The 115,343-nt window shown below is 30.1% G+C and carries 119 protein-coding genes, 3 tRNA genes, 2 rRNA genes and 1 riboswitch (1 of these 125 running past the window's edge); of the genes, 41 read left to right on the top strand and 83 right to left on the bottom strand.

Going from position 1 to position 115,343, the window contains the following annotated elements; all coding sequences use genetic code 11:
* Positions 1–15: 15 nt before the first annotated feature.
* The 7 genes from AC2TEO_RS15040 to AC2TEO_RS15010 all read left to right on the top strand — a co-directional run bounded on the left by AC2TEO_RS15040 (position 16) and on the right by AC2TEO_RS15010 (position 7,460).
* Complete coding sequence (locus tag AC2TEO_RS15040; protein ID WP_442265597.1) at positions 16–657, top strand: MIP/aquaporin family protein; 642 nt, start codon at positions 16–18, stop codon at positions 655–657.
* A 72-nt stretch (positions 658–729) separates the two neighbouring features.
* The gene (locus AC2TEO_RS15035; RefSeq protein WP_442265596.1) at positions 730–1,443 is read left to right on the top strand and encodes a DUF3667 domain-containing protein; all 714 of its coding nucleotides are present in this window, start codon (positions 730–732) and stop codon (positions 1,441–1,443) included.
* Positions 1,444–1,458: 15 nt separating this feature from the next.
* Complete coding sequence (locus AC2TEO_RS15030) at positions 1,459–2,943, top strand: S10 family peptidase (RefSeq protein WP_442265595.1); 1,485 nt, start codon at positions 1,459–1,461, stop codon at positions 2,941–2,943.
* Between the two features lie 52 nt (positions 2,944–2,995).
* On the top strand, positions 2,996–3,547 hold the full coding sequence (locus tag AC2TEO_RS15025) for a CPBP family intramembrane glutamic endopeptidase (RefSeq protein WP_442265594.1): 552 nt from the start codon (positions 2,996–2,998) through the stop codon (positions 3,545–3,547).
* 8 nt (positions 3,548–3,555) lie between these two features.
* The gene (locus tag AC2TEO_RS15020) at positions 3,556–4,320 is read left to right on the top strand and encodes a TIGR02757 family protein (RefSeq protein ID WP_442265593.1); all 765 of its coding nucleotides are present in this window, start codon (positions 3,556–3,558) and stop codon (positions 4,318–4,320) included.
* Between the two features lie 47 nt (positions 4,321–4,367).
* Positions 4,368–6,842 (top strand): M14 family metallopeptidase, encoded by a 2,475-nt coding sequence (locus tag AC2TEO_RS15015; RefSeq protein ID WP_442265592.1) that lies wholly within the window; start codon positions 4,368–4,370, stop codon positions 6,840–6,842.
* A 48-nt stretch (positions 6,843–6,890) separates the two neighbouring features.
* Positions 6,891–7,460: a PAS domain-containing protein gene (locus tag AC2TEO_RS15010; RefSeq protein WP_442265591.1), complete on the top strand. Its 570-nt coding sequence runs from the start codon at positions 6,891–6,893 to the stop codon at positions 7,458–7,460.
* Between the two features lie 74 nt (positions 7,461–7,534).
* On the opposite strand, the gene AC2TEO_RS15005 is transcribed toward AC2TEO_RS15010, so the two are convergent.
* From AC2TEO_RS15005 to AC2TEO_RS14980, 6 genes are all read right to left on the bottom strand, one after another.
* The gene (locus tag AC2TEO_RS15005) at positions 7,535–8,056 is read right to left on the bottom strand and encodes a hypothetical protein (protein ID WP_442265590.1); all 522 of its coding nucleotides are present in this window, start codon (positions 8,054–8,056) and stop codon (positions 7,535–7,537) included.
* 179 nt (positions 8,057–8,235) lie between these two features.
* Positions 8,236–10,461, bottom strand: a complete 2,226-nt coding sequence (locus AC2TEO_RS15000; protein WP_442265589.1) for a hypothetical protein — start codon at positions 10,459–10,461, stop codon at positions 8,236–8,238.
* 153 nt (positions 10,462–10,614) lie between these two features.
* Positions 10,615–11,349, bottom strand: a complete 735-nt coding sequence (locus tag AC2TEO_RS14995) for a Dph6-related ATP pyrophosphatase (RefSeq protein ID WP_442265588.1) — start codon at positions 11,347–11,349, stop codon at positions 10,615–10,617.
* A 125-nt stretch (positions 11,350–11,474) separates the two neighbouring features.
* Entirely contained in the window at positions 11,475–12,143 is a 669-nt protein-coding gene (locus AC2TEO_RS14990; RefSeq protein WP_442265587.1) for a DUF4386 domain-containing protein, read from the bottom strand.
* A gap of 72 nt (positions 12,144–12,215) precedes the next feature.
* Positions 12,216–13,571 (bottom strand): 30S ribosomal protein S12 methylthiotransferase RimO, encoded by a 1,356-nt coding sequence (rimO, locus tag AC2TEO_RS14985; protein ID WP_442265586.1) that lies wholly within the window; start codon positions 13,569–13,571, stop codon positions 12,216–12,218.
* 48 nt (positions 13,572–13,619) lie between these two features.
* On the bottom strand, positions 13,620–15,254 hold the full coding sequence (locus tag AC2TEO_RS14980; protein WP_442265585.1) for an amidase family protein: 1,635 nt from the start codon (positions 15,252–15,254) through the stop codon (positions 13,620–13,622).
* A 116-nt stretch (positions 15,255–15,370) separates the two neighbouring features.
* Between AC2TEO_RS14980 and AC2TEO_RS14975 the strand changes: the two genes are divergently transcribed.
* The 3 genes from AC2TEO_RS14975 (at position 15,371) to AC2TEO_RS14965 (ending at position 18,530) form a co-directional block, all read left to right on the top strand.
* Complete coding sequence (locus tag AC2TEO_RS14975) at positions 15,371–16,273, top strand: SH3 domain-containing protein (protein ID WP_442265584.1); 903 nt, start codon at positions 15,371–15,373, stop codon at positions 16,271–16,273.
* The gene (locus AC2TEO_RS14970) at positions 16,266–17,051 is read left to right on the top strand and encodes a LytTR family transcriptional regulator DNA-binding domain-containing protein (RefSeq protein WP_442265583.1); all 786 of its coding nucleotides are present in this window, start codon (positions 16,266–16,268) and stop codon (positions 17,049–17,051) included. The genes AC2TEO_RS14975 and AC2TEO_RS14970 overlap by 8 nt, the downstream gene beginning before the upstream one ends.
* Before the next feature lie 99 nt (positions 17,052–17,150).
* Complete coding sequence (locus tag AC2TEO_RS14965; protein ID WP_442265582.1) at positions 17,151–18,530, top strand: serine hydrolase; 1,380 nt, start codon at positions 17,151–17,153, stop codon at positions 18,528–18,530.
* 59 nt (positions 18,531–18,589) lie between these two features.
* On the opposite strand, the gene ftsY is transcribed toward AC2TEO_RS14965, so the two are convergent.
* The 5 genes from ftsY to AC2TEO_RS14940 all read right to left on the bottom strand — a co-directional run bounded on the left by ftsY (position 18,590) and on the right by AC2TEO_RS14940 (position 21,664).
* On the bottom strand, positions 18,590–19,543 hold the full coding sequence (gene ftsY, locus AC2TEO_RS14960) for a signal recognition particle-docking protein FtsY (RefSeq protein WP_442265581.1): 954 nt from the start codon (positions 19,541–19,543) through the stop codon (positions 18,590–18,592).
* Positions 19,544–19,726: 183 nt separating this feature from the next.
* On the bottom strand, positions 19,727–19,879 hold the full coding sequence (locus AC2TEO_RS14955) for a DUF4295 domain-containing protein (RefSeq protein ID WP_442265580.1): 153 nt from the start codon (positions 19,877–19,879) through the stop codon (positions 19,727–19,729).
* A 7-nt stretch (positions 19,880–19,886) separates the two neighbouring features.
* On the bottom strand, positions 19,887–20,069 hold the full coding sequence (rpmG, locus tag AC2TEO_RS14950; protein ID WP_013070733.1) for a 50S ribosomal protein L33: 183 nt from the start codon (positions 20,067–20,069) through the stop codon (positions 19,887–19,889).
* 26 nt (positions 20,070–20,095) lie between these two features.
* Entirely contained in the window at positions 20,096–20,335 is a 240-nt protein-coding gene (rpmB, locus tag AC2TEO_RS14945) for a 50S ribosomal protein L28 (protein ID WP_075344434.1), read from the bottom strand.
* 87 nt (positions 20,336–20,422) lie between these two features.
* A complete protein-coding gene (locus AC2TEO_RS14940; protein WP_442265579.1) occupies positions 20,423–21,664 on the bottom strand; it encodes a competence/damage-inducible protein A in 1,242 nt (413 codons plus the stop codon).
* Between the two features lie 219 nt (positions 21,665–21,883).
* Here AC2TEO_RS14940 and AC2TEO_RS14935 point away from each other — a divergent pair, with 219 nt between their 5' ends.
* Both AC2TEO_RS14935 and AC2TEO_RS14930 read left to right on the top strand, forming a co-directional pair.
* Positions 21,884–22,669 carry an SDR family NAD(P)-dependent oxidoreductase gene (locus tag AC2TEO_RS14935; protein WP_442265578.1) on the top strand — a complete coding sequence of 262 codons (786 nt, stop codon included), beginning with the start codon at positions 21,884–21,886 and terminating at the stop codon, positions 22,667–22,669.
* Positions 22,669–23,643, top strand: a complete 975-nt coding sequence (locus AC2TEO_RS14930) for an NAD-dependent epimerase/dehydratase family protein (RefSeq protein ID WP_442265577.1) — start codon at positions 22,669–22,671, stop codon at positions 23,641–23,643. The genes AC2TEO_RS14935 and AC2TEO_RS14930 overlap by 1 nt, the downstream gene beginning before the upstream one ends.
* Here AC2TEO_RS14930 and AC2TEO_RS14925 read toward each other — a convergent pair.
* The 5 genes from AC2TEO_RS14925 to AC2TEO_RS14905 form a co-directional block, all read right to left on the bottom strand.
* Positions 23,640–23,966 (bottom strand): hypothetical protein, encoded by a 327-nt coding sequence (locus tag AC2TEO_RS14925; RefSeq protein ID WP_442265576.1) that lies wholly within the window; start codon positions 23,964–23,966, stop codon positions 23,640–23,642. The genes AC2TEO_RS14930 and AC2TEO_RS14925 overlap by 4 nt on opposite strands.
* A complete protein-coding gene (locus tag AC2TEO_RS14920; protein ID WP_442265575.1) occupies positions 23,963–24,571 on the bottom strand; it encodes a fumarylacetoacetate hydrolase family protein in 609 nt (202 codons plus the stop codon). Before AC2TEO_RS14920 ends, AC2TEO_RS14925 begins: the two co-directional genes overlap by 4 nt.
* 29 nt (positions 24,572–24,600) lie before the next feature.
* Positions 24,601–25,470 (bottom strand): formyltetrahydrofolate deformylase, encoded by an 870-nt coding sequence (gene purU / locus AC2TEO_RS14915; RefSeq protein WP_442265574.1) that lies wholly within the window; start codon positions 25,468–25,470, stop codon positions 24,601–24,603.
* Positions 25,471–25,502: 32 nt separating this feature from the next.
* Positions 25,503–26,159 (bottom strand): hypothetical protein, encoded by a 657-nt coding sequence (locus tag AC2TEO_RS14910; RefSeq protein ID WP_442265573.1) that lies wholly within the window; start codon positions 26,157–26,159, stop codon positions 25,503–25,505.
* Between the two features lie 114 nt (positions 26,160–26,273).
* Positions 26,274–27,113, bottom strand: coding sequence for a 1,4-dihydroxy-2-naphthoyl-CoA synthase (locus AC2TEO_RS14905; RefSeq protein WP_095073879.1), 840 nt, complete (start codon positions 27,111–27,113; stop codon positions 26,274–26,276).
* A gap of 86 nt (positions 27,114–27,199) precedes the next feature.
* On the opposite strand from AC2TEO_RS14905, the gene AC2TEO_RS14900 reads away from it, so the two are divergent.
* Positions 27,200–28,453, top strand: coding sequence for an alpha/beta hydrolase (locus AC2TEO_RS14900; protein ID WP_442265572.1), 1,254 nt, complete (start codon positions 27,200–27,202; stop codon positions 28,451–28,453).
* 106 nt (positions 28,454–28,559) lie between these two features.
* Positions 28,560–29,854, top strand: a protein-coding gene (locus AC2TEO_RS14895; protein ID WP_442265571.1) for an IS3 family transposase whose coding sequence is annotated in 2 segments (ribosomal slippage) — positions 28,560–28,926 and positions 28,926–29,854 — 1,296 coding nt in all. Because the reading frame shifts where the segments join, the coding sequence is not laid out codon by codon here.
* A gap of 60 nt (positions 29,855–29,914) precedes the next feature.
* Here AC2TEO_RS14895 and AC2TEO_RS14890 read toward each other — a convergent pair.
* The 4 genes from AC2TEO_RS14890 to fsa form a co-directional block, all read right to left on the bottom strand.
* Positions 29,915–30,679, bottom strand: coding sequence for a transporter (locus tag AC2TEO_RS14890; RefSeq protein ID WP_442265570.1), 765 nt, complete (start codon positions 30,677–30,679; stop codon positions 29,915–29,917).
* A gap of 11 nt (positions 30,680–30,690) precedes the next feature.
* A complete protein-coding gene (locus AC2TEO_RS14885; protein WP_442265569.1) occupies positions 30,691–31,110 on the bottom strand; it encodes a S1 RNA-binding domain-containing protein in 420 nt (139 codons plus the stop codon).
* Entirely contained in the window at positions 31,110–32,765 is a 1,656-nt protein-coding gene (gene menD / locus AC2TEO_RS14880) for a 2-succinyl-5-enolpyruvyl-6-hydroxy-3-cyclohexene-1-carboxylic-acid synthase (RefSeq protein WP_442265568.1), read from the bottom strand. Before menD ends, AC2TEO_RS14885 begins: the two co-directional genes overlap by 1 nt.
* Positions 32,766–32,843: 78 nt before the next feature.
* Positions 32,844–33,497: a fructose-6-phosphate aldolase gene (gene fsa / locus AC2TEO_RS14875; RefSeq protein WP_442265567.1), complete on the bottom strand. Its 654-nt coding sequence runs from the start codon at positions 33,495–33,497 to the stop codon at positions 32,844–32,846.
* Between the two features lie 463 nt (positions 33,498–33,960).
* Here fsa and AC2TEO_RS14870 point away from each other — a divergent pair, with 463 nt between their 5' ends.
* Entirely contained in the window at positions 33,961–34,767 is an 807-nt protein-coding gene (locus AC2TEO_RS14870; RefSeq protein ID WP_442265566.1) for an HAD family hydrolase, read from the top strand.
* 2 nt (positions 34,768–34,769) lie between these two features.
* Here AC2TEO_RS14870 and AC2TEO_RS14865 read toward each other — a convergent pair whose 3' ends face one another.
* Positions 34,770–35,573, bottom strand: a complete 804-nt coding sequence (locus tag AC2TEO_RS14865; protein WP_442265565.1) for an SDR family oxidoreductase — start codon at positions 35,571–35,573, stop codon at positions 34,770–34,772.
* A gap of 244 nt (positions 35,574–35,817) precedes the next feature.
* On the opposite strand from AC2TEO_RS14865, the gene AC2TEO_RS14860 reads away from it, so the two are divergent.
* Positions 35,818–37,209 carry a TlpA family protein disulfide reductase gene (locus AC2TEO_RS14860; RefSeq protein WP_442265564.1) on the top strand — a complete coding sequence of 464 codons (1,392 nt, stop codon included), beginning with the start codon at positions 35,818–35,820 and terminating at the stop codon, positions 37,207–37,209.
* A 90-nt stretch (positions 37,210–37,299) separates the two neighbouring features.
* The gene (locus AC2TEO_RS14855; RefSeq protein ID WP_442265563.1) at positions 37,300–38,691 is read left to right on the top strand and encodes a TlpA family protein disulfide reductase; all 1,392 of its coding nucleotides are present in this window, start codon (positions 37,300–37,302) and stop codon (positions 38,689–38,691) included.
* 58 nt (positions 38,692–38,749) lie between these two features.
* On the opposite strand, the gene AC2TEO_RS14850 is transcribed toward AC2TEO_RS14855, so the two are convergent.
* Together AC2TEO_RS14850 and AC2TEO_RS14845 are read right to left on the bottom strand one after the other, a co-directional pair.
* Positions 38,750–39,553 carry a TIGR00266 family protein gene (locus AC2TEO_RS14850; RefSeq protein WP_299675455.1) on the bottom strand — a complete coding sequence of 268 codons (804 nt, stop codon included), beginning with the start codon at positions 39,551–39,553 and terminating at the stop codon, positions 38,750–38,752.
* A gap of 43 nt (positions 39,554–39,596) precedes the next feature.
* Positions 39,597–40,052, bottom strand: coding sequence for a DUF4442 domain-containing protein (locus tag AC2TEO_RS14845; protein WP_442265562.1), 456 nt, complete (start codon positions 40,050–40,052; stop codon positions 39,597–39,599).
* 163 nt (positions 40,053–40,215) lie between these two features.
* Here AC2TEO_RS14845 and AC2TEO_RS14840 point away from each other — a divergent pair, with 163 nt between their 5' ends.
* From AC2TEO_RS14840 to AC2TEO_RS14805, 8 genes are all read left to right on the top strand, one after another.
* A complete protein-coding gene (locus AC2TEO_RS14840) occupies positions 40,216–40,650 on the top strand; it encodes a DUF4870 domain-containing protein (protein WP_442265561.1) in 435 nt (144 codons plus the stop codon).
* Between the two features lie 12 nt (positions 40,651–40,662).
* Positions 40,663–41,007 carry a PadR family transcriptional regulator gene (locus AC2TEO_RS14835; RefSeq protein WP_095073895.1) on the top strand — a complete coding sequence of 115 codons (345 nt, stop codon included), beginning with the start codon at positions 40,663–40,665 and terminating at the stop codon, positions 41,005–41,007.
* A complete protein-coding gene (locus AC2TEO_RS14830; protein ID WP_442265560.1) occupies positions 41,000–42,991 on the top strand; it encodes a PspC domain-containing protein in 1,992 nt (663 codons plus the stop codon). The genes AC2TEO_RS14835 and AC2TEO_RS14830 overlap by 8 nt, the downstream gene beginning before the upstream one ends.
* 30 nt (positions 42,992–43,021) lie before the next feature.
* On the top strand, positions 43,022–43,552 hold the full coding sequence (locus AC2TEO_RS14825) for a nuclear transport factor 2 family protein (protein ID WP_442265559.1): 531 nt from the start codon (positions 43,022–43,024) through the stop codon (positions 43,550–43,552).
* A gap of 96 nt (positions 43,553–43,648) precedes the next feature.
* Entirely contained in the window at positions 43,649–44,317 is a 669-nt protein-coding gene (locus tag AC2TEO_RS14820; RefSeq protein WP_442265558.1) for a M15 family metallopeptidase, read from the top strand.
* A 65-nt stretch (positions 44,318–44,382) separates the two neighbouring features.
* Complete coding sequence (locus AC2TEO_RS14815; protein WP_442265557.1) at positions 44,383–45,051, top strand: hypothetical protein; 669 nt, start codon at positions 44,383–44,385, stop codon at positions 45,049–45,051.
* Between the two features lie 113 nt (positions 45,052–45,164).
* Positions 45,165–46,154 (top strand): pyruvate dehydrogenase (acetyl-transferring) E1 component subunit alpha, encoded by a 990-nt coding sequence (pdhA, locus tag AC2TEO_RS14810; protein ID WP_442265556.1) that lies wholly within the window; start codon positions 45,165–45,167, stop codon positions 46,152–46,154.
* Between the two features lie 25 nt (positions 46,155–46,179).
* Positions 46,180–47,817: a pyruvate dehydrogenase complex dihydrolipoamide acetyltransferase gene (locus AC2TEO_RS14805; RefSeq protein WP_442265555.1), complete on the top strand. Its 1,638-nt coding sequence runs from the start codon at positions 46,180–46,182 to the stop codon at positions 47,815–47,817.
* 67 nt (positions 47,818–47,884) lie between these two features.
* Here AC2TEO_RS14805 and AC2TEO_RS14800 read toward each other — a convergent pair whose 3' ends face one another.
* The 3 genes from AC2TEO_RS14800 to AC2TEO_RS14790 form a co-directional block, all read right to left on the bottom strand.
* Positions 47,885–50,038 carry a DUF5916 domain-containing protein gene (locus tag AC2TEO_RS14800; RefSeq protein ID WP_442265554.1) on the bottom strand — a complete coding sequence of 718 codons (2,154 nt, stop codon included), beginning with the start codon at positions 50,036–50,038 and terminating at the stop codon, positions 47,885–47,887.
* A gap of 1 nt (position 50,039) precedes the next feature.
* Positions 50,040–50,465 carry a nuclear transport factor 2 family protein gene (locus AC2TEO_RS14795; protein WP_442265553.1) on the bottom strand — a complete coding sequence of 142 codons (426 nt, stop codon included), beginning with the start codon at positions 50,463–50,465 and terminating at the stop codon, positions 50,040–50,042.
* Positions 50,466–50,558: 93 nt separating this feature from the next.
* The gene (locus AC2TEO_RS14790; protein WP_442265552.1) at positions 50,559–51,605 is read right to left on the bottom strand and encodes a helix-turn-helix domain-containing protein; all 1,047 of its coding nucleotides are present in this window, start codon (positions 51,603–51,605) and stop codon (positions 50,559–50,561) included.
* 139 nt (positions 51,606–51,744) lie between these two features.
* Between AC2TEO_RS14790 and AC2TEO_RS14785 the strand changes: the two genes are divergently transcribed.
* Both AC2TEO_RS14785 and AC2TEO_RS14780 read left to right on the top strand, forming a co-directional pair.
* Positions 51,745–52,431: an Ig-like domain-containing protein gene (locus tag AC2TEO_RS14785; RefSeq protein ID WP_442265551.1), complete on the top strand. Its 687-nt coding sequence runs from the start codon at positions 51,745–51,747 to the stop codon at positions 52,429–52,431.
* A 23-nt stretch (positions 52,432–52,454) separates the two neighbouring features.
* Positions 52,455–53,315 (top strand): hypothetical protein, encoded by an 861-nt coding sequence (locus tag AC2TEO_RS14780; RefSeq protein ID WP_442265550.1) that lies wholly within the window; start codon positions 52,455–52,457, stop codon positions 53,313–53,315.
* 99 nt (positions 53,316–53,414) lie between these two features.
* Here the strand turns inward: AC2TEO_RS14780 and aroC are convergent, their stop codons facing one another.
* On the bottom strand, positions 53,415–54,476 hold the full coding sequence (aroC, locus tag AC2TEO_RS14775; protein ID WP_442265549.1) for a chorismate synthase: 1,062 nt from the start codon (positions 54,474–54,476) through the stop codon (positions 53,415–53,417).
* A gap of 304 nt (positions 54,477–54,780) precedes the next feature.
* Between aroC and AC2TEO_RS14770 the strand changes: the two genes are divergently transcribed.
* Positions 54,781–54,865 (top strand) — tRNA-Ser (locus AC2TEO_RS14770).
* Positions 54,866–54,992: 127 nt separating this feature from the next.
* Positions 54,993–55,913 carry an OmpA family protein gene (locus AC2TEO_RS14765; RefSeq protein WP_442265548.1) on the top strand — a complete coding sequence of 307 codons (921 nt, stop codon included), beginning with the start codon at positions 54,993–54,995 and terminating at the stop codon, positions 55,911–55,913.
* A gap of 10 nt (positions 55,914–55,923) precedes the next feature.
* Here AC2TEO_RS14765 and moaA read toward each other — a convergent pair whose 3' ends face one another.
* The 13 genes from moaA to pdxH all read right to left on the bottom strand — a co-directional run bounded on the left by moaA (position 55,924) and on the right by pdxH (position 67,512).
* The gene (gene moaA / locus AC2TEO_RS14760) at positions 55,924–56,928 is read right to left on the bottom strand and encodes a GTP 3',8-cyclase MoaA (RefSeq protein WP_442265547.1); all 1,005 of its coding nucleotides are present in this window, start codon (positions 56,926–56,928) and stop codon (positions 55,924–55,926) included.
* Entirely contained in the window at positions 56,928–57,836 is a 909-nt protein-coding gene (gene moaCB / locus AC2TEO_RS14755; protein WP_442265546.1) for a bifunctional molybdenum cofactor biosynthesis protein MoaC/MoaB, read from the bottom strand. The genes moaA and moaCB overlap by 1 nt, the downstream gene beginning before the upstream one ends.
* Positions 57,837–57,897: 61 nt before the next feature.
* Positions 57,898–58,332, bottom strand: coding sequence for a molybdenum cofactor biosynthesis protein MoaE (locus AC2TEO_RS14750; protein WP_442265545.1), 435 nt, complete (start codon positions 58,330–58,332; stop codon positions 57,898–57,900).
* Positions 58,333–58,350: 18 nt separating this feature from the next.
* Positions 58,351–59,319: a hypothetical protein gene (locus tag AC2TEO_RS14745; protein WP_442265544.1), complete on the bottom strand. Its 969-nt coding sequence runs from the start codon at positions 59,317–59,319 to the stop codon at positions 58,351–58,353.
* Between the two features lie 12 nt (positions 59,320–59,331).
* Complete coding sequence (locus AC2TEO_RS14740) at positions 59,332–59,565, bottom strand: MoaD/ThiS family protein (protein WP_442265543.1); 234 nt, start codon at positions 59,563–59,565, stop codon at positions 59,332–59,334.
* A 4-nt stretch (positions 59,566–59,569) separates the two neighbouring features.
* Positions 59,570–60,316 (bottom strand): sulfite exporter TauE/SafE family protein, encoded by a 747-nt coding sequence (locus AC2TEO_RS14735; protein ID WP_442265542.1) that lies wholly within the window; start codon positions 60,314–60,316, stop codon positions 59,570–59,572.
* A 3-nt stretch (positions 60,317–60,319) separates the two neighbouring features.
* On the bottom strand, positions 60,320–61,492 hold the full coding sequence (locus tag AC2TEO_RS14730; protein ID WP_442265541.1) for a molybdopterin molybdotransferase MoeA: 1,173 nt from the start codon (positions 61,490–61,492) through the stop codon (positions 60,320–60,322).
* Complete coding sequence (locus AC2TEO_RS14725; protein ID WP_442265540.1) at positions 61,489–62,067, bottom strand: nucleotidyltransferase family protein; 579 nt, start codon at positions 62,065–62,067, stop codon at positions 61,489–61,491. Before AC2TEO_RS14725 ends, AC2TEO_RS14730 begins: the two co-directional genes overlap by 4 nt.
* A gap of 3 nt (positions 62,068–62,070) precedes the next feature.
* A complete protein-coding gene (locus AC2TEO_RS14720; protein ID WP_442265539.1) occupies positions 62,071–63,087 on the bottom strand; it encodes an XdhC family protein in 1,017 nt (338 codons plus the stop codon).
* A gap of 145 nt (positions 63,088–63,232) precedes the next feature.
* Complete coding sequence (locus AC2TEO_RS14715; protein ID WP_442265538.1) at positions 63,233–65,320, bottom strand: OmpA family protein; 2,088 nt, start codon at positions 65,318–65,320, stop codon at positions 63,233–63,235.
* A gap of 119 nt (positions 65,321–65,439) precedes the next feature.
* Complete coding sequence (locus AC2TEO_RS14710) at positions 65,440–66,333, bottom strand: Ppx/GppA phosphatase family protein (RefSeq protein WP_442265537.1); 894 nt, start codon at positions 66,331–66,333, stop codon at positions 65,440–65,442.
* A 12-nt stretch (positions 66,334–66,345) separates the two neighbouring features.
* Positions 66,346–66,834 (bottom strand): SixA phosphatase family protein, encoded by a 489-nt coding sequence (locus AC2TEO_RS14705; RefSeq protein ID WP_442265536.1) that lies wholly within the window; start codon positions 66,832–66,834, stop codon positions 66,346–66,348.
* Positions 66,835–66,864: 30 nt separating this feature from the next.
* Positions 66,865–67,512 carry a pyridoxamine 5'-phosphate oxidase gene (gene pdxH / locus AC2TEO_RS14700; RefSeq protein ID WP_442265535.1) on the bottom strand — a complete coding sequence of 216 codons (648 nt, stop codon included), beginning with the start codon at positions 67,510–67,512 and terminating at the stop codon, positions 66,865–66,867.
* An 86-nt stretch (positions 67,513–67,598) separates the two neighbouring features.
* On the opposite strand from pdxH, the gene AC2TEO_RS14695 reads away from it, so the two are divergent.
* The 4 genes from AC2TEO_RS14695 (at position 67,599) to AC2TEO_RS14680 (ending at position 71,955) form a co-directional block, all read left to right on the top strand.
* Positions 67,599–68,507 (top strand): AraC family transcriptional regulator, encoded by a 909-nt coding sequence (locus AC2TEO_RS14695; RefSeq protein ID WP_442265534.1) that lies wholly within the window; start codon positions 67,599–67,601, stop codon positions 68,505–68,507.
* A gap of 97 nt (positions 68,508–68,604) precedes the next feature.
* Positions 68,605–70,761, top strand: coding sequence for a TonB-dependent receptor (locus AC2TEO_RS14690; RefSeq protein ID WP_442265533.1), 2,157 nt, complete (start codon positions 68,605–68,607; stop codon positions 70,759–70,761).
* A gap of 133 nt (positions 70,762–70,894) precedes the next feature.
* Positions 70,895–71,317 carry a DUF2141 domain-containing protein gene (locus tag AC2TEO_RS14685; RefSeq protein ID WP_442265532.1) on the top strand — a complete coding sequence of 141 codons (423 nt, stop codon included), beginning with the start codon at positions 70,895–70,897 and terminating at the stop codon, positions 71,315–71,317.
* Positions 71,318–71,328: 11 nt separating this feature from the next.
* On the top strand, positions 71,329–71,955 hold the full coding sequence (locus AC2TEO_RS14680; RefSeq protein ID WP_442265531.1) for a hypothetical protein: 627 nt from the start codon (positions 71,329–71,331) through the stop codon (positions 71,953–71,955).
* A gap of 55 nt (positions 71,956–72,010) precedes the next feature.
* Here the strand turns inward: AC2TEO_RS14680 and AC2TEO_RS14675 are convergent, their stop codons facing one another.
* Positions 72,011–73,447, bottom strand: coding sequence for a DUF389 domain-containing protein (locus AC2TEO_RS14675; protein ID WP_442265530.1), 1,437 nt, complete (start codon positions 73,445–73,447; stop codon positions 72,011–72,013).
* 210 nt (positions 73,448–73,657) lie between these two features.
* Here AC2TEO_RS14675 and AC2TEO_RS14670 point away from each other — a divergent pair, with 210 nt between their 5' ends.
* From AC2TEO_RS14670 to AC2TEO_RS14660, 3 genes are read left to right on the top strand one after another with little or no spacing between them, the layout of a single operon-like run.
* Complete coding sequence (locus AC2TEO_RS14670) at positions 73,658–74,068, top strand: response regulator (protein ID WP_442265529.1); 411 nt, start codon at positions 73,658–73,660, stop codon at positions 74,066–74,068.
* Positions 74,069–74,071: 3 nt separating this feature from the next.
* A complete protein-coding gene (locus tag AC2TEO_RS14665) occupies positions 74,072–74,611 on the top strand; it encodes a heme NO-binding domain-containing protein (protein ID WP_442265528.1) in 540 nt (179 codons plus the stop codon).
* On the top strand, positions 74,608–75,795 hold the full coding sequence (locus tag AC2TEO_RS14660; protein WP_442265527.1) for a sensor histidine kinase: 1,188 nt from the start codon (positions 74,608–74,610) through the stop codon (positions 75,793–75,795). The genes AC2TEO_RS14665 and AC2TEO_RS14660 overlap by 4 nt, the downstream gene beginning before the upstream one ends.
* A gap of 127 nt (positions 75,796–75,922) precedes the next feature.
* Here the strand turns inward: AC2TEO_RS14660 and AC2TEO_RS14655 are convergent.
* The 4 genes from AC2TEO_RS14655 to AC2TEO_RS14640 form a co-directional block, all read right to left on the bottom strand.
* Positions 75,923–76,005, bottom strand: a tRNA-Tyr gene (locus tag AC2TEO_RS14655).
* A 41-nt stretch (positions 76,006–76,046) separates the two neighbouring features.
* A tRNA-Lys gene (locus AC2TEO_RS14650) sits at positions 76,047–76,119 on the bottom strand.
* A 114-nt stretch (positions 76,120–76,233) separates the two neighbouring features.
* A complete protein-coding gene (locus AC2TEO_RS14645; RefSeq protein WP_442265526.1) occupies positions 76,234–76,998 on the bottom strand; it encodes an ABC transporter ATP-binding protein in 765 nt (254 codons plus the stop codon).
* 1 nt (position 76,999) lies between these two features.
* Complete coding sequence (locus tag AC2TEO_RS14640; RefSeq protein ID WP_442265525.1) at positions 77,000–77,740, bottom strand: MlaE family ABC transporter permease; 741 nt, start codon at positions 77,738–77,740, stop codon at positions 77,000–77,002.
* Positions 77,741–77,884: 144 nt separating this feature from the next.
* Here AC2TEO_RS14640 and pafA point away from each other — a divergent pair, with 144 nt between their 5' ends.
* A complete protein-coding gene (gene pafA, locus AC2TEO_RS14635; RefSeq protein ID WP_442265524.1) occupies positions 77,885–79,537 on the top strand; it encodes an alkaline phosphatase PafA in 1,653 nt (550 codons plus the stop codon).
* A gap of 27 nt (positions 79,538–79,564) precedes the next feature.
* Here the strand turns inward: pafA and AC2TEO_RS14630 are convergent, their stop codons facing one another.
* The 5 genes from AC2TEO_RS14630 to AC2TEO_RS14610 form a co-directional block, all read right to left on the bottom strand.
* Complete coding sequence (locus tag AC2TEO_RS14630) at positions 79,565–79,876, bottom strand: hypothetical protein (RefSeq protein ID WP_442265523.1); 312 nt, start codon at positions 79,874–79,876, stop codon at positions 79,565–79,567.
* A 282-nt stretch (positions 79,877–80,158) separates the two neighbouring features.
* A complete protein-coding gene (locus AC2TEO_RS14625; RefSeq protein WP_442265522.1) occupies positions 80,159–80,512 on the bottom strand; it encodes a hypothetical protein in 354 nt (117 codons plus the stop codon).
* A 136-nt stretch (positions 80,513–80,648) separates the two neighbouring features.
* The gene (locus AC2TEO_RS14620) at positions 80,649–80,996 is read right to left on the bottom strand and encodes a hypothetical protein (RefSeq protein ID WP_442265521.1); all 348 of its coding nucleotides are present in this window, start codon (positions 80,994–80,996) and stop codon (positions 80,649–80,651) included.
* Positions 80,997–81,081: 85 nt separating this feature from the next.
* Positions 81,082–82,017, bottom strand: a complete 936-nt coding sequence (gene ctlX, locus AC2TEO_RS14615; protein WP_442265520.1) for a citrulline utilization hydrolase CtlX — start codon at positions 82,015–82,017, stop codon at positions 81,082–81,084.
* A gap of 227 nt (positions 82,018–82,244) precedes the next feature.
* Positions 82,245–82,550 (bottom strand): hypothetical protein, encoded by a 306-nt coding sequence (locus AC2TEO_RS14610; protein ID WP_442265519.1) that lies wholly within the window; start codon positions 82,548–82,550, stop codon positions 82,245–82,247.
* A gap of 168 nt (positions 82,551–82,718) precedes the next feature.
* On the opposite strand from AC2TEO_RS14610, the gene AC2TEO_RS14605 reads away from it, so the two are divergent.
* Positions 82,719–83,075, top strand: a complete 357-nt coding sequence (locus AC2TEO_RS14605; RefSeq protein ID WP_442265518.1) for a hypothetical protein — start codon at positions 82,719–82,721, stop codon at positions 83,073–83,075.
* Between the two features lie 9 nt (positions 83,076–83,084).
* Here AC2TEO_RS14605 and AC2TEO_RS14600 read toward each other — a convergent pair whose 3' ends face one another.
* The 12 genes from AC2TEO_RS14600 to thiS all read right to left on the bottom strand — a co-directional run bounded on the left by AC2TEO_RS14600 (position 83,085) and on the right by thiS (position 97,915).
* On the bottom strand, positions 83,085–84,584 hold the full coding sequence (locus tag AC2TEO_RS14600; protein ID WP_442265517.1) for a reverse transcriptase family protein: 1,500 nt from the start codon (positions 84,582–84,584) through the stop codon (positions 83,085–83,087).
* A 260-nt stretch (positions 84,585–84,844) separates the two neighbouring features.
* A complete protein-coding gene (locus AC2TEO_RS14595; protein WP_442265516.1) occupies positions 84,845–86,470 on the bottom strand; it encodes an SWIM zinc finger family protein in 1,626 nt (541 codons plus the stop codon).
* 7 nt (positions 86,471–86,477) lie between these two features.
* Positions 86,478–89,489 carry a WGR domain-containing protein gene (locus tag AC2TEO_RS14590; protein WP_442265515.1) on the bottom strand — a complete coding sequence of 1,004 codons (3,012 nt, stop codon included), beginning with the start codon at positions 89,487–89,489 and terminating at the stop codon, positions 86,478–86,480.
* A gap of 82 nt (positions 89,490–89,571) precedes the next feature.
* The gene (gene moeB / locus AC2TEO_RS14585; RefSeq protein ID WP_442265514.1) at positions 89,572–90,621 is read right to left on the bottom strand and encodes a molybdopterin-synthase adenylyltransferase MoeB; all 1,050 of its coding nucleotides are present in this window, start codon (positions 90,619–90,621) and stop codon (positions 89,572–89,574) included.
* A complete protein-coding gene (locus tag AC2TEO_RS14580) occupies positions 90,621–91,469 on the bottom strand; it encodes an alpha/beta hydrolase fold domain-containing protein (RefSeq protein ID WP_442265513.1) in 849 nt (282 codons plus the stop codon). The genes moeB and AC2TEO_RS14580 overlap by 1 nt, the downstream gene beginning before the upstream one ends.
* 39 nt (positions 91,470–91,508) lie before the next feature.
* Entirely contained in the window at positions 91,509–92,618 is a 1,110-nt protein-coding gene (gene thiH / locus AC2TEO_RS14575; protein WP_442265512.1) for a 2-iminoacetate synthase ThiH, read from the bottom strand.
* Between the two features lie 81 nt (positions 92,619–92,699).
* On the bottom strand, positions 92,700–93,467 hold the full coding sequence (locus AC2TEO_RS14570; protein ID WP_442265511.1) for a thiazole synthase: 768 nt from the start codon (positions 93,465–93,467) through the stop codon (positions 92,700–92,702).
* 9 nt (positions 93,468–93,476) lie between these two features.
* Positions 93,477–94,127 carry a thiamine phosphate synthase gene (gene thiE / locus AC2TEO_RS14565; RefSeq protein WP_442265510.1) on the bottom strand — a complete coding sequence of 217 codons (651 nt, stop codon included), beginning with the start codon at positions 94,125–94,127 and terminating at the stop codon, positions 93,477–93,479.
* A 5-nt stretch (positions 94,128–94,132) separates the two neighbouring features.
* Positions 94,133–94,885, bottom strand: a complete 753-nt coding sequence (locus tag AC2TEO_RS14560; RefSeq protein WP_442265509.1) for a hydroxymethylpyrimidine/phosphomethylpyrimidine kinase — start codon at positions 94,883–94,885, stop codon at positions 94,133–94,135.
* Positions 94,886–94,975: 90 nt separating this feature from the next.
* Complete coding sequence (locus AC2TEO_RS14555) at positions 94,976–95,569, bottom strand: thiamine phosphate synthase (protein ID WP_442265508.1); 594 nt, start codon at positions 95,567–95,569, stop codon at positions 94,976–94,978.
* 254 nt (positions 95,570–95,823) lie between these two features.
* On the bottom strand, positions 95,824–97,683 hold the full coding sequence (gene thiC / locus AC2TEO_RS14550) for a phosphomethylpyrimidine synthase ThiC (protein WP_442265507.1): 1,860 nt from the start codon (positions 97,681–97,683) through the stop codon (positions 95,824–95,826).
* 28 nt (positions 97,684–97,711) lie between these two features.
* Positions 97,712–97,915 carry a sulfur carrier protein ThiS gene (thiS, locus tag AC2TEO_RS14545; RefSeq protein WP_442265506.1) on the bottom strand — a complete coding sequence of 68 codons (204 nt, stop codon included), beginning with the start codon at positions 97,913–97,915 and terminating at the stop codon, positions 97,712–97,714.
* A 67-nt stretch (positions 97,916–97,982) separates the two neighbouring features.
* Positions 97,983–98,077: riboswitch (TPP riboswitch) on the bottom strand.
* 166 nt (positions 98,078–98,243) lie between these two features.
* Here thiS and AC2TEO_RS14540 point away from each other — a divergent pair.
* From AC2TEO_RS14540 to AC2TEO_RS14530, 3 genes are all read left to right on the top strand, one after another.
* Positions 98,244–98,867 carry a hypothetical protein gene (locus AC2TEO_RS14540; RefSeq protein WP_442265505.1) on the top strand — a complete coding sequence of 208 codons (624 nt, stop codon included), beginning with the start codon at positions 98,244–98,246 and terminating at the stop codon, positions 98,865–98,867.
* Between the two features lie 41 nt (positions 98,868–98,908).
* Positions 98,909–99,340, top strand: coding sequence for a hypothetical protein (locus tag AC2TEO_RS14535; RefSeq protein ID WP_442265504.1), 432 nt, complete (start codon positions 98,909–98,911; stop codon positions 99,338–99,340).
* 75 nt (positions 99,341–99,415) lie between these two features.
* Positions 99,416–99,679 carry a hypothetical protein gene (locus tag AC2TEO_RS14530; RefSeq protein ID WP_442265503.1) on the top strand — a complete coding sequence of 88 codons (264 nt, stop codon included), beginning with the start codon at positions 99,416–99,418 and terminating at the stop codon, positions 99,677–99,679.
* 61 nt (positions 99,680–99,740) lie between these two features.
* On the opposite strand, the gene AC2TEO_RS14525 is transcribed toward AC2TEO_RS14530, so the two are convergent.
* From AC2TEO_RS14525 to AC2TEO_RS14425, 21 genes are all read right to left on the bottom strand, one after another.
* The gene (locus AC2TEO_RS14525; RefSeq protein WP_442265502.1) at positions 99,741–100,694 is read right to left on the bottom strand and encodes an arginase; all 954 of its coding nucleotides are present in this window, start codon (positions 100,692–100,694) and stop codon (positions 99,741–99,743) included.
* A gap of 101 nt (positions 100,695–100,795) precedes the next feature.
* The gene (locus AC2TEO_RS14520) at positions 100,796–102,082 is read right to left on the bottom strand and encodes a citrate synthase (protein WP_442265501.1); all 1,287 of its coding nucleotides are present in this window, start codon (positions 102,080–102,082) and stop codon (positions 100,796–100,798) included.
* Positions 102,083–102,370: 288 nt separating this feature from the next.
* Positions 102,371–103,657, bottom strand: coding sequence for a phosphopyruvate hydratase (gene eno, locus AC2TEO_RS14515; protein WP_442265500.1), 1,287 nt, complete (start codon positions 103,655–103,657; stop codon positions 102,371–102,373).
* Between the two features lie 515 nt (positions 103,658–104,172).
* Positions 104,173–105,279, bottom strand: coding sequence for a glutamine-hydrolyzing carbamoyl-phosphate synthase small subunit (carA, locus tag AC2TEO_RS14510; RefSeq protein WP_442265499.1), 1,107 nt, complete (start codon positions 105,277–105,279; stop codon positions 104,173–104,175).
* A gap of 241 nt (positions 105,280–105,520) precedes the next feature.
* Positions 105,521–106,186 (bottom strand): hypothetical protein, encoded by a 666-nt coding sequence (locus tag AC2TEO_RS14505; RefSeq protein ID WP_442265498.1) that lies wholly within the window; start codon positions 106,184–106,186, stop codon positions 105,521–105,523.
* 90 nt (positions 106,187–106,276) lie between these two features.
* Positions 106,277–106,777 (bottom strand): 50S ribosomal protein L17, encoded by a 501-nt coding sequence (rplQ, locus tag AC2TEO_RS14500; RefSeq protein WP_442265497.1) that lies wholly within the window; start codon positions 106,775–106,777, stop codon positions 106,277–106,279.
* A gap of 71 nt (positions 106,778–106,848) precedes the next feature.
* Positions 106,849–107,841 carry a DNA-directed RNA polymerase subunit alpha gene (locus AC2TEO_RS14495; RefSeq protein WP_442265496.1) on the bottom strand — a complete coding sequence of 331 codons (993 nt, stop codon included), beginning with the start codon at positions 107,839–107,841 and terminating at the stop codon, positions 106,849–106,851.
* Positions 107,842–107,945: 104 nt separating this feature from the next.
* The gene (gene rpsD / locus AC2TEO_RS14490; protein WP_442265495.1) at positions 107,946–108,551 is read right to left on the bottom strand and encodes a 30S ribosomal protein S4; all 606 of its coding nucleotides are present in this window, start codon (positions 108,549–108,551) and stop codon (positions 107,946–107,948) included.
* A gap of 78 nt (positions 108,552–108,629) precedes the next feature.
* Complete coding sequence (gene rpsK, locus AC2TEO_RS14485; RefSeq protein ID WP_095074006.1) at positions 108,630–109,016, bottom strand: 30S ribosomal protein S11; 387 nt, start codon at positions 109,014–109,016, stop codon at positions 108,630–108,632.
* A gap of 35 nt (positions 109,017–109,051) precedes the next feature.
* Complete coding sequence (gene rpsM / locus AC2TEO_RS14480) at positions 109,052–109,417, bottom strand: 30S ribosomal protein S13 (protein WP_442265494.1); 366 nt, start codon at positions 109,415–109,417, stop codon at positions 109,052–109,054.
* Positions 109,418–109,419: 2 nt separating this feature from the next.
* Positions 109,420–109,536 carry a type B 50S ribosomal protein L36 gene (gene ykgO / locus AC2TEO_RS14475; RefSeq protein WP_010181906.1) on the bottom strand — a complete coding sequence of 39 codons (117 nt, stop codon included), beginning with the start codon at positions 109,534–109,536 and terminating at the stop codon, positions 109,420–109,422.
* Positions 109,537–109,548: 12 nt separating this feature from the next.
* Positions 109,549–109,764, bottom strand: coding sequence for a translation initiation factor IF-1 (infA, locus tag AC2TEO_RS14470; protein WP_068206835.1), 216 nt, complete (start codon positions 109,762–109,764; stop codon positions 109,549–109,551).
* 2 nt (positions 109,765–109,766) lie between these two features.
* Positions 109,767–111,089 (bottom strand): preprotein translocase subunit SecY, encoded by a 1,323-nt coding sequence (secY, locus tag AC2TEO_RS14465; protein ID WP_442265493.1) that lies wholly within the window; start codon positions 111,087–111,089, stop codon positions 109,767–109,769.
* A 13-nt stretch (positions 111,090–111,102) separates the two neighbouring features.
* Positions 111,103–111,552 (bottom strand): 50S ribosomal protein L15, encoded by a 450-nt coding sequence (rplO, locus tag AC2TEO_RS14460; RefSeq protein ID WP_299675234.1) that lies wholly within the window; start codon positions 111,550–111,552, stop codon positions 111,103–111,105.
* 13 nt (positions 111,553–111,565) lie between these two features.
* Complete coding sequence (rpmD, locus tag AC2TEO_RS14455) at positions 111,566–111,748, bottom strand: 50S ribosomal protein L30 (protein ID WP_095074011.1); 183 nt, start codon at positions 111,746–111,748, stop codon at positions 111,566–111,568.
* Between the two features lie 11 nt (positions 111,749–111,759).
* The gene (gene rpsE / locus AC2TEO_RS14450) at positions 111,760–112,281 is read right to left on the bottom strand and encodes a 30S ribosomal protein S5 (protein WP_394341865.1); all 522 of its coding nucleotides are present in this window, start codon (positions 112,279–112,281) and stop codon (positions 111,760–111,762) included.
* An 11-nt stretch (positions 112,282–112,292) separates the two neighbouring features.
* A complete protein-coding gene (gene rplR, locus AC2TEO_RS14445) occupies positions 112,293–112,643 on the bottom strand; it encodes a 50S ribosomal protein L18 (RefSeq protein ID WP_095074014.1) in 351 nt (116 codons plus the stop codon).
* Positions 112,644–112,653: 10 nt separating this feature from the next.
* Positions 112,654–113,199 carry a 50S ribosomal protein L6 gene (gene rplF / locus AC2TEO_RS14440; RefSeq protein WP_442265492.1) on the bottom strand — a complete coding sequence of 182 codons (546 nt, stop codon included), beginning with the start codon at positions 113,197–113,199 and terminating at the stop codon, positions 112,654–112,656.
* A 17-nt stretch (positions 113,200–113,216) separates the two neighbouring features.
* Positions 113,217–113,615 carry a 30S ribosomal protein S8 gene (gene rpsH / locus AC2TEO_RS14435; protein ID WP_442265491.1) on the bottom strand — a complete coding sequence of 133 codons (399 nt, stop codon included), beginning with the start codon at positions 113,613–113,615 and terminating at the stop codon, positions 113,217–113,219.
* A 580-nt stretch (positions 113,616–114,195) separates the two neighbouring features.
* A 5S ribosomal RNA gene (gene rrf / locus AC2TEO_RS14430) occupies positions 114,196–114,304 on the bottom strand.
* Positions 114,305–114,405: 101 nt separating this feature from the next.
* A 23S ribosomal RNA gene (locus AC2TEO_RS14425) occupies positions 114,406–115,343 on the bottom strand (it continues 1,846 nt past the right edge of the window).

The raw sequence follows: 115,343 nt of genomic DNA, 5'->3' as shown, positions 1-115,343 counted from the left end.
TTTATTATTAATAATATGAAAAATTATTTAGCTGAATTTATAGGAACTTTTGCTTTAGTTTTTTGTGGAACAGGAGCAGTAATTGTTAATTCTTTAACTAATCAGAGTTTAGGGTTACTTGGTATTTCAGTAACATTTGGTATCGTTATAACAACAATAATTTATTGCTTTGGAAGTATTTCTGGAGCACACATAAATCCAGCTGTAACTATAGCTTTAGTAATCGGAAACAAAATTCCAAAAAACAGTATTTTAGGTTATATTACTGCACAAGTATTAGGGGCATTTGCTGCGAGTTTTTTATTGCTATTGATTTTCCCTGAAACTAAAACATTAGGACAAACAACACCTCAAAACGGTGCTTTATCATCAATAATTATAGAATTTATTTTAACTTTCTTTTTAATGTTAACTATTTTAAAGAGCACTTCAACAAAAGAATCTTCGAAAATAGCTGGGATTATTATAGGAAGTTCAGTAATTAGTTTTATTTTGTTTTCTGGTCCTATATCTGGTGGCTCATTTAATCCTGCAAGAAGCTTAGCTCCTGCTGTAATCTCAGGTGAAATTTCAACGCTTTGGATTTATATATCAGCTCCAATATTAGGTGCTGTTTCAGCAATGTCTATTTGGAAATTCATATATAACAAAAATTAATTTTTTAACTTAAAAAGAATTATAATTACATAGTTCTTTTTTTAAGTAATTTTATCAGAAATATTAAATTCTATGATTTGTATTTCTTGTAGTTATGAACATGATGAAAAATTTTGCCCAAATTGTGGTGAGAAAAGAGACATTCCTAAAATAACTTTTGTTTCTACTATTACAAGTACTGTTGCTACTGTTACTAACATGGATAAAGGTTTTTTATACAACTTAAAAAACCTGACTTTAAACCCTAAACATACTATTGAAGAATATTTAAAAGGGAAAAGAAAACACATTTTTAACCCTATTTCCTTTTTAATTATTGCTATTACTGCTTATTTAGTTCTAGAATCTTTCTTTAGTACAGCATCAATAGTCTCTGAAAAACAAGCAAATACTGTGAAAGGAACTTTACCTTATAAAATAGGTTCTACAGGTGCTGCTTTTATTTATAATTATTTTAAATTCTTTTGGGTATTTACCGTAATTCCTCTCTCGTTAATTACAAAACTATTTTTCAGACGATACAATTTTGCTGAGCATATTACTATAAACTCATTTATACTAGGTCACTTAACTTTAATTGTTGGTAGCATTAGTTTTCTAATCTTTAGAATACCATTAATTTTAAATCCTTTTATTTTTATTGCTTTAACGTGGTACATCTATAGAGTATTTCATCAAAAAAATGATAAAATAGGATCATTTATAACCGCCTTTGCTTCAGTATTATTTTTTATCATAACTTTATTTGCAATAATCGTCATATTAGGATTAATCAACCTTATTTAAAAATCTATATATCAAATGAAAAAACTCACTCTATTATTATTCTTTTTCTCATTTCTATTTGTAAATGCTCAGGACATGAGAGTTCCTGTAGATACTACTGTAATAACTAGTAATACTGTTACAATAAAAGGGAAAAAAGTTAGCTATAAAGCTCAAACAGGTACGCAACCTGTTTTTGATGCAAACGGAAATATAAAAGCTACTTTATTTTATACTTACTATCATCGAACTGATGTGTCTAATCAATCGGAACGTCCTTTAATTATGTCTTTTAACGGTGGACCTGGTTCGGCTTCTGTTTGGATGCATATTGCTTACACTGGACCTAAAGTTTTAAAAATAGATGATGAAGGTAATCCTATTCAACCTTATGGAATAAAAGATAATCCGTATTCTGTTTTAGATGTTGCTGATATTGTTTTTGTAAACCCAGTAAACACCGGATATTCTAGACCAGTAGTAAAAAAAGGAGAAAAAGTTGATAAAAAATACTTTTTTGGAGTAAACGCTGATGCAAAATATTTAGCGGATTGGTTAAATACTTTTGTTACAAGAAATAATAAATGGAAAGCTCCAAAATATATTATTGGTGAAAGCTATGGAGGTACAAGAGTAATGCAGTTAGCTTATGAACTACAAAGCAGACAATGGATGTACTTGAACGGAGTTATTATGGTTTCTCCTGCAGATTATAAAATCATCCGTACTGAAAGTTCAGAGAATTTAGCAGTAAACTTCCCGTATTTTACTGCTGCAGCATGGTATCATAAACAATTACCTCCTGCACTGCAACAAAAAGATTTACTAGAAATTCTTCCAGAATCTGAAAACTTTGCAATTAATAAACTTCTTCCTGCTTTAGCGAAAGGCGGTTATATTGGTGAAACAGAAAAAAATGCTATTGCAGAACAAATGGCTTATTATTCTGGAATAGATAAAAGAGTAATTCTTCAACAAAATTTAGAAATTCCTACTTCTTACTTCTGGAAAGAATTATTACGAAATTCTTCTGGAAAAACTATAGGAAGATTAGACAGTAGGTATTTAGGTTTAGACAGAACTGAAACCGGAACACGACCAGATTATAGTCCTGAATTAGTTTCTTGGTTACACTCCTTTACTCCTGCTATAAATTATTACACACAAAATGTTTTGAATTTTAAAACAGATGTAAAATACAATATGTTTGGTTCTGTTCATCCTTGGGATTTTTCTAATAATAATGCTAGAGAAAATTTACGAAAAGCTATGGCAGAAAACCCTTACTTACAATTGTTAGTGCAATCGGGTTATTATGATGGTGCAACTACATATAGTGCAGCTAAATACACTATGGGAAAAATAGACCCTAGTGGAAAGTTAAAAAACAGAATGTTCTTTAAAGGATACAGAAGTGGTCATATGATGTATTTAAGAAAAGAAGATTTAGAAAAAGCCAATGATGATTTGAGAGCTTTTATTTTGAAAAGTTCTAAAAATACAGGAGCCGCTAAATATTAATTAAACTGTAACTTTTTCAGGTTTCTGGCTACTTATTCATAAATACCAAATTATGCGAGAAACCTTTAATGAATTAATTTCTTATTTAAGAAATCCAGTTTTAGAACAAGATCCTAATACTGATCCTAAATATAGATTGAAAAAATTTTTTCACACTTTAGTGATCAGTATTATTTCTATTGGTTTATTAACTCCTTTATTAGGTTTAGTTGAAGCTTCTGGTTTGGTAGACATGGAAAATCATGCAGTTGCTGAAATGATTAATCAATATTCCAAAATTGCTGTATTTTTTTATGCTGCTATTTTAGCTCCATTAATTGAAGAAGTTGTTTTTAGAGCTCCTTTAACCTTATTTAAAGGAAAAGCATTATTTAGAATTGCTTTTTATTGCTTTGCCATTCTTTTTGCACTAGTACATTTATCAAATTATACAATTACTAACAATGTTTTAATTCTTGCTCCTATTTTAGTAGCACCTCAATTAGTTTTAGGTGGATATTTAGGTTTTCTTAGAGTACGCTTTGGTTTAGGTTGGAGTATTTTATTACACGCTACATATAATGGTTTCTTTATTTGCCTTAGCTTTGCAGGTCTTCCAACATAAAATAAAACATGACTACAAAGGAGCTTAAAGAATTTTTAGACGAAAAAGCTGATTTATACGAGAATAATCAATTTATTGATAGCGACCCTATTCAAATTCCTCATTCATTTTCTTTAAAAGAAGATATTGAAATTGCGGGTTTTCTCTCTTCTATAATTGCTTGGGGAAATAGAACGATGATTATAAAAAATTCAAAACGTATGATGGATTTAATGGGGAATTCTCCTTATGATTTTGTTTTACATCATTCTGAAGATCAACTTGATAATTTTGATGGATTTGTACATCGAACTTTTAATGCTGAAGATTTTAAATTTTTTATTCGTTCATTAAAAAACATTTATGAAAATCATAATGGACTAGCATCTGTTTTACTCCCTTCAAAAGAAGCAGATAATTATCAATTTGCTATTCATAACTTTAAAAAAATATTTTTTGAAATCCCTCATTTACCAAGAACTCAAAAACACATTTCCGACCCTGTAAAAGGTTCAGCAGCAAAACGTATTAACATGTTTTTACGTTGGATGGTTAGAGACAATAAAAAAGGGGTTGATTTTGGTATTTGGAAAAACCACAAAGCAAGTAACTTACATTGTCCTTTAGATGTTCATACTGGTAATATCGCAAGAAAACTAGGTGTTTTAAATCGTAAACAAAATGATTGGAAAGCAATTAAAGAATTAGACCTAATGTTAAGGGAATTTGACGCTAATGACCCTGTTAAATATGACTTTGCTTTATTCGGTTTGGGTGTTTTTGAAAAGTTTTAGATGAGATTATTTCCTTACATTTGACTATCAATCAAATATTAGGTTCAATGCGTTTAAAAACTTCTTTAGTTATATTATTCATAACTACGTTACAGCTATTTTCTCAAAAAATACAGTCTCCTTCAGAATTTCTTGGTTATCCTTTAGGGTCTCAATTCACAAGACATCATCAAGTTGTAGATTATTTTAACTATTTAGCAGAAAATTCTAATAATTTAAGTTTGGAAAAGTACGGAAAAACGTATGAAAGAAGAATTTTGCAGGTTGCCTACTTATCAAGTAAAAATAATCTTACAAACATTGAAAGTATTAGAAAACAGCATCTAACAAATGCTAATATTGAAAAAACTTCTTCCTTAGAAGACAAAGCAATAGTTTGGTTAAGTTACAATGTTCACGGAAATGAAGCTTCATCTAGTGAAGCCTCAATGTTAACTGCCTACAAATTACTTACCGAAAAAAAAGCTTGGCTCGACAAAACTATTGTGATTATAGATCCTTGTTTAAATCCAGATGGAAGAGATCGTTATGTAAATTGGTTTAATCAAGTATCCAACAGAAATGTAAACCCTAATCCTTCTGCTATAGAACATAATGAACCTTGGATTCAAGGTAGGCCAAATCATTATTTATTCGATTTAAATAGAGATTGGGCTTGGGCAACCCAAACGGAATCTCAACAACGTTTAAATGTTTACAATAAATGGTTACCTCATGTTCATGTTGATTTTCACGAGCAATACATTAATAATCCTTATTATTTTGCTCCTGCCGCTGAACCTTTTCATGAAATTATCACAAAGTTTCAACGTGATTTCCAAGGAGAATTAGGGAAAAATCATGCTAAACATTTTGATAAAAATGGATGGTTGTATTTCACTAAAGAACGTTTTGATTTATTATACCCAAGTTATGGTGATACTTACCCTACTTTTAACGGAGCAATTGGTATGACATACGAACAAGCGGGACATGGAATGGCTGGTTTAGGAATAAAAACTGCTGAAGGAGATATTTTAACCTTAAAAGATAGACTTACACATCATACAACTACTGGACTATCAACTGTTGAAGTTGCCTACAACAATGTTAAAAAATTAAATTCTGAATTTAAAAACTACTACAATACAAACTCATACAAATATAAATCATATGTTTTACAAGGTAATTCCGATAAATTAAGCCAATTAAAAATACTTTTAGATCGTCATGAAATTTCTTATGGAAAAACTACAGAAAACTCTGTTTCTGGTTTAGATTATAATACTGGTAAGAATAGTCAATCTAAAATTAACAAAAATCATATGGTTGTAAACACAAATCAACCTAAAGGAAAATTAATTGAAGTTTTATTTGAACCTAAAACTAAAATTAAAGATACACTAACTTACGATATTACAGCTTGGTCTTTACCTTATGCTTATGGTTTAAATGCTATAGCAAGTAAAAAACAAGTGAATACATCTGCTAACAATTCTGAAAATAAAAAAGCTACTTTAAAAAATAATGTTTATGCGTATGTTTTTGATTGGAATCATGTTTCAGACGCAACATTGTTATCAGATTTATTACAACATAAAATTAGAGTAAGAACTAATGAAAAAGTGATGAAAAACAGCAATAAAGAACTACTTCCTGGTTCTTTATTTATTACTAAAAGAGATAACAAACATATTCCTAACTTTGACCAACTAATTTTAAAAATTAGTTTAAAACACAATAAAGTGAATAATTATATCTCTACAGGGCTATCTGAAAATGGTGTGGATATGGGATCTCCAAGTGTTAAAGAAATAAAGAATAATAAAATTGCTGTTTTAGGTGGTAGAGGAATTTCTACATTAAGTTATGGAGAAGTTCGTTATTTTTTAGAGCAAGATTTAAACTATAATTACAGTTCAATTTCTACAAGTAGTTTATCTGTTAAAACTTTAGCGAAATTCAATACTTTAATCTTACCTAATGGGTATTATAATAGTATATTAAATGAGACTAAGTTAAAAGCTCTTAAATCTTGGATAAATCAAGGAGGTAAAGTAATTGCTATTGGAGGTGCTAACCAAGTTTTTAGTGAGAGTAAAATCTTTAATTTAACTCCTAAACAACTTAAAAAGAAAAAGAAAAAAAATGAAGAAAAACCAATTGTTAAATCAATTTTATTTAAAGATCAAGAAAGAGAGCAAATTAAAAAATTAATAACAGGTGCTATTTTTAAAACAAAAGTAGATAATTCACATCCTTTAGCCTTCGGGTATGATGAAAAATATTTCACTTTAAAATTAGGTAGTAACGCATATGATCTATTAAAAAAAGGAACTAATGTTGTTACACTTGATAATAATAATGTTATTTCTGGGTTTGCTGGTTCTGAAACATTAAAGAAGCAAAAGAATTCGTTGATCTTCGGAAATGAATCTATTGGAAAAGGTAATATAATATATTTAGCTGATAATCCTTTATTTAGAGGTTTTTGGGATAATGGAAAACTTTTCTTTGCTAATGCCATATTTATGGTTAATTAAATTAAAAACAAAAAAGTTTTAGTTATTTTTAACTTTCAAACTAGAAAAATGAGAAATGGTATAACAAAAATGAAGAGTTTAGATATTTATTTAAATTCATTATCTAAAAGTAAGTACGAAGAAATTAAACCTCTTTTAGTTGATAAAAATAAAGCTAGAATAAATATGCTTAGTTTCGACTTACATATACAAAACTATCATTCTTTACTTAAAAGTTCTTCTCTTCAAAAAGATATTTTTTCTTTAAAAAATATAGCTAGTAGTTTTTCTTGGGAAAGTAACATAGAAAGTATTTTAACTAAAAACTCTTTTGAAGCTTTAATCTTAACGGATATCGATAGAAATATTCTTTGGGTTAACGATGGTTTCTCTAAAATGACTGGCTATCCAAAAAATTATGCAGTTAGAAAAACTCCTAGTTTTTTACAAGGACGATCAACATCCGCTGAAGTTAGAGAAAGGATTAGACAAAAACTTCAATTAGGTAATCCTTTTAAAGAAGTTATCATAAATCATAAAAAAGATAAAACAGAATATAAATGTGAGCTTCATATTTTCCCATTAAAAGACAAAAATGAAGTAACTCATTTTTTAGCTTTAGAAAAGCAAATAGCTTAGTTTTTAAGTTATCACAATACATAAAAAAACCTTGAAATTCTATAAAAGAATTTTTAGATATACCAAAATATATTTTAATAATTTGATAAGTCTTGATCAAATCGATGAACTTGACCTGTAGTATCTACATAAATAAATACAAAAAACTTAGTTCTTGGTTTTAAATTAGAAAACTTGTACCATTTATTATTACCTAAACTACCAAGAACTTTAACAGTGTCTCCAGAAAAACGACCTTTAACCCATAAACCTTCGTTAGGCTTATGGAAATAAATTTTCTTTTCAGACAATTTGGATAAAGACATTAAAGAATCATATGTTTTGCCTACGTTATAACTATAGAAAAACAAACTATCTTTTTCCAATTTGTTTACTATATTCATACTATTAATATCTGCTCCATCAAAATTTACATCTAAAATATTAATTATACTGTCCTGTTTCACTTTCATTCTCTCAATAAAAATACCATTGTGATCGTTTATCCAATTTTCATTTATAATATATTCTTTTGTAATTATAATTTTTTTATGTTCAAAAAAAGAACAATTTGAAAAACAACAAACTAAAGTACTTAAGATAAAAAACTTCTTCATTTTAAATTATTTCTTTTTGAAAGCTAATAAATGATAGCGATACTAATAATATTTTTCTAATCATAACAAATTTGACTTTAGTAAAACTAACTAATAATATCCTCACTAAAAAAACAACCTCAAGAATATTTTTAATTCTCAAGGTTGTTATTAATACAAACAATATAATCTTATTAACTCTAACTCTTTTTTTTATCTAATGCAAAAGCTACTAATTTAGAAGAATCATAAGCATCTATTTCATGATCTCCGTTAGTTGCCAAAGCATTAACATATAATCGTTGTGCAAAAGCTGCTTTCTCTTCACTAGCACAAATACCCAATAAATCTGCAGGTTTAAATGTTTTTGTGTATTCACTAAATTCATTTCTAATATAATTTGGACTAGTTGTTGTTATTGCATTTCCAATAACCATTCCTCTTGCATTCGTTTTTCTTGTTTGAACAGAATCACTACATGTTCCTTTTTGAACCACAAAACTTAAATCAGCAAAATTGTGAGGATGATATGCTCTAAATTTAATTTCAATGTTAGAGTTTACATTTTCATAAGGTACAAAACCACAACAAGTAGGATTTACCTCTACTCCATCAACTTTTATTTTATAAATATCTGCTTGAGTAGAACTATTATCAATTCTCATGACCATTTTAAATGCACTACAAGTATTCGTTCCTATATTATTAACTAGATTTATTGCTGGCGCATTTATTGAAGGTGTAAACGTATCAAAATCTGGAACTTGAAATAATTGATTCGGTATATTAGTTACTTTGTTACCGTTTTTATCAAAAAGTTCTAATATAAACTCATATAAACCATCTCCTTCTAAAGAAGAATCAAAAGCTATAGTTCTTGTATTTCTATCCCAATCTGCGTCTTGTTCTGAAGCGTTAAATGGTGCATCTTGCGGTGAACTCGTTGGAATTAAATATAAATTTCTTTCTGAAGCAACATCAAAAGGACCTAGCTTAACACTATTGTAATTAAAATGTAAATGTCCGTTGCTATCTCTAAAAGTATATGAATATGATTTTCTAACTAAATTATCTAAGCTTTTATATGTACTTACAACGTCGGATAAATCAGCATTTTTAACTTTCTTAAACGACCATCTGTAATAGATGTATTTATTACTAGGTAAGTCTTTACTAAATTGTACTATAAAAGATAAATTCTTTCCAAAAGGCCTTCTAAAATTCCCTTTTGTTTCATGCTTATCTGTTAATCCTTGTCTTTTTAAAATTTTACCTTGAATTGGAACTCCATCCACATCTCTTTGTTCTATGTGAGTAACACTAGTTCCCCAATTAATTGTTTTAATCCAAATTAATTCACCATCTAAATCGTTAGAACACTCCCAACGAACTCTTTCATCTGTTACATTTATATTTACCTCTGTACCACATTTATAATTCCAATATGTATTACATGATAACCATGGCTTATATACTGTTACCCACTGATCATCTATAAATGCTTCTACCCAGAAATATAAATCGGGATGATCTCCAAATATTGCATAAGAAATTTCAGTATCAAAATCTCCATTATTATCAGTATATACAGTAGTTAAGTGATCACACTTATAAAAATAATGCCACAACCAAGGAACTAAACAAATCACAGGATGAAATAAAGAGAAGTTATTTAAAATTGCCTCTCTTATTAATTTTGGATTTTTACTTTGTAGTAAGTTTAAAACTTTTTCATTTTCAATAATTGGTTGAGTAGCCTTGGATAAAATTAATTTATTTTCTTTTGGGAACTTTAAATTTAACTCAGGTCTTTTAGTACCCTCAAAAAAGTTAAAATCGAAGTTTAAATTTGGTAATGGAAATGGCCTTGGTATTTCAGGAATTTCTTTTATAGTTGGAATAGGCATTGGTATTTCAGGATACAATATTAAATCTGGAATTTTAATAATGATATCATCTGGTACTTTTGGTAGTAACCATTCTATCCTATCTACTTCGCAAATATGAACTCTAACATTACATAAGCCTTTTCTATCTTTAAAATTATTGATATTAAAAACTTTAGATACATTTCCAAGAACTCTACATTTTTTTCTAAACCAAAATGCAGTTAATTTATCAGGAATGGCTAGTGCTTCTAACTCATTGTTTCTATTTATTCTAACTTTTGGTCGATAAGCTTTGTGTTTACTCGCTAACACAGCAAAATCAGTCTCGTTTGAAATTGCTTCATCATTTGGTAATACTAAAATTGATGAATTATCCCTTCTATCAAATTTAGTTTTAAACTTAGCCTTATCATCTTTTATGATTACTTTTTCAACTAACTTCTTATTTCTATCAAATAAATAAGCAATTAATTCAAGTGATTTCGTTTTTTCACTTGACTTAAAATGAATCGTAGTGTTTTTTTCTTTGGTTGACATGATTTCAAAAGGTTTATAATTTACCTCTGCAATCTAAAACACAGCAAAGAAGCCAACTCAATGATAAAAACTACTATTTATCAGTTTTTTACCTCAAAAAAACAACGGATTTACACTTTAAAAAAAAGGAGATTTTTATATTATAATAGAGTATTAAACTGGGGTTAAATCACAATACCAAAAACTTGTATCATATTCTTTTATATCTTCTGAAGTATCTGTGTGACAACTTTGATCATCATCTTCATTAAGTGTATATGATTTTAGTACTTTCTCTCCTATTTCAAATCTTACAGGATTTTTAAAAATAGGACCATCAAAACAAAAAGTATGAAATTCACCATTTTCACCACATGGATCTATATTGTCAGGCAATTCATTAATAAAATCTTCATCTATAATACGTCCAACAAACTCTTTTCCTAACAACTTGGCATTTACACAAACTGTAATAGTTTTAAATCCTAATTGTAAAAATTCTTTAAGCAATTCTTTAGTATCTCTTTTCCATAATGGATACACTCCTTTTAAACCAACTTCTGCTAACTTTTGATCTCTATATTTTTTTAAATCCTCTAAAAAAATATCACCAAAAATCGCATAATCTAAATGTTCATCTTTAAAAGAAGTTAAAGTTTCTTTCATCTTTTGATTATACATTTCCATAGTTACTTGAGCAGGAAAATATAATTTCTCTGAAGGAAAGCCGATAGCTTTAACTTGCTCATCAAGTAATTCTTCTCTTAATCCATGCATAGAGATTCTACGATACTCTTCATTAACATTTGTCAATAATTTCTTAATATCGTATTCTTTATCTTGTAATACTTTATACAATGCGAATGCAGAATCTTTACCTGAGCTCCAATTAAAAAATGCTTTTTTCATGATGTAAAAATAAAAAGAACACAACAAGTGTGATCCTTTTATATAATTTTTTCCTGTAGTGTTTCTTTTTTAATTAAAATATAATTCCTTCAAGTTATTATTGAACAACATATTCCAAATAAAATTTAATGATTGTTAATGATAATATTTTCTTTAAATCCTTTGATAAGTAACCAAATTGGTAATAATAATTGAATAAACGCCATTGGTAACATTAGACTCATACTTATACCGTGACCGAAAATAGAAGACAACATTTCAATAAACATCAGTATTGATGCTATTATTCCGACTAATGAAATCAATTTTGGTACTAATTTAGCAATAAATAAGGTATAGTATAATACAAAAACTGGAAAACAAGAAGTTAATAATGAAAAATAATGTGTCCACCAGTGTTTCTCAGAGAATACTTTTTGAAGAGCATTTAAGGTATCAATATTCTTAATATCACTAGAAACTTTACTAAGTTCTAATAATGAAAACACACTTCCATTATCAATAACAATTGCTATAAAGTTTAACAAAGTAAATGCAAAATAAAGTCTAGCTAAATTGGTGCTATATGTTTTAAAAACTGGAAATAATAATACTGCAATACTAATAGATAAAATTCCACTTAGCATATTTAACAAAGTAGAACTTATTAGTTGATTTTGATGAGTAGCAGTTTCTTTTAAAATATCATCAGATAATAATGGTGCTTGCAAAACTTGATAAACAGTTACTCCTGCAAAAAAAATAAAAAGGAATAAAACACCTACAATTCTTGCAGTTTTTTGATTAGATTTCATAGTTTGTTCATTTGATTAATTAATCAGAAGACGAACTATAAATCAAACTGTTACAATATGAATGAGATTTAACTACTTATTTCTTTTTTGATTTAAAGGAACAGGACGTTCTTGTTTTACTGTTGGTTTTCCATATAAATCAAAATCTCCAGCATCATAAATTTCAACATCAATAAACTCTCCTAATTTAATATAATGTTCTGTTGCATCAACAATAACATCATTATCAACATCTGGCGAATCAAACTCTGTTCTTCCGTAATAATACTCTCCATCTTTTCTATCGAATAAACAACGGAAAGTCTTTCCTATTTTCTCTTGATTCAACTCCCAAGAAATCTGACTTTGAACTTCCATGATTTCATTTACTCTACGGAATTTTACATCTGCAGGAACATCGTCTTCTAAAACATAAGCTCCAGTATTTTCTTCGTGAGAATATTCAAAAGCACCTAAACGCTCGAAACGCATTTCTTCAACCCAATCTTTTAACTCTTGGAATTGCTCTTCTGTTTCTCCAGGATATCCAACAATTAATGTCGTACGAATTGCCATATCTGGAACAAACTCTCTAAACTTATGAATTAAGCTTGTTGTTTTTTCGTGAGTTGTTCCACGTTTCATCGATTTTAAAATCTCTGTATTAATATGTTGTAATGGAATATCTAAGTAATTACAAACTTTAGGCTCTGTTTTCATTACTTCTAATACGTCCATTGGAAACCCTGTTGGGAATGCATAATGCAAACGAATCCATTCAATTCCATCAACTTTTACTAGCTCTCTTAATAAATCTGCTAAAGCTCTTTTCTTATAGATATCTAAACCATAATAGGTTAAATCTTGAGCAATTAACATAATTTCCTTAATTCCATTTGCAGCTAACTTTGTAGCTTCAATCACTAGATCTTCAATTGGTGTAGATTTATGTTTTCCTCGCATTAATGGAATTGCACAAAATGAACATGGACGATCACAACCTTCTGCGATTTTTAAATATGCATAATGCTTTGGTGTTGTTGTTAAACGCTCACCAATTAACTCGTGTTTGTAATCTGCTTCTAATACTTTTAAAAGATTTGGCAAATCGTGTGTACCAAAATACTGATCTACATTAGTGATCTCTTTTTCTAAATCTGGTTTATAACGTTCACTTAAACAACCAGAAACAAAAACTTTATCTACTTCACCTCTTTCTTTTTTTTGCGCATAATGTAAAATTGTATCTACACTCTCTTCTTTGGCTTTACCGATAAAACCACAAGTATTAATAACTACAATATTTCCATCATCTTCTGGATCTTCATGTACAACATTTTTACCATTAGCTTTTAACTGCCCCATTAACACTTCACTATCGTAAACGTTTTTAGAACAACCTAAGGTTACCACATTGATCTTATTTTGTTTTGTAGATTTAGTACGCATCTATCTAAAAATTTAAGGTGTGCAAAATTATGATTTATTCGTCATAAATCACTCATAGTCTTTAGGTAATTTTCTAGCTTTCGATAATTTTTCAAAAGCCATTCCTAATGATAACAATTTAAATTCTGTTTTTGGTAACCCAATGAAAGTTAAATTAATAGGCTCACCTGTTTCTTTATATCCCATCGGGATTGTTAAATTAGGATATTCGGCTACAGCTGAATATGCTGAATGAAAATTATTAATAGAAAGGATTGCATCTAATTTTTCTTCTTCGAACACTTGATAAAAAGAAACTCCTGCCTCTTTCAAATTTAATTTTACTTTCTCAAATTCTTGAGTAGTTGTTGAATCGTTTACTATTCCTTCAAACAATTGCTGACCGTAAGGCGCTCTCAAAATTGAATCTTGCTCATTAAATATGACAAGATCTTTTACTGTTTTTTCTGAAACTTTCTTATCACCTAAATACTTAGATAAATCATGTTTCATATCAATATTTAATAAGGTTAGGAAACCTTGCAAACTTCTTTGTTCTGGTGATATTTCAACAATTGTAGCTCCTGCTGATTTTACCTTATCTATTGTTTTCTTGTAAATAGAATCATTTAATAATGCTTTGAAAACTCCTAACTTTTTCCCTTCTAAACTTTGCTTTTTAAACTGCTTCTCGTTTTCAGTTAATTCAAACGATTTTTCGTCTGATGTATCTTTCCCTAATAAAGCTTTCAAAAGAATATAATTATCTATTACATTTTTTGTCATTGGACCAGGTGTATCTAGTGTACTAGAAATTGGAATTATTCCTGAACGACTTAGCAAACCGATTGTTGGTTTTAGTCCTACAACTGAATTCTGACTTGAAGGTGAAGTTATTGATCCTGCTGTTTCTGTTCCTATAGTAGCTACGGCATAATTTACAGCAGTTGCGACACCACTTCCAGAACTTGAACCTCCTGTTTCAAATATTTTTCTTCCATAAGGATTTAAAGTCTGGCCTCCAATCGCACTATATCCTAACGGACAACCAGTACAAAAATAGTATGCCCATTCGCTTAGATTTACTTTTCCTAAAATTAAAGCTCCATTTGCTTTTAATTGTTTTGTAATAAAAGCATCACTTGTTTTATTATCCTTTAAAGCTAAAGCTCCTGCTGTTGTAGGTAAATTTTCTGTGTTAATATTGTCTTTTAATAGAATAGGCATTCCGAATACCGATTCATTAGAAATATTTTGATCTTTTAATTCTTTATCTTTTTGTTTCGCTTCCTCAATTACTTTAGGATTTAAACTAATAATTGCATTTAAGTATTTTGTGGAATCACTTTCAAACTTTCTAATTCTATACAAATAAAATAGTGTAAGATTTTCATATGTTAACTTCCCATCTTTTATTGATTGCTGAATTGAAGGAATAGATTGTTCGATAATTAATGGCTTTAAACTTTTATAATTTTCTTCTGAAAATTGCTTTAAATCTTTTTGAAAAGGTTTAAAAACTTCATTCATATCCAAAAATTTAGATCGTAGCAGTTTAAACTTCATTCTTGGGTTCTCATGTTCTTGCTGTGCTTTTAATTCAGCAGTTTCATCATAATTTGTAAAGTATTGAATCTCCTTCTCTTCTTCCTTTTTACATCCTATTAAAACTAATATAGCGAGTAGTGTTATTATATTTTTCACGAAGTGGTTTTTAAATTGATTGACTTTATAAAGATATGAATATTTTAAGTCGCTAAAAACTACGTCAAATCAGGTTATTGTGAATATCTTATATTTGAGTTTGGAAATACTATGTTATGATAAAGAAAGTTTTCTTAATATTAATGATCTACTTTTTATTTTTTTCATGTAAAAATGAAGGAGATAAAAAAACATCAACTTTAACGAGTTCTACTTCTGAAAAGACTGTGGAAGCTAAAGAAACTGTAAAACCTATTGAAAATGGCACTACTTTGAAGGATACAATCGTTGAATCTAAAGATTTTCGTATTTCAAAAATTGAAAAAAGTAATGTTGACATTTCTGACAGTCAAAGAACCCTTAACTTATATGATAAAACTGGAAAAGTAATTTCTGCTTTAGAGATTGATGCTGAATTTTATGAAAACGATGCTAAAGTTTTTGAAATTAGGCATCATAATCTAGATAATGTAAATAGAGTTATCACTTTTGATATAGATGAATGCCCTTGTGCTTGTACTATAACTAAAGTTTATATTTTAGAAACTCTTGATCGCAAATATATAAAACTACCTGATGTAACTTTCGATATTGAAGAATTCGGAGAACCAGAATCTTACTATACTTTTGGTAAAAAAAACACCATATATAATACATTAAAAACTTATAAATATTTAGATGGTAAACCAAAAGTTGATCTTATTTTAAGACAAGAAAAACTTACTTGGGGTGGATTGGATATTAAACAAAAACATGATTTATCGCAAGATTTATTAATTACTACAGCCAAAAAAGGACTTGTTGTTCGTGACAAACCTAGTCTTAAAGGAAATAAAATAGGCAAATTCCCTTTTAGAACTCAAATTATTGTACAAGAAGTAACAGATCAAAAGCTAGAACTTTACGATGAAGGAAAAATTATCAAAGGAAACTGGGTTAGAGTAGAAAACTACACTAATAATAACTGGACAATAGGTTATGTTTTTAATGGATTTACTGAAAAAATCTTAAATGAATAAATTAAATCCTTCCATAAAACTTCATACTTATGTAGACACTTTTTTAAGTCTTTGGATTTTTATTTTCACATACTATATAAGACCTTTCGATAGTGGGAATTTTGGAAATTATCTTTGGTGGGAGTTTTTAAGTATTGGATTTAGCTTTATTACTTTTTTAAGCTACTTTATCATTTCGATATTACAAGATTCTATTTATCAAAGATTTGAAAAATGGAACATTGTACTAGAAATTCTATCTATTTTATGTTTTCTTTTTCTGAATTTAATTCTTACTTTCTTGTATTATAAAAGTCCTTTTTTAAATGGAATTTGGTCATTTAATCAGTTCTTTCATGGCAATTTAAAATCAGCTCTAATTTTTATCCCAATTATAATATTTGCAAGAAACCTAACTCTTAAACAACTACCAAAACAGATTAAAGAAACAATAATAGAACAACCTAAATCTATAAATAAAGAAGAGAAAAAAATCACTATAAAAGGTGAATATAAATTAGATATTTTAAAGATTAAAAAGGAAGATTTAATCTGTATTTCTAAATCTCAAAACTATGTTGAAGTCTTTTTTTTAGATCAGAACAATATCAATTCTAAATTAATTAGATCATCCTTAAAAAAAATTCATTCCGATTTCAATTTTCTTACTCAAGTACATCGATCTCATTTGATAAACCCTTCTCATTTTAAATCTTGGAAAAACTCAAATACTATTTTACTTACACAAATTGAAATTCCTGTATCTAAAAGTTTTAAAAACAATCTTAGGTCAATCTGATTTTCGCACCTAAAAACAAACCTTTCGCAACTATCAGCTGTTCTTGTAGACTTTCGTAGTGTACAACCAAATATTTTTATTGCAAAATATTTACATACTATGAGAACACTTTTTGTGCTTAAAGCACTTTTTATTTTTACTTCAATATTTTCTCAAGTCTCTTCTGAATTTTCAAAGGATATGGAAAATGATATTACACATTTTATTGAAAGTAAAAAGCAATTTTATAATTCTCCGAATATTGCTGTAGCCATTACGGATGAAAATAATACAATATATCTAAAACACTTTGGAAATGGAAAGAAAGGAGATCGATATTTAATTGGATCTATGTCTAAATCTTTTACAGCATTACTAATTCTTAAACTTCAAAAACAAGGGAAACTTAATTTGAAAGATCCTGTTTCTAAATACTTAAAATGGTTTCAGTATAAGGATAAAACGAGATCAGACAAAATTACCATCGAGAATTTACTTCGACACACTTCTGGTATTTCGACTGAGTTGGGAAGAACATTTAAAACAAATACTAATTTTAACTATGTAGATTTCTACATCAAAAAACTCAAAAAAATAGAGTTGAAAAACAATTCTAAAATACCTTTTATTTACTCTAATGTTAACTACAGATTATTAGGTTTAATTATTGAAAATATTACAGGTAAAACTTATGATGAATGTTTAAGTGAAATGATTTCTAGCCCGATGAAATTAAATAACACCTCAGGTAAAACAAACACTAACCTTATCGATAGTTATCAATATTTTCTTAAATATCCTATTCTAAAATTCAATAAAGATTTACATTCTAAAGAAGTTCCTTCTGGTTTAATTTCCAGTTCAGCTAATGATATGTCTATTTATCTCCGAAACATTATGAATAGCTACAATAACGACTCTAATACTATTTTAGATTTTAATACTGTCAGACTATTGTTTACTGCAAATGAAAAATCTAATTATGGATTTGGATGGCGAATTGTTAATGATATATTTTACCATTACGGGACAAATAAAAGCTTTGAATCTAGCATGTATATACTACCTTCTATCAATAAGGCTATTGTCGTATTAATTAATTCTAACCAAGCTCCTGATGCGGAAATTATTGATGGTATTGCAAGCATTCTATTAAACCAAAAATTTAATAACAAATCATCTTTCCAATATTATAGAAATTTACCTCTTATTGTTTTTGTTTTGGCTCTTGTCTTTTTGTTCCAATTTTGGAAGTGGAAAAAATTAAAATTTCCTAGACGAGTTTCTTTTAAAATAATCACTAATTTATTTTTATTATTAGGTATTACTTTAAGTGTATCAATTCTTATTATTTTTCCAAAATTAAATGGAGTTTCATTGAAAACAGCTTTACAATTTGATCCATCAACTGGATATAGTTTGATTTTGAGCATTCTTTTCTTAGTTCTTACTTTCTTTTTAATATACTTTAATAAAGCTTGTAAACAGTTAAAAAAATAGCTTCAAAATAAGAAAGCTACTTTTTAAAAAGTAGCTTTCTTATTTTTTGTATACATCCATTATTTGAAGAAACTATCTACAAATTCGTATTTATTAAAGACTTGTAAATCGTCTATTCCTTCTCCTACTCCAATATATTTTACTGGAATTTGAAATTGATCTGAAATTCCAATTACAACTCCACCTTTTGCTGTTCCATCTAATTTAGTAACTGCCAAAGAAGTTACTTCTGTTGCTTTTGTAAATTGTTTTGCTTGTTCAAATGCATTCTGACCTGTTGAGCCATCTAAAACTAATAACACATCGTGTGGAGCGTCTCCTACAACTTTTTGCATTACACGTTTAATCTTCGTCAGCTCATTCATTAAGTTTACTTTATTATGTAAACGTCCGGCCGTATCAATAATAACAACATCTGCCCCTTGGTTCACTCCTGACTGTAAAGTATCAAAAGCTACAGAAGCAGGATCTGATCCCATTTCTTGACGAATAATAGGAACATCAACTCTGTCTGCCCAAACCTGTAGTTGATCTATTGCAGCTGCTCTAAACGTATCTGCCGCACCTAAAACAACTTTTAAGCCTTTCTTTTTAAACTGAGATGCTAACTTACCAATAGTTGTAGTTTTGCCCACTCCATTTACTCCAACAACCATTAAAACATATGGTTTTTTATTCTCTGGAATTGTAAAATCAGTTTCATCTCCAATATTCGTTTCAGAAAGTAAGCCTGCTATTTCTTCACGTAATATTTTATTTAATTCTTCGGTTCCTAGATATTTATCTTTAGCTACACGTTCCTCAATTCTTTCAATAATCTTTAAAGTAGTGTTAACTCCTACGTCAGAAGATACTAAAATCTCCTCAAGATTATCCAACACATCATCGTCTACCTTAGATTTTCCGGCAACCGCTTTAGACAATTTAGAGAAAAAACTTTCTTTAGATTTTTCTAATCCTTTGTCTAAAGTTTCTTTTTTCTCCTTCGAGAATATTTTTTTAAAAAAACTCATAGTTAACAGTTATAATCGTAATAGTTTGGTGTAAAAAATCGTACCAGTATTAAAATACAGCCAAAATGTCATTTTATTTTGCTTTATACCAATACATTTTCTTCAAAAATACATCTTTTTAGCATATACAAAAAAAGCTACTTTCGTAATGAAAGCAGCTTTTTCGTAAACTGTATACAAGAATTACTTTTTTGCTAAAAAGTCGTTAACTTGTGTAGGATCCATAATAGACTCAACAAAAGTATAAGCACCAGACTTTGGCGATTTTACCATTTTGATAGCCTTAGTTAATCTCTTAGAACCTGTTTGTAACGTTGCTACTGATTTCTTTGCCATGACCTACTTATTTTATTTCTTTGTGAACTGTCATCTTCTTTAAGATTGGATTAAATTTCTTTAATTCCATTCTATCAGGAGTATTCTTTTTATTCTTAGTTGTGATGTAACGAGAAGTTCCTGGTTGACCAGAAGCTTTATGCTCAGTACATTCTAATATAACTTGAACTCTGTTTCCTTTTTTTGCCATCTCTCTAATACTTTATCTAGAAGTAATTACTTAGTTAAGAAACCTTTTTCTCTAGCTTCCTTAATTACAGCTGTAATTCCTTTTTTGTTAATGTTTTTTAATGCAGAAGCAGATACTTTTAATGTTACCCATTTATCCTCTTCTGGAATATAGAAACGCTTAGTCATTAAATTAGCGTTGAATTTTCTCTTTGTTCTGTTTAAAGCGTGAGATACATTGTTACCTACCATCGCTTTTTTTCCTGTTAATTCACAAACTCTAGACATCTTCTTGACAGTTTTTGTTGTTATTTCTAAACGAGGTGCAAATATACATATTTTAAACTCAATAAAACAAACTATATAACATTAATTTTACATATTCTTTTTCAACAAGAGCTCTAGAGCCTTATTTACGGTTTTATTTATTACTTTTTCTCTTGGTTGCCCAAAATTAAATTCATGAACTTCAACTTGTTGTTTTGAAGCTATACCTATATATACAACACCAACATCTTTATCATTATGATCTGTTGTTGGTCCAGCATTACCTGTAATTGAAATTGCGTAATCTGTATTTAATTTTTCTAAAGCTGATTTCGCCATTACTTCTGCCACTTCTTTACTAACTACAGAAAAATTATCAATTATAGACTTTGGTACATCTAATAGTTTTTGTTTTAACTCAGAAGTATATACTACAAAACTACCTTTGAAATATGCTGATGAACCAGGAACTGAAATTAAAGATGATGCTATTTTGCCTCCTGTCATACTTTCTGCTGTTCCAATTGTCTTGTTTTTTTCTTTTAAAGAATTCCCTACTAATTTTTCAATTGTTAATCCTTCATCTAATCCAACAATAATATCTGAAATTAAAACTGACAACTTTTTTACTTCTTTATCCAAAGTTTTAGTTACAAAGTCTATATTATCTCCTTTAGCACTTAGTCGTAATCTTACTCTTCCAAAAGATGGTAAATACGCTAACTTAATATGATTTGGTAAATTATTCTCGAAATCTTCGATTTTTTCTGCAATTACACTTTCTCCTTGCCCATAGGTTTGAATTGTCTTATGTAATATATATGGTAACTCAAACTTTTCTTGAATTCGAGGTAAAACTTCATGAGTCATTAATCCTTTCATTTCATAAGGCACTCCTGGTAACGAAATAAATACAGTCTCGTTTTCATAAAACCACATTCCTGGAGCTGTTCCATATCTATTAGGAAGCAACGTTGCTTTTGATGGTAAATGTGCTTGGTATTTTTGTACTTCATTAAAAGGATGATTCACCTTTTTAAACAATCTCTTAATATTCTCTATAACTTCAGGATATTCAACAATTTCATTATCATTAAAGTATTCAGCTATTGTTTTTTTAGTTATATCATCCTTCGTTGGACCTAATCCTCCTGTTATAATGACAATATCTACTCTATCTTGAGCTTCTTCTAAAGCGTTTAAAATATGCTGTTTTTCATCTTGGATTGATGAAATTTGATATACTGATACTCCAATCTTATTTAACTCCTTCCCTATCCACTGTGAGTTTGTATCTACTATTTGCCCTATTAAGATTTCATCTCCAATTGTGATGATTTCTGCTTTCATATGTTTTTATTCTATTTTTGATTTTCAGCAAATTGTATCCTAATTATTTATTAAACTTAGTTGTTTTCTTGTTTCGAAAACATTTCAAGAATACATTTGCAATCAACCAAAGACAAAAATACTCACATATTTTCTAAACGTTTTGTAAAAAATGATTAAAAATCATAAGTAGTAATGTAACTGAATGTGATGTAAATAGTCTTTTCTGAAAAACCAATAATGAAAAACAACTTTGCTTTAATTACGGGAGCTAGTCAGGGACTAGGTTTGGCCTTAGCTAAAGAACTAGCTAAACAAAAATTCAATCTACTTTTAGCTGCGCTTCCTAATGAAAATTTAAGTGACACTTCTAAAAGAATAGCTAACGATTTTAATGTTACTGTTGATTATTTTGAAGCAGACATGACAGAAAAAAGCAATGTTATAGCGCTTGGTGAATGGGCTAATAATTATAATGTATCTATTCTTATTAATAACGCCGGAAGTGGTGGTTCGAAACGTATTACTGAAGTTTCCTTAGAATATATTGAGAAGATTATTCAATTGAATGTAACATCAACTTCAATGCTAACAAAACTTTTACTTCCTAATTTAATCGAAAGTAAAGAAGGATATATTATGAATATTTCTAGCATGGCAGCTTTTAGTCCGATGGGATATAAAACCGTTTACCCTGCATCTAAAAAATTTATCGATCATTTTTCAATGGGACTAAGAGAAGAATTAAAAGACAAAAATGTTTCGGTTACTGTTGTGTATCCTGGACCAATGAAAACAAATGATGAAGTTACTTCACGAATTGAGAGTCAAAGCAAATTTGTAAATCTTGGTGTAGTTGAACTTGATGAAATTGCAAGAATGAGTATTTCTAGAATGTTTAAAGGGAAAAGACGTGTTGTTCCTGGCCGATTAAACAGAGTTAGTAAATTTATTTTAAGCGTTTTACCGTCTAACACTAAAATAAAGATGTTAAGTAACGCCATGAGAAAAGAAATTCAAGCCTAATGAAAGTTTTAGTTACTGGTGCTAATGGTTTATTAGCTACAAATATTATCGCAGTTTTACTTGAAAAAAAGTATCGTGTTATTGGTTTATTACGAAATGAGAACAGTTTTGCTTTACCTGCTCATGAAAATTTAAAACTTCATGTTGGTGATATTACCAAAAACGAATCTTTTGAATCTGTTTTACCAGGAGTTGATTGTATTATTCATGCAGCTGCTCTTACCGGACAAGACATTATAGATTATAATGTATACAAAAACGTAAATGCGACAGCTACAGAGACATTATATAAAAAAGCGTTACAGCATAATATTAAAACCTTTATATATATAAGTACAGCCAATTGTTTTGGTTTTGGAAGTTTAAATGATTTGGGAAATGAAAAGAAACCAATTCGCTTTCCTTTTTCTAAATCATTATATGCAAAAAGTAAATTAGAAGGACAAGAAAGGATTCTTCAACTTGCAAAAGGTAATTCTGAAACAAAACTTGTAACGTTAAATCCAACTTTTATGATTGGATCTTATGACACAAAACCTAGTTCTGGAAGATTAGTTTTAAGTGCACACAATAAAAAAATTATTTTTTACCCTCCTGGAGGAAAAAGTTTTATTAATGTAACCGACGCCGCTAATGCCGTTGTTAACGCTATAGATTTAGGTAAGCATTGTGAGAGTTATATTTTATGTGGAGAAAATTTAAGTTATAAAGAGTTTTATAAAAAGGTTACACTCCAACTCGAACAAAAATCATCTTATGTAAAAATTCCTAAGTTCTTGTTATATGGTATTGGTTACTTCGGAAATTTATTGCGCTTCTTTAAAGTTAAAACAGATATTTCCTTAACTAACGTTCAAACACTTTGCGTGAATAATTATTATTCGAATCAAAAGGCTAAAGAGGAATTAAAACTTGAACAAAACCCTATTGAAAACGGAATTTTAGAAGCTATTAAATGGTTTAAATTGGATTAACCTTCACCTATCTCATTTATAGCTTCTTCAGCTTCAATATTTTTCCCTTTTAACCAGTTTTTCTCCAAAATAAAATGTAATAAAATTGAAGTTAAAACCCCTACTAAAAACGCAATAAGCCTATGTGTTTCAATATCTATATTATTTGAAATCTCACTAAAAAAGGCATATAAAACAGCGTTAACAAGAACTACTCCTACAAAAGCTATAATACCAACTAAAGTATAAACCCATTTATTTTTTTCATATTTCTTGGCAAGCCTATAAAAAGCCCAACCTATAGTTATTAGAATTATGATTAATAAAATGGTTATTAAACTCATTTTACTTTAATTTGAAATGATTGTTTTCCATCTATAGTACCAGTTAAAATATCATTTTCTTCAACTTTACCAACTCCTGCCGGAGTTCCTGTAAAAATAAGATCTCCTTTTTTCAATGTGAAATATTGAGAAACATATGCAATTAATTCATCGATCTTCCATAACATTGAAGATGTGTTTCCGTCTTGAACAACCTCTTCATTCTTTTGTAATTGAAATGATAAATTTTCTAAATCGAAATCTTCTTTTGGAAAAAACTGCCCTACAATTGCACTTCCGTCAAATGCTTTTGCTTTTTCCCATGGCAATCCTTTTTCTTTACATACAGCCTGAACATCTCTGGCTGTAAAATCTATCCCTAAACCAACAGTATCATAATATTTATGAGCAAATTTTGGTGAAATATGTTTTCCTACTTTATTAATTTTTACTAAAACCTCTACTTCGTAATGAATCTCATTAGAAAATGGAGGTATAAAAAAGGGTATGTTTTTAGGAAGTATTGCAGAATCTGGCTTTAAAAAAATTACTGGACTTTCTGGTTTTTCATTCGCTAATTCTTCTATATGCTTTGCATAATTTCTACCAATACAAATTATTTTCATGTGGTTTCTCTACTTAATTTATATAAATACTATTCTCCAGATTCTGGAAAAACAATAGCTCTGTTATCTGAAACAATGATTTGATGTTGTAAATGACACTTTACAGCTTTTGCCAAAACTAATCGCTCAACATCTGCTCCAATTTGCTTTAGTGTTTTCGGAGTACTTTCATGAGTAATTCTTTCTACATCTTGCTCTATAATTGGCCCTTCATCTAAATCAACCGTTGCATAATGCGCAGTTGCACCAATTAACTTCACACCTCTTTCATATGCTCTTTGGTATGGGTTTGCTCCTTGAAAAGCTGGTAAAAAAGAATGATGAATATTGATAATTCGCTGTGGATATTGATTAATAAAATCTTCTGAAAGAATTTGCATGTAACGCGCCATAACAATTAAATCTACATTATGTTCAGATAATAATTGAATTACTTGCGCTTCTTGCTCAGCCTTTGTTTCTTTTGTAATTGGCAAATGATAATAAGGCACACCGAACATATCGGCTATCGGTTTTAACTTATTATGATTACTAATAATTAAACTGATATTACAATCGATTGTTCCTTCTCTTTGTCTTTCTAACAAATCGTATAAACAATGACTTGTATGAGAAACTAGTATTGCTACATTCTGTTTTTCACTATCGTAATGAACCGACCATGTACAATCTAAAACTTTCGCTAGCTTGGAGAATTTATCTTCTAGATCTTTTTTAGAAATCCCAGCATCTTCAGCATCTAAACGAATACGCATATAATAACGATCTGCAATTCCATTTACATACTGCTGACAACTTAATATATTAAAACCTTCTTCATAGAAAAATGAAGTAAACTTTGCGACAAGCCCTTTTTGATCAGGACATTTAATTAGAAATGTTACTATTTGCGATTTCATCAAAAATAATTATTCCTCAAAATTATTAATTTCTATTTTCTTTTCTCTACTATTTTTAATTTCCTTTTCCAATATGCAATATAAAATGATCCGATTATTGTTGGAACAATCCAAAAAACGAAACTTCCTAATCCAATTCCTGCGACAATAAAAGCAGTTACAGAAGCAATAAATGCTCCAACCATTTTGCTTACGTGATTAGACAACCAACCGTTATTTCTAATCTTTTCAAACTTCCTGAAGAATAAAAAATCTCCGATAGATAACGACACTCCAAAACCTCCAAAAAACACAAATAATAGAAAGCCGTTTCCAACAGTTAATAATCCATAAGCTCCAAATAAAATCATACCAGCAGAAATAATTAACATAAAAGCGGATACCGTTTTATCTAAAGTGTTTGCTTTTTCTTTAGTTTTTGATTTGAAAGACAACATTAGTTTACCAGAAATTACCAAATACACAGTAAACAAACCAATTAAAAAGAGAAAAGGATTTTCGTGATTAGGAAGGCATGCAATCACTAAAGAAATTAAACAACTTGTAATCATACTAATTGAAAAAAGTTTTCCTAATTTCTTATGATTGGTATTTCCTTTTTTTACAAGAATACTACCTAAGCCAGATATTAAACCCAAACCACCAAAAAAAGCGTGTATATAAATAAAAATCTTAACTGTTACTTCCATTATTGTTTGATTAATTTTCACCAAACTTAACTGAAGGAAAAACAATTAAGATTTTTTTATTACCGAATTGATTAAAATATAGGATGATTTGTTATTCTCCTAAAATTCTATCTACTATGGAATCCATTTTTTCTCAAAACTTGGCTTTCTTTTTTCTAAGAATGCATCTCTTCCTTCCTTAGCTTCATCTGTCATGTAAGCTAAACGAGTTGCTTCTCCAGCAAAAACTTGTTGCCCAACCATTCCATCATCTGTTAAATTCATAGCAAACTTTAACATCTTGATTGATGTTGGTGATTTTGCTAAAATTTCTTGAGCCCATTCGTAAGCCGTTGACTCTAATTCATCGTGAGGAATCACTGCATTTACCATTCCCATTTCATAAGCTTCTTGAGCAGAATAATTTCTTCCTAAAAAGAAAATTTCTCTTGCTTTTTTCTGCCCTACCATTTTTGCTAAATAAGCAGATCCGTAACCTCCGTCAAAAGATGTTACATCAGCATCTGTTTGTTTAAAAATAGCATGCTCTTTACTTGCTAAAGTTAAATCACAAGTTACATGAAGACTATGTCCTCCTCCAACTGCCCAACCAGGAACAACAGCAATTACCGCTTTTGGCATAAAACGAATTAATCTTTGAACTTCAAGAATATTTAAACGATGATAACCATCTTGTCCAACATAACCTTGATGACCTCTTGCCTTTTGATCTCCTCCTGAACAAAAGCTCCAAATTCCATCTTTAGTAGACGGACCTTCAGCAGATAATAAAACAACACCAATTGAGGTATCTTCGTGAGCATCTCTAAAAGCGTCTAATAATTCAGCTGTAGTATGTGGCCTGAAAGCATTTCTAACATTTGGTCTGTTAAAAGCAATTCTTGCCACACCGTTATGTTTCTTATACGTGATATCTGTATATTCTTTTGCAGTTTTCCAGTCGATGTGCATCATAATTTGAAAAAAAATTCGTTATTTAGGAAAGCAAAAATACTATAATTATAGTTTAGTAGTTCAGTACTAAACAAGAAACACAAAATATGTCGATTAAAAATTTACTTGTATTAACTATCTTATTTATAAATCTCACTATTTTCTCACAAGGAATTACAAATAAAAAAGTAAATTCTGTTGAGTTTAATAGAGATCGTAATATTAAATTATATGTTCCTGAAGAACATGATCGTGATACGATTAGAAAATATCCTATTGCAATTGTTTTAGATGACGATTACCTTTTTGATATTTATGTTGGTAACTCTAAAATATATGCTAATGCAGATTTAACACCGAAACAAATTGTTGTTGGTTTAGATGTAGACTCAAGAAAAAACCAAGATGTTTCTGTAGTTACTAAGAGTGGAAACTTAACCTCTAATGCGAAAAAGTTTTACAACTACATCAAAAAAGAACTGATTCCTTATCTAGAAGCAAATTATAGGACTTCTCCTTATTTAACGATTGTTGGAGATCAGGATGCTGGTAACTTTTTACTTCATTATTTGAAAGAGAAAAATCCAATTTTTAATGCTTACGTTTCTATTTCTCCTCGACTGACTGATCAAACACTTCGCTTGATGAGTACTTTTGATTTGAAACGTTTAGATGAAATTGATAATCAATTTTATTTGTATGTAAGTTCGAATCCATACGAGAAAAAAGAACGTAAAAATTTACACGAACAATTAAAAACAGGTTTAGAAACTTTAAAAACAGAAAAACTTCATATTGCTTTTAATGATTTTAAAGATGAAGCCAATAAACCAACAGCATTAGTAAAAGCTTTACCTGATGCTTTTAGTAATATTTTCGGGTTATATCCTAGAATTTCAAAACAAGAATACGAAGAGAAAATTAAAGATTTAGAACCTTTAGATGCCATTAAATATTTAGAAAAAAAATATTTAGATATTGAATACTTATATGGAACCAATTTAAATGTTCGCTTTGAGGATATTTACGCTATCGAAGGTATTGTAATAGATAAATTAGATGGTGATTACTTGAGGGTTCTTGGAGATTTTGTAATGATTAAACATCCTGAATCTCATTTAGGAGAATACTATGTTGGAAAATTTCATGAAACTGGCAAAAATTACGAACAGGCTCTTTTCTATTACAAAGAAGCATATGGAAAGATGGAACTTTCTGACCGAAATGCTGAAGCGTTCTATGAAAATATAATTCGTATTGAAAACGCCATGAAAAATGCTCCTAAAGAAAATAATTCTCCTTTAGAGGATGATCCTAAAGAAGAAGAAGAAGAAGAAGACAACGAAGAAGATAATAAATAAGCCCATTACTTTTTTAAAAAAATAAAAAGGAGAGTACTCTATACTCTCCTTTTTATTTTTACATATTGTCTCGTCCTGAAATAGCGTTACACAAATTTGTAACCTTATGAACGACAACATTTACCGCAAACGTACTCAGAAAGATTATACGATGAGTTTTAAACTTTCGGTTGTATCGGAAGTAGAAAAAGGCGAATTAACCTACAAACAAGCTCAACTTAAATATGGGATTCAAGGAAGAAGTACTGTTTTAGTATGGTTGAGAAAATATGGTAACTTTGATTGGACTGATCAAACACCATCTAATATGCCAAAATCACCAGAACAAAAATTATTAGAGTTAGAGCAAAAATTACGTCAATTAGAAAAGCAAAACAATCGTTTAAAAGCTCAAGCAGCAGCATCAGAGAAGAAAGCGATACTGTTTGATATGATGATTGATTTAGCTGAGAAAGAGTATAATATTCCTATTAGAAAAAACTCCAAAACCGAGTAATTGATATGTTTGTTTTACAAAAGAAAGAAAGTATTTCTTCTACCTGTAAATTACTTGGGTTTAGCAGACAGGTCTATTATCGAGCTAACTATAGAGTTAAGAAATCTCAATCAATAGCCAATAAGGTTGTTGAATTGGTTAAGCGTGTAAGAATGGAACAACCAAGTATTGGGACAAGAAAACTGTATTATCTTCTTTCGGAGGAATTAAGCAGTTTAGCTGTTGGAAGAGATCGATTATTTGATATTTTACGAGCTAATAAACTATTGATAAAACGACAAAAGAGTTATCACATTACAACCAACTCTCATCATCGTTTTAGAAAACATACTAATCTTATTGAAAATCTGGAAATAAATAGACCAGAACAAGTATGGGTAGCAGATATTACATATTTAGGCAATCGTAAGAACCCTATGTATTTATCATTAATTACAGATGCATATTCTAAGAAAATCATAGGATATCATTTGGATAAAACTTTAGAAGTAAGCTCAACGGTAAAAGCCTTGGAGATAGCTATGAAAAATAGAGTATATCCAGAGAAGGAACTTATCCATCATTCAGATAGAGGATTGCAGTACTGTAGTAACATCTATCAAAATATTTTATCAAAACATAATATTAAATGTAGTATGACAGAATCATACGATCCATATCAAAATGCGATAGCTGAACGGGTTAATGGAATCTTAAAACAAGAGTTCTTTATTGCTACCACAAATCTAGATATTAAGATAATGAAGAAAATAGTAAAGCAATCAATAACTATTTATAACTCTAAAAGACCGCATTGGTCATGTCATTTTAAAACTCCTAACCAGGCACATCAACAAAATAAAATGAAGATAAAATCATATCGAAAAAAAACATCATCTAAAGCTATAGCTTTAGATGATGTTTAATATATTTAATCAATAAATAACTGTAACGGTTATTTAGGACTAGTCATATAATATAATCAATTACTTCATTGGTATCCTCCAAGAAACTCCTGTACTTACGGTTAAAAATTTATTTGCACTTATTCCATGCCCAACAAGAAAATCGATTAAAAGATTTTTATTTAACAAATAAGAGGTTCCTCCATTTACACTTAAATTAAAATTAGTATCACTAAACTTATCATAACCCCCAAAAGGCTCAACAAAAATAGTCCATTGATCATCTAAACCATAAGAAAAATTCAATGTGTACACCCCTTGAAACTGTACAACTTCACTTGTTTTTGGATTTCCTTCTCCGTCTACACCTATTCTTGTTGAAGGTTCTAAATCCACATTAACCCCAAGGTTTGCTGTAATATTTAAACCTCCATAAAATTGATGGTTAAAAATAAATAACGCTGTAGAAGAAGGTTTAATTAAAGAATTATTAGAAAAATTAAAATTTACAAAAAAAGCAGAAGAAGGCATCATCGTATCTCCTTCAAAAATATTGAATTTAGCCCCTAGATTATAAGATACTAAATCCGAGTTTGAGAAATCATAACTTACCCCTCCATTAATCTCTATCTTCTCAGTAATTCCATATCTTAAAAAAGGATTAGATGAAAACACCTCTAAATTATCCGAATAATCTAAACCCAATTCTACTTGCCCAACATTTTTACCGACTGTAAAAACACTAATTGCGTTGCCTGGTCTTCCTGAATCAATATTTTCTTGAAATTGCGCATAAGAAATTGACAATGTAAATATCATTACAATTGTGAAAACAACATTTTTCATAACACTAAAATTTATTTCTTTTTTATTAACTTAACTCTATCTTCTAAAAACTGAATTCTTCTTTGTTTATACAAACTTCCTATAGCTTTTTTAAAAGCCTTTTTACTCATTTGTAAATGAAATTTTATAGATTCAGGTGAACTTTTATCAGTTAACATTAACTCTCCTTTCTCCTCTAATTTTCTTAATACCTTTTCTACATCTTCATCGATTACATTTTTAAACCCCTGAGGTCTAAGAGAGACATCGATTTTCTCATCCTCTCTAATCTTTTTTATGTAACCAAATGTTTTCATTCCTTCTTCTACATCAGAAAAAACTTCATTATTGTATAATAAACCTTCATAGGTTTCGTTAATTAAAACTGTATACCCAAGATCTGTTTGAACTCCGATAATTAAATCTACTTTATCTCCTTCCTGTAATTCCATTATAAATTTTTAAAATATGATTTTAATATTGTATCGTTTTTATTAGATGGTGTGAAAATTTCTAAAATCTTAGGTTTTTCACTTTTCTCATAAAAACTATTTAACTCACTCTCTACACCATTTAATGACGAAGCGCTAGAGTACTCTAAGTTATACATTTTAGCCAAATGTTCTGCTGTTAAATTGTGTGGTGTTTCAAAATAACGTAATGCATTCGTAGATTTAGGACCTGGTATAATTTTAAAAATCCCTCCTCCTGAATTATTAATTAGAATGATCCTAAAGTTTGATGGGATATAATTATTCCATAATGCATTACTATCATAGAAAAAACTTAAATCTCCAGTAATTAAAACTGTATTTTTACCGTCTACCACTGCAGCTCCAATTGCTGTTGACGTACTCCCATCTATACCGCTTGTGCCTCTATTACAAAACACTCTTAAGCTAGTATTTACATCATACAATTGCATGTAACGAATAACCGCACTATTACTGACCTGTACTTGAGACGAATCTGGCAAAGTGTCTAAAATATTTTTAAAAACCCTAAAATCTGAATATTCAGCTTTTTCAATAAAATTTTGATGCGCAATTTGTCTTTGAGTTTTTTCTTGCACCCATTTTTTTTGATAACCACTATATTCTTTAATTCGAACTTTCGTCTTTAAAGTTTTAAAAAAATCAACTGAATCTTCTTTTATATACTTTGACAAGCAGAAATATGTATCCATTTCCACCAGTTTATCTACATGCCAGTGATGTTTAGGTTGGTATTTTCTTAAAAACTGCTTTATTCTTTTAGAAATAACCATTCCTCCTAAAGAAATTAACAAATCGGGCTGTAAATCTTTAAACTCTTTTTCTTCAAGTTTAGTTATTAATTGATCTATTGAGTTGATAAATTTGGGATGACTTACATTTGAAGTAGTTTCTGTAAAAACCAAAACAGAAGTATCTTCTACAAAATACTTTAATAATTCTTGAAGACTTTCATTTGGATAATTAACACCAACTAAAATCAACTTCTTTTCTGAAGTGTTCCAAATATCAATAAGTTCAGTATCCAAGTCATATTTTTCTTTTATATTATTACTTTTTGACTTGAACTCAAAATCTTCTAATTCATTGACAGTTCTATAAATTGGTTCATTAAATGGCACATTAATATGTATTGGTCCACTTTCTGAAATACAAGTAAAAATAGCTTTTTCTACTTTTTCTTTATTATACTCTACGTTACTTTCACCTTCAATAAGATTTGCAGAATATAAAATATGATTCTTAAACACGTTTTCTTGACGAATTGTTTGTCCGTCTCCAATATCAACAAGATGTTTAGGTCTATCTGCAGAAATTACCAACAAAGGAATTCTACTGTAAAAAGCTTCAGTAATTGCTGGATAATAATTCAACAAGGCAGAACCAGATGTACAAACAATGGCCACAGGCTTTCGAGTTTGCTGTGCCATTCCTAAAGCAAAAAAAGCTGCACAACGCTCATCTACTACACTAAACGTTTCAATCTCATCAACATTTGAAAACCCAATTGTTAATGGTGCATTTCTCGAACCTGGAGAAATCACAACCTTATCAATATCATAATATTGACAAGCTCTTATTACTAACTGTGCAAGTTGTTTTTCTGGATACATTAGTCTGCAAAAATATTACTAAAAAAGAAAATCCACACTATATGTGTGGACTTCTTAATTATTTATACTAAATATTATTTAGTTACCTTTTTTGTAGTCTGCTAAAAACTTTTCTAAACCGATAGTTGTTAAAGGATGATTTAATAATCCTTCAATAGCTTTTAAAGGCCCTGTCATTACATCTGCTCCAATTTTAGCACAATCGATCACATGCATTGTGTGACGTACAGAAGCAGCTAAGATTTCAGTCTCAAACATGTAGTTATCATAAATTTGACGAATTTCAGCAATTAAATTTAACCCATCTGTAGAAACATCATCTAAACGTCCTATAAAAGGAGAAACATATGTTGCCCCAGCTTTAGCTGCCAATAAAGCTTGACCAGCTGAAAACACTAACGTAACATTTGTTTTAATTCCTTTATCAGAAAAATACTTACACGCTTTTACTCCATCAGCAATCATTGGTAATTTAACAACAATTTGAGGATGTAAAGCAGCTAAAGCTTCACCTTCTTTAACCATTCCTTCAAAATCTGTAGCAATCACTTCAGCAGATACATCACCATCAACGATTTCGCAAATTGCTTTGTAATGGTTTTTTATATTCTCTTCACCTGTAATTCCTTCTTTCGCCATTAACGAAGGATTTGTTGTAACTCCATCTAAAATACCTAGAGCCTGAGCTTCACGAATTTGATCTAAATTTGCTGTATCTATAAAAAATTTCATTGATTTTTTTGTTTTATTGTTGTGTTTCGCGCAAAACTACAATTTTATACCATTTTAAAATAAAGTTCCTAAATTATTTTTATTAAAAAACAACAACTTAATAACCCAATCTTTTAAAACAAAACAAACAGCTCTTATTAAGAAGCTGTCTGTTTGTAGTAAAGGAGGATTTACTAATTCAAATTATTTACATTGCAAAACTATTTCATTTACCAATGAATTATGTAAAATAAACATTACAAAAACGATTTAGCTTTACTTTTCTAAACATAGTATAACAAAAAACTTTCAATCAACATACTTAAACCTTAGATCATCAATATTTTCAAAATAAACTTCATTTGATTTCTTCTTATTAAAAACAACAGAACTACTATCAAAATTACAAGTTATTGATTAGTTAATCACACAAACTAGTTCTTTACATTTATCAATATTTATTTTTATCGCTTAATTCTTTTTTATGGACTTATCAAATGTTAAACTAATTGTTACAGATTTAGACGGAACACTTTTAAACTCTAATCATGAAGTAAGTGATTTATTTTTTGAGTTATTTAATAAAATTAAAAAACATAATATCTTATTTACTGCTGCGAGTGGAAGGCCTTTATATAGTATGAAAGATAAGTTAGCTAAAATTGAAAACGACATTATTATAGTGGCTGAAAACGGAGGTTTAGCTGTAAAGAAAGACAAAACTTTGTTATCCACTGCTATGGAAACTTCTAATTTATTCATGATTGATAAATTATTAAAAACACTACCTGAAGCACATCCTGTTTTTTGCACTAAAGACCAAGCATTCACCACTAGTAGCAATCCTGAATTATTAAAACTTCTTGCTGAATTTTACAAAAATTACGATGCAATTAATTCTGTTAACGATATAAACGAACCTGTTTATAAAGTAGCTATTTACCACGAAGTTAGCAGCGAACAGTTTTTGTATCCACATCTGAAACATTTAGAAGGAAACCTCAAGGTTAAAGTATCTGCAAATCATTGGGTTGATATTTCTGAAATGAAAGCAAACAAAGGTCATGCTGTAGCATTAATTCAAAAAGAATATAATATTTCCTACGAAGAAACTTTAGTTTTCGGTGATTACAACAACGACCTTGAAATGTTGAAAAGAGCTCATTTTAGTTATGCCATGGAAAATGCGCATCCTCAAGTAAAAAAAACAGCTAATTTTTCTACAAAAAGTAATGATAATTTTGGTGTAGAATCTATTTTAAGAAAACTACTCTATTCTAAAGAAAAGTAAGTTTACAATTTATAATGATTCATAATTAGTTTTTCGTAAACCCTATCAGGTAAAACTCTTTTTAAAAAAACAGAAAAGCGTTCCATAAAAGCGCCTACTTTATAATGAAGTTTTGGTTTATTAGTCAATATAATTTTATGTATTGCTTTAGCCATAACTAAAGGATTTAAACCTTTATCTACATATTCATCAGTTACTTTTAAGTTTTCCTGATAAATTTCTTTATACGGTGAATTTTCTAAAACAGGTGTATAGTATCTTCCAGAGGCTATATTTGTTGCAAAACTCCCTGGAGCAACACTAACAATATTTATTCCAAATTTTTTCACCTCCATACTTACAGATTCAGTTAATAATTCTAACGCTCCTTTACTTGATGAATAGACACTTCTAAAAGGCAAACCTGAATATCCAGCTATAGAAGTAATATTTATAATCAAACCTTTATTTTGCTTTCTCATATGAGGCAAAACTGCTTTCATAACACGAATAGGACCTAAAAAATTTGTATCAAAACCGTTTTCAACTTCTTCTATAGAAATATCTTCCATAGCTCCCATAATACCTTTTCCTGCATTATTAATTAAAACATCTACTCGCCCTTCTTTATCTACAACCTCTTGCACAGCTGAAAAAACAGTTTCAGATTTTAAGACATCTAATGCTACCAAAGGAAATTTTGAATCTTTAATACGATCTGGGTTTCTGGAAGTCCCATAAACTATGCATCCTTTTTCATTAAGATATTCTCCAATAGCTCTTCCTATGCCTGAAGACGCCCCTGTGATAAAAACCACTTTTTTCATATTCGGAAATTGAATGTTTTAAAACTAACATTCCTCTAAAAAAACAAAACATTCTTATTTACAAATATTTAACTCTTTTTCAGAAGAAAAAGTATTTTTGATTGATTTTACTGATCAAAAGTCCGCAATCATTGTATTTTTTCCAAATTTTTCCTGTAAAGATTTTGAGGTCTTTTAAAAATTAGGTACTTTCGGTGTTGAAACACGTAATTTAATTATTCCCTATAAAGTAAATTTTATAATTATGAAAAAATTGTTGCTTATACTATTCGCAATCTCACTTGTAATTTCTTGTGAGAAAAAAGAAAAGCCTAAAGATTTCTTAGTGCTTTCTGGCGAAGTTGATAATTTTAGAAAACGTACAATTGAACTTACCGGTCATAATTTTGAAAAGAAAATTCGTTTTGATAGAAAAACGAAAACATTTCTTGACACTTTAACAAATATTACTCCTGGACACTATATTTTAAAAATTGGTAAAAGACCAGTTCAAGTATATTTAAGTTCTATTGATGATTTAAAGTTAATTGTTGACGCAAAAAAGAGAACAAAAGATCCTGTTTTTCAAGGACCTACTGCAAACATCAACAATTACATTACTGAAAAAGCTAAAAAACTTGGTGTAGTACTTGGTAACGCTAACAAACTTTTCTCTATGAATGAAGAAGAGTTTTTAAGTAAAATGGATGAATACAAATCTACTTTAGAAGATTTAGCAAATAGTTCTCAACTTCCAGCTGATTATTTAGAAAAGGAAATGAGAAATATTAACTATGAATTCGCTCTAGCAATTAAGAACTACCAGGGTTTCCATAGGATTTTATATGGAGATGAAGAATTCAAAGTATCTAGTCAGTTTCCAATTGATATTCCAAGAGATATTGATTTAAACAACAGTGAAGATTATGTTAACTCTAAACCTTATAGAGATTTAATCAAAGCTAGATTAGATGATGTTACAAATAAGAAAAATAGAACCGATGGTGATTTCGACTTATCGTATTTAGAATCTGTTCATACAGAAATCAACGATACATTAATAAAAAATGATTTATTACATAAAGCCGCAGAAAAGCAAATCACCACAACTATAAACTTACAAGAATACTATAGAAAATATAATAGTTATTCTACTAATCAAAAAAATAAGGCCGAAATAGGAGAACTTTACAACAAGTTAAAATTAACTGCAAAAGGTCAACCTTCTCCTAAGTTTAATAAATTAGAAAACTATAATGGAGGCACTACATCTTTAGATGATTTAATAGGTAAAGGCAAATATGTATATATTGATGTATGGGCTACTTGGTGTGGTTTCTGTAAAAAAGAAATTCCATTACTTAAAAGATTTGAACAGCAATTTCACGGCAAAAACATTGAATTTGTTAGCTTAAGTGTCGACAGACCAGCTAACAAAGAAAAATGGAAACAAACTATTAAGGATAGAGAAATGAGTGGAGTTCAGCTTTTTGCTGGTAAAACACAAGAAGAATTACAATTCACTAAAGATTACTTAATTAAAGGGCTACCAAGATTTATTTTAATTGACCCTGATGGTAAAATTGTAACCGCTAACGCACCAAGACCAAGTCGAAGTGAAGAACTTAATGAATTATTTGAAAGTTTAGGTATCTAAAACATATTTAAAACTAAAAAAAAGAGTTATGTTCATCATAACTCTTTTTTTTGTCTCACCTCCAAACCAACTTATTAAAATCAAAATAGCATGAAAATCAAACATTACCTATTAGGTATAGTTATCACATTTATAAGCTGTAAAGAACAGAAAACAAAAGATTATTTAATATTATCTGGTAAAGTAGAAAACTTCAAAAAAAGAAAAATCAAACTTTCTGGTTATAACTATAATAAAAGCATTCGTTTTCACAAAAAATCCAATAGTTTCTCTGACACCTTGAGAAATATAAAACCTGGTCATTACAAACTTCAAATAAATCAGAGAATCGTCAATATGTATCTATCTAGTTTTGATGATCTAGACTTGGTTATAGACGCTAAAATGCGATTAAAAGACCCTATATTTAATGGCAAAAATGAAAGCATAAACAACTACTTAACTAAGAAAATAAAAAAGCACAGCTTTATTCTTGGGAGTGCAGAAAAATTATTCTCTTTAGATGAGAATGAATTTCTAAGTAAGATGGATAAATATAAATCTGCTTTGGATGATTTAGCCTTAAGCTCTAAATTACCTAAAGAATATTTCATTAAAGAAAAAAGAAATATTCACTACGAATTTGTTCGCAACATTAAAAATTACCAACCTTATCATAGAATGCTTTATGGTAATAACAAATTTGTTGTTTCAGAATATTTTCCTTCTGAATTGGTAGAAGAAATAGACATCAATAAAAATGAGGATTATATAAATTCTTTATCATATCGTTTACTTGTAAAAGAACTTTTAGAAAAAAAAGCAAATGAGAGAAAATCTAAAAAAAGAGATTTCAATTTAGCTTTCCTAGAAACTATACATGTTGAAGTTTTTGATACTTTAGTAAAAAATGACTTGCTACATAATGCTGCAAAAGAAATTATCTATAGAGTTGATAATTTAAATGAGTATTATAAAAAGTATATGCTTTACTCTACTAACGAAGAAAACAAAAAGGAAATTACCAAAATATACAACAAGCTAAAACTTACTGCTAAAGGAGAGATTTCACCTAAGTTTGAAAATTTAGTTAACTATAACGGAGGAACAACTTCTCTGGATGATTTAATTGGTAACGGAAAATATAAATACATTGATATTTGGGCCACTTGGTGTGGTATCTGTAAAAGAGAAATTCCACTTTTAAAAAGATTAGAGCAAAAATACCATGGTAAAAACATTGAATTTATCAGTATTAGTGTTGACAAAAAAGAAGACAAAAAGAAATGGGAATCTATTATAAAAGATAGAGAACTTGGAGGAATGCAACTATTTGCTGGTGAAACTAAAGAAGACTTTAAGTTTACAAGTGATTATTTGATTAAAGGATTACCTCGATTTATCTTAATTGATCCAGATGGAAAAATAGTAACAGCTAACGCTCCTAGACCAAGTGAAGGGAATAAATTAGAAGACTTACTCAATAAGTTAAGCGTTAAATAATAAATTAAAAAAGGTATAAACTAAGTTTATACCTTTTTTAATTTATTTCTTTTTACTTCTAATAATTATCTCCATCTAATAAATCTCCAATTCCTCCTAAAATACTTCCTTCTCCCTTACTCTTTCCTCCACCAGGAATAGAAGAAAGAACCCTTCCTGCTAATCTACTAAAAGGTAAAGATTGAATATAAACTGTACCCGGACCTCTTAATGTTGCAAAGAACAAACCTTCTCCTCCAAAAATTGTGTTTTTAATTCCACCTACAAATTCTATATCATAATCTACATTCTGTGTAAAACCAACAATACAACCTGTATCTACTTTTAAAACTTCCCCAGGTTGCAATTCTTTTTTTGCCATAGTCCCACCTGCATGTATAAAACCTAAACCATCACCTTCCATCTTTTGCATAATAAAACCTTCTCCACCAAACAGACCTCTTCCTAATTTTTTCGAAAATTCTATACCAATAGAAACTCCTTTAGCTGCACATAAAAACGAATCTTTCTGACAGATAAACTTACCTCCAAACTGAGTTAAGTCAATAGGAATGATTTTTCCTGGATAAGGCGAAGCAAATGATACTTGTTTTTTTCCATGACCTTCATTAGTAAAAACAGTCATAAACAAACTTTCTCCTGTTAATATTCTTTTACCTGCAGAGAAAATTTTTCCCAACAAACCTTTTTCTTGATTTGATCCATCTCCAAAAATAGTGTTCATTTTAATTCCTGAATCCATCATCATAAAACTTCCGCTTTCTGCCACTACTCCTTCTTCTGGATCAAGTTCTATTTCTACAAATTGCATTTCCTCACCAAAAATGCGATAATCTATTTCGTGAGCATTTTTTAAAAACATAAATTCTATTTTTATTTGATTAGACTAAAAATATTTCTATTTGTTACGATTTTACTTTAATACTCCATTCAAAATCAAATTTAGATACAGAAACCCCATTTTCATTAAATCCTTCTGAAGTTAAAATTATAGTTTGCCCTTCTTTAGTTTCAATAGCTTCTTGTATTTTCTTCTGAATTAATTCTCCTTGGTTGCACTCGAATATAATTCTACCAGTCGCTTTTTTAGTAAAAGTTGCATTCATATTAGTTACCAACATAGAAATACGCTCACCAGAATCTTTAATACTTTTTACCATTAAAATACCTGTTGAAAATTCAGCTGCCATTCCTTGTACTGCCCAAAACATAGATTTAAATGGGTTTTGATTAATCCATTTATGTTTTACTGTGATAACTGCATTTTTATCAGATATTGTTTTTACTCGTATACCTGTAATAAAAGCAGAAGGTAATTTATATAATAAGTAAAGATTAATTTTTCTAGGTGTAAACTTCATAAAAATGTATTTAATCGCAATTTAAGTCTTTTTATTTCTTAATTATTATCATAAAACCACTTAAAAAATGTTAAAATACGTTAAATTACAGTACTATGTATTGCATAATACCTTTTTTTAGACATATATTTGCAATGTAAAGTATTATATAAATCATTTTATTATGAAAAATCAGAACGAAAACACTAATGCTTTTTTGATACACATTTCATCTTTCGCAGGATATTTATTTCCTTTAGGAAGTATTATTACTCCTCTTATTTTGTGGCAAGCACAAAAAGATAGAAGTCAGTTTTTAGATGAACATGGTAAAGAAGCTGTAAATTTTAATATTAGTTTTGGTCTATATATTTTTATTCTAAGTGCTTCTTTTTTCACGTTTTTCATAAGAAACATTTTTAGAATATTAGATAGATTCGATCATATAGATTTTGGTAATCAAATTAGCTTTAATGGTGATTTTTTCAGTTTCTTTGGAATTTTCTCTATCGTAGGAATTGTGTCACTTATTAAAATTGCTTTGGTAATTATAGCTTCAATGAAAGCAAATAATGGAGAACATTACAAGTATCCATTTATTATAAAATTTATAAAATAACATCCCTTATTAATGAAGATAGAAAATACAAAAGCACAGATGCGAAAGGGAGTTTTGGAGTATTGTATACTTTCCATTTTACAAAAAGGAGACGCATACACTTCAGAAATCTTAGAAACATTAAAAAGTGCAGAAATGATAGTAGTAGAAGGTACAATTTATCCGCTACTAACAAGGCTTAAGAACGCTGGACTTTTATCGTACAGATGGGAAGAATCTACATCTGGACCTCCAAGAAAATATTATGTATTAACCGAAAATGGTAATATGTTCTTAAAGGAACTCGATAAAACGTGGAATAATTTAGTAAATGCAGTAAATCAAGTAACAAGTACAAAATCAACATCAGATGAATAAGACTATCAATATAAACTTAGGTGGATTCTTCTTCCATATAGATGAAAATGCCTACCAAAAATTAAAACGCTATTTGGATGCCATATCCAAATCGTTAAGCGATGATCCTCAAGGAAAAAATGAAATTATAGCAGATATTGAAGCTAGAATAAGCGAATTATTATCAGAAAGAATTACTGATGCAAGACAAGTAGTTAATGAAGGTGATATTGATGAAATCATCGCTATAATGGGGCAACCTGAAGATTACACGGAAGCAGAAGAGTCTTATAACGAAAACTACACATACACTAGAAAAAGAAACACTAATAAGAAATTATTTAGAGACGGTGATAGTAAATTTTTAGGCGGTGTAGCCTCTGGTATCGCACATTATGTAAATGTTGATATCATTTGGATTCGTTTAGCATTTATTCTTGCAGCAGTAACAACTGGAGTTGGAGTTTTAGCTTACATTTTATTATGGGTTTTATTACCTGAAGCTAAAACAACAAGTGAGAAATTACAGATGGAAGGCGAGCCTGTGAATATCGATAGCATTGAAAAAAAAATTCGTAACGAGTTTGAATTCCTCTCTACGAAGCTAAAAGATGGTGCCAATGAGCTCACAGACAAGATTTCTAGTGCTGATTATGAGAAATTACGCACTAACACCAAATCTGGTCTGCAGGATTTTCTAGATACTGTAGGAAAAATTCTATCCTCACTTTTTAAAATTTTTGGAAAGTTCATTGGTGCTTTACTTGTATTTGTTTCTAGTATAACTCTAGTTTCGTTATTATTTGCTCTATTTTCTGTAAGTAGTTTGGAAATATTAGGGTTTGAAGGTGATTTTGTAGATGCTCCTCCGTTCTTTTATGATTCAGTTTTTCCTAAATGGTTATTAACGGTCTTCGGTTTAATCGTTGTAGCTGTTCCATTTTTCGCACTATTAATTTTAGGGTTAAGAATTCTTTCTCCTAACATTAAAAGAATTAACACAACTACTTCATTAAGCTTATTCGGTATTTGGTTAGCCGCATTACTTATTGTTGGATTTTCGGGAATAGAATATGCAACTTCAAGAGCAAGAACAGGAATTAAAGCTAGTAAAAAGAACATTCAATATAACGCTACTTCTCCTTTAAAAATAGGAGTTCAAAATGATAATGATATTTACTACTTACATAATTTAGAAAGAAGAAGAAATTCTAAAGAAGTTTATGTTGATGATAAAAAAATGAAATACTCTAACAACATTAAAATTGATGTTGAAAAGAGTGAAACAAATGAAGCTTACATTGAAATTAAAAAAGAATCTGAAGGAAGAAAAAAGAGATTAGCCATAAAGAATGCAGAAAACATTATTTATAAGTTTGATTTAGAGAATAACAAAATTGTTTTTGACGCTTATTTCTTATCTGACTATAAAAATATTTGGAAGAGAGAAGAAGTATACTTAACGCTTTTTATTCCTGAAGGCACTACTCTTTTCTTTGAAAAATCTTCAAAAAAATTTTTATACGACATAGAAAACACTCAAGATATATATGATAGAGATATGGGAAATCATTATTTTAAAATGACTACTAATGGTTTAGAGTGTACAGATTGTGAATCTACAAACCAGGAAGATGCTCCTTCTCGTTTTAAAGATGACAACGACGAAAATAATGACGACAATAACGATGATGAATTAACTTTTTTATTCGATAGCACAATTAACGATACAAAAGCAGAGTTCATCATTAGTAAACAAACTACGGAAAAACAATTAAATCGTTTAATCAACTGGTTTAAAGACAAAAAGAATATTGATATAGACATTTACGATCCTCTATTTGACTCAGAAGATAAAATTAAGAGAATCACCTTAAAAATAGATTGTAACGATGGACATAGAGGTGAATTAAAAATTACAAATGGAACTTTATCAAACATTCCTAAAGGTTTCCTTAGAAATTATGATGAAAATGAAGGAATTTTAGCATTTAAAATCTGGTAATTAAAAAGCTAACTCAAAAAACAACTAACTATGAAAGAACTTTTCGACTTTTTCTTTAAAGGAGACCTATTTTGGAAAATAGTTTTATTAATTTGGTCTCTGTTATCAGCTTTGTTTGTAAATGGACAAGTTGATCAGAACTCGGAACTATTTAAAACTTTAAAAAGTAAAGACAGTATAATTTTCGAACGTACATTTAACAAATGTGAGTTACAAAAGTTAGATGATATTATCGACCAAGATTTTGAATTTTATCATGATTTAGGTGGTATTGAAAATCGAGAAGATTTTTTCAAGTCTGTTCAAAAAAATATTTGTGCAAACAAAAACGAAAAGCCAATAAGAAAATTAGTTGATAATAGTTTAAAGGTGTATCCTTTAACAAAAAATGGAAAAATATATGGTGCCATTCAAAAAGGCAAACATACATTTCATATAAGAAAGAATAACAAACTCACGCCTACAGGATCTGCATTATTCACACATGTATGGATTCTAAATAACAACATATGGAAGCTGAAACGAGTTTTAAGCTATAATCATCTTCCTGTACAAAATTAGTTTATCGGTTAGCTAACTTCTAAACTAATACTTGGTTTACTTTGCCAAAGCTCTTTAGAGCTTTGGCTTTTTTGTTTCTTTTCTTAATTTTACTACATGAAGAAAATTTTCACATTCTTTTTTTACTGGACAACTTTAATTCTTTTTGCTCAAAAACTACCTAAAGGATTTTCATACATAAAGGATATTGCTCCTAGCATCCAACAAGAGTTACGCTATTGTTACACAAATAACTTTGTAGGAACATCAATAAACGGATATGAAGAACCTGTTTTAATCACCTCTACAAAAGCCGCACTTGCATTAAAAAAAGCCCAAGATCAACTTATAAAAAAAGGACTTAGTTTAAAAATTTTTGATGCTTACAGACCACAACGTGCAGTAAATCATTTTGGCAGATGGGCAAGAATTCCAAAAGATACATTAACCAAACAACAATTCTATCCAAAATTAAACAAACGTAATCTTTTTAAATTAGGTTATATTTCAAGTAGATCTGGTCATTCCAGAGGAAGTTCTATAGATTTAACTATTATTAATTTAAAAACTAATAAAGAACTAGATATGGGCGGACCTTATGATTTTTTCGGAAAAGTTTCTCATGTTTTTTATAAAAACATTACTAAAAAACAGAAAGAAAACAGGATGTTACTACGTAATATTATGTTAGCTAATGGATTTAAACCTTACTCATATGAATGGTGGCATTTTACTTTGCGTAATGAACCTTTCCCTAAAACTTATTTTGACTTCCCTATTAAGTAAGAATTAACATTTCTTATCGACTATATTCAGCAAATCGGCACTATCTTTGCAATAACTTGTTTATTATGCGATTACTATTAAACATTTTTATTTTTTCTTTATTGACTAATTCATTTCATGCTTTAGCTCAAGTTGACGGAAGTACTAGCGGTACAAAAAAAGGCACATCTATTGGAATTGTTGCAGCTCCTGCAAAAAAAATAACCAAACCAAAATCTTTAGGTTTCGGTAATAATGATGGATTTAAAAAAGCTAATGACGAATTACAAAAAAAGAAAAAAAGAGAAAAAGCTGAAGAAGATCTAAAAAACAAAGGGATTTTAACCAAAGCTAAAATAGCTGAAGAAAGATATTTAAAAAACTTCCAAAGAATAAATGGTCAATTTAGTTATCCTGTAATCGATCAAGATTTAGGAAGTATTACTACCAATTCAAAAACAATTAATATTATCTGTAGAGACCATCAATACCCTGATGGAGACAGAGTTAGTATTTATATTAACGATATTCCAGTTATAACAAATTTAACTTTAAAACAAAGCTTTCAATCTTTCAAAATTCCTTTAGAAGAAGGCGTTAATAAAATTAAAATAGTAGCTCTTAATCAAGGGTCTTCTGGACCAAACACAGCTGCTTTTAAAGTTTTAAATGATGCAGGAATGGTACTTTCTTCTAATGAATGGAATCTAGCAACAGGTGCAAAAGGCACCCTTGTTGTAGCTAAAAGTAAATAATTCTTCGATAACGTTTGAGATAAATCCTACTTATTGCGTTTTTTATTCTACAAAAAACAGTTATTTTTGTTCTTGCATTTATATTAAGCAACTAGAAACAAACAACATTCAGAATGAAAAAAATAACTAAAGAAACCTATCTTGATTGGTATAAAGACATGCTATTTTGGAGAAAATTTGAAGATAAATTAGCAGCTGTATACATCCAACAAAAAGTAAGAGGTTTTTTACACTTATACAATGGGCAAGAAGCAGTTTTAGCTGGAGCTTTACATGCGATGGATTTAACTAAAGACAAAATGATTACCGCTTATCGTAATCATGTTCAACCTATTGGAATGGGTGTAGATCCAAAAAGAGTAATGGCTGAGTTATATGGAAAAGCTACAGGAACATCTCAAGGTTTAGGTGGTTCTATGCATATTTTTTCTAAAGAATTTAGGTTTTACGGAGGTCATGGAATTGTAGGTGGACAAATTCCTTTAGGTGCTGGAATTGCATTTGGAGATAAATACCACAATAGTGACGCGGTTACTTTATGTTATTTTGGTGATGGAGCTGCTCGTCAAGGTTCGTTACACGAGACTTTCAATATGGCAATGAACTGGAAATTGCCAGTAATCTTTATTTGTGAAAATAACGGTTATGCAATGGGAACTTCTGTTGAAAGAACAGCAAATCATGAAGATATTTGGAAATTAGGTTTAGGTTACGAAATGCCTTGTGGACCAGTTGATGGAATGAATCCTGTTAAAGTTGCTGAGGCAGTTGATGAAGCTATCCAAAGAGCAAGAAAAGGCGAAGGTCCTACTTTCTTAGAAATGAAAACATATAGATATAGAGGTCACTCTATGTCAGATGCTCAACACTATCGTACAAAAGAAGAAGTTGAAGAGTATCGCAAAATTGATCCTATTACACAAGTATTAGACATCATTAAAGAAAAGAAGTATGCTACCGATGAAGAAATCGATGCTATAAATAAAGAAGTAAAAGAAATGGTGAAAGAATGTGAAAAATTCGCTGAAGAATCTCCATTCCCAGAACTTAATATTTTACACGATGTAGTTTACGAACAAGAAGACTACCCTTTCATTAAATAATAATAACCAACAAAACTAAGTACAAATGGCAACAATCGTAAATATGCCTCGCTTAAGCGACACAATGGAAGAAGGAGTAGTAGCTTCTTGGTTAAAAAAAGTTGGTGATAAAATCGAAGAAGGAGATATTCTTGCTGAAATTGAAACTGATAAAGCTACAATGGAATTTGAGTCTTTCCATGAAGGAACTTTATTACATATTGGAGTTCAAGAAGGAGACAGCGCTCCTGTAGACACTTTATTAGCAATTATCGGAGAAGAAGGTGAAGACATTTCTACTTTATTAAACGGAAACTCAACTCCTAAAGTTGAGGAAGCTAAAGAAGCTCCCAAAAAAGAAGAAACTGCTAGTACCAACAATAATTCAACTGCAATTCCTGAAGGAGTTCAGGTTGTTACTATGCCTCGATTAAGTGATACTATGGTAGAAGGTACTGTAGCATCTTGGTTAAAAAGTGTAGGTGATAAAGTTGAAGAAGGTGATATTTTAGCTGAAATCGAGACTGATAAAGCTACAATGGAATTTGAGTCTTTCTATGAAGGTACTTTATTATATATTGGTATAGAAGAAGGCAACAGTGCTCCTGTAGATAGTCTTTTAGCTATTATCGGAAATGAAGGTACTGATGTATCTACTGTCATTGAAGCTCATAAAAATGGAGGAGTTGTTACAACTACTCCCAGTACAGAAGACAAAAAAGAGGAAAGTAAGCCTGTTTCAGAAACTACTTCAAATGCTCCAAAAGCTGTAGAAAATACAAACACGAGTACTGGAGGTAGAATTTTTGCTTCTCCTTTAGCGAAAAAAATAGCTAAGGATAAAGGCATCAATTTAGCAGATGTAAAAGGTTCTGGTGAAAATGGTAGAATTGTAAAGAAAGATGTAGAAAACTACACTCCTTCTGCAGCACCTCAACCAGTCGTTACTAGTTCTACTCCATCAGCAGCGCCTCAAGTCACGAGTTTTGCTATCGCTGGTGAAGAAAAGACAGAAGATGTTAAGAACTCTCAAATGCGTAAAGCTATTGCTAGAAGTTTAGGTAATTCTAAATTCTCTGCTCCTCACTTCTACTTAAATATTGAAGTAGATATGGATAACGCAATCGCTTCTCGTAAAACTATAAATGCTATTCCAGATGTAAAAGTATCATTCAATGATATGGTAGTTAAAGCATGTGCAATGGCATTAAGAAAACACCCTCAAGTAAATACTTCTTGGGAAGAAAATGTAACGAAATACCATAGTCATATTCATGTTGGTGTTGCAGTTGCTGTAGATGAAGGTTTAGTTGTACCTGTAGTGAAACACACAGATGCTTTAACATTAACTCAAATTGGAGCAAGCGTTAAAGATTTAGCAGGAAAGGCTAGAAGTAAAAAAATTAAGCCAAACGAAATGCAAGGTAGTACGTTTACAGTATCTAACTTAGGTATGTTCGGAATTGAGAGCTTTACTTCAATCATTAATCAACCAAACTCAGCGATTTTATCTGTTGGAGCTATTGTTCAAAAACCAGTAGTTAAAGACGGACAAATTGTTGTGGGTAACACAATGATGTTAACTTTAGCTTGTGATCACAGAACTGTTGATGGTGCTGTTGGAGCTCAATTCTTACAGACATTAAAAACGTTTATTGAAAACCCTGTTACCATGTTAGTGTAACTTGTTTTTAAACATAAATAAAAAAACTCGAAGAAAATTCTTCGAGTTTTTTTGTTTCTAATATTAATTAAAAATCAAATCGATAATTCATTTTGAATGCAACTCCCCAATTCGTTCGATTAAAATTATCATCAAAGTTATCGGTAACAACCAAATAAACATAACTTAATGGTTTGTATTCCCATTGTAATCTACTATTCACATTAAAGTTATTTCGTTGATTATTATACTGAACATAAGTCGTCCAATTCAAACGATTATTGAAAAAAATCTGACCAGTGAATCGATTTAAATGAAATACTTCTTTTCCTAAGTCATGTAAATCAATAGAATTCACATCATGTGATAATTCTAAATTAGCAAAAGGAAGCAATTGATAATTTAGATATACTCCTCCTGAAATTTTATCTCCTCCATAAAATTTTCCTTTTTGAATATTTACTCGATAACGAAATTGTTGATTATTTGCTGAGTTGTATCCAACTTTCACATTCCAGTTTTGATAATTATCAGGTGAGATTGCATTACCATTTCCAAGAATATCAAAACCATATTTCAAATCAATATCATCATAATTCAACACATAATATACTGCTGAAAAATCTTTAAAAAATACAGCTGAATTCAAAAAATGACTCATTTGATTTAAACTTCCATCTATATCAAAATAAGTATCGTTGACATAATTTACATATCGAATAGAATTTAAATTTTTAGATTTATCATAAAACTTAGTGTATTGCAAACTACTTGAAGCTTGATAATAACCTTCTCTAACTAGCAAATCATTTATCGCATCGTAAGTAAACAATCTTGGTGTAAAACCTACATCAGTTAGATAATTATCTTGAACATTTTTTATAGAAAAACCACCTTGTAATCCTCTGTCGTTATAATCTATACCAAGATTAAAAAATTTATTTTCTCCTGAAATATCATTATTAAAACTCATCGCCATATTCGCTAATCCAATCCATTTTTTATTATCAGATTTAAAATTTAAATTAACTCCTGTTACGCGATTGTAATCATCAACAAAATTAAACGCATCTGTCTCTTGCCTATTTATTAAAAAAGCTGTCGCAGATAATTGTTTTAATACTTGTTGCTCTCCAACCAATACTGTATAATTTTGAGCATTAATATTCTCATTCTTATCTGTTTGAACATTCATTACTCCTACTCTAGTTTTTTGAGCTATGTTTCCAGATAATTTTAATCCGAATTGAATTTCATTCTCAGCTCCTATTTTTCTAGAATAAAACGGATTCACATCTGAAGTTCCTAGATTTGAAAATAAATCTGCGTTCTCTAAAAAGAAGTTTCTTCGTTCTGGAAAAAAAACTGAAAAACGAGATAGATTAGTCACTTGTTGATCTACATCTATCTGAGAAAAATCTGGATTGATTGTAGCGTCTAACTTTAAGGAAGAAGACAGATTATATTGTACATCTAAACTCGGCCTAAACATAGTTTCTTCATCACTATCAACATTCTGATAATTCAAAGTTATAGAAGGAGAAACTGCAAATCGAGAACGAATCGTTTCGGGTACTTTTTCCAAAGTAAATGCTCTCGTAAAACGTAAATCAAATGTTGGATAATTTCTACTTAAATCAGTAAGTATCGTCCATGAATTGTTTTTTATATCTCTTACATAAAATTGCACTCCAAATGTTGTATTCTCTTTATCAAAATTTAGAGCTTTGAAAGGAATAGCAATTTCATAAACTTTATCATTTCCAATAACCGATGTTTTAGTTCTCCAAACTGCATTCCAACTAAAATTTAAACCATAACCAGTTTCATTTCTCTCAACCAAAGCATCGACTTGGGTTCCATAAGTATTAACAGCAAATAAATTTCCGTTTTGTTGTTGATGTTGTGTATCTAAAACCATTACAAAAGCATCACTTATACCTATAGAAACATCTCTTTTTAAAGAACTTACTTGTTGTTTAGAAGTGGTATCGTGATATACAGCTCCTATATATAGAAATTCGCCATCATGATATATTTTAACTTCTGTTTGATTTTTAGCTAAACCTTCATCAGTCGGTAAAAGGTTATGAAAATTTGTATGCGTTGGAATAGTTTTCCAAACCTCTTCATTCAACTTTCCATCTATCTCAATAGCAACAGCTTTAAATGGGATTGACGAATTTTGAGCATAACCAACTAGACAGACAAGAAAAAGAACAGCAACTTTAATTATTTTCATGCTACTTACTGTCGTTTACTTTTGTAGCCGTTTTACTAATAATTTGCCAGTTCTCGTTAACTTTTTTCAACAAGAATAAATCTATGTAAACCCACTTCCTATCTGGGCCAGCAATTTCAACCTTTGCAATAGCAATATCTTTTATAATATCAATTGATAATACTTTCCCTACACGACCGTTAAATTCTCCTTTCTTACGATTCTTGAAAAAACCAGCATATTCTTCAGGAGTAAATCTTTTGAATCCGTCTCTTGTTGTTAAGTATAATGTTGCATTTTCAGCAAAAGCACTTTTTAAAATATCTAATTCGTTATACGAGCTTCCTTTGATATAATTTTGAAGTGTTTTTTCTAGATTACCAAACTCTGATTGACCTGATAAAACTTGTGATAAAATAAATGCACATACTAATAAAGTTCGTTTCATAATTTTGAATTTAAATTTGATTCAAAACTCTTGAAAGACTTTTTTAATAAAATGATTTTTTATAATTCAGGTGTCCAGAATTATAAAATTAGACTATAAAAACTGTTTTTGAAATTGCAATGGTGTTAGTCCAACTACTTTTTTAAAGGTTGCGTAAAAATTTGATTTAGAAGAAAATCCGGCTTCAAACCCTATCGCCTCAAGTGTCAATTCTGTTCGTTCTTGCAGTAACTTTTTAGCTTCTTCAATTCTATACTCATTCATATAAGCCGCAAAACTTTTCCCTAAGTTATCATTTAATAATTGCGATAGTTTATGCGGTGTAATATTGATTCCTTTTGCTACATCTGAGATTTTCACATTAGTATCTTTATACAAAGCTTGAGTAATAATTAACTCATTTAACTCTTCTAACAAACCTTTAGCTTCTGTCTCTATAATTTTCTTTGACGCATATTTCTCTGGAATATTTTTAAAAATTTCTTCTCTATTTTTCTTTGATAAAAAGAAAATCAGCAATACATAAAAAACAATCGAAAATGTAATTGTACCAATTAAATACAGATAAAACATACCTATTAAGTAAGCTACAAAAATCAACAAATTAGCTACATAAACCCAGATTAACCAAAGTTCGGAAGTGGTACAATCTTCAGATTTTTTAAATAGCTTTTTAAATGTATCTTTTAGAATAAAACCTGTAGCTAACACATAAATCCCCCAGACAGCATAAATGAAATATACAATATACATACTCCATAGTTTCTGAGCGTTTTCGTAAGGATAATTGAAGCCTAAAATAATAATTACTGAAGTTAAAAAAACGAAGTTTAATTTCCACTTTAAGGGAAACTCTTTTCTATTTTCCAACGATGATTTTGTATAGTAAAAAAGGCTAACTCCTATTAAAAAACATGCAGATAACCCTATCTGTAATAAGGTAATATTTCGTTCTTCCTTTGGTGTGAAAATCACATATAACGATTTACCAATTCTAATACTAAGAAACAGTACTAACAACCCAAATAACAAATTCTGTGTTCTTTTTTCTTTATTAAAAAAAAGAAAGTAAAAAGCCACAAGAAAACCATTAAATACTCCTAAGCCACAAATAAAAAACAGTATTGGGTTATTAAACATAATCTTTAAACAAAATTTTTGACTAAAATAAAAAATGATTCTAATTATTTCTATTTACTATAAAGGCTTTATTTTTTTATAGTTTTTGTAAACGAATTATAATTCAATCGACAAATAGTTCAATATAAAATATGAAATAATGAAACAATTGTCCATTTTACTCCTATCTATCTTCTTATTACAAAGCTGCGTACAAGACGATATTATTAACGATCGAGTTGATGCATCTTTTAGCATTACAAATCCAATTACTGAAATTACGCTAAACGATACTTTTCAATTAACAACAAAATATACAGATAATGTTGGTAAAACTGTCACAACAAACATTACTTGGTCAAGCTCAAATGAAATGATCGCAACAGTTTCTAACTCCGGATTAGTTACAGCTGTAGCTCAAGGACAAGCAACTATTATGGCCTCTATTGTTTCTGAAGAAGGTGAAACAATTACCGATGAAATAGTAGTTACTGTAACTATGGATCAAGTGGACAATAATACTAATCAAGAAAAAACAGGAACTATAAGAACTACTAGTAGTTATGTATTAGAAGGAACTTTTACACTACATGAAATACCTGATACAAATAATTTAGAACTTGTTATAAATGATAATTATAGAGCTTCATCTAGCTTACCAGGATTATATATTTACCTAACAAATAATCCGAACACTGTAAATAACGCAAAAGAAATTCATGCAGTTAGAGTATTCAATGGTGCACATACTTACATTATAGAAAATACTGGTATAAACGATTTTTCTCATATTCTATATTGGTGTAAACCTTTTAGTGTAAAAGTAGGAGAAGCTAAAATTCAATAATCATTTAACAAGAAACAAAAACAATGAAAAAATATATTTTACTATTCGTTATTACTTTTTCTTTAGGAAATTCTGTTTACGCTCAATGGAGTAAAGGAAAAGGAAATGGTTATTATAAATTATCTGCTTGGTATTTACAGTACGATCAACATTATACAGACACTGGAGCAATTGATCCTAACGCGACAAGAACCCAATTTAATACAAACATTTATGCAGAGTATGGTATTACTGATAAAATAGATATTCTAGTTTATGTTCCTTTTGTTGCTGTTTCTTCTCAGAACAATCAAATCTCTGGAACTAATGGAGGAGTTATACAATCGGGGGAATCTGTAACTTCTTTTGGAGATGTAGATCTAGGTATTAACTACGGATTTTATAAAAAAGGAAAGTGGGCAGCTTCTGTAAAATTAATTCTTGGTTTACCTACTGGTGAAGATGCTGGAGGAAGTGACGGAAGTTACCAAAATGGAGATGGCGAATTCAACCAATACTTATCTACACATTTAGGATACAGTTCTACATTAGGAGATTTACCTTTTTATGCAAAATCTTATTTAGGGTTTAATAATAGAACTGAAGGTTTTTCTGATGAATTTAGAACAGGACTAGAAGCTGGAATTAACTTTCTTGACTCTAAATTATGGGTAATTACTCGATTAAATGTTGTAAAATCATTTAACAACGGAACATTAAGTGCTGTAAATAGTAATGGTAGCATTTTCGCAAATAATATCGAATTCAGTAGTTTCGGCTTTGAAGCTGCGTATTATATCACTAAAAAACTAGGAATTTCTTTAGGTTTTGACTCTGCTTTCGACGGAAAAATAATTGCCGCAAGCCCTTCTTTTTCAGGAGGAATATTTTTAGACCTTAAATAGATCTTCTCTTATTTATTGAAATACCCCAAACTAAATAGGTTTATTGAATTTAGGATTTTATACTAAACTTAATAAACCTATTTAAATTTTCAAAGTAAATTACATCCTTCTAGTTTTATCCATTAGGTAAAAATCTGCTAAAACCAAAGCCGTTAAAGCTTCAACAACTGGTACTGCTCTTGGTACAACACAAGGATCATGTCTTCCTTTTCCTTGTATTTCTGTTGCTTCACCTTCAGAGTTAATTGTTTGCTGATTTTGCATTATTGTAGCCACTGGCTTAAATGCTACTCTAAAATAGATATCCATTCCATTAGAAATTCCTCCTTGAATCCCTCCAGATAAATTTGACTGTGTAGTTCCATCTGGATTAAAGATATCATTATGTTCTGAACCTTGCATTTTTGCCCCGCAGAAACCACTACCAAATTCAATTCCTTTAACTGCATTGATAGACAACATTGCTTTTCCTAACTCTGCATGAAGTTTATGAAAAATTGGCTCTCCTAAACCAACTGGTACATTTTGAGCAACACAAGTAATTGTTCCTCCGATTGTATCACCTGCCTTTCTAATTTCTTTAATCTTCTCTATCATTTGTTCAGCAGATTTTTCATCTGGACAACGAACAATATTAGATTCAGTTTTAGAAAAATCTAAATCCTGATAAGGTTTATCTATAAATATATCTCCTACTGAAGATGTAAATGCGTTAATAGAAATATGAGCAAGTAATTGTTTTGCTAAAGCTCCAGCAACTACCCAGTTTGCAGTTTCTCTAGCAGAAGTTCTACCTCCACCTCTATAATCTCTTATTCCGTATTTTTTATCGTATGTATAATCGGCATGTGAAGGTCTGTATACATTTGTATTATGATTATAGTCTTTACTTTTTTGGTTTGTGTTTTTAATTACAAAACCAATAGGCATACCTGTACTTTTACCATCAAAAATTCCAGATAAAAACTCTACAGTATCTGGTTCTTTACGTTGTGTTACGATTTTTGACTGACCCGGTTTACGACGATCTAATTCTTTCTGAACAGCATCAAAATCAATTGTTATCCCAGCAGGAAAACCATCTATAACTCCTCCAATTGCTACTCCATGTGATTCTCCGAAAGTAGATACTCGTAATATATTTCCAAAGGAATTAAACATACTTTCTAATTTTGAAACGAAGGTAACTATTTCACTTAAATCGAGAAGAAGAAGCACTAAGAAAAATGAGAATTATTATTGACTATATAATTTTGACTCGCATTTTTAATTAATTTCTAAGTCTTATTCAATTAATACATTTTATTAGCATTAAAGGTCAAAAAAAATCAACAATTAAAAAACTGATAGTAAATTATTTATAATTTTATTTAAAAATACTTTTCAAAAAAGTTAGATTTTATTTTCTCTAATTAAAAAAGGTTCTTATATTTGCACCCGCAAAACGGTTAAACGTTTTCGGCCTGGTGAAATGGCAGAGTGGTCGAATGCGGTGGTCTTGAAAACCATTGACTGTAACAGGTCCGGGGGTTCGAATCCCTCTTTCACCGCAAAAAGCTTCAAGGAAACTTGAAGCTTTTTTGTTTTTATGCACTTCTCCTAATGTGACTTTCTTCTTTTTTTGTTTCTAAAGAACTGTAACTCCCCTATTACGAACTTTATAAATCAAGAAACAAAATGTCAAAAAAAACAATTTATCTATTAGGTATTTTAATAACGATTATTCTAGGCACATTTTTAAGTTGGAAATATTGTTGTACCACAAACACAGATGATTTACAAGAAACAATAGCTCAACCTATACCAAAGCCTGAACCTATAAAGGAAGAAACTCCAAAATTATCTTTTGGGAATATTGATGAGAAAGGCAATATTAATTTTTCTTTTGATAATATTAAATTCAAAAAATCTAGTATGGATTTTTCTCCTTCATTTATGACTGGATTAGACACTGAACTTAATGAATTAAAAGATTTCGTTATACAACCTAAAAACGAAAAAGCTTTATCGATTATAGGATATTATATGAGTGACGAAACGAATAATTCTATTTTTCCGAATATTGGATTGGCACGTGCTGTAAAAATCAAAAACTACATGTTTTCTCGTGGAATACCTACAAAACTAATTGATATTTATTCTGAAGTGAATGATGACCTTGAAGTTGATAATAATAACGTTATGAAAAAACCTATTAAGTTTAGCGTTGGAAAATCTAAAGATTACAGTAAACTTATACAAAAAATAATGAAAGAAATCGAAGAAAATCCTTTAGTCTTAGAATTCGATTCTGGAAAATTACATTCTGAATTCACATCTGAACAAAGAATAAAAATTGTGAATATTTCTACATATTTGGATAAAGTTGACAATTCCAATTGTTTAATTACTGGACACACAGACAATACTGGATCTACAGAAAGTAATTTAACCTTAGGTTTGAAAAGAGCTAATTTCTTAAAGGATTATATTATTAGAAGTGGAATATCTGAAAACAAGGTAAAAACTACTTCTAAAGGCGAAAGTTCACCTATAGCAAGTAACAAAACTGAAGCAGGAAGACAGAAAAATAGACGCGCTACAGTTTCGATAAATTAAAAAAGTATGCTTAACCACCTATGGTAATCATACTTCGGTTATTATGGTTGGTTAAGTTTTCAAAATCTTTGCTATCTGTCATTCCAGAACGAACTGCTTTCTTTTTAAGAATTGCACTTTGAATTATTGATTCAATAGAAATTCCCGCTCTGTATGTACTTAATAAATCCATTTCTGAAGTAGAAAACAGACAATTCTTTAATTTTCCATTTGCCGTTAATCGGATACGATTACAAACATCACAAAACGGATTAGTTACTGAAGAAATGATTCCGAAACTACCTTGGTAAGACTCTATTTTAAAATTTCTAGCTGTAAAATTATCTTCATGAGGTAAAGTAATAATAGCATTTTTCGAGAACTTAGATTCTACCTGATTTAAAAGCTCATTATAACTTACTAATTTAGATTTATCCCATCTATTTCCGTCGAAAGGCATAAACTCTATAAAACGGACTGAAATTGCTCTATCTTTCGTAAACTCTACGAAATCGATAATTTCATTATCATTAAAACCTTTTAACAACACAACATTCAGTTTTACATTAAAACCTTCATCTAATAATAACTGAGTGTTTTCAAAAGCTTTTTTAAATTGATCTCGCTTTGTTATTGTATTGAATTTTTCAGGGTGCAAAGTATCTAAACTTACATTGATTGTTTGTAACGATGACTTTTTTAACACTTCAATATTTCTATCAACTAGAATTGCATTTGTAGTCATTGAAAGTTCTACTGGCAACTTAGAAAGTCCAGAAATAATTTCTTCGAAATCTTTTCTCAATAAAGGTTCACCACCTGTCAATCTAATTTTAGTTACTCCATGTTGCACAAACAATGTTGCAATATCGATAACTTCAGCAGCTGTCATAATTTGATTTCTAGGAGACAACACTACTCCACTTTCGGGCATACAGTAAGTACATCGCAAATTACACTTTTCAGTAAGTGAAATTCGTAAATAATTATGATGCCTTCCGAAAGTATCAGTTAGTATGTTTTGTCTCTGATTCATTAATGACGTTCTCCTGTTAACACTTTATAACTATGAAATAAATGTGGAAAAACTGCATCTAAACTTTCTACAACTCCTTTGCTTGATCCTGGAAGTGCTAACACTAAACAACTATTATCAATTGTTCCCACAACACTTCTAGATAACATTGCATAAGGCATACGTTCTTGTCCGTATCTTCGAATAGTTTCCTCTGCCCCTATGATTCTTTTATCTAATAAAGGTAAAATTGCTTCAGGTGTTGTATCTCTAGCTGATAAACCTGTTCCTCCTGTTAATACAATTAAGTTATAACCTTCCTTTAAAGCTAAAACCCTTTGTTGAATTGTATCAAAATCATCAGGAATAACTTCTACTTCTTTTGCAGCTACTTGATAAGCTTCCAATTTCTCTTTGATTAACTTTCCTGATTTATCTTCACCTTTCCCTTGTGAAATTGTATCAGAGCATACTATAACTGCTGCTTTTATCTCTGAAACATCCCTTACTGGGTAAGATGTTTTTCCTCCTTTTTTCTGAAGTAATTTTATTTCATGTATTTCAACTCCTTTATCAATAGGCTTTAACATATCATACATATTTAAAGCAACCACACTCGCTCCGTGCATTGCTTCAACTTCTACTCCTGTTTTATAAATCGTTTTTACTGTAACTTTTACAACAACATTTAACCCTTCTATTTCATAAGTAATACCAGTAAACTCAATTGGCATTGGATGGCAATCTGGTAATAATTCAGGTGTTTTTTTCACCCCAAGTAAACCTGCTGCTTTGCTCATTGCAAAAACATTTCCTTTAGGTACAGTGTCATTTTGAATAGCTTCTATTGTAGCTTGTGAACTCACTTTTACAATTGCTTGTGCTGTTGCTATTCTTAATGTATTTGATTTATGTGTAATATCTACCATTGTTAATATTTAATGCTTATCGACTCCGCTCGAACTGACATAAATTAAGCTTTAATTAAGATTAAACATTTGTTTTCCATTGATACGATTCGTCTTCGAAAAGCTCTTTTCCAAATATTGGAACTTCAGATTTTATTCTATTTACAATATACTCTGTTGCTTCATAAACATGTGGTCTATGGGGTGCCGAAACAAAAACAAAGAAACACACTTCTCCTACTTTTACTTTACCTAAACTGTGATATGTATGCATACACGTTAAATCAAACTTTTCAAAGGCCTCTTCTCTGATTTCATGTAGTTTTTGTTCTGCCATTTCTTGATAACAAGTGAACTCTATTGCACTGACAGTTTTATCCTTCACAACATCTTTTCTTATTTGACCTAAAAAGATATTATGTGCGCCTATTTGAGTTTTTACTTGATGTTTAGCTATCGCATTAGCGATAAATTCTGAAGTAATTTGTCCTTCTATGAAAATTGTTTTTTTCTTCATTTTCTTATTATTCTTCACTTATCTTAAAAACACTCTGTTTCTTTCGTACTGTGTTAATGTATTTGCTACAATATCAATTCCAATTACCGATATCCAAAATGCATCTGTATCTGGAATAAATTGATGCGTTACAAATATATTTTCTTCATTAAGCGTTGTTGGCACAGAAATTATTTTAGAAATCAGGTTTTTATTAATTATAGAATCTAAAGGTTTTTTATTTCTAAATAGATAAAATGCATGTTTTGCAGTTTCTTCTTTATACTGACCAAAAGACAAAAAGGAAATAGTATCCTTAGCCTTTATCATTTTATAATGTGCATATACATCTGTCGGTTTAAATCTGTTTTCCTTTAAAGTCGCTTTTAAATAAATACTATCTTTTATAAACCGATAATTATTCTTTTTCACAAAGTCATTTACAGTCATACAAACATATTCTTTATCTTCTTTTACTTTCTCTGTGGCTTTGTACGTTGCAATGACCTGACTTTCTATTTGGTCTGAAAAGTATTCGTAGTTTTTTAATTGTAGTGTATCCAATATATTTTGATTTTCATCAAAAACTAAAATTGAATTCAGATTACTAATTTCAAAATATTTATTCGCGACAGAATCTTCAATTTTATATCTAGTATACTCTATATTTTTCAGGATTAAATCACTTGTGAAATCAGCATAATTATTATAAAAATCTTCTTGTTTTATATCTGAAACCAAAGGTTTAAAGCTCACTGGTAAATAATAATCTTTTCCTTCAGGTATTTTTGTAAGCAGACTAATATAAATTGATTTTGAATCTATTACTATTAATTTATTTGTCGCTACCTCTTTTTGTTCTTTTTCAACAGTTTCGACTTGTGAGATTGTATCTTTAATAACAATAGTGTCTTTTATCGTTTCATCTTCAGAAACAAGTTCTTTTTTCAATTGCTTACCTACACAAGCGTAAATTAAAAACACAAAAACTATTACTATACTCCTCATCTTGACAATATTTTAACCTCCTGCAAAAGCTGATAAAATTGCTACCTCATCTGTTTCTTTCAACATCAATTCATCAGATTTTGAAACTAAATTATGATTAACAGCAATTTGCATATCATCTAATTCTAACTGATATTTTTCTTGTAAAAAATCAATTAAACTAGCTATTGAATTCTCCTTCAAACTAATATTTTCTGACGATTTATTTGACACATCAGCTATTTTTCCAAAATAAATAACATTCATTTTCTTACACTAAAAATAATTTTACAGCTGCTATTGTTAACACCCCTGCTAATACATACTTTAACGTATTCATAGAATACTTTTTACTTCCATAAATAGCACCTAAACTTCCACCAATTAATGCCACCGGAATAAAGTATAAAACCTCTAACGGAACTATTCCTTCATTTATGGTAAAACCTATTAATCCTGAAATTGAATTCACAAAAATAAATAAAGCTGAAACTGCAGCTGCTTGTTTCATATTTCCCCAAGCCAAAAGCACAATAACCGGACTTAAAATTATACCTCCTCCAATACCAATCATTCCTGAAAAAAGTCCGATACAAGCTCCTATTAATAGTGAAATTACTAAATTATTCTCTTTTAGTTCTTCCTTTTCACCTCCAAATACATTCAACATCTTAAGAATTGCGAAAACCAGAAAAAAACCTAGTATTTTTTTATAAAAACCAGCATTCACAGAAATATAACCACCAATAAAAGCTGCTGGAATTGAACTAATCGCAAACGGATAAAACAACTTCCACTTAAAATGTTGATGCTTCCTGAAAAACCAAAACGATACTCCAGAAACAAAAATATTGAGCACTAAAGCTATCGGTTTCATAAATAAAACCGGAAAAGTAAATAAAGCCATTAATGCTAAATACCCACTTGCTCCTCCATGCCCGACACTTGCATATAAAAAAGCAACTACAACGAGAATTAATAAAAATGGAACTAATACTTCTAGCTGTAATACCTCCATCGATTAACTAAGTTTTATGTATGTAATTTCTTCTCCTTTTTTTATTTCTTGTACATCTTCTGGAACGATTAATAAACCATTTGCGACAGCAAAAGATTTTAACATTGAAGATGCTTGACCTGTTAATTGCGTTGCCTGTTCGTTTTCTATTATTCCTTTTAAGAATAAAGTTTTACCAAAAGCGTTTTTAATATCACTTGTTGCTTTAGCTATACTTCTTGGTAAATGATAATTTTTATACCCTAATTGTGCTTTTATTACCGGAAGCACATAAGAATAAAAACAGCTTAAACTAGAAGCAGGATTTCCTGGCAAAGCAAAAATTAATTTCTCATCTTTTTGACCGAACCACAAAGGTTTACCTGGTTTTTGATTTACCTTATAAAAAACTTCCGACACATTATTCTCTTCCAAACCACGTTTTACAAAATCATAATCTCCAACAGAAATTCCGCCTGAAACTAAAATAATATCAGCAAAATCTAACTGATTTTTAATTGCTATTTTTGTTGCTTCGAATGTATCTTCAACCTTTACAACTTCAACTTCATCAATCCCTAATCTATGTAAAGCTAATTTTAAAGTAATCGAATTACTATCATACACTTGGCCTTCTTCTAAGACTCCTCCAACAGCTTTTAACTCGTTTCCTGTTATTAAAATACTAATTTTAGGTTTCTGATAAACTTTTACTGTACTTAACCCTAAACCAGCGATGAATCCAATTGCCGCTTCGTTTAAAACTGTTCCTTTTTCTAAAGCTATTGCTCCTGTTTTAATTTGTTCTCCCAAAGGTCTTACGTTAGAAAATTTTACAGGTAATTTATTAATTGTTAGTTGATCACCTTCAACACTTGTATGCTCTTGCATTACAACAGTATCGGCTTGATCAGGAACTCTAGCTCCTGTAAAAATTCGTACAGCTTCACCTTCTTGTAGCACTACATTTTTTGAATCGCCCGCCTGAACTTCGCCAACTACAGTAAAACTTGATATTTCATTGTGAATAAATGCATATCCATCCATAGAAGACTGCTTGAATGGCGGCATATTAATTGGAGAAACTATAGATTCTGCTAAAACTAAACCTAACACTTCTTGTATTGGTTTCTCTATAATTTTATTGGGCTGACAGTAATTTTCTATATGTTGAATTGCTTCAGAAACTGAAATCATGGATTGATTAATTTTTGGTAATCTTCAGGTGTATCAATATCGAGTAATTTTCCTGAAGAAGCTACAGTTTTTATAAAATTTAACTCAGAATTTAACAATTGTTTTGCGCCTTTATCACCAGTTAAATTTAAGAGTTTAGGATAGAATCTTTTAGAAAAAATTGCTGGCACACCATTGAAGCCATCATATCTAGAAGCAACAATAAATTCTTTATTTTGCTGATACAAAGTTACCATTTCCTTGATGTAGGTAACATCAATTTTAGGTTGATCTCCTAAAGCGATTAAAATAGCATCGTAATTTGAAAGTTCTTTTACTCCTGAATAAATACTAGAACTTAATCCTGAAGTAAACTCATCGTTAATTATAAAGTTTACTGTGTATTTTGGTAAGTTTTCTTTTATTTTTCGAGCATTTGCTCCTAAAACAACATAAATATCTTTTGAATTAAAAACCTTTATACCGCTTTCTAAAACTGCTCCTAGTATTGAGCTATTTTTATACGGAAGTAATTGTTTTATACTTCCCATGCGAGAAGCTTTTCCTGCTGCTAAAATTAGCATTGCTATTTTCATATCTTACTTCTGAAGATGGATTTTCCCTTTTATTTTTCGTAAAGAATACGGTTCTTTTTTTCGAATTACTGATAAAATCTCAGCAACAATTGAAACTGCAATTTCTTCTGGTGTTATTGCTCCAATATGCAATCCTGCTGGGCTATAAATTTTATCTAATAATTCTTCCGACACATCTTCTTTGTAATGAAACAAATCATTTTCTAACTGATCTCTTCTTTTTGTAGAACCTAAAATCCCAATATACATCGGATTGAAATTTATAATCTTCAATAAATATTTTAAATCTTGAACGTAATTGTGAGTCATTAGCACTACAACAGTATCGGAATCTATATTTAAATCAACGATTTCTGGAGTGCTTGCGGTTACTTTATTTGCTTCAGGAAAATCAGTTTTTGATTTTGGATCTTTAATTGAAGTAATCACATCAACTTCCCAACCTAATAAACTAGATACTGATGTTAATTTTACAGCATCGTGTTCTCCTCCAATAATTAATAATTTTGTTAGTGGTTTTAGTTTCTGAGAAAACTTTTGTAAATCATTTGAGAACTCCAGTTTTTCATTAAACGTATATTGTTTATCATTTTGAAAAGCAATATTACTTCCGTAATCTCCTTTAACATCATCTTCAGCTACAAAAGAAGAATGAATGGTAAACTCTTCTCTATCCGATAAGCTTTTTTCAAAATCATTGATAAAATCATTTGAAACATAAAAAGGCTCAATTAAAATATACAAGATACCTTCACACCCCAAACGATATCGTCCATCGTAGGTAATAACTTTAGCAATTCCATCTTTAAAAACAGACTGCGCTCTTAGCTTTACTTCCTTTTCTACACAACCTCCACTAACTGCTCCAACCATTTTTCCATCTTCACAAATCAGCATTCGAACACCAGGTTTTCTGTAAGAGGAACCTTCTAAATGAACTACAGTTGCTAATACATTTTTCAATCCTTTTTCTTGATGAAGTACGGCTTGTTTTACTATATCTACAAATTCATGTGTCATGATGTTAATTTAACAATAAAAAATCACTTAAACATAACTGTTAAATATTTCAACATTTATTTAACTCTTTAAATTAAAATAAAAAGCCCAAGCTTTCGCTCGGGCTTCCTTGATTTTTGTTAGATATTTATGTTAGATCTATTGATTATTTTTGATCAATAACTCTAAATGTAGTTCTTCTGTTTGCTGCATGCTCACGTTCTGTACAAGAAACTCCGTCTTTACATCTGTTTGTTAATCTAGCTTCTCCGTAACCATTAGCAGTTAACTTACTTGGGTTAATCCCTTTAGAAACTAAATAATTAACTACTGCTTGCGCTCTTCTTTCTGATAAAGATTGGTTACTTGTTTTTGATCCTCTAGCATCTGTATGAGATTCTATTGCTACAGCTACTCCGTCTTTTAAGATTGGTAATAAACGAGCATCAATAATTCTTTTTGCCCCAGAGGTTAATATAGCACTTCCTAAATTCCAATTAATAGGTAATGGTGTATTATTTACTAATTTACATTCTACTTCTTTCCAAGTGGTTAAACCTCCTTTAGAAACCAACACTTCTTTAGTTACTGTCTTATATTTAGCTTCAACAGGCTTTTCTTCAGAATAAGCATCTCTCTCCAATAAAGTTTTCTTTATAGAAGCATATTTAGGGTCGATTTTAACAGTTCTCGTTGTAGGAGGAGTTGCCATAACCGTTTTCTTTAATGTAGTTGTAACTTCAGGAATTTCAATCTCTCTAGTTCCTTGAACTGCAGGAATTGTTTTTTTAACCGTAGTTGTAACTTCAGGAATTTCAATAGATCTAGTACTTGGTGGTGTTACCATTACCCTCTTCTTAACCACTTTAGTAATTGCAGGTACTTCTACCTCTCTTGTAGTTGGCGGAGTAACCATTACTGTTTTTTTAACTACTTTTGTAACCGCTGGAATATCAACTAACCTTGTAGAAGCAGGAACATCTACAACCGTTCTTTTAATAGTTTCTTTTACCTCAGGAATTTCAACAACTCTAGTGGCTGGAGGCGTTACCATCACTCTCTTCTTTACTATTTCTGTTACTTCTGGAATATCTATTGTTCTAGTAGTTGGTGGAGTAACCATTACTCTTTTCTTTACAACTTTAGTTACTTCTGGAATATCTATTGTTCTAGTACTTGGTGGAGTTTTCATTACTCGTTTCACATAAGTTGCATTTCCACATCCACCTGGAGTAGTACTTTCATCACATTCAGGCGTTGTAATTACAGAAGCATCTGCAGATAAAATGGTTTTATCTACTGTTGTAAATTGAGCAGGTACTTCCTTGTAACACCAATAACGACAATCATTAGGGTCTGAAGAAGTACAATCAGGAGCTCTTTCACTCATTTGCCATTTAGCCGACTTAGCTCTAACTTCAATTACTTCACTATCTCTTGAAAAAGAAGCAGGTACAACTCTTAATTTATTTCCATATTCTCTTTTCTTATAAGAAACTGTTTCAGTACCAAAAGTAGCTGGTACAACCTCTAAACGTTGGCTAGCTTCTTTTACAACAACTGTAACATCACGCATTTCGTATTTTGCTGGAATAATCTCTACTCTTTGAGAAGCCTCTTTTACAACTACAGTAACATCACGCATTTCATATTTTGCCGGAATAGTTACTAAACGTTGGCTAGCCTCTTTTACAACAACTTCTTCTGTAATTGTTTTCATCTTAGCAGGTGTTACCTCCAAACGCTGACTAGCTTCTTTTACTGTTATCACCTCATCGCGAACTTCAAACTTAGCTGGTACATTGATTAATCTTTTGTACCCTTCTTTAACAGTAACAACCACATCACGCATTTCATATTTTGCTGGAACTACTTCTAATCGCTTAGACGCTTCTTTTGTTACAACAGAAACATTCTCTACTGATGGCCTTCCTAAAGTTTTTTCTAAACGTTTAGAAGCTTCTTTAGTTACTACTGTAAAATTTTGTGTTTCATATTTCGCAGGTACTACAACTAGTTTTTCTCCTCCTTCATCTACTAACACCCTTTCTGTTATAGTTTTATACTTTGCAGGATAGGTAACAATTCTTTTATAAGCTGGCGCTACTTCAATTGTTACATCTTCGTTTTTCCAAACTTCAGGAGTTTTACATCGAACGTAACACTTTCCTGGTTCTGCATTCGTTGGTAGATCCTGAGCAGATACCGTAAATCCGATTGCTATTAAAGCACCAGATAACATAAGTCTTTTCATAATGGATAAAATTTGTTTTTTGATTACTTAGCTTTTTTGTGACACTTTTTCGGGGGAAAGGTCACATGCCTAACAAATATAAACAAATTTTATCAGTGTTAAAGAGATGTTAAAATGTTTTATAATTTATTAAAATACAAACTCTTAACAATACCATCAGACAACCCTATTTTAGGAACAAAAATTCTTCTCGCACCACTCCATTTCATTGCAGAAAGATAAATTTTTGTGGCCGGTACAATTACATCTGCGCGATCGGGATTTAAACTTAATTCAGAAATTCTATCCTCATAGGACATTTTTTTTAAGTATTCAAATTGCGCATTTAAATAAATATATGATATTGGTCTACCAGCATCTAATCCAGACATTTTAAAAATCTTATTGATGTTTCCACCGGAACCAATTAAAGAAATCCTTTTATATTCTGCTGTGTTTTTAGTAATCCATTCTTCTACTTTGCCAAATATTTTTTTATTTTTTTCTTTTGAATTGTTTATTAAACGAACAGTACCAATTTTAAATGATTTAGAATTAATAATTTTGCCTTCAGAGAAAATAGTAAGCTCTGTACTACCTCCACCAACATCTACATACAAATAAGTTTCATCAGAATTTATTAGATGTTTTAAATCTGTTGAAGAGATAATTGCAGCTTCTTTAGCACCATTAATTACATCTATTTCAACACCTGTTTTTCTAAAAATCTTTTCAACTATTTCTTCACTATTAGAAGCTTCTCGCATTGCTGAAGTTGCACACGCTTTATACTTTTCAACACCATGAACCTTCATTAATAATTTAAAAGCTTTCATGGCGTCTATCATTCGATCGATGTTATTATCAGAGATACTTCCATCAACAAAAGCATCCGCTCCTAAACGAATAGGAACTCTTACTAAAGATGATTTTTTAAATTTAGGTTCTTTCTTTTTATCTTCTATTACATTCGCTACCAGCAACCTTACTGCATTCGAACCTATATCTATGGCGGCGTATTTCCTTATCTTCAAAAGTGATTCGTTTTATTTATGATATTTAGGAAACTCAACAAGAACTGTGGTTCCTTTTTTAATATTTTTCCAATGTTTTTCTTTAAACTGAATACCAACTACCCCACAAGTAGTTACATGAGCTATAGGCTTACTTCCAAACTTATTCACAAAAGTATTTATACCATGATCGTGACTAAAGATAATTGCACTATCAAAACTATCATCTAATGCTTTTACTGTTTTCACAAGATAACCATCACTAAAACTATACAATTGCTTACTAATTTTTAAATTAGCCATGGGATAACCAAAGTTTTCACAAAAAATTATTCCTGTTTGTAATGCTCTATTTGCACTACTAGAAATAAACACATCTGGCCTTTGAATATTTTTCGCTAAATATTTAGAAACTAAATGAGCATCATTAATTCCTCTTTCTTTTAGCGGTCTATCGTGGTCTTTTACACTTGTATATTTCCACGATGATTTAGCATGACGAACTATGTAAATTGTTTTCATTCAACTAAAAAAGAATGTTCAAATATAGTATTACGGAGCTAAACGTTCAAGCTTCCAGTTAAAATCTTTTTGTAATTCGTAACGAATTCTATCGTGAAGTCTGTTAGGACGTCCTTGCCAAAACTCTATTGAAACTGGCTTCACTATAAAACCTCCCCAATGCTCTGGCCTTGGTATTTCTTTGTTTTTAAACTTCTCTTCAAATTCAGCAAGGCTATCTGACAACACTTTTCTGTCAGCAACCACTTCACTCTGATTAGATGCCCAAGCTCCTAATTTACTTCCATCTGGTCTTGACTCAAAATATCCATCAGACAAATTCTCTGCGACTTTTTCTGCAGTACCTTTTATAATAATCTGTCGTTCTAATCCTGCCCAAAAAAACGATAAACAAACATTTCCATTTTCTGCTATTGCCTTTCCTTTTTCAGAATTATAATTGGTATAAAAAATAAAACCTTCATATGTATATTTTTTTAATAGAACAACTCTAGTTTTTGGAAAACCATCTAAACCGATTGACGCAATACTCATTGCATTAGCTTCATCTACTAATTCAGAATCATTTGCTACTAAAAACCAATCTCTAAACAGTTCTATAGGATTTTCTGGACAATTAGATTCTAACAATTCTGATCTCTCATACGACTTTCTGTAATCGCTTAAATCTTGTGACATTTGTATTTTTTTAGCTTTGTAAAAATACAATATAAATGCGAGTTCTTTATAAATAGTATACATTTGTTCATCTGAAAATAAAAGGTATGAATAACAATATTGCGGTTAGAATTTATAAAGCTATTCAATACATAGAAGAAAATAGTAACGCTAAACTTTTGTTAGAAGATGTCGCCACTAAAGCTCATTTTTCTCCTTTTCATTTTCATCGTATTTTTAAAGCTATAACAGGCGAGACTTTTAATAATTTTATTGTTAGAAAGCGTATTGAAAAATCTACCGATTATTTGCTTCACAAACCGGACAAAAGTATTTCTGAAATTGCTTTTTCTTCAGGTTTTAGCACAATATCTTCATTCTCTAGAACTTTCAAAAAGTTTTATGGGATGAGTCCTAAACAATTTCAAGAAAGTAGTTCGAGTAGATTTAGCAAGATTTGCAAAACAGAAAGCAAGAATGGTAAAATAGAAACTCAACTGGAACAATACATTTGTAACATGAATGAACATTTACAATTTATTGATAGTAACGCAAAAAAAATAGATACTGTTTTCATTAACGACATTGATGTAGCTTATATTCCACACATAGGACCTTTTGAAAATTTAGGTATTGCATTTCAAAAACTACTTCAATGGGCTTACCCTAGAAACTTAATGAATGGAGAACATCAAATTATGTCAATTTACCATGATAGCCCAAAAATCACTGAACCTGATAAGCTAAAAGTTAGTGCATGTATTAGTCTAAATGGAATTAATATTGATACAACTGATATAAACACTCGTACTATTCCTTCAGGAAAATATATTAAAGCTAATTTTGAATTAGGAATAGATGAACTTCCTAACATGTGGGAAGGTATTTTCGTTTGGATTTTTAATAAAGGATATAAAATTAACAGTGAATTAAATCCTTTTGACATTTATCATAACGACTTTAATACGCATCCTCAAAAAAAATGTAATACCACTATTTATATTCCTGTACTTTAAAAAAACAGTTCAGCTTATTTTTTTCACAATTCAGTATTTCTTTTTATGAAAAAAAAGAAGACAAACACACCTTTGTGTCATCAAATAAAAAAACGACATGAAAACCAAACTATTTATTTTTTCTCTTTTAATGAGCTTTGTAACTTTTGCTCAAGTAGAAATTTCTGGTAAAGTTATAGACACTAAAGGAAATCCAATTCCTGGAGCAAATGTATATTTAGAGGGAACTTACGACGGAGCTTCTACAGATGAAAATGGAAAATATAGCTTTACAACTTCTGAAGAAGGAACACAAACCATAATAGTTTCATTTATCTCTTTTGAAACTTTTTATAAAACAGCCTTGTTAAGTAAACTAAATAATTTAGTAATAAAACTTAGAGAAGATGTTAACACTTTAGATGCAGTTGTAATTAATGCAGGAAGTTTTGATGCTGGAGAAAAAGCAAGAGCTGTAGCTTTAAAACCTTTGGATATTGTTACCACAGCAAGTGCTTTAGGTGATGTAGTTGGAGCTTTTCAAACATTACCTGGAACCTCAGCCAATGACGAAGATGGTCGATTATTTGTTCGAGGTGGTGACGCAAATGAAACTCAAATGTTTATTGATGGAATTCGAGTTTTTAACCCTTTTGTCCCAACATCTAGTAATGTTCCAACCAGAGGACGTTTTTCTCCTTTTCTTTTTAAAGGAATGACTTTTTCTACTGGTGGTTATTCTGCCGAATACGGACAAGCGCTATCGAGCGTACTTACTTTAAACACTATTGATCAACCAGATCAAGAAAAAACTGAAATCCAATTAATGACAGTTGGTGCTGGAATTGGAAACACTCAAATTTGGGGTAAAAACTCTTTCAGTATAAACACTTCTTATATCAACTTAGCTCCTTATCAAATTGCATTTCCAGGAAGAGAAGAATGGAATAAACCTTTTGAAGGTGCAAGTGGTGAAATGGTATATCGTTATCAACCAAATGAAGATGGATTATTAAAACTTTATAGTGCTTTTAACTACTCTAATTTAGATGTGATTCAGGAGGATATTAACTTCGCTAACGGTTTCAATTTTGCTTTACAAAACACCAACCTTTACTTTAATGGTTCATACAAACAACGTTTAGGAAGCAGATGGTCTATTTCTGGAGGAATGAGTTATACTAATGAAAATACTGATTTTACTTTGCAAGATAATCTGATAGATGATCAGGAAAATTCTGCTCACTTTAAAATAAAAGTTTCTAAGCGTTTTTCTAGTCGAATAAAAGTAAACTTTGGTTCAGAATATTTTATCACAAACTTTAAAGAAAAATTTACATTAAATAACACCAACTCTTTTAACTACGGATTCAATAATAATATTTTTGGAACATTTGCGGAAACAGATATTTTCTTTTCTAAAAAACTAGCAGCTAAAGTTGGACTTAGAGCCGAAAACAATGAGTTTTCTGATCAAATGACGTTTTCTCCAAGAGCTTCATTAGCCTATAAATCAGGAGCTAAATCTCAATTCTCTTTTGCTTATGGTAAGTTTTACCAGAATCCAAGAAGTGAATATTTAAAATTTTCTACCGATTTAAATCCTGAAAATGCGACACATTACATTGCTAACTATCAATTTATGAAAGACAAGCAACAATTTAGAATTGAAGCTTACTACAAACAATATGATGACTTAGTTAAAGTCGACGATCAGTTTGCTTCTCCTTCTTCTAATTTTGATAATAATGGAGATGGTTTTGCAAAAGGTATAGATGTTTTTTGGAGAGATAATAAAAATATTAAAAACTTAGATTACTGGGTATCGTACTCTTATTTAGACACGGAAAGAGATCATAGAAATTTTCCTACTAAAGCAATTCCAAATTTTGCATCATCACACAATGCTTCTGTAGTTGGTAAGTATTGGGTTGATTCTTGGAAAACTCAACTTGGTATTTCTTATAGATTTGCAACTGGTAGAACATATACAAACCCTAATAAAACCGGTTTTTTAAATGAAAAAACTAAAAATTATAATTCCGTAAGTTTAAACGCTGCTTACTTAATTAGCCAACAAAAGATATTATACTTCTCTGTGAACAATGTTTTAGGAACAGAAAACGTTTTTGGCTACAATTACAGTAACCAACCGAACATAAACGGAACTTTTGAAAGACAAGCATTAAGACCTACAGCAGATCAATTCTTTTTTATCGGATTTTTCTGGTCTATTAGTGATGATAATAAAAGTAATCAACTAGATAATCTTTAATATGATTATCAGCAAACTATAAATAACAATAATCAAATCACAATTCGGTAACCAAAAATAACAACTCGGTAAGAATTTTGATTAAATAAAAATAAATCGAAAGATATTTGAAATGAATTTAAATCTTAAAACTATGCAAAGACTTATTTTACTCCTTTTCGTATTCGTGTTAAGCACTTTTTCAAGCATTTTAGCACAAGAAACATATTCTATTACTATTGATTTTTCTGGAATGAAATCAGACAAAGGTGATTTATATATCGCTTTATATAACTCTGAAGATACTTTCTTAAAAACTCCAATGAAAGGTGAAATCGTAAAAGTAAGTGACAAGAAAGCTACAGCTGTTTTTAAAAACATTAAAGCAGGAAATTATGCAATTTCTGCTTTTCATGATGAAAATGATAATAAAAAAATGGACACTAAAATATTTGGTATTCCAAAAGAACCTATAGGAATTTCTAATGATGCCAAAGGATTTTTTGGACCTCCAAAATATAAAGATGCACAATTCACTGTCGATAAAAATATTTCTTTAGCCATTACGATAAAATAAAAACGCTTATCATGAAAAAAATAATCACTTTATTCTTATTAACTGTATCAGTTTCAATTTTTAGTCAATCGAAATACGATACAGGAATGCGAAAAGCTTTCGAACTTTGGGGAGCGAATAAAAATGATCAAGCATCTCAATTATTTGAGAGAATCGCTAAAGCTGAACAAAATGAATGGTTACCATCTTACTACGTGGCAACCATTGAAATACTAGGAAGTTTTGGTTTAAAAGATGAAGCTAAACTAAACTCTAAATTAAAAAGAGCACAAGAATTTTTAGATATCGCCAAAAGCATTTCTCCTAAAAATCCTGAAATCATGATTAATCAAGCTTTATTAAATACAGCTTATATTGCTTTTGATGGACAAAAATATGGAATGACTTTATCTGGTAAAAATGCAGTTTTATATAACGAAGCTCTAAAATTAGCTCCAAAAAATCCTAGAGTTATTTTAGGAAAGGCTGAATGGGACATGGGAAGTGCAAAATTTTTCGGTCAACCTATAGATCCATATTGTAAAGATGTTGAAAAAGCCTTAGCCTTATTTGAAAAAGAAGAACTACCTAAATACTATCCCAAATATGGAAAAGAAAGAGCCGAAGAAATTTTAAAAAATTGTAATCAAGATAAATAAAAACCAAAAAGAGCATTCTAACGAATGCTCTTTTTTAATTACATATTATTTTTTTTTATTTCTTAAGAATTAAAGTATCTAATTTCATTTCTTTCTGTAACCATTTCTTTAATTCGATTTCCTTCTTAGCTACATAGTCTTTCTTCAATTTACTACTCCAAATCACAGTAGCTTCTGGAAGTGTATCGATTTTAATAAAATCTTTTGTTGATAATACTTTAGAAAAACGAATTTCTTGAATATCATTAAATCTAAGCTTTGCTCCACCAGCAATCTTACTAAAAGGAATACTACTTTTATCTGCTTTTTCTATTGTAGACGTTAATCCTGAAATTTCATTTTCCAATTCCTTTATCTTATCCTGCAACCCATTAATAACATAATCTTTCTGATCTAAGTTATTATATGCTCTTTCTAAAGATTTAGAAATATCATCTATACTTCTCGATTTATTTCCAATAACAAAAACTTCATAATCAGAAATTTTATCGTAATCTTTAACTTTCAGCTTTAAGTTTGTTTCTACAGCAGGAGCTATTTCTCCATTAAATCTAAGTCTAATTTCCTTTAAATCATCATCCTTTTTAGGTTCTCCATTTAACCATAAATTATCATTATCTGTAACTTCTTTCTTTATGTATTTATTAAAACTAGCATCTAAAACAGTTTCCTTATACACTTTTAAGAATGTCATAACAGCAGGTACCATTACTAATAATGCTATTAAAGAAGCAATTTGAGCAACACGTTTTCTCTTTTTAGAATTCACATAACGAATCATAGTAAACCCTAACAACTTTAACACAATAAAAGTCGCTAAAGCAATAAAAATAGCATTAATCGTAAATAAATACATGGCTCCTAAGAAATAATCGATATTACCAATAGCTAAACCATAACCTGCTGTACATAATGGAGGCATTAATGCTGTAGCAATTGCCACACCAAAGATTACCGAGGCGATCGTTCCTTTTTTAGTTCGTGCAATAATTAAAGCTAATCCTCCAAAGAACGCAATTAATACATCACGAATATCTGGCTTTACACGCCCCATTAATTCAGATGTATCTTCTTTTAATGGAAAAATAAAAAAGAAAAAGAAAGCAGTTATTAAACTTAACACGATCATTGTAGCTAAGTTAATTAACGATTTTTTTAGTGTATCAATGTCATTTATAGCTAACGACATTCCTACACCTAAAATTGGCCCCATTAACGGAGATATTAACATGGCTCCGATTACTACTGCAGTTGAGTTTGCATTTAAACCAATTGATGCTACAAAAATTGAACAAATTAAAATCCAAGCAGTAGCTCCCTTAAAAGGAATATCTCCTTTGATCGCTTCAATTGTAGCCTCCTGATCTGTATCATGTTTAAAATCTAAAAGTTCATGCAGAAACGTTTTAAAACTAGACCAAAGACCTTTTGCATCTTTTTTTACAGCTTCCTTTGATTTATCTATATTTTCTTCTTGCTTATTTTCATCCATACTTACATTCTATTTTTTGGTGGAAAGATACAAAAAGATGAATTATTTTTCTAAACATCCAACAGTTAACCCTATGAGATTATATGAATTTAAAAAAACATTCATCTACAGTAATTAACCAATAATCTAAACTTAAATCCTTCTTAAATAAATTCTAAAACTATTTTTTATACATTTTTCTATTTTGACTGCATTAATTAAGACTACTTGATGATAATGAAAAAATTAAACATATTATTTATTGATGATGACGAAGTAGAAAGAATGAAGTTTTCCCGTGTTTGCAGGCAAAGTAATCATATTACTGAAGTTATAGAAGCTACAAATGGAGAAGATGCATTAGAGAAATTAAAAAGTTCTTCATTATCTCAACTCATTTTTTTAGATTTGAATATGCCAAAAATGAATGGAATTGAATTTTTGGAAATATTAAAATCTGACGAAAGATTAAAATATATTCCAATTATTATTCTTTCCAGCTCTGACAATATGCAGGATCTTAAAAGATGTTATGAACTTGGTATAGCAGGTTATATATTAAAACCAATTCGTTACGAAGATTATAGCAAAAACGTTACTACTATGCTCGATTATTGGACTAGTAGTGAATTAGTCAGTTAAATTATGAAAGGAATCGTTTTTACAGAATTCTTAGATTTAGTAGAATCTAAATTTGGACTCGAAACAGTTCAACAAATTATTGATGAATCTGAACTAGAATCCAAAGGTATTTATACAGCTGTTGGCACATATAAATTTACCGAAATGGTATCGTTACTTACTAATTTAAGTAACCTTACAAAAATCTCCAAAAACGATCTTTTAAAAGTTTATGGTTTACATTTTTTTGATGCACTAGCAAACAATTACGGAGTTATTTTAAAATCTTATAAATGCCCTATTAAATTACTATCATCGATTGAAGAACATATTCATGTACAGGTACGAAAATTATATCCTGATGCTGAATTACCAGAATTCGAAACTATAGAGCAAACTGACGAAAAATTAATCTTAATTTATCGTTCTTCAAGATCTCTATACACTTTTGCTCATGGATTAATGGAAAAAAGCTTCAAACATTATGGTTTAGATTGCGATATTAAATATGAGTTACTTAAAGAAGATGGTACAGAAGTACGCTTTGAAATCTTAAAAAAATGAGTGACACTAAAATAGTACTTTTAGAAAAAGCTCTTCATAGAGAAAAACTAGCTAGAAAAGCTGCTGAAAAAATACTTGAAGACAAATCTTTAGAACTTTATCAAACTAATCAAAATTTAAGAAACGTCATTTCTGAAAAAGAAATTCATCTCGAAAGTCTTTTTAAAACGATCGTAGATCCATATATATTAATGGATTTATATGGTAATGTTTTAAAAATGAACAATGCTTCTCAAGAATTCTTCGGTTATACAGACACTTTTAATGTTGTTCATACTCTATATAAAGAAGATATGGAGTATGCCATGGAGTCTTATGCCATTTTATTAGAAAAAGGCACTTTTAGAAACTTTAGGGTAAGAGTGTATAATAAAAACAAAGAAGTAAGATGGATAGAAATAAATTCTAGTTTAGTTTATAACGATAAAAATGAACCTATTTTTGCACACGGAATTGTTAGAGATATAACAGAAGACCTAATTGTTCAAAAAGAAAGGGAAGAACTTTTAAATCATTTAACCATAAGCAACAAAGAACTTAACGATTTTGCACATGTTGTTTCTCATGATTTAAAAGCTCCGTTAAGGAGTATGAATGCTTTAGTTACTTGGCTTCATGAAGATCTAAGTCATTTAATTAATAATGAAGACATAGAAAAAAACTTCAAATTATTAATTAAGAAAATTGATAAAATGGACCATTTAATTAATGGTATTCTGAAATATGCTGGTGTTGATAAAATTGAAAGATCTGAAAGACAAGTAGATTTAGATCTTGTTTTAAGTGATATTATTTATACAATTCACATCCCAGATCATGTCAAAATTAATATTCCGAAGAAACTTCCAACTATTCGAGGTGATAAATTTAGAATACATCAACTTTTTCAAAATTTAATTAGTAATGCTGTTAAATATGCCAACAAAGAAAACGGATTAGTTACTATAAGCTACGAAGACAAAAGTGAAAATTGGGAATTTAGAATTCAAGACAACGGTAAAGGAATAAAGGAAAAATATCACAAAAAGATTTTTGATATTTTCCAAACCCTAGACGACCACCACAACTCAACAGGTATTGGTTTAGCCATAGTTACAAAAATTATTGCTTTATATAAAGGTAAAATTTGGGTTGAATCTGAATACGGAAAAGGGGCTACTTTTATAGTTTCATTACCAAAATGATAATTCTTACATTTAATTTAATTTTCATTACCCCACTAATAAAAGAGCTTTATAATCAAAAAAAACGCCCAACTCCCTCAAGTTAAACGCCCTTAATAAAAATCCCCTAATTAAAGTATAAATGTAGTGGGGAGAGCAGGATTCGAACCTGCGAAGTCGAAAGACAACGGAGTTACAGTCCGTCCCATTTGGCCGCTCTGGAATCTCCCCAAAATTTTCAAAGAAAAAGCCCCCTCAAGGAAGCTTTATTGTGACCGGGCTGGGGCTCGAACCCAGGACCCTCTCCTTAAAAGGGAGATGCTCTACCAACTGAGCTACCCGGTCATTTTTTCTTAGCGGTTGCAAATATATAAAGCTTTTTTAATTCTACCAAACATATTTTCAGAAAAAATAAATGTTTTTTTCAATAAAAACACCACCTCACTATCTATCAGTAATTTACCCATTATTTAAATATGCTTCTCTAACTTTCTTAAATAAATTAGAAGAATAAACAAAATCCACTACAGCTTTATTATCTGTTTTAAAAATCTCCTTACTGCTTCCTTCCCATGCTTTCAAGCCGTTTTTCAAAAAGACAATCTTATCTCCAATTTCCATAACAGAATTCATATCATGAGTATTTATTACCGTTGTTATCTGATACTCTTCTGTAATCTCTTTAATTAAGTTATCAATAAGTATAGAAGTGCTTGGGTCTAATCCTGAATTAGGTTCATCACAGAATAAATATTTTGGATTCATTACTATTGCTCTTGCGATAGCAACTCTCTTTTGCATTCCTCCAGAAAGTTCAGCAGGAAATTTCATATTTGAATTTTCAAGATCAACTCTCTTAAGCACAAAATTTACTCGCTCTAACATTTCATTTAAAGATTGCTTAGTAAACATTTTTAATGGAAACATCACATTTTCCTCTACATTTAAAGAGTCAAACAAAGCACTTCCTTGAAAAACCATTCCTAACTCTTTCCTAAACTCTCTCTTATCATCAATAGTCATTTCTGTATTAACTTGACCATTGTATACTATAGTGCCTTTCTCAGGCACATGAAGTCCTAATAAACTTTTTAGAAAAACTGTTTTTCCAGCTCCACTCTGACCTATTATTAAATTAGTCATGCCAGGTTCAAAAGAAGTTGAAATTCCTTTTAAAACCTCAGCTTCACCAAAACTTTTATGTATATCATTAACCTTAATCATATTAAGTAAGCAACATTTGAGTTAAGAAATAATTACAAACCACTATAACAACAATGGTCCAAACTACAGATTGAGTACTTGCTTTTCCTACCTCTAAAGAACCTCCTTTAACATAATATCCATGATAGGATGGAACTGTAGCGATAATAAAAGCAAAAACTATTGTTTTTATTAATGCATATACAATCAAATAAGGATCAAAATCGAATTGTATCCCAACAATATAATCTTCTACAAAAAACATATTAGTAGCCTTACCAGCTACCCAACCTCCAAATATGGCTAAAAACATACCCAATACAACTAAAAAAGGGTAAAAAAAGATCGTAGCTATTAATTTTGGTAACACTAAATAATTTAAAGAATTAACTCCCATAATTTCCAGCGCATCAATTTGCTCAGTAACTCTCATAGTTCCTATACTTGAAGTAATATAAGACCCAACTTTCCCCGCCAAAATGATAGAACAAAATGTTGGAGCAAATTCTAATATTACAGATCTTTTAGTTGCGAAACCAATAAGCATTTTTGGAATTAAAGGATCACTAATATTTAAAGCAGTTTGTAAAGCTATAACTCCACCAATAAAAAAAGATATAAATGCAATTATCCCTATAGATTTTAAACCTAATTCCTCTATTTCTCGAAATAAAGACTCCCAAAAAACTCGAAACTTTTGTGGTGCTCTAAAAACTTGACTCAGCATCATAAAATACTTACCCACATGCTCGATATAATTCATCTACTACAATTTATTTTGCTAATGTACTAAAGAATATTCATTTGGATAAATTCTTGAATAAGATTAAAAAATCATTAACATCACTGTATAAAAAACACTTTTTTAGTTTCTAATTATTTAATTTTGAAATTCAAAATTAAAGCAATGAAATATTACATAAAACTTATTATTGTTTCATTATCTATTGTGCTTTTTAGTTGTACTTCTAAAGAAAAATCAAAAGATAATATAACTCAAAAAAACAAGTTAATTGTTGGTATTGTTGTTGATCAAATGCGATACGACTATTTAACAAGATTTGATACTAAATATGGAAATGGAGGTTTTAAACGACTTATAAATAATGGATTTTCTTTAGAAAATGCTCATTTTAATTATATTCCAACATATACAGCAGTTGGTCATACTTCTGTTTACACAGGAACAACTCCAAATAATCATGGAATAATAGGAAATAATTGGTATGATAAATTTGAAAAAAAATCAATTTATTGCGTTGATGATAACAATTATAAAACTGTAGGTAATGAAGGGGATGGAGGAAAAAAATCTCCATATAGAATGTTAACTACGACTGTTACTGATCAATTACGATTAGCTCAAAATATGAAAGGTAAAACCATTGGAATTGGAATTAAAGATCGTTCTGCTATTTTACCTGCTGGCCATACAGCTAATGCTGCTTATTGGTTTGATGGTGGTAGCAAAGGAGAATGGATAAGCTCTAGTTTTTACATGGACAAATTACCAAAATGGGTTTTAGATTTTAACTCTTCTGGTAAAGTAGATGCATATTTAAATGAACCATGGAAAACTTTATACGATATTAACACTTACACTGAAAGTATAGCTGATGACAATGAATTTGAAAATACTTTTAAAGGTGAAGACAGACCTGTTTTTCCTCACGATATACCTAACTTAAGAAGCAAAAACAATAACTACAGTATCATTAAAGCAATTCCAGCAGGAAACTCTTTAACTACAGATTTTGCTAAGGCCGCTATAATTGGAGAAAATTTAGGACAAAATGAATATACTGATTTTTTAACTGTTAGTTATTCTTCTACAGATTATGTAGGACATCAGTTCGGTGTAGATTCTAAAGAAATAGAAGACACATACTTAAGACTAGATAAAGAACTTGAAAGTTTATTGATTTTTTTAGATGAAAAAATAGGAAAGAATAATTATAGTATTTTTTTAACCGCAGATCATGCCGCAGTTCAAGTTCCAAGTTATTTAAAATCTGTAAAAATCCCTGCTAATTATTTAAGCAGTGTTAAATTTTTAAAATATGTGAATGAAATCACTAAAAAATATTTTAAAGCTGAAGATTTTGTTGAAAACATATCAAACTTTCAAATATTTCTTAATAAAGAAAATATTGAAAAGAAAAACCTAACTGTAAAAAAAGTAGCAGAAGTAATTAGTGAAAATGTAATTAATTACAATGGAATATATAAATCTATAACTGCAACAACTTTACAGAACACACAATTTAACAATGGTATTTTAAGAAGTTTACAAAACGGATATAATCAAAAATATTCTGGTGATGTATTATTAATTCCTAATCCTTCTACAATTATATATTCTAAGAAAGGTTCTACTCATGGATCAGGTTATTCTTATGACACTCATGTTCCAATAATATTTTACGGAAATGGAATTTTAAAAGGTAAATCAAAAGAATATCATGAGATTATAGATATAGCGCCAACAATTTCTAATCTATTAAAAATAGAATCCCCAAATGGATCAACTGGAAAAATAATACACAAGGCATTAAAATAAAAAAAGAGTACCTAATGGTGCTCTTTTTTATTTATTTGTTTTACATGTTTCGTCTGTATGAATGTAACATTTTTTTGGTTTTCTCCTTTTATTTCTATATCGCAAGCGTTTTGTTCTTTTCACTATTCTTTTTAATTCAATTTCTGTTTTAATAGTTTTAGTTTTTTGTCTTTTATGTTGTTTTTCTGGAATTTTAATAGTACTTAGATCATTAATAGAATTTTCTTCTATATACTCTATTTCTTTACTTTTAGTTATTTTTTGAGCTTTTATTTGCTGAATACTTAAAATCAACAGCACTGATATAGGAAAAAGTATGTTTTTAATTTTTGAGGTCATAATAATTAATTTTTAATCTTGGTTTTAATTTTAATTATTCAATTCAGCATGCTTATAATAGTAGTCTCACAAGAACCAATAACTTTACAAAAAAACATAAATTTTTCTTATCCTAAATCTAAACACAATAGATCTAAAACAACAAGAAACCGTTTATAAAACGATTTCTTATTATATATTCTTCTTAATACTTTATCTATATAGATTAATTAATTCTCTTTCTCAATCATCTTCCCCCGTTGTTTAAGCAAATAAAAAAATTGCCTTTACAGACAACTTTATTTATTTCTTTTTTGGTTTAGATTCACATTGTTCTTTTTTTACATCTTTAACACACTTCTTTGAATCTTTTTTCCTTTTATTTCTAAATCTTAATGTTTTTCTTTTTTGTGTAATTTTACTCAGCTTCTGTATAGCTATAGCTTCTTTACTTAGTTTTTTACCTTTCTTGGTTTTTGCGTTTATTGTAACGGTATTAGAAGGAGCGGTTATAGAATTTAATCCTCCATCTTCTTCAGCCTCTTCAAGATATTCAACACCATGTTTAACAACTACTTTTTTTTGAGAAAAAGTTTCTTGAGAATATGTAAATAGTAAAATTGAAATTACTAATAACAGGGGATTTTTAAAATGCATAATTCATTAATTTGGGGATAGAACTAAAATACAAAAAAAATATGTTTTTAAAAAGCCTTTATCGATAAAATACAATATTGTATCGATGAATGGTAAACAACAAAAAAGATCTCTTAACTAACTCTTTTCCATTATTCTATTTTTTCTTCACCTCTATTTTACATGGAGAATTATTTTCTTTATAACATTTATTCGGTTTTGTAACTCTTTTCTTTCTAAACCTTAACGAAGATTTTCTCCTTTGAGTTATTTTTTTTAGAGTTTTAATAGTAACAGAATTAACACTCTTCTTTTCATTTTTTTTCTTTACCTTAACAATGAGGGTTTGGCTTGGAGCTTCTATTGAACTTAAATCTTCTGAAAGATTTTCTTCTTCTAAATATTCTACTCCATTTTTAACTACAACTTTTTGTGCAGCTAAAGTTTCAATTCCTAAAAAGATTGAAAATATTATAACTGATATAAATTTTATTTTTAAAGTCATAGTTTATAAATTTTAATTACACTATTATGACACTATTTTTTTAAAAAAGTCACATGAATTTAAGCTATAATATAATTACCTCAATTTATAGTTTAGACAAGAAAACTTCAGCCATCATACATCTAGCACTTCCTCCTCCACAACCTTCAATAATATCTAGAGAACTAAAGATTATTTTACAATGTTTTTCTATCTTTTTAATTTGATCTTTTGTCAAAGATTCATAAGCTGCTTTGCTCATTACTAAAAATCTTTCATCATCTTTACCTCTAACTTGAAGCATATTTCCTGCAAAACTATTTACCTGATTTTCTGTAATATCTATTATCTCTTTTCCATCATCTTTTAAATGTTTCACAACATTTTTTCTTTCTTTTTTATCATCTATAGATTCCAAACAAATAACTGCAAAAGTTTCTGCTATACACATCATAACATTAGTATGATATATAGGTTTCCTTTGATTGTTTACTGTTTGATTAGCTGTAAAAACTACAGGTGTATATTCAAAATCTTCACAGAATTCAATAAATAATTCTTCATCTGCTCTTGGTGACAATGCGCAATAAGCTTTTTCATTAACTCTATCCAACAATATACTTCCTGTACCTTCTAGAAAAATATTTTCTTCTTCAGCAGAAGTATAATCAACAACATTTTCAATAACAAAACCATTATCTTCAAGAGTTTCTAATACATCTTCTCTTCTTTCTAACCTTCTGTTTTCTGCAAACATTGGATATATAGCAACAGTTCCATTCTGATGTAATGAAATCCAATTGTTAGGAAATATAGAATCTGGTGTATCAAAATCTGTAGTATCTGGTATTACAATTACATTTACTCCGTAACTTCTTAATTTTTTTACATAATTATCAAATTCTTCTTGTGCTTTAGCATTTACTGTTGACGGTAAAACATTATTTAATACCTTTTGGTAATAGTTATTTACTGCTGTTTGTTCATTCATCCTAAAACCAATAGGACGAATCATTAGAATCGTATTGGTAGTTTGTTTCATTAAAACAAAAGTATAAATTTATTAGGCCTTGTTTTATAAATATTACTCCTTTATCAAAAAAATAAGAAATTCAATTTAAATTGTTTTTATATAGTTTGCATTTAATACAATTTTATAGAAAAAAGGTGGAAGTATATGAGGAATACATCAAAAGTAATTATAATACGAATTACTTTTTCGACTGAAATGATTCAATCTAAACAATAACTTTTAGAAAAAACTGAATATTAATCTAGTTGTAAATTATTATTACTAGTATACTTTATTTTTTTCTCTAATTGTTTGATCCTCTCTTTTTGAGCTAATAATAATTTAAAAATTTGAGAATCTCTTTTTTCGTACTTTATAGAGGTTATAACAACCTTATTACTTTTAGGTTTCTTTTTTAGCTTTATTTTAAGAATGTATTCAGGCCTTATCGAATCTGTAATATTATTTCTGTTTATAACTTTTTCTTTATTCTCTTTCTGACCTAATAAAGTTGATAAGCCAAAAACTACAAACACCAATGAAAAATAGATTTTTTGAGTCATAACATCAGTTTTTTAGATTTATCTCTTCACAATTTAATTCTTTACTATACGAATTAATATATAATAAAGATCAATTACAAATTTCTTACTATAAAAGGGGATAAACACTCTTTAAACAGGTTTAAATTTAGATTATATCTTTGCCCTTTATTTTTTACAACGGTATTTATGAATTTAAAAGATCTTGAAGGTAATTTTTCTGTAATAGGATCAAATCAAAACGATAGCGATTCAAATTATAAAGGTATTTTAACTTTAAAATTAAATGATTATCAACAGGTTTTAGCAGATTGGACAATCAACAACGATCAAAAACAAAGAGGAATCGGATTTTTTAAAGACAATATCTTAGTTATAAATTTTGAATACGAAGGGAATGACTCTTCTATTTATAAAGGTGTAGTAGTATATCGATGCTTAACGAAAGATATACTAGATGGATTTTGGTCAGAAGAATTTGGAGATCCTAATTTTTTAGGTTCTGAACGTTGTTTTAGAATAAAAGATACTATTCGTTTGGACTAACTTAATCGATTACCTTCTAAAAAAAGAACTTATCTTCTTAAAAATACCTCCAATTTTAGATTTAGAATCTTTTTTCTCTTTTAAAAACTTGGCTTTATGTTGTTCTTTATATTCATATTTATTTAAAATATTTTTGACTCTTTCTTTATAAACTTCTCCTTTCAACTTGTCCACCTGATAAATATAATTCGCGAAACCATCTATTTCTGCAAGAACATTTGCTCCACCATTCCAAGTTTTTCCCTCTAAACCTTCATTTTCGATTTGAAATAATAAAGCTCTAAATCTTTTTAGAGATTTTTTATTAATATTTATTTTTTCATTTACAACAATACCAGTTACTTCTTGTCTCTGATTTTGTTTCATCACTCTAAGTTTGTCGGGATGTAATTTAAAATTCTCTTCTCTAATTATTTTTTTAGAATATTTTAAAATTGCTGTGATATTTGGAAATTGTTCAACATCACCTGAAAACGTAATATCATCTACATAACGAGAAAAAGTGAAACCATATTTTTTAGCTAGTCCGTCTAATCTAAAATCTAATTTTTTACATAAAATATTAGTTATAGCTGGACTACATGGAGAACCTTGAGGAAGGGAACGATCGCCTCGTTGCGTATAATAATTTTCCCCAAGTAAACTAATATCTAATATTTTTGGTTCTGAACATAATAATGCAAAAATAACAGATAATTGTTCTGAATACCCTAGCGATTTATATACTCCCTTAATTCTATTGTATGTTACTGATGGAAAAAAGTTTTGAAGATCTTGATTTATAACTACTGCTTTATTCACATGTAAAGCAGCATTACTAACTATTGATTTTTTTTGAACACATCCGTGAGCTTTTTCATGTACCGTTACTTTATTTAAAATATTTTCTAAAATAAAGTGTTGCGCCTTTTTTAAACGAGGCATTGGAGCAGAAATTAACCTGAAGCCTCCTGTTTTTTTAGCTACTTTAAATCTCTTATAATGTGAAATTTTTGAATTCTTTCTTGAAAAAGCTAAAAACCTAAGTTCATTAACAGAAATCCCCATAGCCTTGGCTAAATCTTTAACCGAATTGTATATTGGTAATCCATTCTTATTAAGCCTACCAACATTTGAATCAGTATGATTTAATTGATGAGAAAAACCTTTTCCCAAATAAATAATATCCTCTTCTTTGGTTTGTTTCCACTTTTCAGCTTTTGCTTTCTTTAACTCTTCTCTTCTTAACTTGGTTTCCTTTTGTCTTTCTTTAGACAGTTTCTTTCGTTCTGAATGCTTTCTAGCAATAAAAGCCTCAGTATCTGTAAGATTTTTTTGTTCTCTAGTTAACTTATGAAGTTTATTAGAAAGCTCTCTTTCTTCTTTTAAAAACGCATTTACTTTTTCAAAATCTACACTTCCTTCTTTCCAGAAACCTAAACGTTTCATTTCAGAAAGTATATATTCATCTTTCGATGATTCTTTGATTTTATCGTAAATCTCTTGTTTTCTCGTAGCTGAATTATTCATAAACAAAAAGGTAGCAATAAGATGTATTTTTTAGTTTCCCTTCGTACGATTCTAAAGACTGAATTGAACAACTCCAGTGAAATAGGTACTATAGTACTATTTCACTTCGCAGAAGTATAACCGGAAATGGTACTATAGTACCTATTTCACAAGTTAAGTTCGAGTCAGTGACGCGTTCGGTATCTGTGTGCAAGATTGGCGATACACCAATCGGGTTGCAAGGTTTTTATCTTATTACTACCAAGGTTTAAATATATTAATTAATCTTTATCAAATGTTATTCTTGTAGCTAAAATATGCTCACAAGGTCCTTTTGTCATCTTATTTTTATAGTAAAAACTACATGTGCATGAAGCTTCCTCTATTTGTAAATCATTATTAATAACAACTTTAGTATCGTAGCGATCATCCACAATAGCTGTTATTTTAATTTTTCTATTTTCTTCTACTTTTAAATTTTTAACAGCTCCTGATTCCATTAATCGGTATGCCTCTTTATCAATTTCACTTGAAAAACGAAGTTCTTCAATATTTATTCCGTCTTTTTTAAGTTCTCTAATTCGGTAAACCTGATTTTTTAAATCATAAACGATTTTTCCAGCTTGCGTAAAAGTTTGTAACGCCTGTTGAACTGAAAATTCATCTATCCCAAGATTTTCAGTTAATTTCTGAGATGTATTGAACCAGTCCTTACGCAAAGCTAAATAAATACTTTGCATTGTAGTCGTTGGTACTTTCTGCCTAGGTGAAAGTAAATCTAGACTTGTAGATTTTGTCCAATCGTTAGCCGTCCAACCTGATAATCCTAATGTAAAATACATTTCATTAGTTAAATGCGCTATGTAAAAAGAAGGCATACCTGTTCCTAACAAGTGAACAGTAAACTTGTTTGTAATTGGTAATAAACGCTCAAGTAATGTTATTCTTCTTCTTCCCCAAACTCTTATTTCATGTTTCTCATTACCTTTATATATAGACTGAGAGCATACAATCTCAATATTCCACGGTTCAAAAACTGCCACAATTGGTTTATCTGGCTCTAAAACATATTTTATAGCTCTTGGTCCTGTTTTCTCTTTATGCCTTTTTAAAACTAATATAAAATTAGTTATATCTATAGGGTGCAAATCAAAAGTTACTTTATCATTCGTCATTGCAGTACTCACCTGTAAAAACCCTCTTACCCAGCTATCTGGCAAATCTATCTTCACTTCTCTGTAAGCAGTTTCACCCGTTGTTTGCACATCAAATCCTCCAGGATCTACTTTAAAGTTCGTTTCTTTATATGTTCTTATTTTTTGAAATTCATTATATAATTTCTTAGAATAGTCAATGTTTGTTGTTCCGCATTTAAAATCACTTATCGAATTAAATACATCATAGCCACAAGATAACTTTCCATAAACCGATTCATCTTTACTAAAACACTCAAAGAAAATCTGATCTGGATGAACAGTGATCACAGGATCTAACACAAACCAAGCTGCATAATCTCTTACAAATAAATATTTAAAATATTTTCGTTGTGCTTCGTAATACGGTTTAGTAATTACATCTCGTTTAGAACGTAGTTCTTTTAGTTGCTCTTGTAAATTCTTTATTTCTTCCTTTACAGAAACCAAATTTTCAGAAGCTTCTGCTACCCATATATCCTCTTGACTTTTCAACCATGCCAAATATTCGGTATTATCTTTAGGCTGAAAATTAAAATCTGCTGTAACGACGTGATGTAAAGCTGAAATAGCTTCTCTAAAAGGAATTTTCTTATCTAAAGTCCCTACAAAATAAGTTGGATCTCTTAATACATCTGGAGCAAAACTTACTCCTGTTGACGAAGCATTATTCTGAACAGAACTATTACCGCTATATTTAAAATTAAACTTCATTCTTTTTCTAAATTTCTTTTATTGTTAACGGAACTTCTATGTCGTTATAAGTCTCCGTTATCATTAACAAAATATCTAAAACATAATCTCTATCTGTAATTGTTTTGGACCCTAAAACAGAGGTCAAAATACGAACCGACATTAAAGCAACTTCTTTATATTTTTTAGATTCCTGTTCTAAAAAAGAATAAACTCTTGTTTTGGTAGACCTGTTAGTATTGATATAAAATAATGTTGTCTTAAAATAACTCTCTAACTTCAAAATTACTGGAACATTATCTGTTGCGTATTCTTTTAAATAGTTCGTTACAAAGAATTGCATTTCTTTAGTTGGATGCTCTTGTAGTTTTAATAATAGAGGCAATCCTTTTTCTTCTGAAAAATGTTTAGTTATTAAACTTCTTCCAAAAGATTGCACACGTTCTTTAACATGATCGCATACATAAACCAACATATCTACTGTCCAATTTTTAGTATCTATATGTTTATCGAAATAATCACATGCCCATACTACAACATCTTCCCAATCAGAATTAAATATTTTTAAAGAAATTTCTAACTCATAATTAATTCTTGGAATATTTTTTTCGAAATATTCATACATCAACTCTCTAATAGCAATTACATCGCTATCTGAAAGGCGGATTACGTCACTCATTTCTAAAGTACTTAACGACACTCGTTTTTGAAACAAAGGAGTTCCTAGTTTTTGAGCAAATTCATATTTAGATAAAACGAGCTCTATTAAGTGCTCCTTTGAAAGTTCTTTTAAATCTTCGCCATAAATATCAATTAATAACTCATAACTATTTTGATGAATTCCTTCATACACTTCTGCTTCTGAGATCTGTAAAAGCAACTGATTTAATAAACTTTTTTTGAATACATCATCTAATTTTACAAGCTTATGAATACTTGGTTGAATAGCTTTTCTTATTTCTTCATATTCAGAAAAACAATACAATACTATATGCTGTTTATTTTCTAATAAAAAGACATCCGGAAAGTGTGCTAGAATTTCTACTCCCGCTTTTCTTAAAGCTGAATCATCTGATATAATATACTCACTATAAGTATCTTTAAACAATTCATAAACAGAAACATTTGCGTGTTTAGCTAAATTTATAGCAAAGAGTTTATTAGAAATTGAACTAGAGCTAGCTAATTCTATAATTTTCTCTTTAGTTATATTTTCAATTAATGTTCCGAATTTAGTATTTCCTATTAATTCATTTACCTGATTTAAAAATAAATTTGAGAAATTTGATGGTATTGCAAATAAAGCACTTAATGAAGCTAATGCAATCTTATTTTCATACTTCACTTTTTCAATAAATAATTCAGATAAATAATTAATTACTCTTACCTCATCTGTATGTAATAACTCTACTATAAAAGTAACATCGGATAAATATGTAATTTCAAATTTCTGTAACCAGCCTAAAGCTAGTGTTATTGCTTTATTATTTTTAGACTTTAATAAATTAATTAATATTACGTTTTCAGGCTTATCTTCTTTATATTTTTCTTCTAAAAAAGAAGTTATTAGATTTAATACTTCCTCTTGAGAATGTTGCAACAGTTTTAATAAATTTTCATTGGAAATTGAATTTAAGAAACTTGGATTATCATTAATTACACGTAATGCAAAGTTAATAGCAATAGTACTTTTAGCATTCGCTAAAATATATAAAACCTCTTCTGGTTTATCATTCCATAATTCAGGAAAAATTTCTTCTCTAGAAGCAGTGTTTTTTTCTTCTTCTGAAAAATAAATTTGATGTTGATCACTAAATCTATTTGAATTTCCATACAACACATACATTAAGCCTAAGTAGTTAGAATATGCTGGATAAAAACTCTTCACTGTTTCGTAACGTCTAGTTTCTGAATTGTAATTATAGTTATAATCTACTCTTTCACTAACACGATCATTATCATCATTTAAAGCACATAGCATTCCTGTCGCGAATTTCACATAACTTTCTTTTTTTGCAATACTTAAATTATATATTTTCTTGTAACTATTCTTAATAAAATATTGCTTCGTTTTTCCTGAAAAAGCAATTCCAGGATTTTTCTTTTGCTTTTCTTCTTGAGCAGAAACCCATTGATTTCCTACATAAAAATAATCTGATGTATAACCCGAGTTGCTTACTGCCATTCGTTTCGATAATAATCCAAAGAACATCGCGTCTTCAGTAATTACTGAAGTTCTGTACATATATCTAATAGACTTAAATGTATTTACCTTTAATGGTAACTGTTCTATAATTGAATATAATTGTTCTCGGTAAGCAGTTTCTTTGTAAGAAAATAAATAGGCATAATACAATAACATTGGATTCTTAGGCTTTTCACCTAAAAGTTGTATAGGTAAATTTTGAATTTGCTCTGAAGTGATGTACTCTTTAACTAGTTCATGAAGTTCTTCTTTTTCAGAAATGGTTCCAAATTTCAGAATATATGCACAAGCTATTCTTCCTGTTATTGTTTGAAATTTATTTTCTTTTAATACTTTTAAAATCGTTGATGTGTATTCGGAAACCTCGAAATGACTTAAAGCCGCTATTGCATTATGCTGTTCAAATTCATCTTTTGATGTGATAAATTGACTTACTAAAGGAACTGCTTCTTTAATTTGAAGTACTGTAGTTCGAGAAATTATTTTTGAAACTTTCCAACTTCGAGTATAAGTTCCTGACAAGGCTTGTTTAAGATACTTAAGAATCGTATCCTTTTGTATTGTATTCTCTTCTTTATGAACTTCTTTAATAGCTCCTAAATCTTCTGAATATCCTTTTTTTTCTTTACTCTCAACTAATTTAGAAAAAACACTTTCTGCTTCTTCTAGAGATACAGGAAAAACAGTTTTTGTACCTTCTCTTAGATTTGCACCTCTTCTTCCATATCTGAAATTAACCACGAACAATTCTTGGCTTTCACATAAATCTACCTCATAAACTTTATCTGACTTTCCTTCTGAGAAGTATAGCGTTTTTTGTTTAATTAATTTCAAGTCTTACATTTTTTGGAGTTTAAATATATAAAATCCATTTGTATGATAAAGACTTTTCTGGAATAGAAATTAATTCATTTTTTTAAAGTCCATTTTTCAAATTAATAAAGTTTCCTTGTAATTCTTGCTCTTGTAAAAAATCGATAGCTCTGGCACTACGAATTCCTGATTTACAATACACAACTACTGGTTTGGATGTATCGATTTCAGAAAAACGGTTAGGTAATTCTCCTAATGGAATATGTTGCCCGCCAATATGATACTGTTCACGTTCCCAATTTTCACGTACATCTAACAAATTGTATTTTGTTATATTCTGATTCAAATCTTCAAGAGTTATTTCATCTTCAATAATCGTAACTCCACAAAATGCTTCATAATTTTCATCTAAAGTAGTTACTTCAGATCTCTCAGTTTTACTGTAATTTAACACTAATTGACGCATCGACAAAACGTCTAACACTAATAATTTATTTGCAAGTACATCTCCTAAACCAACAATCATTTTAAGTACTTCATTCGCTTGTAAACTTCCAATAACTCCTGGTAAAACTCCTAAAACTCCAATCTCAGAACAATTAGGAACATCTTTCGGATTTGGTGGTGTCGGATACAAACACCTATATGTTGCACTTCCTTTATAATTAAAAACACTTACTTGACCTTCAAATTTAAAGATAGATCCATAAACTAAAGGTTTATTGGTAATTACAGCAGCATCATTGGATAAATATCGAGTTTGAAAATTATCGCTTCCATCTACAACAATATCATATTGTTTAAATAACTCAATTGCATTATGTTTAGTTAACTGCTCTTTATATATCTGAAAATTGATAAAAGGATTTAATTTTGATAATCGATTTGCAGCAGTTTCAGCTTTAGATTTTCCAACGTCTTCAATAGTATACAAAATCTGACGCTGTAAATTGGTTTGATCTACAATATCATCATCGATAACACCAATTGTACCTATTCCTGCAGCTGTTAAATATTGTAAAACAGGACAACCTAAACCTCCTGCACCAATGACTAAAACTTTAGCCTCCTTTAATTTTATTTGTCCCTTCTCTCCTATTTCTTCTAAAATAAGATGACGGTTATATTGTTTTTTTTCTTCTATGGTTAGCATTACTCTTTTATACTTTCAATAATTTGTTGTAGAGCTTTTTTTGCTTGTGGTAAAACTGGTAGCAACGGATAAATATGAGGCATTTTAGCTCCGTTTATAAGTTTTACATCTACTCCTTCTTCCTGCATTTTCTTAACTCCAATTTTAGCATCTGGATACATAATATCATACGCTCCAATATAAATCTCTGTTTTAGGAAATCCTTTAAACGTTCCATATAAAGGAGAAATGATTTTATCTTTTAAATCTAAACCATTTGCACACATTTCTTTTGCAGAAAGTATACCCAACACATTTAACATTGGATCTTTTTCAGCTATAATTTCTATTTCAGGATTAGACATACTCGCATCAAAAACCGGAGTAATTAAAATTAACTGTTTAGGAATTTCTTTTTTCTTTTCAAGGAGTCTTTGGGTTAAAGTCATAATTAAATTCCCTCCAACAGAATCTCCTATCAAAGTAATATTTTCAGATAAAACAAAAGTTTGAGTTACAAACTCGTAAACCCAATCTATGTTTTGACAAATTTGATGAATGTTATATTCTGGGGCTTTAGGATAATCTATTAACCACAATTCTTTGCCTGTATGCTTTACTATTTTTTCTATAGTATTCCAATGATGTTCAGCCGGGCCAGAAATAAAAGCACCTCCATGTATAAAAATTATTAAATCCTTACTAGTTGTATTCGGCTTTTTAATTTTATAAATTTTAGTATCATCTAAATCTAAACTTTCTACTGAAAACTTTTTTAAAAAATGTTTAGGTGGTAATTTTCTATCTGACTTTCTTAATTTTTTATAATCAACAGGTTTTTTCGAGAATATCTTTTTTATTCCCATCATTTTCAAAATAAAAAAAGTAAATTTTCTTAACATTTAACTTTAATTAAAATATTCCCAATCTTTCCAAACTACTTCTAACCCTTTATCTTTCAACATAACTGTGATTTCTTCTGTGCTACGTTCATCCGAAATCTCAAATTGTTCTAAAGATTGAGGTTCTACAGCATAACCTCCAGGGTTCGTTTTCGATTCTGCACTAATCGAAGTAATACCTAAATGTACAATATGATTTCTGAAAATTTCGCTTTCTCGAGTAGAAATAGACAATTCTACATCTTCATCAAATAAACGATACGCACAAATTAATTGTACTAAATCAGCATCTGTCATTTCTACTTTAGGTTCTAAACCTCCAGAATGCGGTCGTAATCTTGGAAAAGAAATGGAATACTTTGTTTTCCAGTATGTTTTTTGTAAATATTTCAAATGTAATGCGGTAAAAAAACTATCCGCTCTCCAATCTTCTAATCCGAATAAAGCTCCTAATCCGATTTTATGAATTCCTGCTTTACCTAAACGATCAGGTGTATCTAATCGATAAGAGAAATTAGATTTTTTCCCTTTTGGATGATGCTTTTTATATTCTTCTCTATGATAAGTTTCTTGATACACTAAAACGGCATACAATCCATTTGCAATCAATAACTCATATTCATCTTGATCTAATGGTTGAACTTCAATAGTGATATTTGAAAAATGTGGTTTTATTAATTGAATTGCATTATTAATATAATCTACACCAACCGTACGGTTCGCTTCTCCTGTAACTAATAAAATATGATCGTAACCTTTATTTTTTAAGAACTCTACTTCTTTTAAAATTTCGGCATCTGTTAATGTTCGCCTTGGAATTTTATTTGTTAGACTGAATCCGCAATATGTACAAATATTTTGACATTCGTTACTTAGATACATCGGAGCATACATTTGAATTGTATTTCCGAAACGCTTTTTGGTTAACTGATTACTCAACTGAGCCATTTGCTCAATATAGGGTTTTGCAGCAGGTGAAATTAAGGCTTTAAAATCTTCTAAATCTCTTTTATCTGAAGCCAAAGCTCTTTCTACATCAAGAGATGATTTAGAAAGAATCTCTTTCATTACTGAATCCCAGTCGTAATTATCAAATATATTTTCGAAGGTGTTCATTATTTTATTCTTAATGAATTCTTTAATCTTTACATTTTCTTTTTCTATTGATGAAAAAAGAAACAAAAAAATCTAGTCGTATTAGCTCAAAAACGAAGTTAATGGGCTACTTGCTTCTGCATGTTTTTTTACTGGGGCTAATTTTGCTTCATAAGCTATTCTTCCAGCTTTAACCGCCATTTTAAAAGCTTTTGCCATTTCAACTGGATTTTGAGAAACTGCTATTGCTGTATTTACTAAAACTGCATCTGCTCCAACTTCCATCGCGTGAGCCGCATGTGAAGGTGAACCGATTCCTGCATCTACAACTACAGGAACATTAGATTGTTCTACAATAATCTCTAAAAACTCTAATGTTTTTAATCCTTTGTTACTTCCAATTGGTGCTCCTAATGGCATTACACATTGTGTTCCTACTTCTTCTAATCGCTTACATAAAACAGGATCAGCATGAATGTAAGGCATTACAATAAATCCATTTTTCACTAACTCTTCAGCTGCTTTTAATGTTTCTATAGGATCTGGTAATAAGTATTTTGGATCTGGATGTATTTCTAATTTCACCCAGTTTGTTTCTAAAGCTTCTCTAGATAATTCAGCTGCAAAAACTGCTTCTTTAGCATTTCTTACTCCTGAAGTATTTGGCAATAAATTGATTCGTTGATGATTTAAATGTGTTAAAATATCATCTTCTTCATTTTGTACATCAACTCTTTTAAGCGCTACTGTTACTAATTCACTTTCACTTTCTAATAAAGCATCACGCATTAATTCTGAAGAACTAAATTTTCCTGTTCCTGTAAACAAACGTGATGTAAATGTTTTATCTGCTATTTGTAATGAACTCATAATAATTAGTTAGTTGTTTGTATCTAATTTAAAAACTTGCTCTTGTGAACTTCCTGCTTTTAAAATTTGATAAAATTTTGAAATGGAATTAAAATCTTTAGTTATTTCTCCTGATACTGCTATACCATGAATATTTGTTTCTAATAACGATGCTACATCTTCTAAAACAATTCCTCCTATAGCTATTATTGGAGTTTCTGTATTCAATTCATCTAATAATACTTGATAACCTGCAAGACCTAAAGTCGGACTTAAATTTTTCTTTGTAGTCGTATATCTAAAAGGTCCTAAACCTATATAATCTACTTCCTTTTTAAGTAATACTTTACAATCCTCTAAAGTATTTGCTGTACCTCCTATGATAAACAAGTCTCCTAAGTATTTTCTCACTTCAGCCGGACAAGCATCTGTTTTACCTAAATGAACTCCATCTGCTTTTACTTCCTGTGCAACTTTATAATGATCGTTTATGATTAATCTTGTTTGAAAATGACTCGTAATCTCTCTTGCTTTTTTAGCAATTTCTAAAATAACCGCTTCTGTTTCATTTTTCAAACGAAGTTGTACCCATTCTGCTCCAGCTGTACAAGCTTTTTGAATATTTTGCAAATGTGCTTCAGGAGTTTTTCCTTGTGATATATATTGTAATTTACTTATCATTTGTTTTAGTTGTGATATCCTAATAATGTTTTGTTAGAACTCAATACTTTCTCGATGTAACGTTTTCCTTTAAAACATGATTTTACTAACGGGTATTTTAAAGCGATGTAACTTGCAATTGCTGATGATAACACACAACCACTTCCATGCTTTCCAAATATTTTAATTCCTTCTTTAGGATTGAAAGGATGTATTTTTCCTTCTTTTGTATATAAATAATCTATTCCTTTTTTTTCAGGATGATGTCCTCCTTTTAAAAATAAGTGAGTTTTCAACTGAATATGATGTATTGTTTCTTCAATCGTTTTTTCTTGATATAAATTCTGGATCTCTAGATAATTCGGAGTAATTAGATAGATCTTCTCTAAAATTTTATCGAAATCACTTTCACTGAAATCGTTTTGAAACACAAAACCTGTGGATGATTTTAAAACTGGATCTAAAACAATTTTAGCGTCTGGATTTAATTGTAAAACCGTATCAATAATTTTAGATAATTTTTGCCAATCTTCAACAATCCCGATTTTAACAGTGGCAATCGAAAAACGATCAAACAAAACTTGAATTTGCTCTATAATAGTATCCAAAGCAATCCAATCACATTTCAGAAATTCTTTATCATTTTGAATTGTATTAGCAGTACAAACTGATAATCCGTAACATTTTAATTGCTCAAATGTTTTTACATCTGCTGTTAAACCTGCTCCGTTTGATGGATCTAAACCTGCAATTGTTAATATGTATGGTCGTTGTTTCATTTATTATTTCAGTCATTATGATCGAAGTATGAGAGAAGTAATCTGTTGTTCAATGAAAAGATTACTTCGTTTCACTCGTAATGACATTATTTAATTTCTTTTATATTGATCTTTTATTTCTTCAAAACTTTTTACAGGATCTTCTGTATTCCAAACGCCACCAAGCACGCCAATACCTTTATAACCTAGTTCTAATACTTTAGAAATTGTATTTGCATTTACTCCACCCATTCCTATAATCGTTTTATCAATACTGTTTACATCAAAACCTCTTCCTTGGTATCCTTGTTTAGATATTGAAGAAAAAACTGGACTCAATAAATGATAATCAAAATTGATTTCGCAAGCATCTAAAGCCTCTGGTTCATGAAAAGAACTACTTACTTTAAAACCTTCAGACATGTATAATGAAACATAACCTTCTAGTTTTTCTCCTAAATCTAATCTAGGTTGTTCTTGAATATGAATTCCTTTCAATACGAACTCTGCACATAAATCATGAAACTGATGTATCATAATTTTTTGATAATGCTCTGGATTGATTTCTTTTAATAAACTTCGATATCCTTCAATATCAAAAGAAGGCTTTCTTAAATGCAATACTTCTAAACCATTTTCAAACAATTGATTTAAAAGTGTCGCTTCATTTTGTATCTCCTTTTCGGATGTTAGAACAATTAACATAATATGTCATTAACAGCTGTCATTTCGAGTGAATTTCACGATTGAAAATGAGTGAAATTTATATCGAGAAATATTCGTTTGTTCTCGATACATTTTTTCTTCTTTTCTCTTCGAAAAACCACTCGAACTGACAAACATTATTACAATATCAAATTTAAAATATGCATTACGAATGGAATAAAACAATCTTTTATTCAAAAAACAGATTACATCGTCGTTCCCTCCTAGTAATGACAATCAAAAATTCGTAATTCTTATAAGTATACTTCTGAACCTTTTTGCTTGAATTCTTCAGATTTTTCTTTCATTCCTTCTGCAATTGCATTTTCAGCTTCTAAATCTTTTTGAGCAGCATAATCTCTAACTTCTTGAGAAATCTTCATTGAACAAAATTTCGGTCCACACATAGAACAGAAATGTGCAATTTTAGCACCTTCAGCTGGTAACGTTTCGTCGTGATATTCTCTAGCTAATTCTGGATCTAAACTTAAGTTAAACTGATCTTCCCAACGGAATTCAAAACGAGCTTTACTTAACGCATCATCTCTATGTTGTGCTCCAGGATGTCCTTTCGCTAAGTCAGCAGCATGCGCTGCCAATTTATACGTTACTACGCCAGTTCTTACATCATCTTTATTTGGTAAACCTAAATGCTCTTTTGGTGTTACATAACATAACATTGCAGTACCATACCAACCAATCATTGCTGCTCCAATTCCTGATGTAATATGATCGTAACCTGGAGCAATATCGGTAGTTAATGGTCCTAATGTATAAAAAGGAGCTTCACCACAAGCTTCTAATTGCTTATCCATATTGGCTTTAATCATATGCATTGGCACGTGACCTGGACCTTCAATGAAACACTGTACTTCGTGTTTCCAAGCGATTTTAGTTAACTCACCTAAAGTTTCTAATTCTGCAAACTGCGCTTCATCATTTGCGTCTGCAATACAACCTGGACGTAAACCATCTCCTAAAGAGAATGCCACATCATAAGCTTTCATGATTTCACAAATCTCTTCGAAATGTGTGTATAAGAAACTTTCTTTATGATGTGCTAAACACCATTTTGCCATAATTGAGCCTCCACGAGAAACAATTCCTGTAATACGTTTTGCAGTCATTGGAACATAAGCTAAACGAACTCCAGCGTGAATTGTAAAATAATCTACACCTTGTTCTGCTTGTTCAATTAATGTATCTCTAAAAATTTCCCATGTTAAATCTTCGGCAACACCATTTACTTTTTCTAATGCTTGGTAAATTGGCACAGTTCCAATTGGCACTGGTGAATTACGGATAATCCACTCACGTGTTTCGTGAATATTTTTCCCTGTAGATAAATCCATAATATTATCTGCTCCCCAACGACAAGCCCAAACAGCTTTTTCTACTTCTTCTTCGATTGAAGATGTTGTTGCCGAATTACCAATATTTGCATTGATTTTCACTAAGAAGTTACGACCTAAAATCATAGGTTCTGCTTCTGGGTGATTTATGTTAGAAGGAATTACCGCTCTACCTCTAGCGATTTCTTCTCTTACAAATTCTGGAGTAATTTTTTCTGGAATACTAGCACCGAAATCTTGACCTGGATGTTGTTTCGCTAAACGTGTCATTTCGTCTATACGCTGATTTTCACGAATTGCAACATATTCCATTTCTGGAGTAATCATTCCTTGTTTTGCATAATGTAACTGTGTTACATTTTTTCCTTCCTTAGCTCTATACGGCTTATTTAAATGATTAAATCTTAAATGATCTAGGCTTTTATCATTTAAACGTTCGTTACAGTATTCTGAACTGAATTTATCTAACTGCTCTACATTTCTTCTATCTAAAATCCATTGCTCACGAATACGCTCTAAACCATTATGAATATTGATTTCTTTTTCTGGATCGGTATATGGTCCTGAAGTATCATAAACAGTTACTGGTTCATTTGGAGTACGAGTTTTAGTCATTGAATCTACAGTATCATTCAATGAAATTTCACGCATTGCAACGTTAATTTGAGGATGTAATTTACCTTTTACATAAATCTTTGTAGAATTTGGAAAAGGTTTCCTTGTAATTCCATCTTGCTTTGGAGCCGTATCTTTTTTCTTCATTATGAGAGATGTTTGTTTTATTGTTAGTTTATCCACCTTGGGTAGATCTTATAATTAATACATTGTCATTTTCGGACAATGTATGTTTTTCCCAATCAGACTTTTTTATAATAGAGTTGTTTATAGCTATAGCAATTCCGTTAGATTGAATTTGTAACGTTTCAATCATTCTATCTATAGTGGTTTCTTTTGAAAATGTTTTGCTTGTGTCGTTTACTTTTACAGTTATCATATAAAACTAATTAAAGTAAACTCTAGAAATAGAAGTTGTACACATAAATAATAGATATATGTACACTAAAGTTAAGATAACTTTTCCCTACGTTGGTGTTAACCAAATCAGGTTCTAAGGATATTTCTCAAACTAGTAACCTAGCTACTCCTAAAGTTTAATATGAACAAATATAATGGTTTATTTTTTCTCAAAACATCATTAACTAACTTTCTTGGTTTAAATCTTTACACTCGTACTTTTTTTTAACTCTCTCATTACACTCTTTTAATTATCCATTCATTAATAAAATAACTTTATAAGTACCAATAATCTTAATATCAAAAAAATGACGGATAATATTTCTCTAAATTTTATTAATAAATCTAACAATACTAATAATAGTCAAGTGGTTATTTTTCAAAATAACATCGCTCAAAATTTTGATGAAATTGCTATTGCTTGGAAAGTTATTAAAAACTGTGACAGATTGAATAATCATCCTTTTATTTTTCCTTTAAAATTTAACATCTCTGTAAGCGATTCTTATGGAAATTACACTCCAAAATTACAAGCTTTTAATGGACAAGCTTTTGAGATGATAAAAGATACTTCTGGTGATATTTTACGATTATCTTCAACTCCTGTAGTAAACACAAATGAAGTAGAAATTTTAAATAATTTAGCCAATGGCTCTATTGACGTTAATTGTTATAAAGATGGAAAATTACTAGCTAAAAAAACTGGAGTAGCTCCTGGGCAAAAAGCTGTCTTTGAATTTCGTCCTATCATTTACATTGGAGTTGTTTCGCAAGTTGAAGAAGGAGAAATAATGAATTCTGAAATGATTTCTCAAATTACTACTTCAATTAATTTATTTGGAATTACAAGTGCAAATATTGTAATGACAGGAGCAGGACCTGATAATAATGCTACACCCTTTAATTTTCATTTAGAAAATATTAATCAGTAATACTGAATTTTCTTATTCGCATAAAACATAAAAAATTAATAATGGATACTATAACAAAAAAAACATGGTACTCTGGTGATTGGAAACAAAGAAATAATGATCAAATTCCTTACAACGGTATTAAAATAGAAGCTACTGCAAGCTATAATGATTCTAATAAACTAGATACAGTTACTGCTATTTTAACAGACTACACAAAAGATCCTAATGGAATTTCTAACACTGTACAGCTCAATAAAACTAATATTTGGTACGATATTCCTATTCCTATAGATGAAACTATTGAACCTCCTCAACTAAATACAAAGTTTACTATAGAGGGGATATATTTAAATGGTGATTTAGGAAAATTACAACTATGCAGGATGACTACAGGTATTTATCTACGTGTTCAATTTCGATATGGCGAACAATATAGGACTCGAGAAGAGTTAGGATTTATCCTTCAATTTGACGAATCTATATCTCTTTAAAAATCATAATTATAAAAAATAAATCATTTAGAATTTTCTATAAAAAATATAGAAGGCGACAAACCGAAAAGCCTTATGAGTAGGTATTTAAAATTCAATATTATGGCAAATTATAACGTACAAAATTTCACTTACAATGGCCCTGGCGATAGTTTATGTTTTGGCAGACAGGATGATCACAATCATCATCAGGCAAATCAATTTACAATTGATGTTACTAATTACCTTAAAAATGAGGGATGTCAAAACATTAATCCAGGTGTTTTTAGATCACATCAACCTAAACCTGCAAACGGGAAAGAGTTTGTTTGGAATGGAAACCACTGGATTCATGTATAAAAGTAAATTAGGCTATCTGAAAATACGGATAGCCTAATTAAAAAATGTAAAAGTTTTAATTTTATAAACTCTCTATTTTTTTAGTAACTTCATTTAAAATATCAAATGCAGTTTCTGCCATTTTGTTCCCTTTAAAATCTAACAAAGGATTTACCTCAACAAACTCTACGCAAACTACCTTTTCACTATCTAAAAGTCCATTAATAATTTTTATAATTTCTTTATCATCAAATCCTTTTGAAACTGGTGTACCAGTCCCATAAGAAATCATATCACAATCCATTGCATCAACATCAAACGACACATAAATAACGTCGCAATTATCGAGTTTTTGAAGTGCTTCCTCTACACATACGCTTAAACCTCTATAACGTACTTCAGCAACTTTATAATTCTTAATACCATACTTTTCAATTTGTTTATCTTCTGGTTCTTCTGTATCACGAACTCCAAAAAAAACTATATCTTCTGGTATAACTTTTTGCCCAACGATCGCAATGTTTTTCATACGATCCCAGTACTCAGCAGTTTCACGGTCAATTTCATTAACCTGACAATCTAAATTATCATCATTTATAGCAGCTCCTAAAGGCATTCCATGAGTATTCCCTGAAGGAGAAGTATATGGAGTATGTAAATCACCATGAGCATCAATCCAAACTACTCCAACTCTTTTGGTTGGATATGCAGCTTTAACACCACTTATCGTTCCTAACGCTGAGGAATGATCTCCTGATAAAACGATAGGAAATCTTCCTTCTTGTAAATTAACTTTCACATGATTACTTAATCTCTTACATTGATTAAAAACACTTTCTATTTGCTTACCAAATGAATTGTTAACTTTATTATAGATGGATTCATTTTCTGTTTTTACATCTTCAAATTCGTATCTATTAAAGTAATCATTCTCTTTATTAATAGCTGCAATTTCAATTGCGTCTATTCCCATATCTGAACCACGTGTTCCTGCACCTATATCTGACCTATTCTTAATTAATTTTATGTCTTTCATATTTTCTGAATTTAATCAGTATTTAAAAATATAATATTAATTCAAAAAAAATGTCATTCTGAGTTAAACTTCAGAATGACATTATATCATTTTAATTCTCGTTATCTTTTATTGATTTTTACGAAAGGACGGTAATTCTCACCTGTATAAACTTGACGAGGGCGACCGATTGGCTCTTTACGCAAACGCATTTCTCTCCATTGAGCTATCCAACCTGGCAAACGACCTAAAGCAAACATTACAGTAAACATTTCTACAGGTATTCCCATTGCTCTATAAATAATTCCAGAATAAAAATCTACATTTGGATACAACTTTCTTTTTACGAAATAATCATCGCTTAATGCTTCTTGCTCTAATCCTTTAGCTATATCTAATACTGGGTCTTCAACTCCTAAATCATCTAATACCTCATCAGCAGCAACCTTAATAATCTTTGCTCTTGGATCAAAGTTTTTATATACTCTATGTCCGAATCCCATTAAACGGAAAGGATCTTCTTTGTCTTTAGCCTTAGCCATGTATTTTTTAGTATCTCCTCCATCAGCTTTAATAGCTTCTAACATTTCTAAAACTGCCTGATTTGCTCCTCCATGTAATGGTCCCCATAGTGCAGAAATCCCAGCAGATATAGAAGCGAATAATCCAGCATGAGAAGAACCTACCACTCTTACTGTAGAAGTAGAACAATTTTGTTCGTGATCTGCATGTAAGATTAATAATTTATCTAAAGCATCTTTTACTATTGGATTGATTTCATAATCTTCATTTGGTTTTTCAAACATCATTTTCATAATGTTTTCAACATAACCTAACTTACGTGACCCATAGTTTAATGGAAGTCCATTTATTTTACGCATAGACCAAGATACTAACACTGGGAATTTCCCCATTATCTTAACTATTGCATTATACATTTCTTCTTCTGAATCTACGTTTACTGAAGAAGGGTTAAATGCAGTTAAAGCAGAAGTTAAAGAAGATAACAACCCCATTGGATGTGCATTCTTAGGAAATGCATCTATAATCTTTTTAACATCATCATCTACGATTGCATTATCTAAAATATCATTATAGAATTTATCTAATTGTTCTTGGGTTGGTAATTCTCCAAAAATTAATAAATAAGCTACTTCTAAAAAATCAGCTTTTTCTGCTAGCTCTTCAATTGAATAACCTCTATATCTTAATACTCCTTCTTCTCCGTTTAAAAATGTAATAGCACTTTGACAAGACCCCGTATTTTTAAAACCTGGATCTATAGTAATGACTCCTCCTGTAGCTCCTCTTAATGTTTTAATATCTATTGCAACTTCATCTTCCGTCCCTTTTATTAACGGAAATTCATAGGTGTTTTCGCCAATTTGTAATTTCGCTATTTCTGCCATTTTCTATTTTAATTTATTAATAATTGAAATGATGCACGAAGATACCATTTTTTAAAGTATTTAAAAAATCTTCATCTATAGATTTTATATGTTCAAACAATAAGTTTTTTTTATTTCTTTTTTTTAAAAAAAATGGTTCGTGATTGTTTTTTAGTCTAAAAAACTAAATAAACATTACATTAAAATTATAGTAAAAAAATGATAATTTTTAAGTTACTTTAACTTATTATTATTTCATGAAAAAAGCCTCGAAAAACGAGGCTTTAAATTAAATACGATCTAATATTTTTAAATCTTAAATGCTTTTTTCTGCGGATAATAAGCTACATCATCTAATTGCTCCTCAATTCTTAATAACTGATTATATTTAGCCATACGATCTGATCTTGAGGCTGAACCTGTTTTTATTTGGCCTGTATTTAAAGCTACAGCTAAATCTGCAATAGTATTATCTTCAGTTTCTCCAGAACGGTGACTCATAACAGATGTGTATCCTGCATTATGTGCCATATTAACAGCTGCGATTGTTTCAGTTAAAGTACCTATTTGATTTACTTTAATTAAAATTGAATTCGCTATACCATTTTCAATTCCTCTAGATAAACGTTCTACATTAGTTACAAATAAATCATCTCCAACTAATTGAACTTTATCTCCAACTTTTTCAGTTAAATACTTCCATCCATCCCAATCATTCTCATCCATTCCATCTTCTATAGAAATAATAGGATACTTTTCTGTTAACTCAGCTAAATAATCTGCTTGTTCTTTACTTGTTCTAACTTTTCCTTTATCGCCTTCAAATTTTGTGTAATCATATTTCCCATCTACATAGAACTCAGCAGAAGCACAATCTAAGGCTATCATTATCTCGTCACCTAATTTATATCCAGCATTTTTAACAGCTAAAGCAATCGTATCTAAAGCATCTTCTGTACCTTCTAATGTTGGTGCAAAACCGCCTTCATCTCCAACTGCTGTGGATAAATTTCTATTATGTAATACTTTCTTTAAGTTATGAAAAATTTCAGATCCCATTTTCATTGCATCGGTAAAGTTTGCTGCTTTTACCGGCATTACCATAAATTCTTGAAAAGCAATAGGAGCATCTGAATGTGATCCTCCATTGATGATATTCATCATAGGAACTGGTAAAGTATTTGCGCTTACTCCTCCAATATATCTATATAAAGGCATTCCTAATTCGTTTGCTGCTGCTTTAGCTACAGCTAAAGAAACTCCAAGAATTGCATTAGCTCCTAATTTTGATTTATTTGGTGTGCCATCTAAATCAATCATCATTTTATCGATTAAGTTTTGTTCGAAAACAGAAACTCCTAATAATTCTTGAGCTATGATAGTATTTACATTTTCAACAGCTTTGGTAACCCCTTTTCCCATATAATCATCTCCTCCATCACGCAACTCAACTGCTTCATGTTCTCCTGTTGAAGCCCCTGAAGGCACAGCTGCTCTACCTAACACTCCGTTTTCAGTAGTTACATCTACTTCTACTGTAGGATTTCCTCTAGAATCAAAAATTTGACGTGCGTGGATATTGATAATAATACTCATCTTTTATATTTTTATTTATTTTTTGGCTGTAGCTAATTTACAAATGCTACAGTATTTTAGGTTGATTTTTAATTATTTTCTACGAAATCGTTTTATCCTGAAACAGCTAGCTACCTTGAATCTAATAAGGTAGTTTTACGATGTCATTCTGATTTTAAACAGTATTTATTTTTAGTAAATTCCATAAAAGTTTAACTGATTCATTTTCTACTAAAAATACATAATCTTCTTTTTTAGTTAGCTCAAAAACAAATCTACTACTATTCATCTTAAACAGAACTTAACTTTTATATTTCTGTATAATATGAAACGTATGAGTTATACACAACTCATACGTTTCTTAACTGAAATATTTTTAAATGATTTTATTATTTCTAAATTGGTAGCATTAGCAACATCTTTGAATTTTAAAAGACTCAGACTTACAATTTTTCTTTTACATTTACTTTGATAGTACATAAAAAAATCTCTTACTGACTCTTGTATTACTACTACATACCTTTTCATAAAATCAATTACTTAACTTTTTTAATATTTTCAATGAATTGATCAAATAAGTATTCTGAATCATGTGGTCCAGGGCTTGCTTCTGGGTGATATTGAACAGAAAACACATTCTTATTCTTCATTCTAATACCTGCTACAGTATTATCATTTAAATGAACATGTGTAATTTCAACATCTTCATGCGCTTCAGTTTCTTCTCTATTAATAGCAAAACCATGATTCTGAGAAGTTATTTCTCCTTTACTTGTAATTAAATTTTTTACTGGGTGGTTAATACCTCTATGCCCGTTATGCATTTTATATGTTGAAATACCGTTAGCTAAAGCAATTACCTGATGTCCTAAACAAATACCAAATAAAGGTAGATTTTTTTCTATTATCTCTTTTGCTACGTTTTGTGCATCAATTAAAGGTTCTGGATCTCCAGGACCGTTTGAGATAAAATATCCATCTGGATTCCAATCTTGTAATTCTGAAAACTTAGCATTGTAAGGAAACACTTTAATATAAGCATCTCTCTTAGCTAAATTTCTTAAAATATTCTTTTTAATTCCAATATCTAAAGCTGCGATTTTAATTGAAGCATTTTCATCTCCAACAAAATATGGCTCTTTTGTTGAAACTTTAGAAGCTAACTCAAGCCCTTCCATGTTAGGAACACTAGCTAATTCTTCTTTAAGTTTGTCGATGTTATCTACATCTGTTGAGATGATAGCATTCATAGCTCCGTTCTCTCTAATATAAGACACTAATGCTCTTGTGTCTACATCAGAAATTGCAACTAAATTATGCTTTTCAAACCAATCTTTTAAGTTTCCATCAGAATCTACTCTAGAATGTTCAAAACTGAAGTTTCTACAAATTAATCCAGAAATTTTGATTCCTTCAGACTCAACTTCCTCGTCATTAACCCCATAGTTACCTATGTGAGCATTCGTTGCTACCATTAATTGACCGTAATAAGAAGGATCAGTAAAAATCTCTTGATAACCTGTCATTCCTGTGTTAAAACAAATTTCTCCAGTAACTGTTCCTTCTATACCAATAGATTTACCGTAAAAAATTGTTCCATCTGCTAATAAAACAAGAGCTTTCTTTCTAGTTGTGTATTTCATGTTAAAAAAGTTTGTCAAAAATAGTTTAAAAAAAAAGGACAAACACAATTGTTAATCCTTTTTATAAAAATTTAAATTTTACAATATTTTATTAATAAATTAATTAAAACACCTTTCTTTTTTAAAAAAGGTAATAACTGTTTATTGCTTTCTTTAAGATTATTTTGTTGTTGATAATTATATGTTAACTCTAAAATCAAATTCAAATATTTATTTGGTATCCAAAAGTATTGATCAATTATTATATTGAAGCATAGAACTTAATAATCTTTTTTAATTCATTTTCTTTTTTAAATGATAAAGAATTATCCTTAGCGTATTTTTTTACTTTCTTTGCTTTATCTCCATCCATTAAATTTAAAACCTTTTTGGATTTCAATTTAAATTTATTAACTATATTATTTTCGACAATATGATAAGTACTATTAATTTTATATTTATCATTCCCTACTTTTTCTTTTGAAAAAGGATTTACTTGTCCTTTCAAAACAGTTAATTTATGAAACTTAACAATCATTGAATTGTTTACTACAGTAATAACTTCATAATAAGTTCCATTTACTTTTACAAATTGAATTCCATTTAAGTAAATCTCTTTGGCCTTAGAATCGTCAACTTTGAAATAAGATTGAAAACCTTTATTTACGACAAATAAATTTTCTTTTACATTAAAATTTGTATTGTCGAATTCATAAATTTTACCAGTTTTACTTTTTACTGTTAGTTTATTTGCCCAATTCTCTTTTAAATAAACACTTCCTTTAATAAGATTTCCATTGTCCCTTCCTTTATTGCTTACCTGATTGGTAAGCTGATTGCTTGGAGATAAAATTTCTAAAGATGGTAAATTTTGAGAATAGACACACTTAGAAACAAAGATTGATAAAATGAAGATTAGTCTTTTCATAAGGTTAATTTTTTAATTTTCAATAATATATAAAAAAAAGGATAAACTTAATAGTTTATCCTTTTATATTATTTCAAATCACCAGACATCTTATTCTTCTTCTTGTGAAGCTTCAACATCTGCTACTGGTGTTGATTCTACTTTTTTAGCACCACCACGACGACTACGACGAGTTGTCTTCTTAGCTTTCTTACCGTTAGGGTTGTATAATTCGTTGTAATCAACTAATTCTACCATAGCCATAGGGGCATTATCTCCTTGACGATTTCCTAATTTGATAATTCTAACGTAACCACCAGGTCTATCTGCTACTTTAACGGCTACTTCTTTAAATAACTCAGTAACAGCATACTTATTTCTTAAGTAACTAAATACTACACGACGATTGTGCATATTTTTTTCTTCTGTACCGTTATTCTCAGCTTTAGCTTTAGTTATTAAAGGCTCAACAAACTTACGTAATGCTTTTGCCTTTGCTTCAGTAGTGTTAATACGCTTATGCTCGATTAAAGAACATGCCATATTAGCTAACATAGCTTTTCTATGCGCAGTTTTTCTACCTAAATGGTTAACTTTTTTTCCGTGTCTCATGACGTTTAGTTTTAGATTAACATCTTGCTCAACTCATTTTAGAGGAGCAAAATATGCTAACCTTGATTAATTTAATCTCTATCTAATTTATATTTTGATAAATCCATTCCGAAGCTTAAGCCTTTATTGTTCACTAACTCTTCTAATTCTGTTAATGATTTTTTACCAAAGTTTCTGAACTTCATTAAATCACTCTTATTGAATGATACTAAATCTCCTAATGTATCTACTTCTGCAGCTTTTAGACAGTTTAAAGCACGAACAGATAAATCCATATCTACTAATTTCGTCTTTAATAACTGACGCATGTGAAGCGATTCTTCATCGTAAGATTCAGTTTGTGCGATTTCATCAGCCTCTAAAGTTATTCTTTCATCAGAGAATAACATGAAGTGGTGAATTAAAATCTTAGCTGCCTCTGTTAAAGCATCTTTTGGATTGATAGATCCATCTGTATCAATATCGAAAACTAATTTTTCGTAATCAGTTTTTTGCTCAACACGGAAATTTTCAACTGCATACTTTACATTTTTAATTGGTGTAAAGATTGAATCAGTAAAAATTGTTCCTAATGGAGCTCCTGATTTCTTGTTTTCTTCTGCTGGTACAAATCCTCTACCTTTTTCAATTGTAATCTCTGCATTAATCTTTACAGATTTATCCATATTACAGATCACTAAATCTGGATTTAACACTTGAAAACCAGAAATAAATTTCTGTAAATCTCCAGCAGTTAACTGCTCTTGACCTGAGATTGCAATAGTAACTGTTTCTCTATCTGATTCTTCGATTTGCTTCTTAAAACGTACTTGTTTTAAATTTAAAATCATTTCAGTTACATCTTCTACAACACCAGTTATAGTAGAAAACTCGTGATCTACTCCATCTACTCTTAAAGATGTAATTGCAAATCCTTCTAAAGATGATAATAATACTCTTCTTAAAGCATTACCAACAGTTAGACCAAAACCTGGTTCTAGCGGTCTGAATTCAAATCTACCCTTAAAATCAGTAGATTCGATCATGATTACTTTATCGGGCTTTTGAAAATTTAAAATCGCCATTTATTTTTCTTCTTTTTAATTGTTACCCAGTTGCGCGGTCCGTAAGTTTGAAGAAGAACAAACGGACCCTTTGGCTGGATACCAATATGGTTATAATTAATTTATTATTTAGAATATAATTCTACGATTAACTGCTCCTTAATGTTTTCAGGAATCTGTAATCTTTCTGGAGCCTTTACAAAAGTTCCAGATTTTTGTTCTGCATTCCAAGTTAACCACTCGTATACAGCGCTATTTGAAGCTAATGCATTTTCGATAACGTCTAAAGATTTAGACTTTTCTCTTACAGCAATAACATCTCCAGCTTTTAATCTGTATGAAGGAATATTAACAATATCTCCGTTAACTGTAATGTGGCGGTGAGAAACTAACTGACGAGCAGCACTACGAGAAGTAGCTATTCCTAGACGGAAAACAGTATTATCTAAACGAGATTCACATAATTGTAATAAAACCTCACCAGTAATACCACCAGAAGCTTGAGCTTTTTTGAATAAGTTACGGAATTGACGTTCTAAGATACCGTAAGTATACTTAGCTTTTTGCTTTTCCATTAACTGTACAGCATATTCTGATTTTTTTCCTCTACGTTTACCATTACCGTGTTGCCCTGGAGGATAGTTTCTTTTTTCGAAGTTTTTATCATCTCCGAAGATCGCTTCACCAAATTTACGAGCGATTTTAGTTTTTGGTCCTGTATATCTTGCCATTTCTTAAAATTTAAACAGGGATTGTGAATTAAGGCTTACTCCTTCGACAATCAAATTTCCTGCTTTGTTAAAATATAATTATACTCTTCTTCTTTTAGGTGGACGACATCCATTGTGTGGAATTGGAGTTACATCAATAATTTCTGTAACCTCAATACCTGAATTATGGATAGATCTGATAGCTGATTCTCTACCATTACCTGGTCCTTTAACATACACTTTTACTTTGCGTAAACCTGCTTCTTTAGCAACTTCAGCACAGTTCTCAGCAGCTAACTGAGCTGCATAAGGTGTATTTTTCTTAGACCCTCTAAATCCCATCTTACCTGCAGAAGACCATGAAATTACATCTCCCTTTTTGTTAGTTAAAGAGATGATAATGTTATTGAACGATGCAGTGATGTGAGCCTCACCTGTAGACTCAATTACTACTTTACGTTTCTTAGTTACTTTAGATTTTGCCATGATTCTTTACTAGTTTAGTAAAAATAATCTAATGATTATTTTTTCTTGTTTGCTACAGTTTTTCTCTTACCTTTTCTAGTACGAGAGTTGTTCTTAGTTCTTTGTCCTCTTAAAGGTAACCCTAATCTGTGACGGATTCCTCTTTGACAACCTATATCCATTAAACGTTTAATGTTTAATTGAACCTCAGAACGTAATTCACCCTCAATAGTGTACTTTCCTACTTGCTCACGAATAGCTGCAATTTGATCATCGTTCCAATCTTGAACTTTAATACTTTCGTCTATTTTTGCTTCAGCTAAAACTTCTTTAGCTCTGCTTCTTCCTATACCAAAGATGTATGTTAAAGCGATTACACCTCTCTTATTCTTTGGAATATCAATACCTGCGATTCTTGCCATAACTAACCTTGTCTTTGTTTAAATCTAGGATTCTTTTTGTTAATTACATATAGTCTGCCTTTTCTGCGTACAATTTTACAGTCGGCACTTCTTTTCTTTAATGATGCTCTTACTTTCATCAGTGTGTTTTTTTAATATCTGTAAGTAATTCTTGCCTTAGTTAAATCATAAGGACTCATTTCTAACTTCACCTTATCTCCAGGTAAAAGTTTAATATAATGCATACGCATTTTCCCAGAAATGTGTGCTGTAACAATATGTCCATTCTCTAATTCTACACGGAACATTGCATTGGATAATGCCTCCGTAATGGTTCCGTCTTGTTGAATTGCTGGTTGCTTAGCCATAATTACTTTAATGATTTTCTATTAGTATTACCTGTTTTCATTAAACCGTCGTAACGACTGTTTAATAAATATGAATTAATTTGCTGAATAGTATCTATTGCAACACCTACCATAATTATTAATGAAGTACCTCCATAAAATAACGCCCAGTTTTGAGTAATTCCAAACTTAGCTGCTATAGCTGGTAAAATTGATAAACCTGCTAAAAATAAAGATCCAGGAAAAGTAATTTTTGATAAAACAGAATCTAAATGATTTGCTGTTTCTTCACCTGGCTTATAGCCTGGTACAAAACCATTACTTCTCTTTAAATCTTCTGCCATTTTATTTGTTGGTATAGTTATCGCTGTGTAGAAATAACTAAATATTATAATTAATAATGCAAAGATTACATTATACCATAACCCATTAATATCAGCTAAACTAGCTAAAGTTGGATATTTCTGACCTAAAGTCATTGGTAAAAACATAATTGCTTGTGCGAAGATGATTGGCATTACACCTGCAGCATTTAACTTTAAAGGAATATATTGTCTAGCTCCCTCTACGTCTTTAATGTCTGCTATAGCTGTTCTTCTAGCATATTGAACAGCAATCTTACGAACCGCTGTAACAAGTAGTACAGTTAATAATATTACAACAAACCACACTAATACTTCAATTAAAATCATCATTATACCACCACCTCCAGCATTAGTAGTTTTAGCAATAAACTCTTGCATAAAAGCGGCTGGGAAATTTGCGATGATACCTACAGTAATCAAAAGAGAGATACCATTACCAACTCCTTTATCTGTAATTCTTTCACCTAACCACATGGCGAAAATTGTACCTGCAGTTAGTAAAATCATTGATGAAACCCAAAAAGTAGCACCACCAACTAAGAAAGCAGATTCTGGTAACCCAAATTGAGTTTTAATTGCCGTAATATATGTTGGTCCTTGTACTAAAGTAATTAGTATTGTTAACCAACGAGTAATTTGTGTAATTTTCTTACGTCCACTCTCTCCATCTTTTTGTAGTTTTTGTAAATACGGAACAGCTATTCCCATTAACTGAACTACAATCGATGCAGAAATGTAAGGCATAATACCAAGCGCCATTACAGATGCTCTAGCAAATGCCCCTCCTGTAAATGCATTTAATAAACCTAAGAGTCCACCTCCTGCTTGATCTTTTAAAGCTGCTAACTGAGTTGGATCAATTCCTGGTAAAGGAACTGCAGCCATAAATCGATATACAGCGATTAAACCTATAGTTAAAAGTAACTTATCTTTTAACTCTTCAATCTTAAAAATGTCTCTTAAAGTGTTTATAAACTTCATCTTTTAACAGGGATTATAAAGTTACTGCTTCACCTCCAGCTGCTTCGATAGCCGCTTTTGCTGTTGCAGTAAATTTGTGTACAGTAATATTTAATTTAGCTTTTAATTCACCACGTCCTAAAATCTTCACAAGATCATTTTTACGTGCTAATCTATTTTGAACTAAAACTTCCATATTTACTGTATCAGTAATTCTACCGTTATCTACTAACTCTTGTAATCTATCTAAGTTAACTCCAACATATTCCTTACGGTTGATGTTAGTAAATCCAAACTTAGGCACACGTCTTTGAAGTGGCATTTGCCCTCCTTCAAATCCGATTTTACGAGAGTATCCAGAACGAGATTTAGCTCCTTTATGTCCTCTTGTAGAGGTACCACCATGTCCAGATCCTTCTCCACGAGCGATTCTCTTTCCGCTCTTAGTTGATCCAGCTGCTGGTTTTAAGTTATGTAAACCCATTTTAATTATCTTCTTATTTAATTTCTTCTACAGAAACTAAGTGTTGAACTTTATTAACCATTCCTAAAATTGTAGCAGACGCGTCGTGCTCAACAGTATGATTAATTCTTTTTAACCCTAACGCCTCTAACGTTCTCTTTTGATTCTTAAGGCGACCTATTTGACTTTTTACTTGTGTAACTCTAATCTTACTCATCGTCTTAATTTTTAACCGTTAAAAACTTTATCTAAAGAAATACCTCTTTGTCTAGCTACAGTCTCTGCACTACGCAATTGTAATAAAGCATCAAAAGTTGCTTTTACTACGTTATGAGGATTTGATGATCCTTGAGACTTAGATAATACATCATGTACTCCTACTGATTCTAATACTGCACGCACAGCACCACCTGCAATAACTCCGGTACCATTTGAAGCTGGTTTAATAAAAACCTTAGCTCCACCGAATTTACCTTTTTGTTCGTGAGGTAAAGTTCCATTTAAAAGCGGAATACGAACTAAATTTTTCTTTGCATCTTCTACAGCTTTAGCTATTGCAGAAGAAACATCTTTAGACTTACCTAATCCATGTCCTACAACACCTTTACCATCACCTACTACTACTATAGCAGAGAAACCAAATGCTCTACCTCCTTTAGTAACCTTAGTAACACGTTGTACCCCTACTAATCTATCAACAAGCTCTAATCCGCTTGGTTTTACTCTTTCTGCGTTTTTATATCCTAACATAATATAATTTCTTAAAATTTTAAACCAGCTTCTCTTGCAGCGTCAGCTAATACTTTCACACGCCCATGATATAAGTAACCATTTCTATCGAAAGCAATAGATTCAATCCCTGCTTTTACAGCTTTTTCAGCAATTGCTTTTCCAACTGCAGCAGCAGATTCTGCTTTAGAACCAGATGCAATTTCTTTATCTCTAGATGAAGCAGATGCTAATGTAACACCGTCTACATCATTAATTATTTGAGCATAGATTTCTTTATTACTCCTGAAAACTGATAACCTTGGTTTAACAGCTGTTCCTGTAATATCTTTTCTAATTCTATACTTTATACGTTGTCTTCTTTCAAGTTTTGATAATGCCATAACACTAATATTATGCAGATTTACCTGCTTTTCTTCTAATTACTTCACCAACAAACTTAACTCCCTTACCTTTATATGGTTCTGGCTTACGGAAAGAACGTATCTTTGCCGCTACCTGACCAACTAACTGTTTATCATGAGAAGTTAATTTTACGATTGGATTTTTACCTTTTTCAGATACTGTCTCAACCTTTACTTCTGGTGCTAACTCTAAAACAATGTTATGAGAAAATCCTAAAGCTAAATCTAATTTTTGTCCTTGATTAGATGCTCTATAACCTACTCCTACTAACTCTAACTCCTTAGTATAACCTTTACTTACACCTTCAACCATGTTACTGATTAAAGCTCGGTATAAACCATGTGCAGCTTTATGTTCTTTACTATCTGATGGTCTTTCTAATGTTAAAGTTCCATCTTCAATCTTTAAAGTAACATCAGAAGTTAACTTTTGACTTAACTCTCCTAACTTACCTTTTACTGTAACCACGTTATCGTTTACTTTTACTTCAACACCTTGTGGTAATGTGATTGGGCTTTTACCTATTCTACTCATTTTACAAAATGTTTAAATTAGTAAACGTAACAAAGTACCTCTCCTCCAACATTCTCTTGTCGTGCTTTCTTGTTTGTCATCACACCTTTAGAAGTTGAAACAATTGCAATTCCTAGACCGTTTAAAACTCTCGGCATCTCTTTAGCACCAACATACTTACGTAAACCTGGTGTAGATACTCTCTGAATTTTTCTAATAACCGGCTCTTTTGTTAAACGATCGTACTTTAAAGCTATCTTGATAGAACCTTGAACAGAATCATCATTAAATTGATAACTTAAAATGTAACCTTGATCGAACAAAATCTTGGTCATTTCCTTCTTCAATTTTGAAGCAGGAACTTCTACAACTCTGTGACCAGCTGAAATAGCATTTCTCACTCGAGTAAGAAAATCCGCGATTGGATCTGTATACATATTGATTTGATTTGTGGTTTTGGTATTTAATAACTTCTATTGTCCCTACGAAAACGTAGCTATTAAACCTGAAACCAGTTAAAAATTATTTAATTACGTTATTACAAGACATAATTTACCCTGTAAAAACAGTGTGCAAATATACATAAAGTTTTCTAAAAAAAAAGAGAATTTTTAATTATCAGTTTGACTATTAATTTATTGCTACTTATAAAGCTTATTAAAAATGGTTTTATAGATTAAACAACAATTTAATAAGACACTAGACAAGCAGCTAAATAACAAGCAATTACAAACAACCAAAGGTTTTATCAAGAAAACTAAATAATTATCCTAGATTAGCCATTAATAATATCAATTACGAGTTATATATCTACAATAGCTTTCAAAAACTGTTACACTCAGCTTAATCATATTTTATAGATTCTTTATTATATTTTCTTAAAAGATCAGATAAATAAGCTTAATACCATATTTATAAACTAGGAAAAATTTAATAATATCTATTTTAATATTTATAATAAATATTAAAAAACAAAAAATCCGATTAGTAAAAAACTAATCGGATTTTTGTTTAAAAGAAAGGCGACGACCTACTCTCCCACCAGTGGCAGTACCATCGGCGCTAATGGGCTTAACTTCTCTGTTCGGAATGGTAAGAGGTGAGCCCCATTGCTATAATCACCTTAAGTTGTTTCAGTATATTTCAACTGTATAAGTTAACATATTAGTAAAATGGTATTTTAAATAATCAAAAGAGTTGTCTTCCCCTCATTAAGAGGGGAAGTACGTACATAAGCCTATGGGTTATTAGTACTACTCAGCTACATACATTACTGCACTTACACTTATAGCCTATCAACGTTGTCATCTTCAACGACCCTTTAAAGAAATCTCATCTTGTGGTGGGTTTCGCGCTTATATGCTTTCAGCGCTTATCCCTTCCGAACGTAGCTACTCTGCAGTGCCCCTGGCGAGACAACAGATACACTAGAGGTTCGTCCAACTCGGTCCTCTCGTACTAAAGTCAGATCCACTCAAATTTCTAACGCCCACAGCAGATAGAGACCGAACTGTCTCACGACGTTCTGAACCCAGCTCGCGTGCCACTTTAATGGGCGAACAGCCCAACCCTTGGGACCTTCTCCAGCCCCAGGATGTGACGAGCCGACATCGAGGTGCCAAACCCCCCCGTCGATGTGAGCTCTTGGGGGAGATCAGCCTGTTATCCCCGGAGTACCTTTTATCCTTTGAGCGATGGCCCTTCCATGCGGAACCACCGGATCACTATGCTCTACTTTCGTACCTGATCGACCTGTATGTCTCTCAGTCAAGCTCCCTTATGCCATTGCACTCTACGCACGGTTACCAAGCGTGCTGAGGGAACCTTTAGAAGCCTCCGTTACTCTTTTGGAGGCGACCACCCCAGTCAAACTACCCACCACGCACTGTTCTCATCGCTGAGTTAGGCTCTAGATAAGCAAAGGGTCGTATTTCAAGGTTGACTCCACAGCGCCTAGCGACACTGCTTCAAAGTCTCCGACCTATCCTACACATTACTTATCCAAAGTCAATACGAAGCTATAGTAAAGGTTCACGGGGTCTTTTCGTCCCGCTGCGGGTAATCGGCATCTTCACCGATACTACAATTTCACCGAGCTCATGGCTGAGACAGTATCCAGATCGTTGCACCATTCGTGCAGGTCGGAACTTACCCGACAAGGAATT

This window comes from Tenacibaculum aquaeponti (genome assembly GCF_057221555.1).
This window is presented reverse-complemented; position numbering and strand designations above follow the sequence as displayed.

Bases quoted from the DNA above. Each gene is read 5' to 3' on its own strand.
- AC2TEO_RS15040 (WP_442265597.1), top strand. From the start codon at position 16: ATGAAAAATTATTTAGCTGAATTTATAGGAACTTTTGCTTTAGTTTTT.
- AC2TEO_RS15035 (WP_442265596.1), top strand. From the start codon at position 730: ATGATTTGTATTTCTTGTAGTTATGAACATGATGAAAAATTTTGCCCA.
- AC2TEO_RS15030 (WP_442265595.1), top strand. From the start codon at position 1,459: ATGAAAAAACTCACTCTATTATTATTCTTTTTCTCATTTCTATTTGTA.
- AC2TEO_RS15025 (WP_442265594.1), top strand. From the start codon at position 2,996: ATGCGAGAAACCTTTAATGAATTAATTTCTTATTTAAGAAATCCAGTT.
- AC2TEO_RS15020 (WP_442265593.1), top strand. From the start codon at position 3,556: ATGACTACAAAGGAGCTTAAAGAATTTTTAGACGAAAAAGCTGATTTA.
- AC2TEO_RS15015 (WP_442265592.1), top strand. From the start codon at position 4,368: ATGCGTTTAAAAACTTCTTTAGTTATATTATTCATAACTACGTTACAG.
- AC2TEO_RS15010 (WP_442265591.1), top strand. From the start codon at position 6,891: ATGAGAAATGGTATAACAAAAATGAAGAGTTTAGATATTTATTTAAAT.
- AC2TEO_RS15005 (WP_442265590.1), bottom strand. From the start codon at position 8,056: ATGAAGAAGTTTTTTATCTTAAGTACTTTAGTTTGTTGTTTTTCAAAT.
- AC2TEO_RS15000 (WP_442265589.1), bottom strand. From the start codon at position 10,461: ATGTCAACCAAAGAAAAAAACACTACGATTCATTTTAAGTCAAGTGAA.
- AC2TEO_RS14995 (WP_442265588.1), bottom strand. From the start codon at position 11,349: ATGAAAAAAGCATTTTTTAATTGGAGCTCAGGTAAAGATTCTGCATTC.
- AC2TEO_RS14990 (WP_442265587.1), bottom strand. From the start codon at position 12,143: ATGAAATCTAATCAAAAAACTGCAAGAATTGTAGGTGTTTTATTCCTT.
- rimO (WP_442265586.1), bottom strand. From the start codon at position 13,571: ATGCGTACTAAATCTACAAAACAAAATAAGATCAATGTGGTAACCTTA.
- AC2TEO_RS14975 (WP_442265584.1), top strand. From the start codon at position 15,371: ATGATAAAGAAAGTTTTCTTAATATTAATGATCTACTTTTTATTTTTT.
- AC2TEO_RS14970 (WP_442265583.1), top strand. From the start codon at position 16,266: ATGAATAAATTAAATCCTTCCATAAAACTTCATACTTATGTAGACACT.
- AC2TEO_RS14965 (WP_442265582.1), top strand. From the start codon at position 17,151: ATGAGAACACTTTTTGTGCTTAAAGCACTTTTTATTTTTACTTCAATA.
- ftsY (WP_442265581.1), bottom strand. From the start codon at position 19,543: ATGAGTTTTTTTAAAAAAATATTCTCGAAGGAGAAAAAAGAAACTTTA.
- AC2TEO_RS14955 (WP_442265580.1), bottom strand. From the start codon at position 19,879: ATGGCAAAGAAATCAGTAGCAACGTTACAAACAGGTTCTAAGAGATTA.
- rpmG (WP_013070733.1), bottom strand. From the start codon at position 20,069: ATGGCAAAAAAAGGAAACAGAGTTCAAGTTATATTAGAATGTACTGAG.
- rpmB (WP_075344434.1), bottom strand. From the start codon at position 20,335: ATGTCTAGAGTTTGTGAATTAACAGGAAAAAAAGCGATGGTAGGTAAC.
- AC2TEO_RS14940 (WP_442265579.1), bottom strand. From the start codon at position 21,664: ATGAAAGCAGAAATCATCACAATTGGAGATGAAATCTTAATAGGGCAA.
- AC2TEO_RS14935 (WP_442265578.1), top strand. From the start codon at position 21,884: ATGAAAAACAACTTTGCTTTAATTACGGGAGCTAGTCAGGGACTAGGT.
- AC2TEO_RS14930 (WP_442265577.1), top strand. From the start codon at position 22,669: ATGAAAGTTTTAGTTACTGGTGCTAATGGTTTATTAGCTACAAATATT.
- AC2TEO_RS14925 (WP_442265576.1), bottom strand. From the start codon at position 23,966: ATGAGTTTAATAACCATTTTATTAATCATAATTCTAATAACTATAGGT.
- AC2TEO_RS14920 (WP_442265575.1), bottom strand. From the start codon at position 24,571: ATGAAAATAATTTGTATTGGTAGAAATTATGCAAAGCATATAGAAGAA.
- purU (WP_442265574.1), bottom strand. From the start codon at position 25,470: ATGAAATCGCAAATAGTAACATTTCTAATTAAATGTCCTGATCAAAAA.
- AC2TEO_RS14910 (WP_442265573.1), bottom strand. From the start codon at position 26,159: ATGGAAGTAACAGTTAAGATTTTTATTTATATACACGCTTTTTTTGGT.
- AC2TEO_RS14905 (WP_095073879.1), bottom strand. From the start codon at position 27,113: ATGATGCACATCGACTGGAAAACTGCAAAAGAATATACAGATATCACG.
- AC2TEO_RS14900 (WP_442265572.1), top strand. From the start codon at position 27,200: ATGTCGATTAAAAATTTACTTGTATTAACTATCTTATTTATAAATCTC.
- AC2TEO_RS14890 (WP_442265570.1), bottom strand. From the start codon at position 30,679: ATGAAAAATGTTGTTTTCACAATTGTAATGATATTTACATTGTCAATT.
- AC2TEO_RS14885 (WP_442265569.1), bottom strand. From the start codon at position 31,110: ATGGAATTACAGGAAGGAGATAAAGTAGATTTAATTATCGGAGTTCAA.
- menD (WP_442265568.1), bottom strand. From the start codon at position 32,765: ATGTATCCAGAAAAACAACTTGCACAGTTAGTAATAAGAGCTTGTCAA.
- fsa (WP_442265567.1), bottom strand. From the start codon at position 33,497: ATGAAATTTTTTATAGATACAGCAAATTTAGATCAAATTCGTGAAGCT.
- AC2TEO_RS14870 (WP_442265566.1), top strand. From the start codon at position 33,961: ATGGACTTATCAAATGTTAAACTAATTGTTACAGATTTAGACGGAACA.
- AC2TEO_RS14865 (WP_442265565.1), bottom strand. From the start codon at position 35,573: ATGAAAAAAGTGGTTTTTATCACAGGGGCGTCTTCAGGCATAGGAAGA.
- AC2TEO_RS14860 (WP_442265564.1), top strand. From the start codon at position 35,818: ATGAAAAAATTGTTGCTTATACTATTCGCAATCTCACTTGTAATTTCT.
- AC2TEO_RS14855 (WP_442265563.1), top strand. From the start codon at position 37,300: ATGAAAATCAAACATTACCTATTAGGTATAGTTATCACATTTATAAGC.
- AC2TEO_RS14850 (WP_299675455.1), bottom strand. From the start codon at position 39,553: ATGTTTTTAAAAAATGCTCACGAAATAGATTATCGCATTTTTGGTGAG.
- AC2TEO_RS14845 (WP_442265562.1), bottom strand. From the start codon at position 40,052: ATGAAGTTTACACCTAGAAAAATTAATCTTTACTTATTATATAAATTA.
- AC2TEO_RS14840 (WP_442265561.1), top strand. From the start codon at position 40,216: ATGAAAAATCAGAACGAAAACACTAATGCTTTTTTGATACACATTTCA.
- AC2TEO_RS14835 (WP_095073895.1), top strand. From the start codon at position 40,663: ATGAAGATAGAAAATACAAAAGCACAGATGCGAAAGGGAGTTTTGGAG.
- AC2TEO_RS14830 (WP_442265560.1), top strand. From the start codon at position 41,000: ATGAATAAGACTATCAATATAAACTTAGGTGGATTCTTCTTCCATATA.
- AC2TEO_RS14825 (WP_442265559.1), top strand. From the start codon at position 43,022: ATGAAAGAACTTTTCGACTTTTTCTTTAAAGGAGACCTATTTTGGAAA.
- AC2TEO_RS14820 (WP_442265558.1), top strand. From the start codon at position 43,649: ATGAAGAAAATTTTCACATTCTTTTTTTACTGGACAACTTTAATTCTT.
- AC2TEO_RS14815 (WP_442265557.1), top strand. From the start codon at position 44,383: ATGCGATTACTATTAAACATTTTTATTTTTTCTTTATTGACTAATTCA.
- pdhA (WP_442265556.1), top strand. From the start codon at position 45,165: ATGAAAAAAATAACTAAAGAAACCTATCTTGATTGGTATAAAGACATG.
- AC2TEO_RS14805 (WP_442265555.1), top strand. From the start codon at position 46,180: ATGGCAACAATCGTAAATATGCCTCGCTTAAGCGACACAATGGAAGAA.
- AC2TEO_RS14800 (WP_442265554.1), bottom strand. From the start codon at position 50,038: ATGAAAATAATTAAAGTTGCTGTTCTTTTTCTTGTCTGTCTAGTTGGT.
- AC2TEO_RS14795 (WP_442265553.1), bottom strand. From the start codon at position 50,465: ATGAAACGAACTTTATTAGTATGTGCATTTATTTTATCACAAGTTTTA.
- AC2TEO_RS14790 (WP_442265552.1), bottom strand. From the start codon at position 51,605: ATGTTTAATAACCCAATACTGTTTTTTATTTGTGGCTTAGGAGTATTT.
- AC2TEO_RS14785 (WP_442265551.1), top strand. From the start codon at position 51,745: ATGAAACAATTGTCCATTTTACTCCTATCTATCTTCTTATTACAAAGC.
- AC2TEO_RS14780 (WP_442265550.1), top strand. From the start codon at position 52,455: ATGAAAAAATATATTTTACTATTCGTTATTACTTTTTCTTTAGGAAAT.
- aroC (WP_442265549.1), bottom strand. From the start codon at position 54,476: ATGTTTAATTCCTTTGGAAATATATTACGAGTATCTACTTTCGGAGAA.
- AC2TEO_RS14765 (WP_442265548.1), top strand. From the start codon at position 54,993: ATGTCAAAAAAAACAATTTATCTATTAGGTATTTTAATAACGATTATT.
- moaA (WP_442265547.1), bottom strand. From the start codon at position 56,928: ATGAATCAGAGACAAAACATACTAACTGATACTTTCGGAAGGCATCAT.
- moaCB (WP_442265546.1), bottom strand. From the start codon at position 57,836: ATGGTAGATATTACACATAAATCAAATACATTAAGAATAGCAACAGCA.
- AC2TEO_RS14750 (WP_442265545.1), bottom strand. From the start codon at position 58,332: ATGAAGAAAAAAACAATTTTCATAGAAGGACAAATTACTTCAGAATTT.
- AC2TEO_RS14745 (WP_442265544.1), bottom strand. From the start codon at position 59,319: ATGAGGAGTATAGTAATAGTTTTTGTGTTTTTAATTTACGCTTGTGTA.
- AC2TEO_RS14740 (WP_442265543.1), bottom strand. From the start codon at position 59,565: ATGAATGTTATTTATTTTGGAAAAATAGCTGATGTGTCAAATAAATCG.
- AC2TEO_RS14735 (WP_442265542.1), bottom strand. From the start codon at position 60,316: ATGGAGGTATTACAGCTAGAAGTATTAGTTCCATTTTTATTAATTCTC.
- AC2TEO_RS14730 (WP_442265541.1), bottom strand. From the start codon at position 61,492: ATGATTTCAGTTTCTGAAGCAATTCAACATATAGAAAATTACTGTCAG.
- AC2TEO_RS14725 (WP_442265540.1), bottom strand. From the start codon at position 62,067: ATGAAAATAGCAATGCTAATTTTAGCAGCAGGAAAAGCTTCTCGCATG.
- AC2TEO_RS14720 (WP_442265539.1), bottom strand. From the start codon at position 63,087: ATGACACATGAATTTGTAGATATAGTAAAACAAGCCGTACTTCATCAA.
- AC2TEO_RS14715 (WP_442265538.1), bottom strand. From the start codon at position 65,320: ATGAAAAGACTTATGTTATCTGGTGCTTTAATAGCAATCGGATTTACG.
- AC2TEO_RS14705 (WP_442265536.1), bottom strand. From the start codon at position 66,834: ATGAAAACAATTTACATAGTTCGTCATGCTAAATCATCGTGGAAATAT.
- pdxH (WP_442265535.1), bottom strand. From the start codon at position 67,512: ATGTCACAAGATTTAAGCGATTACAGAAAGTCGTATGAGAGATCAGAA.
- AC2TEO_RS14695 (WP_442265534.1), top strand. From the start codon at position 67,599: ATGAATAACAATATTGCGGTTAGAATTTATAAAGCTATTCAATACATA.
- AC2TEO_RS14690 (WP_442265533.1), top strand. From the start codon at position 68,605: ATGAAAACCAAACTATTTATTTTTTCTCTTTTAATGAGCTTTGTAACT.
- AC2TEO_RS14685 (WP_442265532.1), top strand. From the start codon at position 70,895: ATGCAAAGACTTATTTTACTCCTTTTCGTATTCGTGTTAAGCACTTTT.
- AC2TEO_RS14680 (WP_442265531.1), top strand. From the start codon at position 71,329: ATGAAAAAAATAATCACTTTATTCTTATTAACTGTATCAGTTTCAATT.
- AC2TEO_RS14675 (WP_442265530.1), bottom strand. From the start codon at position 73,447: ATGGATGAAAATAAGCAAGAAGAAAATATAGATAAATCAAAGGAAGCT.
- AC2TEO_RS14670 (WP_442265529.1), top strand. From the start codon at position 73,658: ATGATAATGAAAAAATTAAACATATTATTTATTGATGATGACGAAGTA.
- AC2TEO_RS14665 (WP_442265528.1), top strand. From the start codon at position 74,072: ATGAAAGGAATCGTTTTTACAGAATTCTTAGATTTAGTAGAATCTAAA.
- AC2TEO_RS14660 (WP_442265527.1), top strand. From the start codon at position 74,608: ATGAGTGACACTAAAATAGTACTTTTAGAAAAAGCTCTTCATAGAGAA.
- AC2TEO_RS14645 (WP_442265526.1), bottom strand. From the start codon at position 76,998: ATGATTAAGGTTAATGATATACATAAAAGTTTTGGTGAAGCTGAGGTT.
- AC2TEO_RS14640 (WP_442265525.1), bottom strand. From the start codon at position 77,740: ATGAATTATATCGAGCATGTGGGTAAGTATTTTATGATGCTGAGTCAA.
- pafA (WP_442265524.1), top strand. From the start codon at position 77,885: ATGAAATATTACATAAAACTTATTATTGTTTCATTATCTATTGTGCTT.
- AC2TEO_RS14630 (WP_442265523.1), bottom strand. From the start codon at position 79,876: ATGACCTCAAAAATTAAAAACATACTTTTTCCTATATCAGTGCTGTTG.
- AC2TEO_RS14625 (WP_442265522.1), bottom strand. From the start codon at position 80,512: ATGCATTTTAAAAATCCCCTGTTATTAGTAATTTCAATTTTACTATTT.
- AC2TEO_RS14620 (WP_442265521.1), bottom strand. From the start codon at position 80,996: ATGACTTTAAAAATAAAATTTATATCAGTTATAATATTTTCAATCTTT.
- ctlX (WP_442265520.1), bottom strand. From the start codon at position 82,017: ATGAAACAAACTACCAATACGATTCTAATGATTCGTCCTATTGGTTTT.
- AC2TEO_RS14610 (WP_442265519.1), bottom strand. From the start codon at position 82,550: ATGACTCAAAAAATCTATTTTTCATTGGTGTTTGTAGTTTTTGGCTTA.
- AC2TEO_RS14605 (WP_442265518.1), top strand. From the start codon at position 82,719: ATGAATTTAAAAGATCTTGAAGGTAATTTTTCTGTAATAGGATCAAAT.
- AC2TEO_RS14600 (WP_442265517.1), bottom strand. From the start codon at position 84,584: ATGAATAATTCAGCTACGAGAAAACAAGAGATTTACGATAAAATCAAA.
- AC2TEO_RS14595 (WP_442265516.1), bottom strand. From the start codon at position 86,470: ATGAAGTTTAATTTTAAATATAGCGGTAATAGTTCTGTTCAGAATAAT.
- moeB (WP_442265514.1), bottom strand. From the start codon at position 90,621: ATGCTAACCATAGAAGAAAAAAAACAATATAACCGTCATCTTATTTTA.
- AC2TEO_RS14580 (WP_442265513.1), bottom strand. From the start codon at position 91,469: ATGATGGGAATAAAAAAGATATTCTCGAAAAAACCTGTTGATTATAAA.
- thiH (WP_442265512.1), bottom strand. From the start codon at position 92,618: ATGAACACCTTCGAAAATATATTTGATAATTACGACTGGGATTCAGTA.
- AC2TEO_RS14570 (WP_442265511.1), bottom strand. From the start codon at position 93,467: ATGAGTTCATTACAAATAGCAGATAAAACATTTACATCACGTTTGTTT.
- thiE (WP_442265510.1), bottom strand. From the start codon at position 94,127: ATGATAAGTAAATTACAATATATATCACAAGGAAAAACTCCTGAAGCA.
- AC2TEO_RS14560 (WP_442265509.1), bottom strand. From the start codon at position 94,885: ATGAAACAACGACCATACATATTAACAATTGCAGGTTTAGATCCATCA.
- AC2TEO_RS14555 (WP_442265508.1), bottom strand. From the start codon at position 95,569: ATGTTAATTGTTCTAACATCCGAAAAGGAGATACAAAATGAAGCGACA.
- thiC (WP_442265507.1), bottom strand. From the start codon at position 97,683: ATGAAGAAAAAAGATACGGCTCCAAAGCAAGATGGAATTACAAGGAAA.
- thiS (WP_442265506.1), bottom strand. From the start codon at position 97,915: ATGATAACTGTAAAAGTAAACGACACAAGCAAAACATTTTCAAAAGAA.
- AC2TEO_RS14540 (WP_442265505.1), top strand. From the start codon at position 98,244: ATGACGGATAATATTTCTCTAAATTTTATTAATAAATCTAACAATACT.
- AC2TEO_RS14535 (WP_442265504.1), top strand. From the start codon at position 98,909: ATGGATACTATAACAAAAAAAACATGGTACTCTGGTGATTGGAAACAA.
- AC2TEO_RS14530 (WP_442265503.1), top strand. From the start codon at position 99,416: ATGAGTAGGTATTTAAAATTCAATATTATGGCAAATTATAACGTACAA.
- AC2TEO_RS14525 (WP_442265502.1), bottom strand. From the start codon at position 100,694: ATGAAAGACATAAAATTAATTAAGAATAGGTCAGATATAGGTGCAGGA.
- AC2TEO_RS14520 (WP_442265501.1), bottom strand. From the start codon at position 102,082: ATGGCAGAAATAGCGAAATTACAAATTGGCGAAAACACCTATGAATTT.
- eno (WP_442265500.1), bottom strand. From the start codon at position 103,657: ATGAGTATTATTATCAATATCCACGCACGTCAAATTTTTGATTCTAGA.
- carA (WP_442265499.1), bottom strand. From the start codon at position 105,279: ATGAAATACACAACTAGAAAGAAAGCTCTTGTTTTATTAGCAGATGGA.
- AC2TEO_RS14505 (WP_442265498.1), bottom strand. From the start codon at position 106,186: ATGAAAAGACTAATCTTCATTTTATCAATCTTTGTTTCTAAGTGTGTC.
- rplQ (WP_442265497.1), bottom strand. From the start codon at position 106,777: ATGAGACACGGAAAAAAAGTTAACCATTTAGGTAGAAAAACTGCGCAT.
- AC2TEO_RS14495 (WP_442265496.1), bottom strand. From the start codon at position 107,841: ATGGCGATTTTAAATTTTCAAAAGCCCGATAAAGTAATCATGATCGAA.
- rpsD (WP_442265495.1), bottom strand. From the start codon at position 108,551: ATGGCAAGATATACAGGACCAAAAACTAAAATCGCTCGTAAATTTGGT.
- rpsK (WP_095074006.1), bottom strand. From the start codon at position 109,016: ATGGCAAAATCTAAAGTAACTAAGAAACGTAAAGTAGTAATTGAGTCT.
- rpsM (WP_442265494.1), bottom strand. From the start codon at position 109,417: ATGGCAAGAATCGCAGGTATTGATATTCCAAAGAATAAGAGAGGTGTA.
- ykgO (WP_010181906.1), bottom strand. From the start codon at position 109,536: ATGAAAGTAAGAGCATCATTAAAGAAAAGAAGTGCCGACTGTAAAATT.
- infA (WP_068206835.1), bottom strand. From the start codon at position 109,764: ATGGCTAAGCAACCAGCAATTCAACAAGACGGAACCATTACGGAGGCA.
- secY (WP_442265493.1), bottom strand. From the start codon at position 111,089: ATGAAGTTTATAAACACTTTAAGAGACATTTTTAAGATTGAAGAGTTA.
- rplO (WP_299675234.1), bottom strand. From the start codon at position 111,552: ATGGGTTTACATAACTTAAAACCAGCAGCTGGATCAACTAAGAGCGGA.
- rpmD (WP_095074011.1), bottom strand. From the start codon at position 111,748: ATGAGTAAGATTAGAGTTACACAAGTAAAAAGTCAAATAGGTCGCCTT.
- rpsE (WP_394341865.1), bottom strand. From the start codon at position 112,281: ATGTTAGGATATAAAAACGCAGAAAGAGTAAAACCAAGCGGATTAGAG.
- rplR (WP_095074014.1), bottom strand. From the start codon at position 112,643: ATGGCATTATCAAAACTTGAAAGAAGACAACGTATAAAGTATAGAATT.
- rplF (WP_442265492.1), bottom strand. From the start codon at position 113,199: ATGAGTAGAATAGGTAAAAGCCCAATCACATTACCACAAGGTGTTGAA.
- rpsH (WP_442265491.1), bottom strand. From the start codon at position 113,615: ATGTATACAGATCCAATCGCGGATTTTCTTACTCGAGTGAGAAATGCT.